At 72.7% G+C, this 115343-nt stretch carries 95 protein-coding genes, 2 tRNA genes and 1 pseudogene (1 of these 98 running past the window's edge); 55 read left to right on the forward strand and 43 right to left on the reverse strand.

Translation table 11 applies throughout. The features are described from left to right. Together ACFO4E_RS08640 and ACFO4E_RS08645 are read right to left on the reverse strand one after the other, a co-directional pair. Window positions 1-1774 (reverse strand): annotated as a pseudogene (locus ACFO4E_RS08640) (hypothetical protein); the annotation flags it as partial. A 268-nt stretch (window positions 1775-2042) separates the two neighbouring features. Next, the gene (locus ACFO4E_RS08645) at window positions 2043-4019 is read right to left on the reverse strand and encodes a serine hydrolase domain-containing protein (RefSeq protein WP_378572666.1); all 1977 of its coding nucleotides are present in this window, start codon (window positions 4017-4019) and stop codon (window positions 2043-2045) included. 1243 nt (window positions 4020-5262) lie between these two features. Between ACFO4E_RS08645 and ACFO4E_RS08650 the strand changes: the two genes are divergently transcribed. From ACFO4E_RS08650 to ACFO4E_RS08660, 3 genes are all read left to right on the forward strand, one after another. After that, window positions 5263-5406 carry a hypothetical protein gene (locus ACFO4E_RS08650; protein ID WP_378572668.1) on the forward strand — a complete coding sequence of 48 codons (144 nt, stop codon included), beginning with the start codon at window positions 5263-5265 and terminating at the stop codon, window positions 5404-5406. Between the two features lie 287 nt (window positions 5407-5693). Continuing rightward, complete coding sequence (locus ACFO4E_RS08655; RefSeq protein ID WP_378572670.1) at window positions 5694-7580, forward strand: endonuclease/exonuclease/phosphatase family protein; 1887 nt, start codon at window positions 5694-5696, stop codon at window positions 7578-7580. 122 nt (window positions 7581-7702) lie between these two features. Further along, window positions 7703-8251: a hypothetical protein gene (locus ACFO4E_RS08660; RefSeq protein ID WP_378572672.1), complete on the forward strand. Its 549-nt coding sequence runs from the start codon at window positions 7703-7705 to the stop codon at window positions 8249-8251. Between the two features lie 28 nt (window positions 8252-8279). Here ACFO4E_RS08660 and ACFO4E_RS08665 read toward each other — a convergent pair whose 3' ends face one another. Then, window positions 8280-8600, reverse strand: a complete 321-nt coding sequence (locus ACFO4E_RS08665; protein WP_378572674.1) for a sec-independent translocase — start codon at window positions 8598-8600, stop codon at window positions 8280-8282. A 53-nt stretch (window positions 8601-8653) separates the two neighbouring features. Next, window positions 8654-9475 (reverse strand): phosphatase PAP2 family protein, encoded by an 822-nt coding sequence (locus ACFO4E_RS08670; RefSeq protein WP_378572676.1) that lies wholly within the window; start codon window positions 9473-9475, stop codon window positions 8654-8656. Between the two features lie 191 nt (window positions 9476-9666). Here ACFO4E_RS08670 and ACFO4E_RS08675 point away from each other — a divergent pair, with 191 nt between their 5' ends. Further along, window positions 9667-10542: an ion transporter gene (locus ACFO4E_RS08675; RefSeq protein ID WP_378572677.1), complete on the forward strand. Its 876-nt coding sequence runs from the start codon at window positions 9667-9669 to the stop codon at window positions 10540-10542. An 85-nt stretch (window positions 10543-10627) separates the two neighbouring features. On the opposite strand, the gene ACFO4E_RS08680 is transcribed toward ACFO4E_RS08675, so the two are convergent. Together ACFO4E_RS08680 and ACFO4E_RS08685 are read right to left on the reverse strand one after the other, a co-directional pair. After that, complete coding sequence (locus tag ACFO4E_RS08680) at window positions 10628-10831, reverse strand: cold-shock protein (protein ID WP_378529640.1); 204 nt, start codon at window positions 10829-10831, stop codon at window positions 10628-10630. A gap of 336 nt (window positions 10832-11167) precedes the next feature. After that, window positions 11168-12805, reverse strand: coding sequence for a dolichyl-phosphate-mannose--protein mannosyltransferase (locus ACFO4E_RS08685; protein WP_378572679.1), 1638 nt, complete (start codon window positions 12803-12805; stop codon window positions 11168-11170). Between the two features lie 96 nt (window positions 12806-12901). On the opposite strand from ACFO4E_RS08685, the gene rsmI reads away from it, so the two are divergent. Next, the gene (rsmI, locus tag ACFO4E_RS08690) at window positions 12902-13762 is read left to right on the forward strand and encodes a 16S rRNA (cytidine(1402)-2'-O)-methyltransferase (RefSeq protein WP_378572680.1); all 861 of its coding nucleotides are present in this window, start codon (window positions 12902-12904) and stop codon (window positions 13760-13762) included. Between the two features lie 119 nt (window positions 13763-13881). Here the strand turns inward: rsmI and secD are convergent, their stop codons facing one another. Together secD and ACFO4E_RS08700 are read right to left on the reverse strand one after the other, a co-directional pair. Continuing rightward, window positions 13882-16536, reverse strand: coding sequence for a protein translocase subunit SecD (gene secD, locus ACFO4E_RS08695; RefSeq protein ID WP_378572682.1), 2655 nt, complete (start codon window positions 16534-16536; stop codon window positions 13882-13884). Window positions 16537-16596: 60 nt separating this feature from the next. Continuing rightward, the gene (locus tag ACFO4E_RS08700) at window positions 16597-16965 is read right to left on the reverse strand and encodes a hypothetical protein (RefSeq protein ID WP_378572684.1); all 369 of its coding nucleotides are present in this window, start codon (window positions 16963-16965) and stop codon (window positions 16597-16599) included. 256 nt (window positions 16966-17221) lie between these two features. On the opposite strand from ACFO4E_RS08700, the gene metG reads away from it, so the two are divergent. Together metG and ACFO4E_RS08710 are read left to right on the forward strand one after the other, a co-directional pair. Beyond that, a complete protein-coding gene (gene metG / locus ACFO4E_RS08705) occupies window positions 17222-19042 on the forward strand; it encodes a methionine--tRNA ligase (RefSeq protein WP_378572686.1) in 1821 nt (606 codons plus the stop codon). A gap of 104 nt (window positions 19043-19146) precedes the next feature. Next, window positions 19147-20070: a TatD family hydrolase gene (locus ACFO4E_RS08710; protein WP_378572688.1), complete on the forward strand. Its 924-nt coding sequence runs from the start codon at window positions 19147-19149 to the stop codon at window positions 20068-20070. Between the two features lie 125 nt (window positions 20071-20195). Here ACFO4E_RS08710 and ACFO4E_RS08715 read toward each other — a convergent pair whose 3' ends face one another. Continuing rightward, window positions 20196-21299: a CaiB/BaiF CoA transferase family protein gene (locus ACFO4E_RS08715; RefSeq protein ID WP_378572690.1), complete on the reverse strand. Its 1104-nt coding sequence runs from the start codon at window positions 21297-21299 to the stop codon at window positions 20196-20198. A gap of 598 nt (window positions 21300-21897) precedes the next feature. Here ACFO4E_RS08715 and ACFO4E_RS08720 point away from each other — a divergent pair. Together ACFO4E_RS08720 and rsmA are read left to right on the forward strand one after the other, a co-directional pair. Continuing rightward, window positions 21898-22983 carry a ubiquitin-like domain-containing protein gene (locus tag ACFO4E_RS08720; protein ID WP_378572691.1) on the forward strand — a complete coding sequence of 362 codons (1086 nt, stop codon included), beginning with the start codon at window positions 21898-21900 and terminating at the stop codon, window positions 22981-22983. Window positions 22984-23692: 709 nt separating this feature from the next. Next, entirely contained in the window at window positions 23693-24574 is an 882-nt protein-coding gene (gene rsmA / locus ACFO4E_RS08725) for a 16S rRNA (adenine(1518)-N(6)/adenine(1519)-N(6))-dimethyltransferase RsmA (protein WP_378572693.1), read from the forward strand. A gap of 54 nt (window positions 24575-24628) precedes the next feature. Here rsmA and ACFO4E_RS08730 read toward each other — a convergent pair whose 3' ends face one another. Beyond that, window positions 24629-26515, reverse strand: coding sequence for a serine/threonine-protein kinase (locus ACFO4E_RS08730; RefSeq protein ID WP_378572695.1), 1887 nt, complete (start codon window positions 26513-26515; stop codon window positions 24629-24631). Window positions 26516-26752: 237 nt separating this feature from the next. Here ACFO4E_RS08730 and ACFO4E_RS08735 point away from each other — a divergent pair, with 237 nt between their 5' ends. Further along, a complete protein-coding gene (locus ACFO4E_RS08735) occupies window positions 26753-27694 on the forward strand; it encodes a 4-(cytidine 5'-diphospho)-2-C-methyl-D-erythritol kinase (protein WP_378572697.1) in 942 nt (313 codons plus the stop codon). 24 nt (window positions 27695-27718) lie between these two features. On the opposite strand, the gene soxR is transcribed toward ACFO4E_RS08735, so the two are convergent. Then, a complete protein-coding gene (gene soxR, locus ACFO4E_RS08740) occupies window positions 27719-28180 on the reverse strand; it encodes a redox-sensitive transcriptional activator SoxR (protein ID WP_378572699.1) in 462 nt (153 codons plus the stop codon). A gap of 74 nt (window positions 28181-28254) precedes the next feature. Here soxR and ACFO4E_RS08745 point away from each other — a divergent pair, with 74 nt between their 5' ends. The 3 genes from ACFO4E_RS08745 (at window position 28255) to ACFO4E_RS08755 (ending at window position 31843) form a co-directional block, all read left to right on the forward strand. After that, complete coding sequence (locus ACFO4E_RS08745; RefSeq protein WP_378572701.1) at window positions 28255-28947, forward strand: transketolase; 693 nt, start codon at window positions 28255-28257, stop codon at window positions 28945-28947. A gap of 50 nt (window positions 28948-28997) precedes the next feature. After that, a complete protein-coding gene (locus ACFO4E_RS08750; RefSeq protein WP_378573062.1) occupies window positions 28998-29897 on the forward strand; it encodes a transketolase family protein in 900 nt (299 codons plus the stop codon). A 140-nt stretch (window positions 29898-30037) separates the two neighbouring features. Continuing rightward, window positions 30038-31843, forward strand: coding sequence for an ABC-F family ATP-binding cassette domain-containing protein (locus ACFO4E_RS08755; protein WP_378572703.1), 1806 nt, complete (start codon window positions 30038-30040; stop codon window positions 31841-31843). Between the two features lie 40 nt (window positions 31844-31883). On the opposite strand, the gene ACFO4E_RS08760 is transcribed toward ACFO4E_RS08755, so the two are convergent. The 4 genes from ACFO4E_RS08760 to ACFO4E_RS08775 form a co-directional block, all read right to left on the reverse strand. Continuing rightward, complete coding sequence (locus ACFO4E_RS08760) at window positions 31884-32747, reverse strand: hypothetical protein (RefSeq protein WP_378572705.1); 864 nt, start codon at window positions 32745-32747, stop codon at window positions 31884-31886. An 82-nt stretch (window positions 32748-32829) separates the two neighbouring features. Next, a complete protein-coding gene (locus ACFO4E_RS08765; RefSeq protein WP_378572707.1) occupies window positions 32830-33324 on the reverse strand; it encodes a MarR family winged helix-turn-helix transcriptional regulator in 495 nt (164 codons plus the stop codon). Window positions 33325-33433: 109 nt separating this feature from the next. Next, complete coding sequence (locus ACFO4E_RS08770) at window positions 33434-34096, reverse strand: TetR/AcrR family transcriptional regulator (protein ID WP_378572709.1); 663 nt, start codon at window positions 34094-34096, stop codon at window positions 33434-33436. Window positions 34097-34158: 62 nt separating this feature from the next. Further along, the gene (locus ACFO4E_RS08775; RefSeq protein ID WP_378572711.1) at window positions 34159-35118 is read right to left on the reverse strand and encodes an acyl-CoA desaturase; all 960 of its coding nucleotides are present in this window, start codon (window positions 35116-35118) and stop codon (window positions 34159-34161) included. Window positions 35119-35454: 336 nt separating this feature from the next. Here ACFO4E_RS08775 and ACFO4E_RS08780 point away from each other — a divergent pair. From ACFO4E_RS08780 to ACFO4E_RS08830, 11 genes are all read left to right on the forward strand, one after another. Next, a tRNA-Gln gene (locus ACFO4E_RS08780) sits at window positions 35455-35526 on the forward strand. Window positions 35527-35892: 366 nt separating this feature from the next. After that, window positions 35893-37353 carry a bifunctional UDP-N-acetylglucosamine diphosphorylase/glucosamine-1-phosphate N-acetyltransferase GlmU gene (glmU, locus tag ACFO4E_RS08785; RefSeq protein WP_378572713.1) on the forward strand — a complete coding sequence of 487 codons (1461 nt, stop codon included), beginning with the start codon at window positions 35893-35895 and terminating at the stop codon, window positions 37351-37353. A 23-nt stretch (window positions 37354-37376) separates the two neighbouring features. Further along, entirely contained in the window at window positions 37377-38348 is a 972-nt protein-coding gene (locus ACFO4E_RS08790) for a ribose-phosphate diphosphokinase (protein ID WP_378573064.1), read from the forward strand. A 285-nt stretch (window positions 38349-38633) separates the two neighbouring features. After that, entirely contained in the window at window positions 38634-39269 is a 636-nt protein-coding gene (locus ACFO4E_RS08795; protein ID WP_378572715.1) for a 50S ribosomal protein L25/general stress protein Ctc, read from the forward strand. 33 nt (window positions 39270-39302) lie between these two features. After that, window positions 39303-39989: an aminoacyl-tRNA hydrolase gene (pth, locus tag ACFO4E_RS08800; protein ID WP_378572717.1), complete on the forward strand. Its 687-nt coding sequence runs from the start codon at window positions 39303-39305 to the stop codon at window positions 39987-39989. A gap of 460 nt (window positions 39990-40449) precedes the next feature. Next, on the forward strand, window positions 40450-41928 hold the full coding sequence (locus tag ACFO4E_RS08805; protein ID WP_378572719.1) for a sugar transferase: 1479 nt from the start codon (window positions 40450-40452) through the stop codon (window positions 41926-41928). A 5-nt stretch (window positions 41929-41933) separates the two neighbouring features. Beyond that, window positions 41934-42725 (forward strand): 3'(2'),5'-bisphosphate nucleotidase CysQ, encoded by a 792-nt coding sequence (locus ACFO4E_RS08810; RefSeq protein WP_378572721.1) that lies wholly within the window; start codon window positions 41934-41936, stop codon window positions 42723-42725. Window positions 42726-42786: 61 nt separating this feature from the next. After that, window positions 42787-43719 carry a sulfate adenylyltransferase subunit CysD gene (cysD, locus tag ACFO4E_RS08815; RefSeq protein ID WP_378572723.1) on the forward strand — a complete coding sequence of 311 codons (933 nt, stop codon included), beginning with the start codon at window positions 42787-42789 and terminating at the stop codon, window positions 43717-43719. Between the two features lie 44 nt (window positions 43720-43763). Continuing rightward, window positions 43764-45032, forward strand: a complete 1269-nt coding sequence (gene cysN, locus ACFO4E_RS08820) for a sulfate adenylyltransferase subunit CysN (protein WP_378572725.1) — start codon at window positions 43764-43766, stop codon at window positions 45030-45032. A 191-nt stretch (window positions 45033-45223) separates the two neighbouring features. Beyond that, on the forward strand, window positions 45224-46165 hold the full coding sequence (locus ACFO4E_RS08825) for a sulfotransferase (protein ID WP_378572727.1): 942 nt from the start codon (window positions 45224-45226) through the stop codon (window positions 46163-46165). 106 nt (window positions 46166-46271) lie between these two features. Then, window positions 46272-47954, forward strand: a complete 1683-nt coding sequence (locus tag ACFO4E_RS08830; RefSeq protein ID WP_378572729.1) for a glycoside hydrolase family 26 protein — start codon at window positions 46272-46274, stop codon at window positions 47952-47954. A gap of 64 nt (window positions 47955-48018) precedes the next feature. Here the strand turns inward: ACFO4E_RS08830 and ACFO4E_RS08835 are convergent, their stop codons facing one another. Together ACFO4E_RS08835 and ACFO4E_RS08840 are read right to left on the reverse strand one after the other, a co-directional pair. Next, window positions 48019-48207, reverse strand: coding sequence for a DUF397 domain-containing protein (locus ACFO4E_RS08835; RefSeq protein WP_378572731.1), 189 nt, complete (start codon window positions 48205-48207; stop codon window positions 48019-48021). A 23-nt stretch (window positions 48208-48230) separates the two neighbouring features. Further along, complete coding sequence (locus tag ACFO4E_RS08840) at window positions 48231-49040, reverse strand: helix-turn-helix domain-containing protein (RefSeq protein ID WP_378572733.1); 810 nt, start codon at window positions 49038-49040, stop codon at window positions 48231-48233. A gap of 257 nt (window positions 49041-49297) precedes the next feature. Here ACFO4E_RS08840 and ACFO4E_RS08845 point away from each other — a divergent pair, with 257 nt between their 5' ends. From ACFO4E_RS08845 to ACFO4E_RS08870, 6 genes are all read left to right on the forward strand, one after another. After that, window positions 49298-49570: a hypothetical protein gene (locus ACFO4E_RS08845; RefSeq protein WP_378572735.1), complete on the forward strand. Its 273-nt coding sequence runs from the start codon at window positions 49298-49300 to the stop codon at window positions 49568-49570. Next, window positions 49567-50010: an ATP-binding protein gene (locus ACFO4E_RS08850; RefSeq protein WP_378572736.1), complete on the forward strand. Its 444-nt coding sequence runs from the start codon at window positions 49567-49569 to the stop codon at window positions 50008-50010. Before ACFO4E_RS08845 ends, ACFO4E_RS08850 begins: the two co-directional genes overlap by 4 nt. Beyond that, entirely contained in the window at window positions 50007-50201 is a 195-nt protein-coding gene (locus ACFO4E_RS08855; RefSeq protein WP_378572738.1) for a hypothetical protein, read from the forward strand. The genes ACFO4E_RS08850 and ACFO4E_RS08855 overlap by 4 nt, the downstream gene beginning before the upstream one ends. 343 nt (window positions 50202-50544) lie before the next feature. Continuing rightward, on the forward strand, window positions 50545-50880 hold the full coding sequence (locus tag ACFO4E_RS08860) for a hypothetical protein (protein ID WP_378572740.1): 336 nt from the start codon (window positions 50545-50547) through the stop codon (window positions 50878-50880). Between the two features lie 58 nt (window positions 50881-50938). After that, window positions 50939-52714, forward strand: coding sequence for a polymorphic toxin-type HINT domain-containing protein (locus ACFO4E_RS08865; protein WP_378572742.1), 1776 nt, complete (start codon window positions 50939-50941; stop codon window positions 52712-52714). Continuing rightward, a complete protein-coding gene (locus ACFO4E_RS08870) occupies window positions 52701-53078 on the forward strand; it encodes a CPCC family cysteine-rich protein (protein ID WP_378572744.1) in 378 nt (125 codons plus the stop codon). The genes ACFO4E_RS08865 and ACFO4E_RS08870 overlap by 14 nt, the downstream gene beginning before the upstream one ends. Before the next feature lie 48 nt (window positions 53079-53126). Here ACFO4E_RS08870 and ACFO4E_RS08875 read toward each other — a convergent pair whose 3' ends face one another. The 8 genes from ACFO4E_RS08875 to mfd all read right to left on the reverse strand — a co-directional run bounded on the left by ACFO4E_RS08875 (window position 53127) and on the right by mfd (window position 68417). Next, on the reverse strand, window positions 53127-54710 hold the full coding sequence (locus ACFO4E_RS08875) for a glycosyltransferase (RefSeq protein WP_378572746.1): 1584 nt from the start codon (window positions 54708-54710) through the stop codon (window positions 53127-53129). Continuing rightward, complete coding sequence (locus ACFO4E_RS08880; RefSeq protein WP_378572747.1) at window positions 54707-55168, reverse strand: UDP-N-acetylglucosamine--LPS N-acetylglucosamine transferase; 462 nt, start codon at window positions 55166-55168, stop codon at window positions 54707-54709. Before ACFO4E_RS08880 ends, ACFO4E_RS08875 begins: the two co-directional genes overlap by 4 nt. Before the next feature lie 203 nt (window positions 55169-55371). Beyond that, the gene (locus ACFO4E_RS08885; RefSeq protein WP_378572749.1) at window positions 55372-56907 is read right to left on the reverse strand and encodes a polysaccharide biosynthesis C-terminal domain-containing protein; all 1536 of its coding nucleotides are present in this window, start codon (window positions 56905-56907) and stop codon (window positions 55372-55374) included. Then, window positions 56904-57785 (reverse strand): sulfotransferase, encoded by an 882-nt coding sequence (locus ACFO4E_RS08890; protein WP_378572751.1) that lies wholly within the window; start codon window positions 57783-57785, stop codon window positions 56904-56906. The genes ACFO4E_RS08885 and ACFO4E_RS08890 overlap by 4 nt, the downstream gene beginning before the upstream one ends. Window positions 57786-57873: 88 nt before the next feature. After that, complete coding sequence (locus ACFO4E_RS08895; protein ID WP_378572753.1) at window positions 57874-59121, reverse strand: phosphotransferase; 1248 nt, start codon at window positions 59119-59121, stop codon at window positions 57874-57876. Continuing rightward, complete coding sequence (locus ACFO4E_RS08900) at window positions 59121-60845, reverse strand: YML083C domain-containing protein (protein WP_378572755.1); 1725 nt, start codon at window positions 60843-60845, stop codon at window positions 59121-59123. The genes ACFO4E_RS08895 and ACFO4E_RS08900 overlap by 1 nt, the downstream gene beginning before the upstream one ends. A gap of 640 nt (window positions 60846-61485) precedes the next feature. After that, window positions 61486-64557, reverse strand: coding sequence for a Wzz/FepE/Etk N-terminal domain-containing protein (locus ACFO4E_RS08905; RefSeq protein WP_378572757.1), 3072 nt, complete (start codon window positions 64555-64557; stop codon window positions 61486-61488). A 290-nt stretch (window positions 64558-64847) separates the two neighbouring features. Further along, a complete protein-coding gene (mfd, locus tag ACFO4E_RS08910) occupies window positions 64848-68417 on the reverse strand; it encodes a transcription-repair coupling factor (protein ID WP_378572759.1) in 3570 nt (1189 codons plus the stop codon). A gap of 854 nt (window positions 68418-69271) precedes the next feature. Here mfd and cysC point away from each other — a divergent pair. Both cysC and mazG read left to right on the forward strand, forming a co-directional pair. After that, the gene (gene cysC / locus ACFO4E_RS08915; RefSeq protein ID WP_378572761.1) at window positions 69272-70903 is read left to right on the forward strand and encodes an adenylyl-sulfate kinase; all 1632 of its coding nucleotides are present in this window, start codon (window positions 69272-69274) and stop codon (window positions 70901-70903) included. A gap of 71 nt (window positions 70904-70974) precedes the next feature. Beyond that, window positions 70975-71688 carry a nucleoside triphosphate pyrophosphohydrolase gene (gene mazG, locus ACFO4E_RS08920; RefSeq protein ID WP_378572763.1) on the forward strand — a complete coding sequence of 238 codons (714 nt, stop codon included), beginning with the start codon at window positions 70975-70977 and terminating at the stop codon, window positions 71686-71688. Here mazG and ACFO4E_RS08925 read toward each other — a convergent pair. Together ACFO4E_RS08925 and ACFO4E_RS08930 are read right to left on the reverse strand one after the other, a co-directional pair. Further along, window positions 71654-73069 (reverse strand): FtsW/RodA/SpoVE family cell cycle protein, encoded by a 1416-nt coding sequence (locus ACFO4E_RS08925; RefSeq protein WP_378573067.1) that lies wholly within the window; start codon window positions 73067-73069, stop codon window positions 71654-71656. The two genes, mazG and ACFO4E_RS08925, sit on opposite strands and share 35 nt — an antisense overlap. A gap of 291 nt (window positions 73070-73360) precedes the next feature. Further along, window positions 73361-73564 carry a hypothetical protein gene (locus ACFO4E_RS08930; protein ID WP_378572765.1) on the reverse strand — a complete coding sequence of 68 codons (204 nt, stop codon included), beginning with the start codon at window positions 73562-73564 and terminating at the stop codon, window positions 73361-73363. 305 nt (window positions 73565-73869) lie between these two features. Between ACFO4E_RS08930 and eno the strand changes: the two genes are divergently transcribed. The 5 genes from eno (at window position 73870) to ACFO4E_RS08955 (ending at window position 78857) form a co-directional block, all read left to right on the forward strand. Continuing rightward, window positions 73870-75153: a phosphopyruvate hydratase gene (eno, locus tag ACFO4E_RS08935; protein WP_378572767.1), complete on the forward strand. Its 1284-nt coding sequence runs from the start codon at window positions 73870-73872 to the stop codon at window positions 75151-75153. 11 nt (window positions 75154-75164) lie between these two features. Then, complete coding sequence (locus tag ACFO4E_RS08940; protein ID WP_378572769.1) at window positions 75165-76064, forward strand: FtsB family cell division protein; 900 nt, start codon at window positions 75165-75167, stop codon at window positions 76062-76064. Between the two features lie 420 nt (window positions 76065-76484). Further along, a complete protein-coding gene (locus tag ACFO4E_RS08945; protein WP_378572771.1) occupies window positions 76485-77117 on the forward strand; it encodes a VOC family protein in 633 nt (210 codons plus the stop codon). Between the two features lie 127 nt (window positions 77118-77244). Continuing rightward, complete coding sequence (locus ACFO4E_RS08950) at window positions 77245-77814, forward strand: DUF501 domain-containing protein (protein ID WP_378572773.1); 570 nt, start codon at window positions 77245-77247, stop codon at window positions 77812-77814. After that, entirely contained in the window at window positions 77811-78857 is a 1047-nt protein-coding gene (locus ACFO4E_RS08955; RefSeq protein WP_378572775.1) for a Ppx/GppA phosphatase family protein, read from the forward strand. The genes ACFO4E_RS08950 and ACFO4E_RS08955 overlap by 4 nt, the downstream gene beginning before the upstream one ends. A gap of 47 nt (window positions 78858-78904) precedes the next feature. Here the strand turns inward: ACFO4E_RS08955 and ACFO4E_RS08960 are convergent, their stop codons facing one another. Continuing rightward, a complete protein-coding gene (locus tag ACFO4E_RS08960; protein ID WP_378572777.1) occupies window positions 78905-79174 on the reverse strand; it encodes a type II toxin-antitoxin system RelE family toxin in 270 nt (89 codons plus the stop codon). Then, window positions 79171-79443, reverse strand: coding sequence for a type II toxin-antitoxin system Phd/YefM family antitoxin (locus tag ACFO4E_RS08965; RefSeq protein ID WP_378572779.1), 273 nt, complete (start codon window positions 79441-79443; stop codon window positions 79171-79173). The genes ACFO4E_RS08960 and ACFO4E_RS08965 overlap by 4 nt, the downstream gene beginning before the upstream one ends. A 451-nt stretch (window positions 79444-79894) precedes the next feature. Between ACFO4E_RS08965 and ACFO4E_RS08970 the strand changes: the two genes are divergently transcribed. The 3 genes from ACFO4E_RS08970 to ACFO4E_RS08980 all read left to right on the forward strand — a co-directional run bounded on the left by ACFO4E_RS08970 (window position 79895) and on the right by ACFO4E_RS08980 (window position 82321). Then, a complete protein-coding gene (locus ACFO4E_RS08970) occupies window positions 79895-81274 on the forward strand; it encodes an NAD(P)/FAD-dependent oxidoreductase (protein WP_378572781.1) in 1380 nt (459 codons plus the stop codon). 118 nt (window positions 81275-81392) lie between these two features. Then, window positions 81393-81466 (forward strand) — tRNA-Leu (locus ACFO4E_RS08975). A gap of 372 nt (window positions 81467-81838) precedes the next feature. After that, window positions 81839-82321, forward strand: coding sequence for a MarR family winged helix-turn-helix transcriptional regulator (locus ACFO4E_RS08980; protein ID WP_378572783.1), 483 nt, complete (start codon window positions 81839-81841; stop codon window positions 82319-82321). Window positions 82322-82373: 52 nt separating this feature from the next. On the opposite strand, the gene ACFO4E_RS08985 is transcribed toward ACFO4E_RS08980, so the two are convergent. Beyond that, window positions 82374-84101, reverse strand: a complete 1728-nt coding sequence (locus tag ACFO4E_RS08985; protein ID WP_378572785.1) for a helix-turn-helix domain-containing protein — start codon at window positions 84099-84101, stop codon at window positions 82374-82376. A gap of 148 nt (window positions 84102-84249) precedes the next feature. Between ACFO4E_RS08985 and pruA the strand changes: the two genes are divergently transcribed. From pruA to ACFO4E_RS09000, 3 genes are all read left to right on the forward strand, one after another. Then, on the forward strand, window positions 84250-85875 hold the full coding sequence (gene pruA / locus ACFO4E_RS08990; RefSeq protein WP_378572786.1) for an L-glutamate gamma-semialdehyde dehydrogenase: 1626 nt from the start codon (window positions 84250-84252) through the stop codon (window positions 85873-85875). Between the two features lie 105 nt (window positions 85876-85980). After that, the gene (locus ACFO4E_RS08995; protein WP_378572788.1) at window positions 85981-86907 is read left to right on the forward strand and encodes a proline dehydrogenase family protein; all 927 of its coding nucleotides are present in this window, start codon (window positions 85981-85983) and stop codon (window positions 86905-86907) included. A gap of 219 nt (window positions 86908-87126) precedes the next feature. Then, on the forward strand, window positions 87127-88056 hold the full coding sequence (locus tag ACFO4E_RS09000; protein ID WP_378572790.1) for a Bax inhibitor-1/YccA family protein: 930 nt from the start codon (window positions 87127-87129) through the stop codon (window positions 88054-88056). Between the two features lie 98 nt (window positions 88057-88154). Here ACFO4E_RS09000 and ACFO4E_RS09005 read toward each other — a convergent pair whose 3' ends face one another. The 3 genes from ACFO4E_RS09005 to ACFO4E_RS09015 form a co-directional block, all read right to left on the reverse strand. Next, the gene (locus ACFO4E_RS09005) at window positions 88155-88400 is read right to left on the reverse strand and encodes a DUF4287 domain-containing protein (protein ID WP_378572792.1); all 246 of its coding nucleotides are present in this window, start codon (window positions 88398-88400) and stop codon (window positions 88155-88157) included. A gap of 408 nt (window positions 88401-88808) precedes the next feature. Beyond that, window positions 88809-90032: an acetyl-CoA C-acetyltransferase gene (locus tag ACFO4E_RS09010; RefSeq protein ID WP_378572793.1), complete on the reverse strand. Its 1224-nt coding sequence runs from the start codon at window positions 90030-90032 to the stop codon at window positions 88809-88811. Window positions 90033-90096: 64 nt separating this feature from the next. Next, window positions 90097-91215 (reverse strand): SGNH/GDSL hydrolase family protein, encoded by a 1119-nt coding sequence (locus ACFO4E_RS09015; RefSeq protein ID WP_378573071.1) that lies wholly within the window; start codon window positions 91213-91215, stop codon window positions 90097-90099. A 397-nt stretch (window positions 91216-91612) separates the two neighbouring features. Here ACFO4E_RS09015 and ACFO4E_RS09020 point away from each other — a divergent pair, with 397 nt between their 5' ends. The 3 genes from ACFO4E_RS09020 to ACFO4E_RS09030 all read left to right on the forward strand — a co-directional run bounded on the left by ACFO4E_RS09020 (window position 91613) and on the right by ACFO4E_RS09030 (window position 94651). Next, complete coding sequence (locus tag ACFO4E_RS09020) at window positions 91613-92980, forward strand: cystathionine beta-synthase (protein WP_378572795.1); 1368 nt, start codon at window positions 91613-91615, stop codon at window positions 92978-92980. 115 nt (window positions 92981-93095) lie between these two features. Then, entirely contained in the window at window positions 93096-93764 is a 669-nt protein-coding gene (locus ACFO4E_RS09025) for an acyltransferase (RefSeq protein ID WP_378572797.1), read from the forward strand. A gap of 143 nt (window positions 93765-93907) precedes the next feature. Then, window positions 93908-94651, forward strand: a complete 744-nt coding sequence (locus tag ACFO4E_RS09030) for an SDR family oxidoreductase (RefSeq protein ID WP_378572799.1) — start codon at window positions 93908-93910, stop codon at window positions 94649-94651. Window positions 94652-94667: 16 nt separating this feature from the next. On the opposite strand, the gene ACFO4E_RS09035 is transcribed toward ACFO4E_RS09030, so the two are convergent. Both ACFO4E_RS09035 and ACFO4E_RS09040 read right to left on the reverse strand, forming a co-directional pair. After that, a complete protein-coding gene (locus tag ACFO4E_RS09035) occupies window positions 94668-95615 on the reverse strand; it encodes a lysylphosphatidylglycerol synthase transmembrane domain-containing protein (RefSeq protein WP_378572801.1) in 948 nt (315 codons plus the stop codon). 51 nt (window positions 95616-95666) lie between these two features. Beyond that, a complete protein-coding gene (locus tag ACFO4E_RS09040; RefSeq protein WP_378572802.1) occupies window positions 95667-96845 on the reverse strand; it encodes an FAD-dependent monooxygenase in 1179 nt (392 codons plus the stop codon). 134 nt (window positions 96846-96979) lie between these two features. On the opposite strand from ACFO4E_RS09040, the gene ACFO4E_RS09045 reads away from it, so the two are divergent. Then, a complete protein-coding gene (locus ACFO4E_RS09045; RefSeq protein ID WP_378572804.1) occupies window positions 96980-97678 on the forward strand; it encodes a TetR/AcrR family transcriptional regulator in 699 nt (232 codons plus the stop codon). Window positions 97679-97695: 17 nt separating this feature from the next. Here the strand turns inward: ACFO4E_RS09045 and ACFO4E_RS09050 are convergent, their stop codons facing one another. Continuing rightward, the gene (locus ACFO4E_RS09050; RefSeq protein WP_378572806.1) at window positions 97696-98637 is read right to left on the reverse strand and encodes an alpha/beta hydrolase; all 942 of its coding nucleotides are present in this window, start codon (window positions 98635-98637) and stop codon (window positions 97696-97698) included. 291 nt (window positions 98638-98928) lie between these two features. Between ACFO4E_RS09050 and ACFO4E_RS09055 the strand changes: the two genes are divergently transcribed. Beyond that, complete coding sequence (locus ACFO4E_RS09055; RefSeq protein ID WP_378572807.1) at window positions 98929-99642, forward strand: class I SAM-dependent methyltransferase; 714 nt, start codon at window positions 98929-98931, stop codon at window positions 99640-99642. Between the two features lie 6 nt (window positions 99643-99648). On the opposite strand, the gene ACFO4E_RS09060 is transcribed toward ACFO4E_RS09055, so the two are convergent. Then, the gene (locus tag ACFO4E_RS09060; protein WP_378572809.1) at window positions 99649-100197 is read right to left on the reverse strand and encodes a hypothetical protein; all 549 of its coding nucleotides are present in this window, start codon (window positions 100195-100197) and stop codon (window positions 99649-99651) included. A 29-nt stretch (window positions 100198-100226) separates the two neighbouring features. Further along, window positions 100227-101081, reverse strand: a complete 855-nt coding sequence (locus ACFO4E_RS09065; protein WP_378572811.1) for a helix-turn-helix domain-containing protein — start codon at window positions 101079-101081, stop codon at window positions 100227-100229. Window positions 101082-101299: 218 nt separating this feature from the next. Between ACFO4E_RS09065 and ACFO4E_RS09070 the strand changes: the two genes are divergently transcribed. The 4 genes from ACFO4E_RS09070 (at window position 101300) to ACFO4E_RS09085 (ending at window position 106964) form a co-directional block, all read left to right on the forward strand. Continuing rightward, window positions 101300-101809 carry an ATP-binding protein gene (locus ACFO4E_RS09070; protein ID WP_378572813.1) on the forward strand — a complete coding sequence of 170 codons (510 nt, stop codon included), beginning with the start codon at window positions 101300-101302 and terminating at the stop codon, window positions 101807-101809. 463 nt (window positions 101810-102272) lie between these two features. Next, window positions 102273-103076 carry a hypothetical protein gene (locus ACFO4E_RS09075; protein WP_378572815.1) on the forward strand — a complete coding sequence of 268 codons (804 nt, stop codon included), beginning with the start codon at window positions 102273-102275 and terminating at the stop codon, window positions 103074-103076. Beyond that, complete coding sequence (locus ACFO4E_RS09080; protein ID WP_378572817.1) at window positions 103073-104263, forward strand: glycosyltransferase family 4 protein; 1191 nt, start codon at window positions 103073-103075, stop codon at window positions 104261-104263. Before ACFO4E_RS09075 ends, ACFO4E_RS09080 begins: the two co-directional genes overlap by 4 nt. Before the next feature lie 82 nt (window positions 104264-104345). Further along, complete coding sequence (locus tag ACFO4E_RS09085) at window positions 104346-106964, forward strand: bifunctional FO biosynthesis protein CofGH (RefSeq protein WP_378572819.1); 2619 nt, start codon at window positions 104346-104348, stop codon at window positions 106962-106964. A gap of 444 nt (window positions 106965-107408) precedes the next feature. Here ACFO4E_RS09085 and ACFO4E_RS09090 read toward each other — a convergent pair whose 3' ends face one another. The 4 genes from ACFO4E_RS09090 to ACFO4E_RS09105 all read right to left on the reverse strand — a co-directional run bounded on the left by ACFO4E_RS09090 (window position 107409) and on the right by ACFO4E_RS09105 (window position 111898). Next, the gene (locus ACFO4E_RS09090) at window positions 107409-108371 is read right to left on the reverse strand and encodes a chitinase (protein ID WP_378573073.1); all 963 of its coding nucleotides are present in this window, start codon (window positions 108369-108371) and stop codon (window positions 107409-107411) included. Window positions 108372-108710: 339 nt separating this feature from the next. Next, the gene (locus ACFO4E_RS09095; protein ID WP_378572821.1) at window positions 108711-110270 is read right to left on the reverse strand and encodes a tripartite tricarboxylate transporter permease; all 1560 of its coding nucleotides are present in this window, start codon (window positions 110268-110270) and stop codon (window positions 108711-108713) included. Next, window positions 110271-110879 carry a tripartite tricarboxylate transporter TctB family protein gene (locus ACFO4E_RS09100; protein WP_378572823.1) on the reverse strand — a complete coding sequence of 203 codons (609 nt, stop codon included), beginning with the start codon at window positions 110877-110879 and terminating at the stop codon, window positions 110271-110273. Then, complete coding sequence (locus ACFO4E_RS09105) at window positions 110879-111898, reverse strand: Bug family tripartite tricarboxylate transporter substrate binding protein (RefSeq protein WP_378573075.1); 1020 nt, start codon at window positions 111896-111898, stop codon at window positions 110879-110881. Before ACFO4E_RS09105 ends, ACFO4E_RS09100 begins: the two co-directional genes overlap by 1 nt. A gap of 358 nt (window positions 111899-112256) precedes the next feature. Here ACFO4E_RS09105 and ACFO4E_RS09110 point away from each other — a divergent pair, with 358 nt between their 5' ends. From ACFO4E_RS09110 to ACFO4E_RS09120, 3 genes are all read left to right on the forward strand, one after another. Then, window positions 112257-113024 carry an IclR family transcriptional regulator gene (locus tag ACFO4E_RS09110; RefSeq protein ID WP_378572825.1) on the forward strand — a complete coding sequence of 256 codons (768 nt, stop codon included), beginning with the start codon at window positions 112257-112259 and terminating at the stop codon, window positions 113022-113024. After that, the gene (locus tag ACFO4E_RS09115) at window positions 113021-114241 is read left to right on the forward strand and encodes a CaiB/BaiF CoA transferase family protein (protein ID WP_378572827.1); all 1221 of its coding nucleotides are present in this window, start codon (window positions 113021-113023) and stop codon (window positions 114239-114241) included. Before ACFO4E_RS09110 ends, ACFO4E_RS09115 begins: the two co-directional genes overlap by 4 nt. 152 nt (window positions 114242-114393) lie before the next feature. Beyond that, window positions 114394-115266, forward strand: coding sequence for a citryl-CoA lyase (locus ACFO4E_RS09120; protein ID WP_378572829.1), 873 nt, complete (start codon window positions 114394-114396; stop codon window positions 115264-115266). 34 nt (window positions 115267-115300) lie between these two features. Here ACFO4E_RS09120 and ACFO4E_RS09125 read toward each other — a convergent pair whose 3' ends face one another. Beyond that, window positions 115301-115343: the final stretch of a DUF1266 domain-containing protein gene (locus ACFO4E_RS09125; protein WP_378572831.1), read on the reverse strand. Its footprint extends 722 nt past the window's final position; only the last 43 of its 765 coding nucleotides appear in the window; its start codon lies off the right edge, out of view; it ends in the stop codon at window positions 115301-115303.

Here is a 115343-nt window from a genome sequence, read left to right on the forward strand (position 1 = left end):
GGGCGTTGTTACCGCCCCCGCCGCCGCCCAGCTGCCCCCCGCCGCCGATCGGCACCGGCCCGCCGCCGGTCTCCGACTGCAGGTTGTCGGCCTGCTGGTCGTAGAAGTCGTCGACGGCGTTGTTGTAGCGCTCCTCGCTGTCGGAGCCGGGGTTGTCCCCGCCGCCGCCTTCGCCGCCGAGGCCGCCGCCGCTGCCCTCGGGCCCGGAGTTCAAATCGTTGATCGCGTTGTTGTAGTACTCGTCGACGGCGTTGTTGTAGCGCTCCTCGTTATCGGAGCCGGGATTATCGCCGCCGCCGCCGCCTTCGCCGCCGAGGCCGCCGCCGCCGCCCTCGGGCCCGGAGTTCAGCTCGTCGATGGCGTTGTTGTAGTACTCGTCGACGGCGTTGTTGTAGCGCTCCTCGTTATCGGAGCCGGGATTATCGCCGCCGCCGCCGCCTTCGCCGCCGAGGTCGCCGCCACCGCCCTCAGGCCCGCTCTCCAGCTCGTCGATCAGCTTCTGGTAGTACTCGTCGAGGGCGTTGTTGTACTCCTCTTCCTTGTCGGAGCCACCGCCGCCGCCCTCACCCTCACCGTCGCCGTCGCCCCCGCCGGGCGGGTTGTTCTCCAGCCACTCGATCTGCTTGCGGTACCACTCCTCCAGCGTCTCGTTGTACTCGTTCTCGATGTCGGAGGGACCGTTCTCACCGTCGCCACCACCACCGCCCCCACCGCCACCACCACCGCCGCCCACACCCGACCAGTCCAGCGTCAGCGCCTCGGGCGGCTTGATCTCGACGAACTTGGCCTGGTTGTCGGTGTAGGCGGTGGAGAGGGTCTTCATCGCGTCGGAGGCGGCGGTGACGAAGGTGTTGAGCTCGTTGCGCCAGGACTTCTTGATCCGCTCCTGGATCTCCTTCCAGGTGTTGGCGTCGTTGGCGGCCCCGATGTCCCCGATCTGGGTGGTCTTGTCGCCCTTGCTGAGCGTGGCGATGTCCTTGTTGTCCTCGAACCACTTGTCGACCACGAGCTTGGGGTCCCACAGGCCGGTGGCCAGCCAGTCGTCGTAGGCCCGGCGGATCTTCTCGCCCGCGGTCGACACGGCCGCGTTCCGGGTGTCGCGCAGCGCCTCGGGATAGTCCGCGACCTGCTTGCCCAGGGCGTTGAACCGCAGCTGGAGGTTGCCCAGGTGCTGCACGAAGATGTCGGCGGTCGCGCCCTTGAGGGTGTCCTTGGCGGTGGTGCGCCACGAGGCGATGTCGTCGGTCCTGCTGTTGACCATGCTCAGCAGGTCGTCGAGGTCCGATGCCAGGTTGACCATGGTCTTGGGGTTGAACGTCCGGCCGTTCTCGCCCAGCCACGGCCCGTTGATGGCCAGCCACAAGTGGTGGAAGAACGCCCGGCCCTTGGGGTTGAACATGAAGTCATAGTTGTAGGCGATGCCCGAGTAGTACGTCTTGGCGTCGGAGGCCCCGGTCCAGCTACCCCCGGAGGTCCCCTGGTTCTGGGTCCATTGACCCTTGCTGCCCGGGAGGTTCGATACCAGGTAGTGGGTCATGCCGGCCGGGCTCTTCTGGTCGGACTTGAAGCTCAGGAACCAGTCGTTCTTCTCGACGTCCTCCTCCGACATCATCGGCGGGAAGGGGTCGTCCATCTCCAGATCGGCATAGGTGTTGATGACGTAGTGCAGGTCCGTGGGAACAGGTGAGGATTCGACCGCGGGATTTTCCGGCGCTTCCTCCCCCAGCCCGTCATCCAGCTCAAGGGGGATGTCCTCTTCTTTTCCGTCGGGCATGCCGTCCTCTTTCGTTCCCGGTCCGCCGCTCCGGGCGGGAGGGCCCCGGACGGTCGTTCAACGCCTCTATCGATTGTCGTCGCCGAACGGGTTCGGGGGAACACCGCCTGCCGCCGAACGCACGGTGTCACCGCTTCCACCGCTTCGCATCGAGGGAGAACGGAGAAGGGGCCGGCTCGCGCCGGCCCCTTTCAGGTGAACGACCCGGGAGGGGTCGAGAGGGGGGTCGTCCGGTGGGCCGCCGGGCGGGGCCGCCGCGGCGCGTCGGTCAGGGCAGCCACACCAGGTTGTACCAGCCGCCGATCCCGATGAAGACCGCGGCCGCCAGTACCACCAGCGTGTAGTGCAGGCGCCCGGAGAGGGTCCACCATCCGCGGGACCAGGAGGCGGCGGCCGCCACCAGCAGCCCGGCGGTGAGCACCCCGGCGATCGCGAGCGGAACGGTCAGCGCCGGCGACGAGGTGAACAGCAGGGTCTCCAGCATGCCCCCGTTCGACAGCGCGTAGACCAGGAAACCGGTGAAGCCCACGCAGATGAGCCCGGTCAGCGCCGCGCCGATCCGGCCGGCGCGGGCCGCGCCGCGGTAGGGGGCGGCGTCGGCCCCGCGCACGGTCCGCACCAGGGCGGTCACCGGCCACGCCACCATGGTCGCGATGACCGCCAGCGCGCCCAGGGCCACCATGACGTGCAGCTGCGGGTCGGCGTAGGCGTCGACGCGCTTGTAGCCCTGGCTGGCGAGGGCGTCCATGGTCAGCCCGATGATCTCGCCGTCCTCTTCCATGAAGGCCAGGCGGTCGCCGGTCTCGTTCCGGAACACGCCGTCGCCGATCGGCGTCCACGTGGCCCCGGACAGGATCGGGGAGGAGGTGCGCAGGGTGCCGTCCGCCGCGGCGGTCACGGTCATCTGGTCCATGGCGGTCTTGAGGGCGCTGGGGTCGTTCTCGGCCGACCGGGTGGTGAGGTAGACGCCGGCGAACGCGTCGGGGTCGCCGTTTCCCGCGCCGTCGGCCGCGGTCCCGGAGCCCTGTGCCGCGGTCCCGGCGAACTCCTCCAGGAACTCGGTCACGATGGTCGTCCGCAGGTCGTTCAGGATGTCGGTCCCGGACCCGTCGCTGTTGACCGTGACGAAGACGCCCAGGTCGGCGCCCGGCACCAGCGCGTACTCGGAGTGGGCGCCGCCGAGGTCGCCGGTGTGGCCGACCACCCGGACGGGGTCGAGGTGCCGTTCCCAGGTGCCGTACCCGGAGCCGGCGAGCAGGTCGTGGTTGCCGGCCCGATGCCCCAGCATCAGCTCTGTGCTCTCGGGGGAGAGGACGCGGGTCCCGTCGAGTTCGCCGCCGCCGAGCAGCGCGCCCATGAAGCGGGTCATGTCGGCGGCCGTGGCGTAGGCACCGCCCGCCGGGATCACGTTGAGGGCTTCGGGGGGCTGGACCTCGTTGCGCCCGGGATAGCGGTGCACCGCCGGGACGTCGAAGCGCTCGCCGGCGGCGTCCGTCGTGGCGAAACCCGAGCGCTCCATGCCGAGCGGGGCGAACACGTGCTCCTGGGTGTAGTCCATGAAGTCCTGGCCGGAGACCTCCTCCACGATGAGGCCGGCCATGGCGGTCCCGTAGTTGGAGTAGGAGACGAAGCGGCCGGGCGGTTCGACCCGCTCGGGCACGTGTTCGCCGATGTAGTCGCGGAGCGGGCTGACGGGCTCGCCCTCGACCGGCATCATGCCGCCGACGGCCTCCTCGAACCCCGAGGTGTGGGTGAGCAGGTGGTGCGGGGTGATCGGGCGGCCGGGGTAGGTGTCGGGGATCCGGATGCCCTCGGGCAGGTATTCGTTGACGTCGGTGCCGAGGTCGATCTCGCCCTGGTCGACCAGCTGAAGCATGGCGACCGCCGTGAACGACTTCGAGACCGAGGCGACCGGGAACGACGTCCCCTCGGCCGACACCGGCTCCTCCGATTCCAGGTCGGTGACCCCGTAGCCCTGCTGGAACAGGGCCGTCGATCCCTGGGAGACCGACACCGCGGCACCCGGGGTGTCGAACTCCTCCAGCAGCGCGGGAACGCGCTCGTCGAGGAACGCGCGCACGCCCTCCTCGGAGACCGGCGACGGATCCGCCGCACCGGTATCGGCGGCGGACGCCCCGGTTCCGGCGATGGCCGGGGCGGCACCGGCGATGAGGCCGAGGGAGAGGGCGGTGCTCAGGCCCGCGCTGACGACGAGGCGGAGGGGCGGTCGGAGCGGAGATCTCATGGGCGGGTTCCTCAGATGGAGGGGATGTCGATGCCGAGAACGCTATGAGCGGGCCCCCTGCCGCCACACGCCAGCGGCCGACACCTTCACGCGGGAGCACGCGGCACCCGGATGGTGGTGCCCGCTACACCCCCGGCGCTCGCCGCTCAGGGGGCGGTCGGCGCCGCGGCGACGGGGCACCCGGGCGGCGGCGTCGTCGGCGTGGCCGCCGAACCGCGGCGTAAGGGAGGTCACGCGGGTGGCGACGGCGTGAACGTGTGAAGCCCCTGCTTGCGGGCATGACCTGCGTGTTGCATGGTGATTTGTCGTCTTTTGCGGCACTTCGCCGTGCTGCATCGTCCCGCACCTTCCGGATCCGCCCCCCGGGATCCACGACGATGGGAGAGCGCACGTGTCCCTCCTCCGCGCCTCCGGAACGGCGGGGGCCCCGCCCCGGCGCCACGCGGGCCGGCGGCCGATCGCGGTTGATTCGTCCGCTTCTGTAAGATCACCGTGGGTCATCCGTTCGCGACCGTCGCGGTTCGGTGAACGCCGTGTCGCTGATCGGTGACCGGTCGCAATGGCGCGACGTGGGAATTCTCTGGAGGGAGTGCATCCCGGTCATGTGCACCGCCGGGAAAATGGCCACGGCCGCGGTGTACGAACCCGCACCCTGTATTCGCGGTGCTGGTGCTCCTGTCATACTGGAAAGGGCTCGACGGTGCATCGTGGAGCCCCGACGAATTTCCCGACGCGCGCGTGCGTCAATGGCCGTCGAGCGCCGACCCCCGGGGATCCCGTGTGCGGTCGGGTGTTCCGGATGGTCGCCCGCCGCCCTATCGGTCACGGAGGGTGATTCGTCCGGCGATGCGGTAATTGTTCATGCCAAACACACCGCGGAGTCACACTTTCGCAATCCCTCCGATGCCGCTGGTGATGGAGTGGGAATGAACGGGAACTTCGGGGTCACGCGCGGATAGTCGCGGAGTCGAGGGCCCGGAGGGGGACCCGGGCGACTGCGAAGAGCTACGCTTTTCGCTCCTCGGAAATCTGCGGCGCGGGACGATTGCCGGGATGCGCGCCGACCGACGTTCTGCCTGTTGACGCTGTGTCGCCGCAGCACTTAACGGGGGTGATCGATGGGGTCGGCTTTTCGAGCATCCGGGATTTTCGTCACTAGGCAAACAATGGTACGAAACATCGCTAATATTCGGATCTGGGGCTTGTGTGGAGAGTGACCGATAGGTCATCTTATAAGACGGGGATGGATGAAGTATCGACGGAAAGGTTCGCTGTGCTCAAGAAGATCTGTGCTATAGCGGCGATCTCGGTCGCGGCGGTGCTGGGGATGGCATTCCCGGCCGCGGCCGAGGCGCCCGTGTCCGATGGCGGATGGAGCTGGCAGTAGGCGCTCGGACCACCGGCGCCGGACCGGCCACCGGCCGGACCGCCGTTCCCTGAGGACCCCGGCCCATGCCCCTGGGCCGGGGTCCACCACGCCGGACCCGTTCTCCTTCCCTCCGTGGCGGTGCCCCCGCACGGCCGTCCTCCACCGTCCCCCGTCCCCACCGCCCGGCCGGCGGTGGAGGTCGTCCCGACTTCACAACGGGTATTCCGTTCCGTCATGCACAACGGGCACGATGAGGCCACCCCCGACACGAAGTGGAGGAGAGGGTGGCCCTCTCACACAGACGCGTGCCCCGCACCGCCGGCGCCGCAACGGCGCTCGCGCTCGGCGCGTCGCTCATCACCGCGTACGCCGCGTCCCCGGCGACCGCCGACCCCGTTCCCGAGGAAGCCGGCGGGCTGCGCATCCACGATGTCCAGGGAACGACGCGCACGTCGCCCTACACCGGCCGGACGGTGGCCGACCTGCCGGGCGTCGTGACGGCGGTCAACCCCTACGGCTCCGCCCGCGGATTCTGGTTCCAGGACCCCGAGGGCGACGGCGACCCGCGCACCAGCGAGGGGCTGTTCGTCTTCACCGGGTCCGGCACCCCCGACGTGGCGGCCGGCGACGAGGTACGGGTCTCCGGGACCGTCGCCGAGTACAGCCCCGGCGCGGGACTCCAGACCATCACCCAGCTCGGCGACGCCTCGTGGACCGTCCTCGGCGCGGACCGGGAGCTGCCGGAGGCCATCGGCCTCGCACCCGGGACCGTTCCCGCCGCCTACGCGCCCGAAGGCGACGACATCGGCGACCTGCCGCTGGACCCCGGCTCCTACGCGCTGGACTTCTGGGCGGCGGGCGAGCACATGCGGGTCCGCGTCGAAGACGCCCGCGTGGTGGGCCCCACCGACCCCTTCTCCGCCCTGTGGGTCACCACCGAGCCCGGCCGCAACGCCACACCCCGCGGCGGCACCGCCTACGGCTCCTACGCCGACGCCAACAGCGGGCGCCTCAAGATCGAGTCGCTGCTGCCCCGCGACCAGGCTCCCTTTCCGCGAGCCGACGTGGGCGACGAACTCGCCGGCGTCACCGAGGGCCCGCTCTACTACAGCGGCTACGGCGGCTACGTGGTCAAGGCCACCACCATGGGCGAGCACGTCGACAACGGCCTGCCCCGGGGCACGGCGGGCGGGCAGCGCGACGGGGAGCTGTCCGTGGCCACTTACAACGTCGAGAACCTGTCGGCGGCGTCGGACCAGGCCGCCTTCGACCGGCTGGCCGAGGGCATCGCCGACAACCTCGGCGCCCCCGACATCGTGGCCCTGGAGGAGATCCAGGACGACAACGGTCCCGCCGACGACGGCACGGTGACGGCCGGCCGCACCCTGGACCGGCTCACCGAGGCCGTGTCCGCGGCGGGCGGCCCCGACTACGAGTGGCGGCAGATCGACCCCGAGGACAAGGCCGACGGCGGGCAGCCCGGCGGCAACATCCGCAACGCCTTCCTGTTCGACCCCGGGCGCGTCTCCTTCACCGACCGCCCGGGCGGCGACGCCACGACGCCGGTCGAGGTGGCGGAGGGCGACGGCGGGCGCGCCGAGCTCAGCGTCTCGCCGGGCCGGATCGAGCCCGGCGCCGACGCCTGGATCGACAGCCGCAAGCCCCTGGCCGGCGAGTTCGAGTTCCAGGGCCGCACCGTGGTGGTCGTCACCAACCACTTCGCGTCCAAAGGCGGCGACCAGCCGCTGCACGGCCTCGCCCAGCCGCCCGAGCGCTCGTCCGAGGTCCAGCGCAACGCGCAGGCCGGACTCGTGCGGGCGTTCGCCGACGACGTCCTCGAAGCGGACCCCGCGGCCAACGTCGTGGTGGCGGGCGACCTGAACGACTTCTGGTTCTCCCCGGCCCTGGAGGCGCTCACCGAGGACGGCGGGCTGCACAACCCGATGCTGGAGCTGCCGGAGGAGGAGCGGTACAACTACCTGTTCGACGGCAACTCCCAGGCGCTGGACCACATTCTGGTCGCCCCCCGGCTCGCCCGGCGCACGGACTACGAGATCGTGCGCATCAACGCCGAGTTCCACGACCGCGCCAGCGACCACGACCCGCAGATCCTGCGGTTCCGCCCGCTGAGCGGGTCGCGCGGGACCGACGCCCGGGAGGAGGCGCACTACGGCCGCCCCGGCCGCGGCTGATCCGCGCACGGCACCGGCCGCCCGCATCCGGGCGGCCGGCCCCCCGGCGGCACGGTTCCGCGGGGCGAGCAGGGGTAAGGATCCGGGCGTACACCGTGCGAGCAGAGAAGGTGTCGAGGACCGTGCCCGAGTTCCCGGACCACCCGCGCCCGGACCGACCGGAGGAGCCCTCCGGCCGGGAGTACCCCATCGGTGAACAGGCCCCGGGCGGCTACCACTACCCGGAGGCACCCCTTCCGCCCCCGGCCCCGCCCGATCCGGCGCCGCCGGACCCGCCGCCCGTCGCGGCCGAACGCTTCCGCCGGGACAGCCCGGCGCGGGTGAAGATGATCCCCGAGATGCGCGGCCGCGGCGGCCACTGGCGGCTGATCACGCTGACCATGCTGTTCGTCATGTACACCGGCAGTGCCGCCGATTTCATCCCGGCCGGTACCCGTGCCTGGGGCCACGTGGTGTTCTGGGCGGCGGTCGCCGCGGCGGGGCTCGCGACGGCCTACCGGGAACAGCGCAACGAGTGGCCCCCGTCGCCCCGCTGGCCCTGGCCGGCGGCCGCCGTGTGCGGAACGGTGGCCGCCGAGCTGCTGGTGGCCACCGTGGCCTCGCCCGTGGTCCTGGTGGGGTCGGTCGTGGTGATCGGCCTGGCGCTGTTCGTCGTGATGCTGTTCGGCTGAGCCCCGCGGGGAGCGGGGACGGGCCGGCTCAGGTCGCCTCGGAGTCGAACGGCGGACGCTTGCCGTTGAGCTGGGACACCGGGCGGCGGTAGGCGTCGGCCTCCTCGTCCTCGGCCTCCCAGAAGTGCTTCTGCACGAAGCGCTTGGGGTTGAGGTCCTGGACGTCGAAGTCCTTGAAATCCGGACCCAGCCCCTGCTGGATGTCGCTCTTGGCGCTGTCGGCCATCCGGCGCAGCTGCCGCAGTACCCTGCCGACCTGTGCCGCCGCCTTGGGCAGCTGGTCGGGGCCGAAGATGAGGAGCGCGAGCACACCGAGGACGATGAATTCGCCTGCCCCAATGTTGAACATGCCCCAACCCCTTCGGTGGCCCCTCGTGGTGGTCGTCACGGCCACTTAGCAGGTTAACCCCTGGAAGATCCCCGGGGCACAGTGGAGGGGAGGATTTTGTCCGAATCCTCCGTGTACGCAAGGTCGGGCGAATCGGAAATAGGGCGCAGGAGCAGGAGGGCCGGCGCCAGGACCGCGGCCCCGAGTGCGATCCCCGTCACGGATTCGCTCACCCAGTGGTAGTCGAGGAGCACCACCATGGCCGCCACCGCCAGGACCGGCCCCGCGGCGGCCGCCAGGGCGCGGCGCAGCGCCCGGTGTGAGGGGTGGACCCCGCGGGCCCCGAACAGCAGCCAGGCCAGCAGCGGGTAGCTCAGCGCCGCGTTCGCCGCGTGCCCCGAGGGGTGGGAGACGAAACCGTCGTAGGGCCCCGCGGCCAGGCCGACGAGCACGGCCAGGTATTCGGCGACGTTGGCCAGCCCGGGATCGGCCACGTCCACCCCGGTGATCGGCGGGGTCCGGCCCACGAAGACCTTGAGCAGCGTGCCGGCCACCGCGAGCGCGGCCAGCCCCGTTCCCGCGGCCAGCAGCGGCCGGGAGTCGCGCCGCCGGACGAGCGCCCACACGCCCACCGCCGCCAGCAGCGGGATGGTGACCCAGCGCTGGCCCAGCCGGGCCACCGCGACCGCCACCGCCAGCGCGGTGCCCTCGGGCTCGTGCCGGTCGGCGAAGGCGTGTACCGCGGCGTCGGCGGCGCTCAGCGGCCCGCCCGCGACCGCGTCGGCGGTGGCGAGCATGAGCACGGCGCACGCCGCGGCGAAGGCCGCCGCATGCGCGAAGCGCCCGCGGCCGTGCCGCCGCCGGCCCGCGCGCGCCGCCGCCCCGCCGATCCCCAACCCTCCGCCGCCCTCACTAATGTCTGTCAGCCGGTGAACCGGGACAGCCTAGTGGCGCCCTGCGCGTTTCCGGATGCGGACACACCCGCGCGGCGTTCCAGGGCCCCCGGCTAGGGTGGTGGCGGTCCGGGCCTGGATCCCGGAACCGCCGGTACACCGGGCTTTCCGGCCCTCGTGCAGTGGGAGAGGCATTGGCCGAACAGACGACACCGACCCTGCGTGACCACATCGGCCGGATCGTCGACGCGCGGTGGTTCCAGAACGCGGTCATCCTGGTGATCATCCTCAACGGGGTCTCCCTGGGCATGGAGACCTACCAGGACAGGTTCGGCCATTTGGAGACGTACTTCCGGCTGGCCGAGCACGGGTTCGTCGCGTTCTTCGTCGTCGAGCTCTCCCTCAAGCTGTGGGCGCGCGGCTGGGCGTTCTTCCGCGACCCCTGGAACTGGTTCGACCTGATGGTCGTGGGGGTCGCGCTCATCCCAGCGTCCGAGGGGTTCTCCGTGCTCCGGCTGCTGCGCATCCTGCGGCTGCTCCGGCTGATCAGCGTCATCCCGCAGATGCGGGGGATCGTCAACGCGCTGTTCCGCTCGGTGCCGGGCCTCGGCGCCGTGATCGGCGTGCTGTTCGTGATCATGTACACGGCGGCGGTCCTGGGCGAGAAGCTGTTCGAGGGGATCTCGCCGGAGTACTTCGGCGACCTGGGGACCACGCTCTACACGCTGTTCATGCTGCTGACCACGGAGAACTGGCCGGACATCTCCGACTCGGTCATGGGCGAGGCGCCCTACGCATGGCTGTACTTCGTGGTGTTCATCGTGATCAGCGCGTTCATCGTGCTGAATCTGATCATCGCGGTGATCGTCACCACGATGGAGGACGAGTTCAGCGCCGAGCGGTGGGAGGAGGACCAGCAGCTCGAACTGCGGCAGCACGAGACCGTGCTGAACCGGATCGACGCGCTGGCCGAGCAGGTCACCCGGCTCAGCGACCAGGTGCGCGAGCTGGGCGGGGTGCCCGGACGCGGAGCCGCGCCCGATGCGGAGGCCGCCGACCGGTCCGAGTGAGCGGGCCGGCGCCGATCGGCACCGGAAAGCGAACAGCCCTTCGCCCGAAACCGAGCGAAGGGCCGAGAAACGAATTCAGGCGACGTCAGAGCCCACGCACGTTGGACGCCTGAGGGCCCTTCGGGCCCTGTGTGATCTCGAACTCGACCTGCTGGTCCTCTTCCAGGTTCCGGAAGCCGGTACCCGCGATCGCCGAGTAGTGAACGAACACGTCCGGGCCGCCGCCTTCAACGGCGATGAACCCGAAACCCTTCTCAGAGTTGAACCACTTCACGGTGCCCTGAGCCATCTGCTCTCCCTTTGGGGACTACAACGGAACCGCACCCTGCTGGTCCCGGGTTGCCGAGCGCCCGTCCCCGGGAGTTCCCGCCCAAACGACAAGCGCCCACGTGTAAGTTCCGCGAGGCGCCCTAGGCATCCATGGAAACCACAACCGCAACCGGTGCAGAACACTACCAGCCGTATACGGGCGTTGCCGAGCCTTTTCGGGACGAAAATCGACCGTTGAAAACGGGGCATTCCGATGCGGTGTTCCGGTTGATTTTTCCACCAATCGGGACTAGTGGATTCGCGCCCATGGGCGTGTCGCGGCAGGCGCCCCGGGCCGGACCGGATCGGGGCGGGATCAGTCGGTCGGCGGACCGCCGTTGCCGTAGATCCAGGTCTCGAACCACATGCGCTCGGCCCACTGCTCGTAGGTGATCGTCTCGGCGCTGAGGACCGGGTACAGGTAGGCGAAGTTGGCGATGATGAGCAGCAGCACCACGCCGTAGGCGACCCCGCCGGCCAGCCGGCGCATGAGCACGTAGTCGGGGCTGTGCTCCGCGGGCCCCAGCGCCCGTCCGAGCATGAGCGTGATCGCCAGCGCCAGGAACGGCAGCATCGGCAGCGCGTAGAACACGAACATCGTGCGCTCGGGGTAGGCCAGCCACGGCAGCCAGCCCGCGGCCACCCCGAGCAGCACCGCTCCGGCCCGCCAGTCGCGGTAGGTCACCCACCAGCCGAACATCACCACCAGCGCGATCAGCGACAGCCACCACACCGCCGGCGTGCCGATGCTCAGCACCGTGCTGGAGCACCGGTCGGCCCCGCAGGTGGTCTCGTCGCCGTTGTAGTAGAAGGCGACGGGGGTGCGCATGATCAGCCATTCCCACGGCTGGGAGGCGTAGTCGTGCGGCTTCGAGAGGTCGCTGTGGAAGTTGAACACCTGCATGTGGTAGTGCGCCAGGCTGATCAGCGCGTTCACCGGACCCAAGAGCTGGTCGGGCAGCTGCGCCAGCGCCCCCGGCGTGTTCTGCGCGCCCCACTGGCGGTCGTAGCCGCCCGAGGTGGCGAACCAGCCCGTCCATGTGGCCAGGTAGGTGACCGCGGCCACGCCCACCGTCTGGAAGAACGCCGGGACGGCGTCGTAGCCCAGCCAGCGGAGCGCCACCCTGCGCTGCCCCGCGCTGCGCCGCGCGCCGTAGTCCCAGGCGACCGTCAGCAGGCCGAACGCCGCCAGGTAGAACAGCGCCGACCACTTGGTCCCCACCGCCAGGCCCAGGAACACCCCGGCCGCGACGCGCCACCAGCGCACCCCGAGCCAGCCCGCTGCCATCGCCCCGCTCTCGGTGAGCCCCGCGAGCCGGGCCCGGGCCCGGTCGCGGTCGATCACCAGGCAGCCGAACCCGGCGAGGATGAAGAACATCAGGAAGACGTCGACCATCGCGATGCGGCTCAGCGTGAAGTGCAGGCCGTCCAGCGCCATGATGAGCCCCGCCGTGCTGCCCAGCAGCCACGACCGGGTCATCCGCGTGGCGATGCGCACCAGCAGCAGCACCGACAGGGTGCCGAACACGGCCGCGGCCAGCCGCCACCCGGTCGCGCTCACGGCCTCGCCGAACGGCAGCACCCCCCACGCCCAGTCGCCGAGCGCGATGAGCCACTTGCTCACCGGCGGGTGCACCACGAAGTCGGCGCCCCCGGTGAAGATGCCGTCGTTGCCGTTGGCGAGCATGGAGTCGGCGTTCTCGGCCGTCTCGTGCTCGTAGCCGTAGACCCAGATCGACAGCGCGTTCTTGGCGTAGTACGTCTCGTCGAAGTAGATCTCCGGCGGGCTGCCGAGCCGGATGAACCGCAGCACGCCCGCGAAGGCGGCCACGAGCACCGCGCCGAGCCAGCCGGCCCAGGCCGGGCCCGGCATGGGCGGGACCAGGCGGTCGCGGACGGACGCCGACGTGGTCGGGAGGTGTTCTGAGGCGGCGGGGAGTGCGGTGGTCGTCATCTCGGCTCTTAGAGTTGGTCGGAGATGGGTGGTGCGCCGGGCCGTCGGCCGCGCGCGGGGTACAGCCCACCGTAGCGTCTAGAGAACGGGTGGAAAGTGACGGCAGCAGCCACGGAGTCCGGCGGATCCGGGACGCTCACGCTCGCGGGGCTGCCCATCGGGCATCGCGACGACGCGCCCCCGCGGCTGCTCGACGCACTCGGCCGCGCGGGGATCATCGCGGCAGAGGATACCCGGAGACTGCGCCAGTTCGCCGCCCGCGTCGGCATCCGGCTCGGCGGCGAGTCCGGGGCCCGGATCGTGTCCTATCACGACGCCAACGAGACCCGCCGGGCCCGGGAACTGCTCGGCGACCTGCTGGCGGGGCACGACGTCCTGGTCGTGACCGACGCCGGCATGCCGGGGGTGTCGGACCCCGGGTACCGCCTGGTCAGCGCCGCGGCCGAGGCCGGGGTGCGGGTGACGGCGGTGCCCGGTCCGACCGCGGTCACCACGGCCCTCGTCCTCTCGGGGCTGCCCACGGACCGCTTCTGCTTCGAGGGCTTCCCCCCGCGCAAGGGGCTCGCCGGCCGCTTCGCCGACCTCGCCGGCGAGCGGCGCACGATGGTGTTCTTCGAGAGCCCGCACCGCCTGGCCGCCACGCTGGCGGCCATGGCCGAGGCGTTCGGCCCCGATCGGCGGGCCGCCGTCTGCCGCGAACTCACCAAGACCTACGAGGAGGTGCGGCGCGGGCCGCTCGCCGACCTCGCCGAGTGGGCGCGCGGCGAGGTGCGCGGCGAGATCACCGTCGTGGTCGCCGGGGCCGCGCCCGCCGCGGTGAGCCGCGAGCCCGCCGACCTCGCGGCCGCGGTCGCCGACCGCGAGACAGCGGGGGTGCCCCGCAAGCAGGCCGTCGTGGAGGTCGCCCGGGAACTCGGGGTTCCCAAGCGCGAGGTCTACGACGCCGTGCACCGCTGAGCGCACGCCCGCGCGTCCCTCCCCTCCATGGGGCGCCCGCAACGACGGGTGCCCCCGGCGGACGGATCCGCCGGGGGCACCGGGTCCACACCGGGGCGCTGCCGGGCGCCCGGTGGGGGTCAGACCACCGCGCCGTCCGTCTGCTCCCGGACGGTGCGCTGCTCCTTGCGCTGCTTGGTCTTCTTCTCCTTGATCACGTGCGGCGGGGCCGTCTTGTCCCACTTCTGCAACCAGATCGCCAGCGGCGAGCCGACGAAGATCGTCGACAGCATGCCGGAGACCAGGCCCACGAGCATCGCGATGGAGAAGTCGGTCAGCGACGACCCGCCGAAGATCGCGAGCGTGGCCAGGATGAAGAGCCCGCCGACGGTGGTGTTCACGGTTCGCGGCAGGGTGTGCAGGATCGCCGAGTTGGTGATCCTGGGGAACTTCGACTTCGGATCGTTCGCCCATTCGTCGCGGACCCGGTCGAACACCACCACGGAGTCGTTCACCGAGAAGCCCACCACACTCAGCAGTGCCGCGAGGAAGACGCCGTCGATCGGCTTGCCCAGCCAGCAGAACAGGCCGATGACGACGACCAGGTCGAACGCCAGCGCCGCGATCGTCGACAGGCCGAAGGACCAGCGGAACCGCCAGGCGAGGTAGACCATCTGCAGCGCCAGCGCCGCCGCCAGGGCGATGAGCGCCCGGTTGCGCAGCTCGTCGCCCATGCTCGGGCCGATCAGCTCGTCGGAGACGCGCTCGGCGCCGCCCGTCCGGTCGTCCAGGGCGAGCTGGATCTCCTCGGCCTCGGCGTCGCTGATCGGGCCCGTGCGCACGGAGATGCCGCCGTCGCCGGACTCCTGGACGACCGCTGTGCCGAACCCGGCGTCCTCGACCGCCTGGCGCGCGTCGGTGACGCTGATGGACTCCTGCGTGGTGAAGTCCATGACCCGGCCGCCGGTGAACTCCACGCCGAAGTTCGGCGGGCGCACGATCATGCCGACGATGGCCACGGCGATGATCGCGCCGGCGATCCCCAGCCACAGCTTGCCGTTCTTCATCAGGTCGGGGTCGCGCTTGATCAGCCAGGCGCGCACCGAGCTGATCTTGGAGATGCCCGAGATCGCGGGGCGGTTGCGGACGACCTTGCGGCGCACCGCCCACTCCACGAACACGCGCGCGATGACCAGCGCGGAGACCATGGAGGCCAGCGTGCCCAGCCCCAGCGTCACACCGAAGCCCTGGACGTTGCCGGAGGCGAAGAAGAACAGCAGCGCCGCGGCGATGAGCGTCGTGATGTTGGTGTCGATGACGGCGCTCCACGCCTTCTGCGACCCCGTGACGAACGCCTTCTGGAGGTTGGGCGGAATGGCCCGGCGGCGGCGCCGCGACAGCACACCCGCCTCGGCCTGCGCGGACTCGGCCTCGGTGGCGTCGACCAGACCCGCCGACTTGTTGGCCGCGTAGACCTTCTCCTGGTGCTGGTACTCCTCCCTGGCCCGTTCGAAGATCAGCACGTTGGCGTCGATCGCCATGCCGATCGCGAGCACGAACCCGGCCAGGCCGGGCAGGGTGAGCGTGGCCCCCAGGGCCACCAGCGACGCGTAGGCGATCAGCGTGTAGCACGCCAGGGCCACCGACGCCAGGAAGCCGACCAGGCGGTAGGCGACGCAGATGTAGAGGCCGGTCAGCAGGATGCCGACCGCGCCGGCGATGAAGCTGGCCTGGATCGCGTCCTCACCCAGCGTCGGGCCGACCGTCTGGCGCTGGATCTCCTGGACGGGCAGCGGCAGCGAGCCGCCCTCGATCAGGACCGCCAGCTCCCCGGAGCTCTCCTGGTCGAAGGTCTGGCTGGTGATCGTGGTCTGGCCGCCGGTCTGGCCGACGTCGCAGGCGGTGTCCTGGTTGACCTCCGGCGAGGAGATGATCTGGTCGTCCAGGACGATGGCGATGCGCCGGGTCGGGTCGCCGGGCTGGTTGCAGGCGGCCTGACCGGTGAGTTGGGCCCAGTTGTCGCGCCCCTCGCCGCGGAAGTTGACGTTGACCTGCCACTGGGTGTTGGTGGTCTGGTCGAGCACCGCGTCGGCGCTGGAGACCTGGTCGCCCTGGATGGTGGCGGCGCCCAGCTGGAGCTGGTTGCCCTCCTCGTCGGGCAGCGTCAGCTCGACGTCGTCGGGGTTCTCGGCGGGCTGGCCGCCCCCTCCGGGCTGCTGGCCCTGGAGCATCTGCTGGAGCTCTTCGTCCGAGGGCACGTCCGACCCGCCGGATTCGCCGCCGCCGTCGCCGCCGCTGTCGGCACCGTCGGCGGGTGCGCGCGACTCGTCGGCGGTACCGGTGCCGCCGCCGGAGGCGTCGGCGGGCGCGTTGGCGCTGTCGCCGGGCATCGGCGGCGCCTGCACCCCGCTGCCCTGCCCCGGCTGCACGCCGAGGACGGGGTGGAAGGTGAGCTGCGCGGTCTGGCCGAGGATCTCGGCCGCCTCGGTGGGGTCTTGGACGCCCGGCAGCTCGACGATGATGCGGTCGGCCCCCGAGCGCGACATGGTCGCCTCGCTCACGCCCAGGCTGTCGATGCGCTGGCGCAGCACCTCGATGACCTGGTCGGTGTTCTCGGCGTTGGCCGGGGTGCCGTCATCGCCTTCCTGGGTCTCCAGGACGATCTGGGTGCCGCCGCTGAGGTCGAGCCCCAGGTGCGGCGGTACGAACCATGCGGCGCCGAATGCGGCGACCACGATGATCAGGGAGATGATGCCGCGCAGCCAGCGCGGTCCAGCTCCCGACTGATTGGACAATTGACCGAACCTCTCACGAAACGATTCCTGCGGGGATGGCACGGGTGTGCCGGGGTGGTGTCAGATGCCCGCGGTGAGAGGCGGCGCCCGGCCCAGGGGCAGCCGGAAGGATTCCGGGAGGTCCGGCGGGGCGGCGGACTCCGGCAGCGGGGCCAGCGCCCAGGGGCCGCCGAGATCGGGCAGGAGCGCTCCCGCCGCCGGGTGGCCCACGGCGATGTCGCGCAGCGCCAGCGGGCGGTGGTCGCCGCTCGTGGAGGGCAGCGAGAGCCCGGCCGTGCCGGCGTCGCGCGTGGGATGGGCGACCGCGTGCGGACCGGGGCCCGCCAGCGCGATGGCGTAGGAGGCATCGCCGTGGTCCGGTTCCGGGGGCGCCGGCGACAACGGGGCGCCGAAGATCAGCAGGAGGGCGGTGAGGACAGCGGACAGCACACGGGGGACCATGGTGACCACCGCCTTCGTCCGCAGCCTCCGATGAGGGCCCGGGGTGTCGGCCCCGGCGGGCCGGGGGCGCGCCCGAACGCGTCCCGGGCACACCCTACCGACGCGCGGTAAAGCCGTCTTCCCCTGTTTTGGCGCGTCCCCGACCGCGGGGCGCGGCGCGCGGGCGCACCCGCCCGCGGCGGCGGGCCCGCCGCCGCGCCGGAAAGCGTGCAACGGGGGGTGCGGTCGGCTTTAGGCTGGGGGCATGTCGTCGAAACGCCATATCCTGACCGCGGTGGCCTGGCCCTACACCAACGGGCCGCGCCACATTGGGCACGTATCCGGGTTCGGAGTCCCCTCCGACGTCTTCTCGCGCTTCCAGCGGATGTCCGGCAACCACGTGCTGATGGTCAGCGGCACCGACGAGCACGGCACCCCGATCCAGGTGCTGGCCGACCAGGAGGGCGTCACGGCCCGCGAGCTGGCCGACCGCTACAACCGGATCATCGTCGAGGACCTGGTGGCGCTGGGCCTGTCCTACGACCTGTTCACCCGCACCACCACCGGCAACCACTACGACGTCGTGCAGGAGCTGTTCACCGGGCTCTACGACAACAACTACATCTTCACCCACACCACCAAGGGCGCGGTGTCGCCGTCCACCGGACGCACGCTGCCCGACCGCTACATCGAGGGCACCTGCCCCATCTGCGGCTACAGCGGCGCACGGGGCGACCAGTGCGACAACTGCGGCAACCAGCTCGACCCGATCGACCTCATCGACCCGGTGTCGAAGGTCAACGGCGAGACCCCCGATTTCGTCGACACCGAGCACTTCATGCTCGACCTGCCCGCCTTCACCGAGGTCCTGGGCGAGTACCTGCGGTCGAAGGCCGGCGACTGGCGGCCCAACGTCCTGAAGTTCTCGCTGAACCTGCTCGACGACCTCCAGCCGCGCGCCATCAGCCGCGACCTCGACTGGGGCGTGCCCATTCCGCTCGACGTCTGGAGCGAGCAGCCCAACAAGCGCCTCTACGTCTGGTTCGACGCGGTCATCGGCTACCTGTCGGCGGCCATCGAATGGGCCGAGCGCACCGGCGACCCCGACGCGTGGCGCCGCTGGTGGCAGCACGACGAAGCCGAGTCCTACTACTTCATGGGCAAGGACAACATCGTCTTCCACGCCGAGATCTGGCCCGCCATGCTGATGGGCTACAACGGCGCGGGCGACCGCGGCGGCGACCCCGGCTCCCTCGGGGTGCTGAACCTGCCCACCGAGGTGGTCTCCAGCGAGTTCCTCACCATGGAGGGGCGGAAGTTCTCCTCCTCGCGCCGCGTCGTGATCTACGTCCGCGACTTCCTGGAGCGCTACTCCGCCGACGCGCTGCGCTACTACATCATCGCGGCCGGCCCCGAGACCCAGGACACCGACTTCACCTGGGCGGAGTTCGTCCGCCGCAACAACGACGAGCTCGTGGCGGCCTGGGGCAACCTGGTCAACCGCTCCATCTCCATGGCCGCCAAGAACCTGGGCGCGATCCCCGAGGCCGGAGAGCTGACCGACGACGACCGGCGGGTGCTCGCCGGCTCCGCCGCCGCGTTCGCCACGGTGGGGGCGCACCTGGACGCCTCGAAGTTCAAGGCGGGGCTCCAGGAGGCCATGCGCACGGTCGCCGAGGCCAACAAGTACATCTCCGACCAGGCACCCTGGGCGCTGAAGAAGACCGACCCCGAGCGGATGGCGACCGTCCTGCACGTGGCGCTCCAGCTCGTCAGCGACGCCAACACGCTGCTCACGCCGTTCCTGCCGGAGTCCGCCAACAAGGTGTACGCCATGCTCGGCGGCACCGGGGTGTGGACCGGCATGCCGCGGATCGACGAGGGCGCCGACACCATCGGCGGCGCGGGGACCCCCACCTCCTACCCGGTCATCACCGGCGACTACGCCGGCAACGCGGCGGTGTGGGAGTCCGTGCCGATCCGCCCGGGCACCCCGCTGTCCGCGCCCACCCCGCTGTTCGCCAAGCTCGACCCGTCGATCGTCGACGAGGAGCTGGCGCGGCTGGAAGAGGCCGCGGCGGGCTGACACGCGGCGCAGAGACGGCTGCGCGGGCCGCCCACGGCGGCCCGCGCAGCCGTCCGCGTCCGGCGGCCTGTCCCATCCGAGTTCGAGACGTGCTGGAGACGACAATGGGCAAGCGAAGCGGCCAGGCGGTGCGCAACCGGAACGCCCAGACTCCGCCGCCGCCCCCTGAACCGCTGCGGGTCGCGGTGGCCGACAGTCACACCCACATGGACATGCAGGCGCCTGGGACCGCGGAGATCATCGCCGCCGCCGAAGCGGTGGGGGTCACGCCGCTCATCCAGGTCGGGGTCGACGAGTCGTCGTCGCGCTGGGCCGCGGAGGTCGCGGGGGAGCACGCCGCGGTGTGGGCCGCGGTGGCACTGCACCCCAACGAGGCGCCCCGTATCGTGCACGGCGACGGCGCCGAGGGTGTCGAGGTCGACGACACCGATTGGGCCGGGAAGGTGCGCCCCGCGGCCGGGGCGGCCGGCCTGGAGGCCGCGCTCGAGGAGATCGACCGGCTCGCCGCGCTGCCCCAGGTGCGCGCCATCGGTGAGACCGGGCTCGACTACTTCCGGACCGGCGGCGAGGGCGTGGCCGCCCAGCAGGAGTCGTTCCGCCGGCACATCGACATCGCCAAGCGCCACGGGCGCGCGCTGATGATCCACGACCGCGACGCGCACGACGACGTCCTGCGCATCCTGAAGGAGGAGGGCGCGCCGGACGCGGTGGTGTTCCACTGCTTCTCCGGCGACGCCGCCATGGCCCGGGTGTGCGCCGACCGCGGCTACACCATGAGCTTCGCCGGCAACGTGACCTTCGCCAGCGCCCAAGCGCTCCGCGACGCCGCCGCGGCGGCGCCGGCCGATCTGATCCTGGTCGAGACCGACGCCCCGTTCCTCACCCCCAAGCCCTACCGCGGCCGGCCCAACGCCCCCTACCTCATCCCGCACACCCTGCGGGCGCTCGCCGAGGCCAAGGGGATGGACGAGGACACCCTCGCGGAGTCGGTGGCGGCCAACGCGCGCCGGGCCTTCGGCCTGGACTGACCGGACCGCCGCGTGTGCGGCGCGGAAGCGAGCGCGTCGGCGGTCCGCGCCGAGGCGGTGGCCGCCAACGGACCGGCCCGGCCCCCGGGGCGCCGCGTGCGGCCCCCGGGGCGGCAGCGGGCCGGTCAGACGCCCTCCACCCCCCATTCCGCCAGGGTGTCGGCGAGCGCGGGCTCGGGGAAGCCGGGGTCGCGGGTGACGGACCCGGGGGTGCGGCCGAACCGCGGCGCCGCACCCGGGTAGAGCCGGTCGCCCGTGCGCACCACCGACCCGCGCGCTTTGACGTGGGGGTGCTCGGCGGCTTCGGGCATCGACAGCACCGGCTGCACGCAGGCGTCGGTGCCCTCGAACACCGCGGCCCACGCGTCGCGGGTACGCGTGCGCAGCACCTCAGAGAAGCGGGCGCGCAGCTCCGGCCACCGCGGCCGGTCCCACTGGCCGGGCAGGTCGGCGCCGCTCAGCCCGAGGCCGTCGAGGAAGGCCGCGTAGAACTGCGGCTCGATGCAGCCGACGGAGACGTGCCGGCCGTCGGCGCACTCGTAGACGTCGTACCAGGGCGCCCCGGTGTCGAGGTAGTTGGTGCCGCGCTCGTCGGACCAGGCGCCGCGCCGGCGGTCCTCGTAGACCATCGACATCAGCAGGGCGCTGCCGTCGACCATCGCCGCGTCCACCACCTGCCCCCGCCCCGAGGACTGCCGCTCCACGAGGGCGCTGAGGATTCCGGTGACGGCGAACATGGTGCCGCCGCCGAAGTCGCCGAGCAGGTTGACCGGTGGCAGTGGGGGGCCGCCCGCGCGCCCGATGCTGTGCAGGGAGCCGTTGAGCGAGATGTAGTTCATGTCGTGGCCGGCGGCACGCGCGAGCGGGCCGTCCTGCCCCCAGCCCGTCACCCGCGCGTAGACCAGTCGGGGGTGGTCGGCGCAGAGGTCATCGGGGCCGAGGCCCAGGCGCTCCATCACGCCGGGCCGGAAGCCCTCCAGCAGGACGTCGGCCGCCGCTATGAGGCGGCGCGCGGCGGCCGCTCCGTCGCCGGACTTGAGGTCGATGCCGATGGCGGGGCGGCCCGCGGTCATGTGCGGGCGGTGTCCTCCGGCGGCCGCGGCCTCGACCGCCTGGGGGCGGTCCACCCGGATGACGCTCGCGCCGAGGTCGGCGAGGAGCATGGCGGCCATGGGCCCCGGACCGATCCCGGTGAACTCCACGACCCGGATTCCGTTGAGCGGCCCCATGGGCGCAACCTCCAGGATCGAAAAGCGAGAAAGCCGAACGTGATGCGCTGCCATTCTGGGGGCGGCGGGGGAGGAACCGCCACGCGCGGGCGGGCCGCACTGAACGTACGGCGCGCGCCGACCGACCCCACCGGGGCCACGGCACGCGGCAGGCCGCGCCGCGGCCGCGTACAGCGCGTGTTCGTCCGCCGAATTCGGGAGATTCGGTCGATCCGAAAGCGGAGGCCGGGGCGGCGTGATATTTTCCGGAACATCCCCGTGTTCGGCGCGGCAACTTCCCCCGCCGCCCGCCGCCGCGGTTCCCCCTGCGGCCGCCGGCATCCGGCCCGCCCCCATCTTCCTCATCCGCATCGCGAAGGTCGAGGCAATCGTGCGCAAGTCCCCGTCAGGTTCCCGTGGTTCGCACCGAGGCGCGCACGGCGGCGGCCGAGGTGCGCCGCGGCAGGACGCTCCAGCGGCCCCCGCACCCCCCGGGCCGGACGGGCCCGCCGGACCCCCTGGACCCGCCGCGGCCGCGGCGGCCGGGAGGGGGCCCGCACCGCGGCGTGGCCGGCGCCCGCGCAACTCGTGGCTGCCGCCCGTCCTCCGCTCCCGCGCCGTGGTGATCGGGGCCGCCGCGGCGGCCGTGGTGATCGTCGGCGGCGGGGGCACCGCCTTCGCCATGGACCAGCGGGTCACGCTCGACATCAACGGCGAGCAGCAGACCGTGCACACGTTCGGGGCGACCGTGCAGGACGTCCTCGACTCCGCGGGCGTCACCCTGGGCGAGCACGACGCGGTCGCCCCCGACGCCGACGCCGAGGTCGCCCGGGGCGGCAGTGTGCTGGTGCGTACCGCCCGCGAACTGACCCTGGAGATCGACGGCGAGCCCGAGACCCACTGGGTGACCGCGCTGACGGTCGGCGAGGGCCTTGACCAGCTCGGCATGGGCGGCGAGGCGCTGGAGCTGTCCGTCGACCGCGACGAGGCCGTCCCGGAGAACGGGCTGACGGTCGAGGCGGCCAGCGCGCTGCGCGTGGTCATCCTGCGCGACCGCGTGCGCATGGAGGCCGACACCACCGCCGACACCGTCGAGCAGGTCCTCGCCGACAACGGCATCACGCCCGGCGAGCACGACGTCGTCGAGCCCGAGCTCGACACCGAGCCGACCGACGGCATGGTCATCGACGTCATGGAGCTGCTGTCCGAGCCCAAGACCGAGGAGGTGCCGATCGAGGCCGAGACCGAGGAGCGCGAGAACCCCGATCTGGCGAAGGGCGAGGAGAACGTCGTCCAGGAGCCCGAGGACGGCGTCCAGGAGGTCACCACGGCCACGGTCCTGCGCGAGGGCGAGGAGACCGAGTACGTCCTGAAGGAAGAGGTCATCAAGGAGCCCGTCGACGGCATCACCGAGATCGGCACGAAGGAGGAAGAGGAGGCGGCCAGCGGATCGGCCGCGGGCCTCAACTGGGCGGCGCTCGCGGAGTGCGAGTCCGGCGGCGACCCGACGGCGGTCAACAGCGCCGGCGGCTACTACGGCCTCTACCAGTTCTCCATGGCCACCTGGCAGTCGGCCGGCGGCTCCGGCTCGCCCGCCGAGGCCAGCGCCGACGAGCAGACCATGCGCGCCCAGAAGCTCTACGACATGGTCGGCGGCAACTACCAGAGCCAGTGGCCGGAGTGCGGCGTCCACCTCTTCGACTGAGCCGACCGCGGGTCCGGACCGCCGGAGCGGCCGGCGGGCGGGATCGGCAGGGTCGGCTGGCCCGGCGAGACGGCGAGGACCCGGGAGGCAGCGGGGGTGGGCGGGGCGGCGACGCCCCGTCCACCCCCGCTTCACGTCGTAGAGCAGACGGGCACCGGCCCCTGAAGACGGCACCGGTCCCCCCTCTCGCCCCCCAGGCGCGGCCTACGGGCGGACACGTCCACCGCCCCGGCCTGGTCCGTCTTCCGGGCGCCCGGGGGCGGTTCCGGTGCGGATGGGAGCGGTGTGGGTACGGTCCGGTTCCGGTGTCGGCCGGAGGGCTCCGAGGGGTCCGGTCAGGGGGTGGTCCGTCCTGGTGGCGCGAGGGTCCTCGCCGTCGCCGCACGGCCCGGTGACCGCCATCCGGTCCGACCGCGCCCGGCGGGTGTTCGTGCGGGACGGTCGCTCCGGGGGACGGCGACTCCGCACCGCCGCCTCCGGTCGGGCGGCGGTGTGAGGCGGCGGTGCCCGCATGTCCCGGCCGGGCCCGCATGGTCCGGCCGCCTTCGGGGTGTCTCCCCTGTCCTGTGCCCCAGTGGGCGCCACGCGGCTCGGCGGGACGCACCTCCGGTGCCGGTCGTGTCCGGTGGGCGGGCCCGGCGGCGACCGTCCGGGGCGGGCGGTCGTGCGGTCGGGCCGGGGGCCCTTGTCTGCCTGGCAAAATGTGCGGGTGACCCAATCTGATCCCACCGGCTCCCCGGCCTCCGAACCCGCGCGGCTGCTGACCCCGGCCGATGTGCGCCGCCTCGCCGAACGGCTCGGCGTCCGGCCGACCAAGACCCTCGGCCAGAACTTCGTGACCGACGCCGGCACGGTCCGCCGCATCGTCCGCGTCGCCGGAGTGGGCGCCGACGACGTCGTGCTGGAGGTGGGGCCCGGCCTCGGGTCGCTCACCCTCGCGCTGCTCCCGCACGTGCGCCGGGTCACCGCCGTCGAGATCGACCCCCGGCTCGCCGGGGCGCTGCCCGCAACGGTCGCCGAGCACGCCCCCGCCCTCGCCGGCCGGCTGGCGGTCGTCACCGCCGACGCCATGCGCATCACCGAGCTGCCGGGGCCGCCGCCCACCGCGCTCGTGGCCAACCTCCCCTACAACGTCGCGGTTCCGGTCGTGCTGCACCTGCTGGAGCTGCTGCCCGCGCTGGAACGCGGCCTGGTCATGGTGCAGGCCGAGGTCGCCGACCGCCTCGCCGCCCGCCCGGGCGGGCGCATCTACGGGGTGCCGTCGGCCAAAGCCGCCTGGTACGCGGACGTGCGGCGCGCCGGCTCGGTCGGCCGCAACGTCTTCTGGCCCGCACCCAACGTGGATTCCGGTCTCGTGGAGCTGCGCCGGCGCCCGGAACCCAGCGCGACCGCATCGCGCGCCGAGGTGTTCGCCGTCGTCGACGCCGCGTTCGCGCAGCGCCGCAAGACCCTCCGGGCCGCCCTCGCCGGCTGGGCGGGCTCGCCGGCCGCCGCCGAGTCCCATCTGCGCGCCGCCGGGATCGACCCCGCCACCCGCGGTGAGGCGCTCGACATCACGGCGTTCGCCCGGATCGCCGAACAGAAGCGCTGAACGGGCGGCCCGCCCGCGGCAGGAGGGCGGGGCCGGGGCGCGGTTCCGGGGAGGTCAGCTCGTCTTGTCGACGTCGGAGACCTGGATCATGGCGGGGTCGCCCTGTTCGCGGCTGGTCAGCATGAGCTCGCCGGAGTCCGCGTCCTCGCTGTCGACGACGAGGAAGGTCAGCGTGCCTTCGGCCATCTCGCCGCCTTCGATGGGGCGCCACAGTGACTCCGAAGCCTCGCCGCCCAGGGGTGTCTGGGCGAAGTAGACCTGGCCGGAGCCCCTCAGGCGCTGCCAGTCGGCCTGCACTTCGATCGAGTCGCCCGTGGTGTTGCGCACGCTGACCGCGAAGATGCAGTAGGTGCCGGTGCCGCCCGTCGGCCGGGAACGGCCCTCGACGTCCAGCGTGCACTCGTATTCGCGCACGTTGAACTCCAGGCGGCCGTCGCTGGCGCTGTTGGGTGCGGCCGCCCCGTCGGACTCCCCGGCGCTGGGCGCCGCGGAGGGGTCGCTCCCGTCGCCGGGCTCCTCCTGCTGCCCGGCCCCGGCGGTGTCATCGGGCGCCGCGCCGGCCCACCCGGGCCAGTTCAGCTGGTTCAGGCCCAGCAGGGTCAGCACGGTGAACAGCAGCAGGACGAGCACCGCGGCGATCACGGCCGTGATCGCGACCCACCGCATGCGCCGCTTGGCCGGCTGCACGGGCCGGTGCGGCGGCGGCGGGACCGGCGGCACATAGGGCTGGGAGTGCGGCCGGGTGGCCGACGGCGGGATGTCCTGCGGCCCGGGGACCTGGGGGATCGGCCCGGTCTGCTGCGGGGACACCACCGGGAACTGCCCGGTCTGGTGGACCGGGCGCTGCGCGACGCCCCCCGGCCGCTGCATCGGCTGGCTCATGTTCGCCGGCATCGGTGCGTGCTGCGGTGCGGGATAGGGGTGCGGCGGGGGACCGTGCGGGCCCTGCGGCGGCGGGCCGGGCCGGCCGACCCCCTGCATGGCCTGGTGCGGGTTGTGCGGCGGCCCCGGCATCGGGGGCATGGGCGGCATCGGCGGCAGGTTGTTGGGCCGCCAGGTCTGGGTGAGCCGCGCGCTGACGATGTCACTGCCGGCGCTGCTGGAGTCCTCGCCGCCGGCCAGCTCCAGCAGGAGGTCCTGGGCCTTGGGCCGGCGGTCGGGCTCCTTGGCCAGCGCCTTGGCCACGAGCCGGTCCAGCGGGCTGTCGAGGTCGCCCAGCTGCGGCTCGGCGAAGAGCACCCGCTTGCCCAGGGTCATGGCGTCGCCGTTGCCGAAGGGGTGCGCGCCGTTGCCGGCGAACGCCACCAGGCAGCCCCACGCGAAGATGTCGGCCGCGGTGGTGACCTTCTCCTCCAGCAGCTGCTCGGGCGCCATCCAGCCCGGGCTGCCCATGACGATGCCGGTCTGGGTGTGGTTGGTCATCGTGTTCATCGCACGCGCGATGCCGAAGTCGATGACCCGCGGCCCCGACAGCGAGAGCAGGACATTGGCCGGCTTGAGGTCGCGGTGGACGAGACCCGCCCGGTGGATCGCGGCGAGCGCCGCGGCCACGCCCAGCGCGAAGCCGTGCAGCGTGCTGGAGTCGAGCGGCCCCTGCTCGGCGATGTGCTCGGCCAGAGCGGTCCCCGCGATGTACTCGGTGACCATGTAGGGGCGGTTCTCGAACGTGCCGTGGTCGAGGACCTTGGCGGTGCAGAACGACGCCACGCGGCGGGCGTTCTCCATCTCGTCGTGGAAACGCGCCCGGGTGGCCTCGTCGAAGGCCAGCTCAGGGCGGATCACCTTGATCGCGACCTGGGAATCCTTCTCAGGGGTACGGCCCAGGTAGACCGTCCCCATCCCTCCACTTCCCAGACGCCCGGCCACGACGTAGGGACCGATGGTCGCCGGATCTCCGGCGGCCAGCGGTTCCAGGTTCTTTGGGAGCCCATCCGACGGCAAGCGACCCTCCCCGACGGTGTCCAAACTCCGCCTGGCCCCCAAGGTAGCGGGGATTGTGCCCTGATACCCACCCGTGCAGGCCACAGTGCCCTGTTCGGGGCGGCCGCGGCGTGCGGCGGGGGGTGTGATCCGTTGCGGAACGCCCACCATCATGGGTGAAACGTGTGGACCGCACAAGCGTCCCATTGCGGGGATGTGGGCTCACGTGGGTGGGGGTTCCTTTACGATCTAGGACTCGTGACCGCTACTACCGCCATAACCGTACGGGTACCCGCGAAGGTGAACCTTCAGCTGGCGGTGGGGCCTGCGCGCGAAGATGGATACCACGATCTGGTCAATGTGTTCCACGCTGTTGCGCTGTTCGACGAGGTTACCGTTCGTGAGCCGCGCCCGCGCGCAGAGCTCCCCCTCGTCGGGCTGAGCGTCTCGGGGGATCTCGGACCGCATCTCGCCCGCGTCCCGCTCGACGCCACCAACCTGGCGGCGCGCGCCGCGCGTCTCGTGGCACGTGAGACGGCGTCCGCCACCCCGGTCGAACTGCACCTGCACAAGCGGATCCCCGTCGCCGGGGGGATGGCGGGCGGCAGCGCCGACGCCGCCGGCGCGCTTGTGGCATGCAACACATTCTGGTCCGCGGGCCTCTCCGACGGCGATCTCCTGGCGCTCGCCGCCGAACTGGGCAGCGACGTCGCCTTCCCCCTCGTGGGCGGGACCGCCGTGGGGACCGGCCGCGGGGAGGTGCTCACCCCCGCCGACAGCCCCGGGCGCTACCACTGGGTCTTCGCCCTGGCCGAGGGCGGGCTGTCCACGCCGGACGTGTTCGGCGAATACGACCGGCTGCGCCCCGGGGCCCCGGAGCCGGCCGGCGATCCGGAGCTGATGGCGGCGCTGGCCGCGGGCGACGCCGCGCGCCTGGGCGCGGCGCTCTCCAACGACCTGGAACGCGCCGCGCTGTCCCTGCGCCCCGACCTGGCCGGCGTCCTGGCGGCCGGCCGCGCCGCCGGCGCGCTGGGGGCCATCGTCTCGGGATCGGGGCCCACCTGCGCGTTCCTCGCCGCGTCGGCAGCGGAGGCCGCAGAGATCGCCGCCGCCCTCGACGCCTCGGGGCGGTGCGCGGCCACCGTCACCACCCAGGGGCACGCCGACGGCGCGCGGGTCGTGGACCCCGCGGAGGACTGACCCGGGCCCCGCGCCCCGGTCCGCTCACACCCCGCCCTCGCGCGCGGGCTTGAGCAGCGGAGCGCCGGGCCCCTGCGCGGCCAAGACGTCGTCCTGGTTCTGCAGCGTGCACGACTTCAACGACAGGCAGCCGCACCCGATGCACTCCGCGAGCCGGTCGCGCAGCCGCTGGAGCGCGTCGATGCGGGTGTCCAGTTCGGTCTGCCACTGCTCCGACAGCCGGGCCCAGTCGGCCACCGTGGGCGTGCGGCCGTCGGGCAGCGTGCGCAGCGCCCCGTGGATCTGCCCGAGGGTCAGCCCCACCCGCTGGGCGGCGGAGATGAACGCCAGCCGGCGCAGCGTGTTGCGGTGGTAGCGGCGCTGGTTGCCCGAGGTGCGTTCGGCCGCGATCAGCCCGCGGTCCTCGTAGAAGCGCAGGGTCGTCGGCGGAACGCCACTGCGCTCGGCGAGCTGACCGATGCTCAGGCGGATCGGCAAGTGGGACACGTCACATCCTCCGGGGCGTCCGGGCGGGATCGGGCGGTTGACCTCTAGTTAACTCGAAGTCCGAGACTGGGCGCATGTCCACGACGACGCTCACCCGTTACGCAGACCTGCCGGCGCTCATCGGGCTCATGACCGGCGACGAGAAGCACCAGGCCGCGGCCGAGTCGACGCTCGACGCGCTGTGGGTGCTCTACGACCGCGTCCTCGACATCACCCCCGAGACCGCCGACCACCCCGACCGCGACCGCTTCCTGCTGTCCAAAGGACACGGCCCGGCCGCCTACTACGCCGTCCTCGCCGCCAAGGGGTTCATCGACGTCCGCACGCTCCGCCGCTGGGCGGAGTTCGACTCCCCCCTGGGCCACCACCCCGACCGGGTCCTCGTCCCCGGAGCCGAGATCGGCAGCGGCTCCCTCGGGCACGGGCTCGGCCTCGCGGTCGGCACGCACCTGGGCCTGCGCGCCCAGGGCCGCACCACACCGCGCGTGTTCGTACTGGTCGGCGACGCCGAACTCGACGAAGGCAGCAACCACGAGGCCATCGCCGTCGCCGGCCGCCTGGGCCTCGACGGCCTCACCACCATCGTCATCGACAACCGGTCGGCCACCCACGGCTGGCCCGGCGGCATCACCGAGCGGTTCGCCCGCGAAGGCTGGGCCGCGCGCTCCGTCAGCGGACGCGACCACACCGCGCTGTACGAGGCGCTGACCCTGCCGCACCACGGCCGCCCCCTCGCCGTCGTCGCCCGCGTGAACCCGAAGGGATGAAGGCCATGACCATCGCAGCACCGGAGCAGCAGCACGTCGTCGACCAGCCGATGCGCGACACCTTCGCGGCGACCACCGTCGCCGCGCTCGACACCGACCCCCGCCTGGCCGTCGTGCTCGCCGACATCTCGGCCGACCGGTTCGCCGAGGCCGCGGCCCGCCACCCCGGCCGGGTCGTCAACGTCGGCATCCGCGAGCAGCTGCTCATCGGCGTCGCCGGCGGGCTGGCGCTCACGGGCATGCGCCCGATCGCGCACACCTTCGCGCCCTTCCTCATCGAACGCCCCTTCGAGCAGGTGAAGCTCGACCTCGGACACCAGGACGCGGGCGCCGTCCTGGTCAGCAGCGGCGCCTCCTACGACGGCGCCGGCTACGGGCGCACCCACATGGCGCCCGGCGACGTCGCCCTCCTCGACACCCTCCCCGGCTGGACTGTGCACGTCCCCGGCCACGCCACCGAGGCGGCGCGCCTGCTGGAGACCGCCTTCCGCGGCGACGACCGGGTCTACGTGCGGCTGACCGAGCGGGGCAACGCGGCGGCGCGGCCCGTCGGCCAGGGCCTGGTGGCGGTCCGCGCCGGATCGGCGCGCTCCAGCGGCGTCGTGGTGGCGGTCGGGCCGATGCTGGACCGGGTGCTCGCCGCCACCGAGGGACTGGACGTGACGGTGGCCTACGCCGCCACCGTCCGGCCCTTCGACCGCGCCGGGCTCAACCGGCTGGTCGCGGCGGCGGGGCAGGCCGACGTCCTCATGGTCGAGCCCTACCTGGAGGGCACCTCGGCGCACGAGGTCGGCGCGGCGCTCGCCGACCGCCGCCACCGCCAGCGGTCCCTCGGGGTGGGCCGGGCGGACGAGCTGCGCGCCTACGGCGACGCCGCCGACCACGACCGCGCGCACGGACTGGACACGGCGGGCATCGCGGCGGCGGCCCGGGAGTTCTTCCTGGTCTGACGGTCCCGGGCGCGTCCGGAGCGCCCCCGCGGCCGGGGCGCGGCAGGGGGCGCCGCGGGGACGGGGCCGCGCCACCTGCCGGGTCCCTCGGGGCGCGGTTGGTCCGCTCCGTCCTCCGGGGCGGCGACAATGGACTCAAGATGAATCTGATCAACCTTCAGGACGTGTGCCTCGCCTACGGCCCCCTGGTCCTGCTCGACGGCGTCTCGCTCGGCGTGGAGGAGGGCGACCGCATCGGGGTGGTGGGCCGCAACGGCGGCGGCAAGTCCACCCTCGTCTCCGTGATCGCCGCCCTCACCGAACCCGACTCCGGCCGGGTGATCCACGGCCGCGGCCTGCGTGTGGGCTTCCTGCACCAGCGCGACACCTTCCCCGAGGACACCGTGGGCGACTTCGTCCTCGGCGAGCGCGCCGAGCACGAGTGGGCCGGCGACGCCCGCGTCCGCGACGTCCTGCGCGGGCTGCTCAGCGGGTGGACCCTGGACACCCCGATGGACGCCCTGTCCGGCGGGGAGCGCCGCCGCGCCACCCTCGCCCGGCTGCTCATCGAGACCCACGACGTCATCGTCCTGGACGAGCCGACCAACCACCTCGACATCGAGGCCATCGCCTGGCTCGCCGAGCACGTGCGCGGGCGCCGCGAGGCGCTGGTGGTCGTCACCCACGACCGGTGGTTCCTGGACGCGGTGACCACGCACACGTGGGAGGTCGTCGACGGCCGGGTGGAGCGCTACGAGGGCGGTTACGCCGCCTACGTGCTGGCCAAGGCCGAGCGGCAGCGGCTGGCCGCCGCCGCCGAGGAGCGCCGCCAGAACCTGATGCGCAAGGAGCTCGCCTGGCTGCGGCGCGGCCCGCCCGCGCGGACGTCCAAGCCGAAGTTCCGCATAGAGGCGGCCAACTCGCTCATCGCCGACGAGCCCCCGGTGCGCGACACCGTCGAGCTGGTGCGGTTCGCCAGCTCGCGCCTCGGCAAGACCGTGATCGACGTCAAGGACCTGGTGCTCACGGCGGGCGGCCAGGTGCTCGTCGACGGCGTCACCTGGCAGCTCGGCCCGGGCGACCGGATCGGCCTGGTCGGTGTCAACGGCTCGGGCAAGACCACGCTGCTGCGTGCCCTCTCCGGCGAGCGCGAGCCCGACGGCGGGTCGGTCCGCCGCGGCAAGACGGTCAACCTCGCGCACCTGTCGCAGAACCTGGACGAGCTGGCCGCCGACCGGCGCCCCCTGGAGGCCGTGGAGGAGGTCCGCAAGTACGTCACCATCGGGCGCAAGGAGTACTCCGCCAGCCAGATGCTGGAGCGCTTCGGGTTCCGCGGCGAGCGGCAGTGGACCCCGATCGGCGACCTGTCGGGCGGTGAGCGGCGCCGCCTCCAGCTGCTGCGGCTGCTGATGGACGAGCCGAACGTCCTCCTGCTCGACGAGCCCACCAACGACCTCGACATCGAGACGCTGACCGAGCTGGAGGACCTGCTCGACGGCTGGCCGGGGTCGCTGGTGCTGGTGAGCCACGACCGGTACTTCCTGGAGCGCATCACCGACCGCGTGCTGGCGCTCATGGGCGACACGTCGCTGGTGTTCCTGCCGGGCGGTATCGACGAGTACCTGGCCAGGAGGGCCGAGGCCGCCGACACCGGCACCGTGCCCGTGAAGGGCGAGTCGGCGGAGCGGGCCGAAGCCGCGGCCGGAGCGGGGACCCCGCAGACGGCGGCGGCCGCGCCGGCCGTGTCGGCGGCGGAGCGCCGCGCGGCCCAGAAGGAGATGCAGCGCACGGAGCGCCGCATGGACCGCATCGGCGCGCGCGAGACCGAACTCCACACCCTGATGGCCGAGGCCGCCGACGACTACACCCGCCTCGCCGACCTGGACGCGGAACTGAAGACCCTCCAGGCCGAGAAGGCGGACCTGGAAGAGGCCTGGCTGGCGGCCGCGGAGCAACTGGGGGAGTGACACATCCTGTGGGGCCGGGCGACGCTCCGGACCCACAGGGTCAGCTTTCGAGGTCGAGGTCCAGGTCGTCAAGGCTTCCGGCGATGACGGCTTGCCGGAGCCAAAGGCCGAGAAGGTAGGTGTCCTTGCAGTCCATGATGCGGGCGCGCGCCGGTTCGGGGACCTCGATACCGCGCTCGGTGAGGACGGCTACGATGCTTTTGGCCTCGCCCAACGCCTCGCCGTCGGAATGGCCGGCGCCGTAGTACTTCTTGGCGAAGTCGGACTGATAGGTGTAGGTCCCGGTCGCCATCAGTTCCTCCAGGTACTTCCGAGCGGCCTCTGGCAGCGCCGCGTGAACGAAATCAGTGTAGTTCTGTTGGAGCTCTGGGGGGATCTTCCGCAGCGAGTTGAAGAAGACCTCGACCACACGCTGGTCGGAGCTGTGTGCCATGGCGGACAGCGCCGCCAGTTCCGGTGCTTCGTCGGCTTCCGCTTGAGTGAGGACAGGCATGTTCCGCGGGCTGACGACCAACGGAGTGAAGACGAAGCCCGGATGGCCCATGGGGATGGGAGTCCGGCACCAGTCCGCGGTGGCATCATCGGGGCACACGGTCAGCAGCGCGACGGGGCTGCGCTTTCTTGCGCGCAGGGTGGTCTGATAAACAGGCCAGCTCCAGCGCTTGTTCGGATCCCGGCCGCGTTGGACCTCGACGACCACGGACATCACCTCGTCATCCTTGACAAGGGTGACGACCGCGTCTGCGCGGTACTCGGTGGGAGTGGTGTCGGTCAGGTCGGCAGAGTCCAGACGCGCTTCGCTGAACTCGGGCACGAGGGCTCCGGCCTCGTTCAGCAGCAGCGGGGCAAGGGTCGGCCTGTTGTGGAACAGCTGAATGAGCCATTCATGCTCTTGAGAAGGCATGAGTGGAAGCTATCGGGGAAATGAATCCACGATGGCGGATCCAAGGTCTTTCGTGGGAATCCCCCGTCGACGGGTATTTAGGTCAATCCCATTCATCCAATGGGGACAATATTGACCGCAGGAGTCGGGCCAGAACACGCCTGTCTTCGGGTGAAACGCCCGAAAGGAGGGATTCCTCGTACGTCAGGAGATCCGCCAGTGCCGCGTCGACGCGTTCCCTGCCCCCGTTGGACAGGCGCACAAGGACGCCGCGCTTGTCGGCGGGGTCGGGGTGGCGGCGGACGAGGCCGGCGGCCGCCAGGCGGTCGATGCGGTTGGTCATGGTGCCCGATGTGACCAGGGTGGCGCGGAGCAGGCGTCCGGGGCTCAGCTCGTAGGGCGGGCCCGACCGGCGGAGTTCGGCCAGGACGTCGAACTCCCAGGGCTCCAGGTCGTGGTCGGTGAACACCGTGCGGCGGGCGCGGTCGAGGTGGCGGGCCAGCCGGGAGACCCGGCTGAGGACCTGGAGTGGCTCGACGTCGAGGTCCGGGCGCTCGGTACGCCACGCCTCGACCAGACCGTCAACCTCGTCGCGCATACCGGCAGTTTATCTCTTGATATCAAGATAGCCGCGCCGTGCCCAGAGGGCCGGCGCTCTCGCCCCGCCGTGCCCATCGGGACGGGCTCTCCCGTCCCGATGGTAGCGGTCACTCGCCCCGGCGCCTGCGCGGCGGGGCGCTGTCGAGCCGCGGCCGTGACTCCAGGTTGGACAGGCCGTTCCAGGCCAGGTTCACCAGGTGCGCGGCGACGACGTCGCGCTTGGGCTTGCGGACCTCCAGCCACCACTGGCCGGTCAGCGCCACCATCCCTACCAGCGACTGCGCGTAGAGCGGGGCGAGCTTGGGGTCATAGCCCCGCTCCCGGAACTCCTCGGCGAGGATGTGCTCGACCTGGGTCGCGATGTCGCTGATCAGGCTGGCGAAGCTGCCCGTTCCGGACGCCGCGTGGGAGTCGCGCGCCAGGATGCGGAACCCCTGGCTGCTCTCCTCCACGTACTGGAGGAGGGCCGACGCCGCGTTCTCGATCTTGCCGCGGGCGTGGTCGGCGGTCAGGGACTCGCCGACCATGCCCAGCAGCTTCTGCATCTCCCGGTCCACGACGACGGCGTAGATGCCCTCTTTGCCGCCGAAATGCTCGTAGACGACGGGCTTGGAGACACCGGCGCGAGCCGCGATCTCCTCGACGGAGGCGGCATCGAAGCCGCGCTCGGCGAAGAGCTCCCGACCGATGTCGAGAAGCTGCTCCCGGCGCTCCTTGCCGGTCATGCGCTTCCTACGCGACCGGCTCTTCTGCTCGCTTCCGGCTCCCATGACGGCCACTCACCCTAGTAGCTCGAACGGCGCTGTCTCGTAGCTTCCCGCGGAACCCGGCCTCAGGCGCTGACGCGCTTGGCCTCGAGGCGCTCGGCGTTGGGCCAGCGGACCTTGGTCGCCCACCCCAGCTTCTCGAACGTCCAGATGACGCGCGCGGAGATATCGATCTGGCCCTTGAGCACACCGTGGCGTGCGCAGGTGGGGTCGGCGTGGTGCAGGTTGTGCCAGGACTCCCCGAAGGAGGGGATGGCGAGCCACCACACGTTGCGCGACCGGTCGCGGACCTCGAAGTTCTCCTCGCCGATGGTGTGGCAGATCGAGTTGATGGACCACGTGACGTGGTGCAGCAGCGCGACGCGGACCAGCCCGGCCCAGAAGAACGCGGTGAGGGCGCCCCACCAGGACATCGTGACGAGACCGCCGATGAGCGCGGGGCCGCCCAGGCTGACGACCACCAGCGGGACGAACAGCTTGTCGACCAGGCGGATGTCCTTGTCCTTGAGCAGGTCGGGGGCGAACCGCTTGGGCGAGGTCCTCTCCTCGTCGAGGTAGAGCCAGGCCATGTGGGCGTAGTAGAGGCCCTTGGCGACCGAGCGCCAGTCGTCGCCGAAGCGCCAGGGCGAGTGGGGGTCGCCTTCGGCGTCGGCGTACTTGTGGTGGCGGCGGTGGTCGGCGACCCACTTGATGACGCTGCCCTGGATGGCCAGGCTCCCGGCGACGCCGAGCGCGATGCGCAGCCCGCGGTTGGCCTTGAAGGAGCCGTGGGTGAAGTGCCGGTGGTAGCCGACCGTGATGCCCAGGCCGCTGATGAGGTAGAAGACGACACCGATGGCGACGTCGGTCATGGTCAGGCCCCAGCCCCAGGCGACCGGCACGGCCGCGGCCAGCGCCAGGAGGGGGATGAAGACGAACGCGAAGACGGTGTAGCGCTCCGCCTTGCCCCGGCCCTCGGGATCCAGCTCGGGTTCGGGAGTGCGCTTGCTCGCGTCGTCGAGCCCGGTCTCGGGTACTGCGGTCATATCCCCACCTAGTTCATGACGGCCGTGCGACAGGAGGGGTGTGGACGCGCGGGGTCCCGCTTCCGCCACCCGACCGCCCGGCGGTCGCCGTAACTGCTACCTACGTAACCGTAACCTACGCTCTCGTAGGTTTGGCAAGTGCCGGGGCGTATCCGTTCCGGAGCCGGGGCGCCGGTGCCGGACCGCGGCGCTCGGACGGGCGGCGACGCGCCCGTCCGGCGGGCGCGGCGGCAATCGAGGTGACCAATCACGCCGGACGGGCTATCGTTGCCACCGACGGAACGAGGACCCGTGAGGCCGCGCCGAAGGCGCGCTCGACCTCCGGCCACCGTCCCATCCCGGGTGATGTAATCGGCAGCATCGCTGACTTTGACTCAGTTCGTCCAGGTTCGAGCCCTGGCCCGGGAGCTCCACTCCCACCGCCCCGCACGCTCCGGCACGCCCGCCCGAGCGCCCGCTGTGTCCTTCCCCACGGCCCGCGGCGGCCCCCTCAGCCCGCCGCGCCGTGCCGCGGCAGCCCGTCCGGCGCCCGGTTTCCCCGCGCTTTCCCCGATATCCACGGCGACCCCCGCCACGTGCACGACCGCGCCGTCCGTCCGGGATGGGCACATGTATCCTTCCCATGTCGGCGCCGGGAGGCGGCGACCGCGCGTCCACTCGGCGCCCTGCGCCGCGCCGCACACGGTGCCGTTCCGCGCCCCGCAGCGCGCCGACGCGAGCACACAACCTTCTTTGCGTACAGTCATCCGCCAGCGACATGAGGAGTCTCCGCCCGTGAGCGTGAGCCGCCCGGCTGCCGTCATCGTCCTCGCAGCGGGCGAGGGCACCCGAATGAAGTCCAGGCGTCCGAAGGTCCTGCACGAGATCTGCGGCCGCAGCATGCTGGGCCACGTCCTCGCCGCCGCGTCCGAATCGGACCCCGAACGCACCGTCGTCGTGGTCGGGCACGGCCGCGACCAGGTGACACAGCACCTCAAGGACGCCGCTCCCGGCGTCACCACGGCCCTCCAAGACCGGCAGAACGGCACCGGCCACGCCGTGCGCATGGCGGTCGAGGAACTGCGGTCCCAGGGCGTCACCCTGTCGGGGACCGTCGTCCTGACCTACGGCGACACCCCGCTGCTGCGCGGCGAGACGCTGGCCGGGCTGATCGACGCCCACGAGTCCGCCGGCAACGCCGTCACGGTGCTGTCGGCCCGGGTGCCCGATCCCGCCGGGTACGGCAGGGTCGTCCGCGACGCCGCCGGCGCGTTCACCGAGATCGTCGAGCACGCCGACGCCACCCCGGACCAGCTGGCGGTCGACGAGATCAACTCCGGCATGTACGCCTTCGACGGCGCCCTGCTCGCCGACGTCGTCAACCGGCTGTCCACCGACAACGCCAAGGGCGAGGAGTACATCACCGACGCCGTGGCGATCCTGCGCGGCGACGGCCACCGCGTCGACGCCGCGCTCGCCCGCGACTGGGTCGAGATCCAGGGCGTCAACGACCGCGTGCAGCTCGCCGAGGCCCGCCGCCTGCTCAACGACCGGCTCCTCACCGCGCACATGCGCGAGGGTGTCACCGTGGTCGACCCGGCCACCACCTGGGTCGACGCCGGCGTGCGGATCGGGCGCGACGCCGTCATCGAGCCGCAGACCCAGCTCCAGGGCGGCACCGCCATCGGCGAGGGCGCCCATGTGGGCCCCGGCGCGCTGCTGCGCGACACCGTGGTGGGCGACGACGCCGTCGTGCGCCACGTGGTCGCCACGGAGGCCGAGATCGGCCCCGGCACCACGGTCGGCCCCTACGCCTACCTGCGTCCCGGCGCGGTGCTAGGGGAGCGGGTCAAGATCGGCACCTTCGTCGAGGTGAAGAACTCCACCATCGGCGAGGCCACCAAGGTTCCCCACCTGACCTATGTCGGCGACGCCGACATCGGTGTCGGGGTCAACATCGGCGCGTCGTCGGTGTTCGTCAACTACGACGGTGTCACCAAGAGCCGTACCACCATCGGAGACCACGCCCGTACCGGCAGCGACAACATGTTCGTCGCGCCCGTGAACGTCGGCGACGGCGCCTACACCGGTGCCGGAACCGTGGTCCGCGAAGACGTCCCACCCGGTGCGCTGGCGGTCCCAGCGGTGAGCCAGCGCAACATCGACGGATGGGTCGAGCGTAAGCGCCCCGGAACCCCGGCGGCCGAGGCCGCCGAGCGGGCCTCCCGGGGCGGACAGCGCCGGCAAGGCGAATGACAGTGTCTGTGGGGGATCTGAAAGTGACCGGCATGAAGGCCGCGGGTCAGAAGAAGCTCATGCTCTTCTCCGGGCGTACCCACCCGGAGCTGGCCAAGGAAGTGGCCGAGCAGCTCGGGATCGAGGTGGCGCCGACGAGGTTCCAGGACTTCGCCAACGGAGAGATCTTCGTGCGCTACCTGGAGTCCGTCCGCGGATGCGACGCGTTCGTGCTGCAATGCCACGCCAGCCCGATCAACGAGTCCGTCATGGAGCAGCTCATCATGGTCGACGCGCTGAAGCGGGCCTCCGCCAAGCGCATCACCGTGCTGACCCCGTTCCTGGCCTACGCCCGCCAGGACAAGAAGCACCGGGGCCGCGAGCCCATCTCCGCGCGGCTCATGACCGACCTCTTCCACACCGCCGGGGCCAACCGCCTCATGGCGATCGACCTGCACACCGACCAGATCCAGGGGTTCTTCGACGGACCGGTGGACCACCTGTTCGCGCTGCCGCTGCTGGCCGACTACGTGCGCTCCCGGGTCGCCGGCGAGCAGTTCACGGTGGTCTCCCCCGACGCCGGGCGCGTCCGGACCGCCGACCGGTGGGCCGACCGCCTCGGGGCGCCGCTGGCGATCATCCACAAGAGGCGCGACCCCGACGTCGCCAACGAGGTCAAGGTGCACGAGGTCGTCGGCGACGTCGAGGGCCGCACATGCGTCCTGGTCGACGACATGATCGACACCGCCGGCACGATCGTGAAGGCCGCCGACGCCCTGTTCGACCAGGGGGCCGACAAGGTGATCGCCGCGGCCACGCACGGGGTGCTCTCCGGGCCGGCGGCCGAGCGGCTGCAGAACTCCCGGATCTCCGAAGTCGTCATCACCAACTCCCTCCCCATCCCCGCGGAGCGCGACTTCGACAAGCTCACGCAGCTGTCCATCGCCCCCCTGCTGGCCCGCGCCATCAGCGAGGTCTTCAGCGACGGCTCGGTCACCAGCCTCTTCGAGCACTGACCCCCGCACGGGGCGGGGGAGCGGCCGGCGCCGCCTTCCCCGTCCCGTGCGCATGTCATGAGTCGTCGGTGAAGCCAGTAGACTTGATCGGGTGTCCCCGTGTCCGCGGGATCGCGTGCCGGCGTCGCCTCCCCCCGAGGCGGTGGGCACGGCCCGGGCCCGGCGCGGTCGTGTATTCCCCGCCTGCGCGGGTGTTTCCGCACCGTTGCTTTTCCCGTCCATGCGGGAGCGTTTCGTAGAAGTCGTGTTCCCCGTCCTGCGGGGATGATCCCGAGGAGTTTTGTCGTGTCCGAGGTACGCATCGCTGCCGAGCCGCGCACGGAATTCGGCAAGGGCGCCGCACGTCGCGCCCGCCGCGCGGGTAAGGTGCCGGCCGTCCTCTACGGCCACGGCACCGAGCCTCGCCACATCACCCTTCCGGGCCATGACCTCATGCTGGCCCTGAAGACCCCCAACGTGCTCCTGCGTGTCGACGGCATCGGCGGCGCCGACAACCTCGCGCTGCCCAAGAGCGTCCAGCGCGACGCCATCAAGGGCTTCCTTGAGCACGTCGACCTGCTCGTGGTGAAGAAGGGCGAGAAGGTCACCGTGGAGATCCCGGTGAACCTCGTCGGCGACGTCGCCTCGGGCGGCGTCCTCAACCAGGAGCTGATCCAGGTCGAGGTCGAGGCCGAGGCCACCCACATCCCCGAGGGTGTGGAGTTCAGCATCGAGGGCCTGGAGATCGGCGGCCAGGTCACCGCCGGCGAACTGAAGCTCCCGGCGGGCGCCTCCCTGACGACCGACCCCGAGGCCACCGTCCTCACCGTCGCCGCCCCGCGCGTCGAGGCCGAGGAAGAGACCACCGAGGCCGCTGAAGGCGAAGAGGAAGAGGCCGGCGCCGAGGCCGCCGCCGAAACCCCCGCCGAGGAAGCAGAGTAACCGGTCGCTGATACGAACGGATCCGGTGCACTGATGCGTGGTCTCCTGAAGCGCTGGCTGGGGGGCCGCGCATCCGTGTTTCCGGGCGGTTCCGGCGCGGAGCCGGAGCCCGCTGACGACGGGAGCGAGGACGTGGCCGCCGAGGGCGCGCAGCGATGGCTCGTGGTGGGCCTGGGCAACCCCGGGCCGGGCTATGCCGGCAACCGACACAACATCGGTTTCATGGTGGTCGAGGCGCTGGCCGCGCGCCGCGGCGAGCGCTGGAAGGCGCACAAGACCCGGGCCGAGATCGCCGAGGCGCGGTTCGACGGCGTCCCCGTCGTGCTGGCCAAGCCGCGCACCTACATGAACCTGTCGGGCGGGCCGGTGGCCGGGCTGGCCGGGTTCTACAAGGTGCCGCCGGAGCGCATCGTGGTGATCCACGACGAACTGGACATCCCCTACGGCGCGCTGCGGCTCAAGCGCGGCGGCGGGGCCGGCGGCCACAACGGCCTGCGGTCGATCACCCAGTCGCTCTCGGTCCCCGATTACCTGCGCGTGCGCGTGGGCATCGGGCGCCCGCCGGGCCGGATGGACGCCGCGGCGTTCGTGCTCAAGGACTTCTCCTCGGTCGAGCGCAAGGAACTGGACCTCAACATCGAGCGCGCCGCCGACGCCGTCGAGACCGTCCTCGCCGACGGCCTGGACCGGGCGCAGAACATCTACCACACAGCGCAGTAGCGCGCAGCGCTTCCCGCTCAGCCTGCGGGGCGCTTCAAGGCGCCGCCTTCCCTCGTCGCGGTGTACTCCCTCGTTCCTCGGTCGCACACCGCTCCTCAGTCCAGACGACGCCGCGCCCTCACAGGCACGCTCGGTGTTTCCCGCTCAGCCTGCGGGGCGCTTCAAGGCGCCGCCTTCCCCGCCTCGCTCGGTTCCGTGCCCGATTCGATGGGGTTCACAGGGGTGCGTCCCCCGAACCCGCTGCAATGTCGGGCTTTTTCTCGCTACGGGCCGTGACGTCACGCGACGAAACCGATCCTTTTGGTTACTGTGACGTCGTCAGTTCGCATTCCGCGTTCCATGACCCCTTTGGCCGAGGCCGTGCTGTGCCGTGCCCTTGTGCCGTCATGCCCGGGTTCCGGGCGGCGGCGCCCCGAGGTGGTCCCCGAAGGCGGGGCCGGGCGCCGATGGGTGGGGGTTCATGGCCGTCTTGGGCAGGGCCGGGGCCGGGAGCGAGGCCGTTCCCGGGGCCCGGAACGGCGTCGGCGGTGCGCCGGAGTGGGTGCGGGCCTATGGCCGGACCCTGATCGGGATCGACGCCGGCGCCGCCGCCGCGGCGGGCCCGCTCGCCCTGGAGGCGCGGTTCCACGGAGCGGCCTCCACCGACATCCTTCCCTACCTGGCGCTCTCCGCCGCGCTGCCCGCGCTGTGGGTCCTGTTCATCGCGGTGGCCGGCGGCTACGGGCGCCGGTTCATCGGCGTGGGCACCGAGGAGTTCCGCCGGGTGGCGGCCGCGGGCGTGGTCCTGATGGCCGTGGTCACCGTCTCCGCCTACGCCACCAAGACCGACGTCGCGCGCGGCTACGTGCTCGTCGCGCTGCCCGCGATGGCCGTCCTCAGCCTGGCCCTGCGCTACGCCTGGCGTAAACGGCTGCACCGGCGCCGCGGCCTGGGGGAGTGCATGAGCGGGGTGGTCGTGGTCGGCCACCGCGAGAGCGCGCGCGACCTGATCCGCCAGTTCCGGGGGGAGCCGTACCACGGGATGCGGGTGATCGGGGTGTGCCTGCCGCCGCACCAGTGGAGCACCGCCGGAGAGCGCGTGGACGGGTGCCCGGTGCTGGGCGATTTCGCGGGGGCGGCCGAGGCCGCCGCGCTGGCGGGGGCCGACACGGTCGCGGTGCTGTCCTGTCCGGAGATGGACGGGGTGGAGCTGCGCCGGCTGGCCTGGCGGCTGGAGAAGAGCGGAACGGACCTCACCGTGGCGCCGGCGCTGCTGGACGTGGCGGGCCCGCGGACCACGATCCGGGCGGTGGCGGGGCTGCCGCTGCTGCACGTGGAGCACCCGGAGCTCGCCGGTCTGCGCCGGGTGGTGAAGGGGCTCGTCGACCGGACGGCGGCGGGAACGGCACTGCTGGTCCTCGCGCCGCTGTTCCTGGTGCTGACGCTGCTGATCCGCGGCGGCGACGGCGGCCCGGCGCTCTTCCGCCAGACCCGGGTGGGAAAGGACGGAACAGAGTTCGAGCTGTACAAATTCCGTACCATGGTGGTCGGGGCGGAGGCGCTGAAGCCGGCGCTGCGCCCCGCGGACGACCACCGCGGTGGTGTGCTGTTCAAGATGCGCGACGACCCCCGGATCACCCCGGCCGGGGGATGGCTGCGCCGGTACTCTCTTGACGAGCTTCCGCAGCTCATCAATGTGCTCCGGGGTGAGATGTCGTTGGTGGGCCCCCGGCCGCCGCTGCCCGACGAGGTCGCGCGCTACGGCCGCGACGTCCGGCGGCGGCTGGTGGTGAAACCGGGTATGACAGGGCTGTGGCAGGTCAGCGGGCGCTCCGACCTCTCGTGGGAGGAGTCCGTCCGCCTGGACCTGAGGTACGTGGAAAACTGGTCGCTGACCTTGGATGTCCAGATCCTGTGGAAGACATGGTCAGCGGTGATCCGTGGAGCGGGAGCATACTGAGGCCGGTGAGCAGTATCCGAAACGATCATGAAGTGGCGCGCGATCTCGCGACCGAGGCGGGCCAGCAGCTGCTCCGCCTCCGGGCGCGCCACGGGTTCGACGAGCCCGAGGTGTTGCGCACACTGGGGGACCGGACGTCGCACGAGTTCCTGTTCTCCGCGCTGGGGCGGCTCCGCCCCAGCGACGCCGTCCTCTCCGAGGAGGGCATCGACGACAAGGCGCGGCTGGGCGCGCGGCGCGTGTGGATCATCGACCCGCTCGACGGCACGCGCGAGTTCGCCGAGGCCGGCCGGACCGACTGGGCCGTGCACGTCGCCCTGTGGGAGAACGGCGACCTCGTCGCCGGCGCGGTGGCGCTGCCCGCCCAGGGCAGCACCCTCTCGACCGTCGACCCCCCGTGGCTGCCCGACGAGCGCCCCGCCGACCAGCGCCTGCGCATCACCGCCAGCCGCACCCGGCCGCCGGACTTCGTGCAGCGCCTGGCCACCCAGCTGGGCGCCGAGATCGTCCCCATGGGCTCGGCGGGCGCCAAGATCTGCGCCGTGCTGCTCGGCATCGCCGACATCTACGTGCACGCGGGCGGGCAGTACGAGTGGGACAACGCCGCTCCGGTCGCGGTCGCGCGCGCCGCCGGCCTGCACGTCTCCCGCATCGACGGCGGTATCCCGACCTATAACGGAGTCGATCCGTCACTGCCCGATATCCTTGTATGCCGACCGGAATTGTCGGGTACGTTGTTGGCGAGCATCCGTGATGTCACGGATCGGGATGGCACGGGCCCACACGTGGGCGGCTGACCGCCGGGCGCGGCGGGGCGGCCGCGCGGCGCGCTGCGGCCCATGATCGTGAGGCGGGTTCATGAGTCAGGCCGGACGTACGGCCTTCGGGCGGTACCAGCTATCGCAGCTGGACCATCTGGAGGCCGAAGCGATCTTCATCATGCGCGAGGTGGCCGCCGAATTCGAACGGCCGGTGCTGCTCTTCTCGGGCGGCAAGGACTCCATCGTCATGCTGCGCCTCGCCGAGAAGGCGTTCTGGCCGGGGCACATCCCGTTCCCGGTCATGCACGTCGACACCGGGCACAACTTCCCCGAGGTCATGGACTTCCGCGACCGCCGCGTGGCCGAGGCCGGCGTCGAGCTGATCGTCGCCTCCGTGCAGGAGCAGATCGACGCCGGCAAGGTCACCGAGCCCACCGGCCGGTGGGCCAGCCGCAACCGCCTCCAGACCGCCGCCCTGCTGGAGGCCATCGAGGAGCACCGGTTCGACGCCGCCTTCGGCGGGGCCCGCCGCGACGAGGAGAAGGCGCGCGCCAAGGAGCGCGTGTTCTCCTTCCGCGATGAGTTCGGCCAGTGGGACCCCAAGGCGCAGCGCCCCGAGCTGTGGAACGTCTTCAACACCCGCACGAACATGGGCGAGCACATCCGGGTGTTCCCGATCTCCAACTGGACCGAGCTGGACGTCTGGGGCTACATCGCGCGCGAGGGGCTGGAACTCCCCTCGATCTACCACGCCCACCGGCGCCGGGTCTTCGAGCGCGACGGCATCCTGCTCTCGGACAGCGACTTCATCACCCGCGCCGACGACGAGCCGCTGTTCGACGCCTCCGTCCGCTACCGCACGGTCGGCGACATGACCTGCACCGGTGCCGTGCGCTCCGCGGCCGTGGAGCTGGACGAGATCATGGCCGAGATCGCGGCCACGCGGATCACCGAGCGGGGCGAGACCCGCGCCGACGACCGCACCAGCGAGGCCGCCATGGAGGACCGCAAGCGTGAAGGCTACTTCTGATCCTGCGGCGGGTGGACGACCCCTGACACTTTGGAACGCGTGACATGAGTACTGACATTCTGCGGTTCGCCACGGCCGGATCCGTCGACGACGGCAAGAGCACCCTGATCGGCCGCCTGCTCTTCGACTCCAAATCCATCTTCGAGGACCAGCTCGACGCCGTCGAGCGCACCAGCCGCGGGCGCGGCGAGGAGCAGACCAACCTCGCGCTGCTCACCGACGGCCTGCGCGCCGAGCGCGAGCAGGGCATCACCATCGACGTGGCCTACCGCTACTTCGCGACGCCGCGCCGGACCTTCATCATCGCCGACACGCCCGGCCACATCCAGTACACGCGCAACATGGTCACCGGCGCCTCGACGTCGGACCTGGCCATCATCCTGGTCGACGCGCGCAAGGGGCTCCAGGAGCAGAGCCGCCGGCACGCGTTCCTGACCACGCTCCTCCAGGTGCCGCACCTGGTGCTCGCCGTGAACAAGATGGACCTCGTCGACTACTCCCAGGAGCGGTTCGAGGAGATCCAGCGGGAGTTCAGCGCCTTCGCCACCAAGCTCGACGTCACCGACCTCACGTTCATCCCGATCTCGGCGCTGCACGGGGACAACGTGGTCGACCGGTCGCTGAACATGCCCTGGTACGAGGGGCCGTCGCTGCTGCACCACCTGGAGAACGTGCACATCGCCTCCGACCGCAACCTCATCGACGTCCGGTTCCCGGTGCAGTACGTGGTGCGCCCGCACCGCGCCGACGACCCCGAGCTGCACGACTACCGCGGCTACGCGGGCCAGGTGGCCGGCGGCGTCCTCAAGCCGGGCGACGAGGTCATGCACCTGCCGTCCGGGCTGACCACGCGGATCGCGCGCATCGTCACCGCCGACGGAGAGGTCGGCGAGGCGTTCCCGCCCATGTCGGTCACGCTGCTGCTGGAGGACGACATCGACATCTCGCGGGGCGACATGATCTGCCGGCCCAACAACCGGCCGGCCGCCTCGCAGGACATCGACGCGATGGTCTGCTGGATGTCGGAGAGCCGGCGGCTGACACCCCGCTCCAAGCTGCTCCTCAAGCACACGACCCGCACGGCCAAGGTGCTGGTGCGCGACCTGAAGTACCGGATCGACGTCAACACGCTGCACCGCGACGAGGACGCCCCGGACCTGTCGCTGAACGAGATCGGCCGGGTATCCCTGCGGTCCACGCAGCCGCTGTTCGCCGACGAGTACCGGCGCAACCGGCTCACCGGGGGCTTCATCCTCATCGACGAGGGCACCAACGCCACCGTCGGCGCGGGGATGATCGTCAACGCCGACTGAGCGCCGGCTGAGGGCGGCTGAGCGCCGGCTGAGGGCCGGTGGGCGCGGCCGGTGTGCCGCCGCGCGCCGCCCCGGGAACCGGGGCGGCGCGCGGGCGCTGCGGGGGCGTTGCCGGGGACGGCCGCGGCGCGCGTCCCATTCGGACGCGCAGAGCGGGGATTTCATCACCGTCTGTATTACGGTGATTGGTCGTGGAGGACTTTCGGCTGCTCTTCGTCGGCGGCATCGGCCGGTCCGGTTCGACCCTCATCGAGCGCCTGCTCGGGGAACTGCCGGGGGTGTGCTCGGTCGGCGAGGTCGTGCACATGTGGCGGCGCGCGCTGGTCGACGACGAACCCTGCGGCTGCGGGGTGCCCTTCCGGGCGTGCGGGTTCTGGGGCGAGGTCGGTGAGGCGGCGTTCGGCGGCTGGGACCGGCTCGACCCCCACGCGGTCCTCGCGCTGAAGGACGGCGTCGACCGCACGCGGTTCGTCCCGCCGTTGCTCGGCCCGCGGCCCCCGGCGGCCCTCGCCGACCGCCTCGACCGCTACACCGGGCTCTACGACCGCCTCTACACCGCCATCGCGCGTGTCAGCGGGTGCCGGGTGGTGGTCGACGCCAGCAAGCACGCGTCGCTGGCGGTGTGCCTGCGGCACCGCTACGGTCCGCGCCTGCGCCTGCTGCACGTGGTGCGCGACCCCCGGGCGGTCGCCTACGCGTGGGGCAAGCGGGTGCCGCGGCCCGATGCCACGGCCACCAGCCCCGAGCAGGAGATGGCGCGCTACTCGCCGGCGCGCGCGGCGGTGCAGTGGACCGCGCAGAACGCGGTGCTGGCGGCGCTGCACCGCACCGGCACCGACACGTGCCGGGTCCGCTACGAGGACTTCGCGGCCGACCCGGAGGCGGCGTTCCGCGGCATCGCCCGGTTCGCGGGGGTCGAGGGGGTCGCGGACGACAGGGGGCGGGGACCGATCGGCCCCGGCGGTGCGGTGCACCTGTCGCCCACCCACACGGTCTCGGGCAACCCCATGCGCTTCGCGACCGGGCCGGTGCGGGTCCGCCCCGATACGGCCTGGCAGGCGGGGCTGGCGCGCGGGGACCGGGCGGTGGTATCGGCGATCACTCTGCCGACCCGGTGGCGTTTCGGGTACTGACAACCCTCCCGCGGGGGGCGGTCACGGACGACCGGGCGGCAATGCGACGCGCCGAGACATCGTCACTTAGAGTAACTGAATAGATTCATCTGGTAGCTAATGGGGCATGGGTGAACAGTATCGGGCCAGACACGGCGCACCATCCCAGGCCACCGGCGGGGCGACGTCCCGGCGCGCCGGGCGGCGGACCATGCGGCGCCGGGTGCTGAGGGCGGGCGGGGTGCTCATGGCGCTGGCGGTGGCCGCTGCCGCCGTACCGGCGATCCGCGAGGCGATCGGCGCGGAGACGGCGGCGCTGACCCGGCCGTTCTCCCCGTCGCCGGCTGCCTCGCCCCCCGCCGGACTCCAGGGGACCACGTCGCCCGAGTCCGCCGCCCCGTCGGTCGGCCCGGGCGATCCGGACCCCGCCGCGGCCTCCGGCCCGCCGGGAGAACCCGGTCGTCCGGGATCGACGGCCCCGGCCGACGGCTTAGAGCAGGACCGGCCCCAGACCGATACCCCCGCCGCTCCCGCCTCCGGTGAACCCTCGCCGGCCCCGTCCGCGACCGCGACCGCGACCGCGACCGCGACCGCGACCGCGACCGCGGCAGCGGAGGCGGAAGAGGCCGAGTCCTCCGGCCTGCCCGACGTGCCCGACTGGGTGTGGGACTGGTTCCCGGGCGTGGAGTCGGAGCAGGAGCAGGAGCAGGAAGAGGCGGAGGAGCCGGAGCCGGCTCCCTCGCCGACCGGCGCGCAGGACCCATCGCCCGACCCCTCCGCACAGCCGTCCCCCGCCGGCCCGGGATCGGACCCAGAAGGGGACGACTGCGAGGTCAGCCGCATCCTGGAGCCCTCGTGCGGTGTCTGGTGGGGGGCGAGTCCGTGGCAGAACGACCCCGCCCCGCTGGAGGAGGCGGCCGGACGGCCCATGGACATCGTCTACACCTGGCACGGTGTCGACCAGACCGATGTCCCCAACCGGCGGGAACGCAGGCTCGCGGCCGAGGGCCGCTTCATCCACGTCAACATCGAGGCCCGCGCGTTCGAGCGCAGCGGCCGCCCGGCCCTGGAGTACAGCGACATCATCGCCGGTGACTACGACGACGCGCTCACCGCGCAGGCCCGGGGGATCGCCGAGCTGGGCTCCCCGATGTTCGTGACCTTCGACCACGAAGCCGATGCCCAGAAGCGCTACAACCGTCGCGGCACCCCGGACGAGTTCGTCGGGGCCTGGCGGCACATCGTGGACCTGTACCGGCGCAACGGTGCGGGCAACGCCGTCTTCGTGTGGAACGTGACCGGCTGGCCGGGGAACCTGGACCGGCTTCCGGGGCTGTGGCCGGGCAACGACCACGTCGACTGGATCTCGTGGGAGGCGTACAACATGACCGGGTGCGAGCTCCAGCCCACCTGGGACCACGTGGTCTCGTTCGAGGAGGCCATGGCCCCCGCGTACGAATGGATCCAGAACGAAGGACCGAAGCACGGCATCGACCCGGCCAAGCCGGTGATGATCGGCGAGATGGGCACCGTGCCCATCGCCGACGACCCGCAGGCGACCGCGCAGTGGTACGCCGACATCCCGGAGGCGGTGCGCAAATACGAGCGCGTACGCGCCGTCAAGCTATGGGACGGCACGACCGCCCCGAGCTGCGACTTCAGGGTGCTGGAGAACGAACACGCCCGCCGAGGCTTCGTCACGGCGGGCCGCGACCCCTACGTCAACATCCCGGACCAGGCCCGCGAAGCGATCGCCGACGCGGTAAAGCGCGCCCACCGCGCCCGCACCCGGGCCGAGGGGCAGGACTGACACGGGGACGCCGATGGCCGCGGCTTGAAGCCGCGGCCATCGGTGTATGCCAAAGGGGGAGGTCTCAGAGTTCGCCGGCTTTGACCCCGTCGACGAAGGCGACCCACTCGGCCCCGGGAAACTCCAGATGACCGAGGTGCCGGTTCTGCGTGTCACGCATGGCCGAGACGCCGAGCACATCAGCGACCTCCACGCAGTTCTCCCCCTTGGCGGTGGAGTAGCTGGACTTGCGGAACTGGAGGGACTCATGCATGCGGGACCGGACCTTCTGCGTGACTAGAGCAAACTGACAAGATGCGTACGCGTAGCTTCAACGGACATCGCGGACGCACTTACATACTGGTACACGAGATCCCAGGCTTCGAGGGCTTCAGGCTCTTCATCGATCCTTGAGGCGACCGAGTTCTCCGTGTAGACGAGTCCGGAGTCTTCGGGGAAATCCAGCAGGGTGAACCCACCTCCCACGGCGGCGTGCAGTCCTGCTTCGTCCGGGAGTATCTGCACCCGCAAGGCCGGGCGTTGCACGTCGATCAGGTACCGGATCTGCTCTTCACGGATGTCGGCTGGGATCTTGCGGATCGCGGCCTCATCGATAATCGCCCAGTAGACGGGCGGTGACCCTTTGGGGTCGAGGAGTTGCTGCCGCAGCATGCGTGCTTCGACCCGACGAGTTACTTCGGCCGTGTCTTCGACACCGCCGCCTTCAATGATGCGTCGAGCATACGATTCCGTCTGGAGCAGACCGGGCAGGACCGCGATCTCCACGGTGCGTATACGCGAAGCGCCTGGTTCCAGTCCCGTGAGCAGTCCGCGCCCAAGAACGTCGGCGTAAGCCGACCACCAGCCCTTCTGGCGTGCTTCCTTGGCGAGCTGGACGTATTCGGCGCGTTGTGCCAGGTCGGTGACGCGGTAGATGTCCAGCAGGAGTTCGACGTCCTCGACCGTCGGCCTGAGCCACTCGTTCCGTTCGAGGCGAGTGATCTTGGAGGCCGACCACTTGCTGGCCCCTGCCTGCCGGGCTTGCTCAGTGACTTGATCCGCTGTCAGGCCGGTGGCCTCTCGACGCTCCTTCAACTGCCTACTCAAGCGTCGCTTGCTGAGCGGGGGAGAGCTGGCCACCAGCGTCGTCCTCCTCGTAGCGGGGCCGTCGGTCTGTCCAGATCCTAGGGCTGGTGCTTGGTTTTCGGACATTCGAAGCATCACCCATCCACATCTAGGTCACTATGCAGAAAGCATGTCACTAATTCAAAAGTTGGTCTTGCATTTTTCATCACTCACCGCAACCATGGGACTACCAGATGGCCTGGCCGGGTGCATGCCCGGCTTCACCCCAAGGGGGTCACATGCGATTCCTGCTCAGCCTTCTCACCCGGTGGCAGGTGCCGCCGACGCACGGGCGGCACTGCCGCTGCTGCGTCGTCGCCCGGTGGTGGAACTGCCCCCGCTGCGGACGGACGTTTTCAAAGCCCACCCCGAACCACGCCTGCCCGGGCGAGCCCACGCCCCCGGCCCGGCCCGCCGCCCTCGCCGTCACCTTCAATGACGGGCTCGACGACCTCCGGGCCGAACTCAGCCCCCTCCTCCAAGGGCTCGTGGTCGCGGGAGGTGTGCGGTGAGCGCGACCGCCTCCACGCGTGCCGCGCGGGCACCCGGCCTGCGCCTGCTGCACCGCCTCGACGGCGTGCCCGAAGCCGCCTCCACCGCCCGCGACATCATGGTCCTCGACCTCGGGCCCCGGCATCCCTACCTCTACAACGCCCAGCTGGTCGTATCCGAGCTGGCGACCAACGCCGTGACCCACACCTGCTCCGGCCTCCCGGGCGGGTTCCTGATCCTCTACGTCGAAGCCACCGCGCAGACCGCCCGCATCGAGGTCGGCGACGCCGGCCCACTACCCGGCGCCCGAACCCGCCCCCGGATCGCCCGCCCCGATGCCGACAGCGAGCACGGGCGCGGCCTCGCCCTCGTGGACGCCTTCACCGACGACTGGGGCACCCGCCGCGACGCGGACGGCACCAGCACCGTATGGGCGTGCTGGAGCGGGGAAGCGCCGTGATTGAACTGCGCAACGGGCCCCTCGACGGCACCGAGATCAGCACCGACCTCGCCCGCCTCGTCGAAAGCTTCGCCCTTGGCGGCATCGACCTACGCCTCGCCGACTTCCTCGGCCCCCACATCCGGGGAGTCGCCACCTACGCACCCGACACCACGGGCAGATGGCTCTACAGAGGAACGGCCCACCCCTGACAGCCAAAGACCGCCGCGCGCCGGGGCACCGCTCAACCCTCCCCACTCGGCGCGCGGCCCCGCACAGTCGGTGCTGCGGATTACCGACGTCGCGCTATTAGCGGGGCGATTCCCGGAGAACACATCGCCCTCGAATATCCACTCGCGTCACGACGACCACTCCCATATCCTGGCTTGTCCACCCCAGGACCGATGTGCGCCCTCTCGCCGTGGAATGTCCACCCTGGGTGTTACGGTCGTTACCGCGAATCATTTCCCCCAGCTGCCCGTATCCCCCCTGTCCCGAGGAAGCCGCTGCGTGTCCGCGTCCCCCGCTCTGCCCACACAGCTCAAGACCGCCCGGGTGCTGCTGTTCATCACCGCCGGGATTGCATTCCTGCTCTTCTTCATCCTGATCGTCGCCGACGCCGACCAGACCACGTTGTACCTCGGGTTTTTCGCCTACCTCGGCCAGGGGGCGATCGCACTCACGCTCGGGCTTCTGCTGGCTCGCGGCGGTCCTTGGGTGCTCTACGCGACCTGCGCGTACACCGGCGTGATCCTGCTCTGGAGCCTGCTCACCCTTCTGGGAGGCGAGACCGCGGGTCTCACCCAGATGCTCCTGCCCGGACTTGTCTTGTTCCTGGCCACCCGACCTGCCTCGCGCGACCACCTGCGTCGTGCACGCCCGGCCGTTTGACCCTTCCGCCCAGTCATTTCTCCACCTGACCCCCCGGTTCCCCCCAAGGTGATGCTTGTTGCTGCGCAGAATCCATGACCCCGAGCGAGGCGCCAACTTCGTCGAGTACGCCGCCGTTATCTTGCTTGTGGCCGTGATCACCAGCACCGTGATCGGCTCCGGTATCACCGGGCGCGTCACCGGCATGATCGAGAGCGCCGTCGACTCTGTCGGCGCCGAAGGGGACGGTTCCGGCCCGCAGGCCGACGGCGAGGAACCGACCGACACCGGTAGCGACGATGAAGGGCCGGACGCCGAACCCGCCGACGACGGCGGGGACGGCCCGCTGGACTTCATGCCCGCCTTCGACGCCGACCTCGATCCCGGAAACGGAGCCGGGGGGTCGTTCATGCCGCTGGGGCTGGACAGCCTCCTGCCCGGCCCGGGAAGCGGTGGGCTCGTCCACACCTACTCCACCGGTTCCTTCCGCGAGGACATTGCCGGCCTGGTCGATGACGCGGTCCAGTCCCAGGCGCGTGCCACCCGAGAGGGGATGGAGATGGCCGAGGAGACCATCTCCGGTTCGATCGAACTCTATGAGGACCTGCGCGAGGACGCCCCGGGGACCATCCGCCGGGGCCTGGCGAACGGCGCCGTCGCCGTCGGGGAGATGCACGACGAATACGCCTCGACGATGCGTGACAGCTTCGGGCTGATCCGCCAGGGCTTCAACGACGGCGACTACCTGGGCGGGCTGTGGGACGGCGCGAGCCACATGGGGTTGTGGAACCTCACCCAGGCCACGCAGTTCGCCATCAGCGAGGAGGGGTTCGAGCACTTCGCCAACGGCGACTTCGAGGAAGGTCTCATCCGCTCCTCCGCCAACATCGGGAGCTGGTTCGTCGGCGGGCCCGCGCTCAAGGGCCTTTCCAAACTTCCCACGGCCCTCGGCGGCCGGGGCTCGGATGGCGATGGCAACGGCCCCGACCCGGATCCCGAACCCAACCCGGACGCCCAGCACCTGGCCGACGGCGACTCGGACGGGCAGGGTCAGGATCGCAGCGAGGAGGACAGCGACCGCGACGGCACGTCCTGCCCTACCGGAAACAGCTTCGTTCCCGGCACGGCGGTCCTACTCGCGAACGGCACGAGCGTGCCCATCGAGGACATCGCGGTGGGCGATGAAGTGCTGGCGTTCGATCCGCTGACGGGTGAAGAGGGCCCGCGCGAGGTCACTGACACCATCACCGGCGATGGCCAGAAGACCCTGGTCACCCTCACCATCGCCACCGCCGACGGCATAACGGACACGGTCACCGCCACCGACGAACACCCCTTCTGGGCCCCCGAACAGGCCCAGTGGGTCGACGCCATCGACGTGGAACCGGGAACCTGGCTCCGCACCTCCACCGGCACCTGGGCCCAAGTCACCGCAGTCGAAACCGACACGGCCGAGGACCAGAGAGTCCACAACCTCACCATCGCCGACCTTCAGACCTACTATGTGCTCGCGGGCGACTCGTCGCTTTTGGTTCATAACCAGAACTTGTGCGGCGCTGATGAGTGGACGACATCGGGCAACCTTGATCGTCACTACGCTGATCACGGCGATGAAATGGGGTACGAGACGCAGATCGAATACAGCTCTGCGGCAATCGATCTCATGTGCGAATGTGACGGTGCTCGGCCCGGCGTCCTCATTAAGAGAGATGGAGATAAGGCATATTACTTTGACCCGGAATCTGGTGAGTTCGGGACTAGGAGTAGTCGTGGAATCATTACATTCTTCATTCCAGATGATCCGCAATCCTATTTTGACAGGCAGTCGGGAGTGTTGGTGAATGGTGAGTCCTGACCGAGGGGACAATCCGTGCCCATGCTGCGGATATAAGGTCCATTCTGATGGTGCTGGATCGTACTTAATCTGCCCAATCTGTTTCTGGGAGGACGATCCTCAGGCTCTCCGATGGCCCTTTGGGGCCGACAATGCTAATAAAATTTCCCTATTCGATGCGCAGCGAAACTATGCGGAATTTGGCGCAAAAACGGAGCGATCTGTGCCGTTCGTCGCCTCTGCTGTTGGCGAGGAGCGGGAAGAGGGGTTTCGTCCGATTGACCGCGACGGCGACAACTTTGAACCGACCTATGTTCAGGAGTCATCGTGGCCGGAGGACAGATCTGTCCTCTATTGGTGGCGACCAACATTCTGGCGAAATTGAAACCGTGGCAATCGATGTGGTCTCCGCAGTGTCTCCGATCCGATGGTGTTAGATACCTCTGCCCCTCCGGTGGAGGGTGCGGGTCACCAGTCCTGCGGGTAGGCCGCAGGTGACCGCCAGTGCCAGGTAGGCGCGGGCCTCGGTTGGGCGGGCTCGGATGGTGGTGATCGACCATTCCAAAGCTGCTCGGCGGCGGCCGGCTGCTGCCTCTGCGAAGGCGATTTGGCCCGCGACTCTGGCATGGCCTCGGGGGATCAGGCGGAATTCCGGGTAGCTGTCCAGGAGCCAGCGCAGGGCGGTGGAGATGGTCTGCCAGCGGCCCGTGAAGTAGGACTGGCGGTGCCACAGCACCCGCACCTCGGCCTCTGGGATGTTGCGGATCGGGGCGCGTCGGGCCATCCGCAAGAGGAGTTCGTAGTCCTCCCCGTAGCTGCCGGGGATCTCCTCGCTGACCGGTCCGCAGCCGTCGACCAACGCACTGCGGCGGATCAGGAACGTCGATGGGTGCAGCTCGGTCAGTCGCGATCGCAGCAGGTCGGCGAAGGTGACACTCGTGCGCTTGAGGACCCGGCGGACCTCCGTGCGGTCGTAGGCGACGTGAATGCCGCAGCACACCATCTCGGTCTCGGGCTCGGCGCGCATCACCTCCACCTGGGCGCGCAGCTTGGCCGGCAGCCAGGTGTCGTCATCGTCGCAGAAGGCGACCAGTTCGCTGGTCGCTGCCAGGATCCCGGTGTTGCGCGCGCCGGCCAGCCCCGGGCTGAGCGTGTTGCCCATGACCCGCACCGGACGGTCGCCCGTGTCGTGCGCCACCGAGTGGTCCGGCCGGTCGTTGTCGTAGACGACCAGGCTGGTGATGGTGCCCTGGTACTCCTGTGCCGCGATGGAGCGAAGGGTGCGGCGCAGGAGTTCGGGGCGGTCTCGGGTCGGGATCACGACGGTGACGTCCGGCCACCGTTCGCCGAACGGCAGCGGGGCCGGCGGAGGGATCGGCCGGTCCGCGACGGGCTGCGGGGCGAGCAGGTCGATCAGCCTCCCGGCCTCGCGCGCGACGGCGTCGGCGCCGTCCTCCGCCTCCGCGTCCAGTCGGAATTCGCCCGGATGGTCGAGCGCCTTGTCGAGGGCCGCGGTGAACTGCTGGTGACTGGCGCAGGAGAGCACGCGTTCGGACGCGTCGAGCCGGGCGACGAAGCGGATCTGGTGGTCGTCGACGTGCTCGCCCAGCTCGGGGTCACGGGCGACCGTGATCGGCAGGTGCCCCAGCCGTCTGGCCTCGGTCACGGTCGCCGGTCCGCCGTGCGTCACCACGGCCGCGGCGGTGGCCATGGCGGCGTGCAGGCGTGCGCCGTCGAGGAACGCCTCCCCCTCGGCGGACACGGGGGCCGCCGAGGCGCCGTGCTGGACGAGGACCCGGACGTCGGGATGGTCGGCCGCGTAGGCGTCGGCCCAGTTGACCAGACGCGTGAAGGGGTGGTGGTCGGTGCCGACGGTGACAAGGACGAGCGGGCGAGGGTCTGTGCCCTCGGTGTCGACGCAGGCTCTATTCGCCTCGTCGGCTGGTTCGGCGGTGTGCTTCTGGCCGCTGCGGTCGGCGTCGCCGGAACGGGTGGACGGGTCGGGTGTGTCGGTCACAGCAGAGGCCCCACGGTGATGGCGGTCGGCATGAACGAGCGCTGTTCCTCCCACTGGGCGAGGAACAGCCGGGTGAACGGGCGGCACAGCCGGGCGGTCAGGGTCGGGGTGTCGATCCGGTCGTAGACCTCGATGTAGACGGTCGGTATCCGGAGCAGCCACGCCAGGACGAAGAACGGCAGGGCGACACCGGCCCCGGTGGTGACCACCACCGCCGGGCGCAGCCGCGCGAACGTGCGCGCCGCGAGTGCCGCGTTGCGCAGCAGGTTGCCGATGTGCCGCGTCGTGGGGCGGTGCGCCCAGCGCACGTCGTCCTCGCCGCTGAGGAGCGCCGTGGCGTCGCTGGTCGCAAAGGTCACCCACACGCGCTCGCGCCCCTCCCACCAGGGACGCAGCGACCACAATTGGGCGAGGTGCCCCCCGCTGGAGGCGATGAGCAAGACCGGGGCCGTGGACATGCGGTCATCGTTACACAACACAACGTGATTTCCTGGTTGCGAAGGGTGATGTCATGGAAATCGCGGGCAGAGGAGGATGCTTGCCCGCTTAAGGCCACCGGGAGGGGCCGCCGGATCGGCGGCGACAAGGCCGACGAGGACGGGACTCCCGCTCCGCGAACCGCGTTGGCGGCGTCTCGCACCCGGATCGGGGTGACCATGACTCATTCGGAGGGCGCGGGCTCCGGCCTCGACACCGGCACGGTCCGGCGCGGGCGCAGCAGGCCCTCCAGCCGCAGCGGGCCCCGCAGAAGCCACAGGGTGGCGACATGCCCGGCGCCCCCCGCCGTCAGTGCGACCGCGAGGGAGACCGGCCCGCTCCCGAGGACCGCCGCGCAGGCCAGCGGCAGCGCGCCGAACCACACCAGGCACACCGCGACCGCGATGAGCCACCCCCTCCCGAAGGGGTGCAGCCCCAGGCTCCGCGACAGCTGGGCCACGGGCAGGACGTTGCGCACCGCGATCGCCGCCGCCCAGGCCATCGCCGCGCCCAGCGCGCCCCATCCGGGGATCAGCGCCAGGCACAGCAGGATGTTCACCAGCAGGGCCAGGCCGTTGTTCACCAGGTTCCAGCCGGTCCGCCCGGCCATGGTCAGCACGGTGTCGCCCATGCCCATGGCCGTCGAGCCGAGCTGCGCCGCAGCGATCACGACCAGCGCCCCGGCGCCCTCCGCGTAGTCCGGCCCGAAGAGCCGCATCACCAGGGGGGCGTAGACGATCGCGGGCAGGAACAGCGGCCACGTCAGGCAGATGAGCCACGCGGTACTGGCCCGGTACAGGGTGCCCGCCGCCCGGCGGTCGTCCACGGCGAGCAGTTCGGCAAGGCGCGGCTGCGCGGCGAACTGGATCGCCTGCGCGCCGAACTGCCCCACCACCGGCAGCCGGGTCGCGGCGGTGAAGACGGCGGCCGCGGCGCCGCCCTGCATCGCCGCGACGAGGACGATCCCGCTGCGCTGGATGCCGAGCTGGGCGATGGTGGCCACCGAACGGGGCAGGGTGAACGACCAGAACGCCGCCGGGGTGACCGGCCCCGCCGCATCGTCCGGGGACTCGCCGGACCGCGCCCGGCGCACGATGCGGCGGAGCCAGAACCAGGCGACGACGGCGGCGGGCAGGTACGGCCCGGCCCACGCGACCACCAGCAGCCCGGCGCCGCCGGTGACCGCCACGCCCGCCACCAGCGCCACTTGGGCGAGGGGGCGGCCCACCCGCCCCACGAGCACGGTCGCGCCCATGTCGCGCAGTCCGCGTGTCGCCGCCAGCGCGGCGTCGGTGACCACCGCGAACGGCAGGAACACCGCGAGCAGCCGGACGTAGGAAACCGCCCCTTCTGCGCCGACGAGCCGTGCGACGTCGTCGGCGCAGGCGAACAGGGCCGCCGCGACGGCCACGGAGACGACGGCGACGGGGCCGAACACCTGGCGCAGCAGGTGCGGGATCCGCCCCGCGCCCCCGAGCGCCCGCAGCCTCGCCACGAAGTACACCAGCCCGGTGGACGCTCCGAGGTCGGCGACGGCGGCGGCGATGAGGAACACGGAGGTCAGCGAGAACAGCAGCCCGGCCGTGTCCTGGGGGAAGGCCCGGGCCACCAGCACGATCAGCCCCGTGTTGAGGGCGGCGCCGACCACCGCGCCCGCCACGTTCAGCGCCCCGCCCCGCGCGACGCGGGAGAGGTCCGCGCCCTCCGCCGGAGGACTCACCCGCGCCACGAGGGTACGCGGCCCCACCAGTCGGCGAGCCGCCGGTCGGCGTCCGCGAAGTGGGCGCGGAGCCTGCCGCGCAGCGCCTCGGGCATGGGGGCGCCGCGCGGCCGGGCGTTGTGGCGCTCGAACGCGATGCCGCTGTCGTGGGCGATCCCGAGGAAGTCGGCGACCCCGGCGAACACCGGTTCCGGGGTGGCGAAGAACGCCTCGCTCTCGACCACGTGCAGCCGGTCCCGCCCGATGTGCTTCTCCAGCCGCTGGAGCTGGTCGGCGTAGTGCCCGCGGCGGAGGTAGGCGTGGTGCCGGTGGTGGTGGGAGCGGGCCGCCGGGTCGGCGCACAGCAGCTCCTCGGTGCCGGCGAGGCGCTCCTCCTCCAGCTCCAGCGCCCGTTCGAAGGGCTCCGTCTCGAAGCCCCGGGCCAGTTCGTGGGCGTGCGCGGAGTAGGCGCGCTCGACCGGGTCGCGCAGCAGCACGATGACGCGCACGCCGGGAAGGTCGCGGGCGATGCGCTCGGCGGCGAGGGGATGGAAGAGGTAGTAGGGGCTGGACTCTCCCACGGCCGTCCGCCCCAGGGCGCGCAGCGTCGCGGTCAGCGGGAAGTGCGCGCGGTACCAGTCCAGGCCGCGCGTGTAGCCGGCGTCGAAGTAGTGCACCCCTTTGCGCAGCGTCGGGCCCGCCACCTGGGGGTGCTGGACCAGGGCCTTGAACAGCGATGTGGTGCCGCAGCGCTGGCCTCCGGCGATGAGGAACGTGGGCAGCGCGCGGCCGCGCCGGGTGGCCTGGCCCACCGCATCGGGCATTACCCGAAGCGCCGGGTGGAGCGACTTCGGCAGCAGCCGCCCGGCCGCCGATGTCACGGACGACGGGATCGACATGGGACCCTCCTCATTCGTTTCGCATGCGATACCGGTCCGGAGCGCGGAGCGCCGGCCGGGGCAGGGGAGGAGCCGCCGCGAACGGCGTTCAGGCCGGGCTCCTGGAGGTGTGGGCGGCGCGGTGGCCCAGGCCGGCCAGGGCGGGGAGGAGCCAGTCGTCCACGGCGGCGAGGAATCCGCCGGCCTCGTCCTGCCGGTCGTGCAGGTACCGGGTCGCCAGGTCGACCAGGTAGAGCGCCATCACCGTGGACGCGGTGCCCGGCGCCAGTCCGGCCGCCACCAGCAAAGGGTCGCGCAGGAGGCGGGCCCCGCTGTCGAGCCAGCGGCGCACCCCCGGGTGCACACCGCTCTGCACGCACTCGTTCAGCTCGTAGTGCAGCGCGTCGAACCCGATCGGGACCCCGAACTCCAGGCGCTCCCAGTCCCACACGAACGCCCGGCGCGCCGTGCCGGCGACGTTCCACCTGGTCAGATCGCCGTGCCAGGCGCCGAACGGCAGCCGTACGTCGGGGAGCCGCTCCAGCGCGGCCCGCAGCGCGGGCACCTCGGGGCGGTCCCCCAAGACGTCGATCCGCTCCGCGAGCGCCTGCCGGTACGGGCTGCCGGACAGCGGGAGGTGCACGACCGGGGCGAGTTCGCTGATCTGCACCACGCACCGCAGCAACTGGCGCCGCGTCGGGCGGTCCGTCTGGTCGCCCACCGGCAGCGCCTCCTGCACCAGCAGCGGGCCGCCGTTCCACTCCTGGGTGTGCAGCAGCCGCGGCACCGTGACGTCGCGCATCCGGGCGCCGGAGATCCGACGCAGCGCCCGCGTCTCGGCCCTGACCAGGCGCGACGTGAGGGCGTTCACCCCGATCTTCGCGTAGCCGACCGTGCGCCCGCCGGGGGTGAGCAGGAGCAGGACGGGCTTGCGGTTGGCCCGCGGCGGCCCGATGTGGATCGCGATGACGACCTCCCGGTCCAGCGCGGACGACAGCGCCTGCTCGATGGAATGTGCCGTGGCCACGTGCAGCCGGTCGCGGAGCAGCATCGGGGCCAGCCCGCTGGCGAACGCCGTCGTCAGCAGGGCGGCGCGCAGGCGGGCACGCGCGGAGTGGCGCTGGGCGAACGCCGAGATCCCGCGCGCCGCGGTGAAGCGGTCGTCCGCCGGCAGGATCACCCGCGGGTGGTGAGCGGACGGGACCGGCAGGTAGGCGCGGAACCCTCCCTCATCGTCGTCCGGCCCGAGGGCGCGTGCACCGAGCGGCCGCGACGTCTCCCCTCCGCGCTCGAAACGCCCGCCGCCGGGCCAGAGGACCTGCGCGAGCCCGGTGAGGTAGGCGGCATCGTCGGCCATTACGCGGCACCCCCCGCCACGGCGACCGGAGACCGGCCCTCGGCGGCGCGTCGCCACAGGAGCGCGACGGCGACCATCGAGACGGCCAGCGGTCCCGCCAGCGCGACATAGAACGACATGTACCAGAAGAGCAGCAGGACGGTCAGCAGGCAGGCCGCCCCCACCGGCGCGGAGTCCCGCCGGAAGCGCCACGCGATCTGCGCGAAGAAGGCCACGAACAGAGCCGTCCCCACCCAGCCGTTGGCGATCAGGGTCAGCTGGAGCTGCCCGTTGTTGCCGATGGTGTGGTTGCCGCAGCCCGGGCACTCGGGGGAGCTCCCGACGGCGATCGACGCGGAGCTGCCGAGCATGTCGCGCGTGGACCCCCAGCCCAGGACCGGCGACGCGTTCGCCGCCTCGACCGCCGCGATGCTCGCGGCCGCCCGCCCGTCGTCGCTGTGCGGGTGGCCGACGCGCTCCTGGACCACCGTCGCGAGCGGCGACAGCAGTGCCGCGGCGGCGAGCACCGCCAGCCCGCCGCCGCATATCGCGACGGCGGCGACCCGCCCCCGGCGCAGCAGGCACACCAGCAGGAACGCCACGGATAGCGCGAGCCCCACCCACAGTGCCCGGTTCAGCGAGTGGACGACGGGGACCGCGGCGGCGGCCACCGCGGCGACGGCGGCGCAGCGCGTGGCCATGCCGCCGCGCGCGATCCAGGCGACCGCCAGCCAGACCAGGAGCAGCGACAGCATGTTGCCCCAGGTGTTCGTGTACTCCCAGGGCGCCTTCGGCCGGGCCGACTCGTACCCGAGTACGTCCATGATCTGCGCGGACGCGGGATGAACGAGCGCCTGCACGTAGGCGTCGGCGGCGACCCCGGCGGGCAGCAGCATCTCGACGGGCGAGGTGAACTCGAACGTCGGTGCCACCAGCCCCAGGAACCCGCCGCCGATCGTCGCCAGGCACAGCACCCCCAGCGCACGGGCGACGTCCAGATCCGCCAGCACCCGCGCGGAGGGCCGACCCGTTCCACGCACCGCGGAGCCCGAAGGAACGCCGTCCGATGCTCCCGGCCCCGGAACCGCCCATGGCCGATGCCGCGCATCACCGGGCGCCCGTCCCCGGACGCCGCCGCAGGCGACGGTCGGGTCCTCCCGCAGGGGGTGCGCGGTTCCCGGTTCGGCGGCGTATGCCGGATCGCGGTCGTCGTCCGGTGCCGGATGGGCGTGGGCGAACGGCTCCGGTGCCGTGGCCGTCACGGTGCCTGACGACGACACTGCCGATGGCGACGACGCCGCCGATGCCCTTCCGGAGTCGCCCCCGCCGGCCACCAGGGGGAGGAGCGCCGGCGGAGAGTGCGCGCCGGGTTCCGCGGGAAGCCCGGGCCCCTCCTGAATGCCGCATGGGCGCGCGGAGGCGCTGGACGCGGGGCGGCCGGGGGTGTTGCCGATGTAGAGCAGCAGGACGGTGAGCGCGAGGTAGGTCAGGAGCCGCATCAGCGCGCCGGCCGGGCCGCCGCTGCCGGGCAGGGTTCCGGGCGGGGTGAGGCCGATCAACGCGAGCCCGGCCACCGACCAGACGAGGAACAGTCCCCAGAGCCAGAACCCCGGAGGCAGCCGCAGGCCGACCGTCCGGTGGCGGCGGACGAGATCGGCCGCCATCGGCACCGCGAAGATCCAGAACGCGAACTGCCCCAACCCGAGCGCCCACCACACGGGGTATCCGCCGAACAGCCAGAGCACCGGCCACCCGGGCCGACCCACGGACCACGCGGCGCTCGCCACGGGCCGCTCGGACCACCCCGTTCCACCGGTCGGTGCCGTGCGGACGGGTGAGGCCGCCGAGCCAGGTTCGACAGGAGGCGAGATGGGCGGCTGCGTCATAGCCCACCGCCCTCTCGCCGTCCCTGACCGCGCCCGCCCGGCTCCGCCTCGGGAGATTCATCGACTTCGCCATGGTCGTGCGGCCTCGATGGGGCGTCCGGTCGAAGGTCGGTGGTCGGCGGGTGGACGTTCTCTTCCGCTCGTGGTCGTCGTGCGGGTCGGTGGGTTGAGTGAGGGGCGTCGTGATGTCCCTCTTGTGCAGGTCGGCGCGGGGCGAGCGCAGAGCGCTCATCGACGACTCGACCATGGGCGGCGCCGTGCACCGCTGATCCGGGACGGCGGCGACGGCCACGGGCCGCCGGGCCGAGGCGGGCGGGGTCCGCATGCACGTCCGAACGATCGAGGACGTCGTCGTGGGTGGTCTGCGGTCGGCGCCCGAGGGCTCCGATCGGCTCGCCCGGTCCGGGGCGTACCGGCTGCGTGGGCTCCCCGGGACGAGCTGGAGGGCGCCGGGGCGCGGCGGCGGGCTTGCCGCCGGCCCCGGTCGTATCGCGGCTGGTCAACGTTGCAGTGACAGGTCGGACCCGGTGGCGTCGCCGTTACCGCCGGCGCCCTGGTCGTCCTCGTTGCCGGAGGTGTCCCTCGCGGTGTCCGTGTTCGCCGGGCTCTGCGTTCCGCCGGGTGCGGTCTTCGTGCCGTTCTTGCCGGCCCTGCCCTTGGCCGCCTTTCCGTCAGGCGGCTCGGGGGCCGTGGCGGTACCGCTGTCGGCCGTGTCCTTCGCTGTGGCCGAGCCGGTGGTGGTCGCCTCGGTGGACGAGCCGGTGGTGGCCACCCCGGTGGCAGAGCCGGCGGCGGTGGCCGCGGCGGCCGTGCCTCGGCTCCGGGGGGACCGGGTGGTCCGCTTGGCGGTGCCCTTGGTGCGCCTGCCGCCCTTGCGGGTGCTCTTCGCGCCCGTATCCGTGCCCGTGGCGGAGGCCACATCGGCGTGGGCGGGCGTGGCCGATGTCCCGTCTCCGGCGGCGTCGGCCTCGGTCGTCGCCGTCTCCGCTGCGGAGGACGGGGCCATGGAGCTGGTGCTCGTGGCGATACCGCCCTCGGCGGGCGCCTCGGGTTCCGTCGGCGCCGTGTCGGCGGCGACGTCGTCCACGGGCACCGTCACGGTGAGTCCGCCGGGCTCCGCCGCCACGGCGGAGGCGTGGCGCTTCCCACCGTTCGCCGCTGCCCGGGGCGGTGCGTCCTCCGCCGGCCCCGTGCCCGCGTCCGACCCCTTCGCCGAGGCCGCGTCCGACCCCCTCGCCGAGGTCGCGTCCGGGGCCTTCGCCGCGGCCGCGTCCGGGGCCTGGAGTGTGGCGGTCCCCGGGCTCTTCGCCGTGGCCGCGTCGGTCGCGGCGCCCAGTGGGTTCCCGGCGGTCTCGGCCGGCGCCCCTTCGGCCGCTGTGCCGGTGGCGTCGGCCTCCGGGGACTCGCCGGTGGCGCCCTCCGGGGGCTCGCCGGTGGCGCCCTCCGGGGGCTCGCCGGTGGCGGCCTCCATGGATCCGGCGACGGCGGTGTCCGCGGGCCCCTCCGTCTCCGCGCCCCGGGCGGTCCCTGCGACGGGGGCGGGCTCCGGGGTTCCGGCGGCCGTCGTCGTGGCGAGGGCCGAACCGGCGCCCGGCTGCGAGGCGAGGACCGGCTGCGGCCCCACCCGTGCGGGCACGATGGCGATCCCGGCCACCTCGGTGCCCATGGCCGCCAAACGGTCCACGGCGGCCGTCAGCTCGGAGGCGCGCGTGCGGCCGAGCTCGGCCGTCGGCAGAACCGCGTCGGCCACCGCGGCGATGGCCTGGGCGTCGGCGCGCTCCGAGGTGGGAGCGGTCGCGATGATCACGAACCGGGCCTCATCACGCAGCCGGCGGACGAGGTCCGCCATCGCCTCGCGCTGGAGCAGTTCCGCGGCACCGGGCCGTCCGTGGCGCAGTACGCGGAGTCCCGGCAGGCCCTCGGGGCGGCACTCCAGCAGGGCCGGGTCGACGCCGTCGGCCAGTGCCTCGGCGAGGCCGGGCCCCTCGGGAAGGTCGAGCAGCCCGGCGGCGGGCCCGCTGTTCTCGCGTGCGACCTTGGCCGGCCTGCCCCTGCGGGCGGGCCCGGCGGCCGTGCGGCCCGTACCGTCCGCACCCTTTCCGGTGCCACGTTCGTCCCATTCGGGCCGATTCTGTGCGCCGGAATCCGCTGTCCGCTCGGGGGCGTCGCTCCCCGAAGGCGCGGCGGCACCGCCGGCGCCCTCGCCCGCGCTCTCGGCACGGGCCGCGCCCTCGCCCTCGCCCTGGTGCGGGGCGTCCGGCTCGCCCCCGGTCGCGGTCCCTGTCTCGGTGGTGGTGACGGCGGTCTCCGCCCTGGCCTCTGCGTCCTCGGCCGTGGTCCCGTCCCCGGCCGTGGCCTCTGCCCCGGTCGCCGCGGACACGGCGTGTTCCGCCGTCGCGAGGCGGTCGTGCTCCCTCCCGCCGGTGCGGTCGTCGGCCGCGGGATCCGTGGACTCCGCGGACTGCGCGGCTTCCCGCGGGTCGGCGCAGACCAGGAGGACGTCGGCGCCGATGCGGGCGAAGGCCGCGGCGAGGTTGGCCGCGGCGACCATCCCCGCGTCGCCGTTCGAGGCGCCCGGCACCACCAGCACGTGTCCGCCCGGTCCCATGCGGGCGGACAGGGTGTGGGCGACCCCGTTGACGCGCTGCCCGGCCGGGCCGGACGCCGGGACCAGGCCCACCGCCCGGGTGGCGCGGCCGTCGTCGGAGAGGTCGAGCAGCATCGGGGGGCGCGTGGCGCGCCGGATGTCGCGGAGGCCGTGCAGCCGGCCGTCGCCGCGGTCGTCGGCGACCGCCAGCGCCAGCCCCGCCAGCAGCCCCAGCAGCGCGCCGCCCGACAGCCACACGGCGGGGACGGGCGAGGACGGGGCGTCGGGCGTCGTCGCGGCCGTGATGATCTGGCCCGGGATGATCGAGTCGCGCAGGGCGGCGAGCGGATCGATCTCACCGTTGAGACCGGCGATCTCGGTCTGCACCGCCTCCAGGCGCGTTTCGGCGCGGATCTGGTCGGCGCCGCCGCCGTCGCTGTCGCCGGCCGTCTCCGCCAGGTCTTCGAGTTCGCCGTAGCGGGAGTCGACCTCCTTGCGCAGGGCGTCGAGGCGGCGGTCGACCTGGGACTCGACCTCGGCCGTGCGGTGGGCCAGGTAGGCGTCGGCGAACGCCTCGGCTCCCTGGCGTGCGCTGTCGGGGCCGATGGCGCTGTAGGCGATCTCCAGGACGCTGCTGTTGGGCGGGACGGTGACCGTCACGCGCTCGCGGAGTTCGGCGGCCGACGCCCCGGTGCCCATCAGCTCGGCCGCCGCGGTGGCGACCTGGGCCGAGCGCACCACCTGGGCCTCGGTGTCGAGGTTGACCTCGCCGTTGGTACGCCCCGACCGTTCGCCGGTCAGTTCGGCGAGGCCCGTTGGCCGGACCTGCACCGATGAGGTGGCGGTGTAGGTCTCGGGGGCGACCAGCAGCGCGACCGCGGCGGCGGCCAGGCCGGCCAGGACCCCCGCGGCGACGGTGCGCCATCTGCGGCGGAGGAGGGCCGCGTAGTCTCTGAGGTCCGGTCCGGAGTCGGCGGAGTCCATTCGGCGGGCATCCTTTCGGCGGCGGCCACGGCACACAGTGACCACTACTCACGGCGATTCAATGAACACTAAGAGTAGTCGTTTTGGTCGTCTGAGAGGTTTACCGTGAACGGTGATTCCTCCCGCGCGATCAACCGGTGCGGGCATCCGGCCCCGGCCGGCGTGCCGACCGTGCCGGACACACCGCGCCCGCGTGGTCCCCGCCCCCGCACGCGCGAGGGGCACCGGCCGTGCGGCCGGTGCCCCTCATGCCGTGGTGGCGCCGGTTCCGGGCCCGGAACCGGCGGCGGTCAGCCCGCCGTGACGCTCCGGCGCGAGGGCTCGAACAGCGTCTCGACGAGATCGGCGCACCACTTCAGCAACTCGGTGTCGCGCAGCTGCTTGCCGCCCAGCCCGCCGGCCTTGGGGATCGGCACCAGCAGCGTCTTCGCCGCTTCCTTGTAGATCGCCTTGGGGTGCAGCCGGCGCAGCCGCAACTGCTGCGACTCGCGCAGCTCCACCGGGGCGAACCGGATCTGGGAGCCCTGGAGCACGACGTCCGACAGCCCCGCGCTCTTGGCCAGCACCCGGAACCGGGCGACCGCCAAGAGGTTGTCGACCTCGCGCGGCGGCGGGCCGAACCGGTCGACCAGCTCATCGCGCGCGGCGGCGATGTCGGAGTCGTCGGCCACGCTGGCGATCCGCTTGTAGGACTGCAGCCGCAACCGCTCGCCCGGAACGTACCCGTGCGGGATGTGGGCGTCGATGGGCAGCTCGACCTTGGTCTCGGTCTCCTCGACCGCCCCGGGATCGCCCTTGAGCTCGCGGACGGCCTCGCCCACCATGCGGACGTAGAGGTCGAAGCCCACCCCGGCGATGCTGCCGGACTGCTCGGCGCCCAGGATGTTGCCCGCGCCGCGGATCTCCAGGTCCTTCATGGCGACGTACATGCCGGCGCCGGTCTCGGTGTGCTGGGCGACGGTGGCCAGGCGCTCGTGGGCGGTCTCGGTCAGCGGTTTCTCGGGCGGGTACAGGAAGTAGGCGTAGGCGCGCTCGCGGCCGCGCCCCACCCGCCCGCGCAGCTGGTGCAGCTGGGACAGGCCGTAGGTGTCGGCGCGGTCGACGATCAGCGTGTTGGCGTTGGGCACGTCCAGCCCGGATTCCACGATGGTCGTGGAGACCAGGACGTCGAAGTTCTTCTCCCAGAAGTCGACCATGACGCGTTCGAGCTGCTGCTCGTTCATCTGGCCGTGGGCGTAGGCCACCCGCGCCTCGGGCACCAGCCGGCTCAGCGTGGCCGCGACCCGGTCGATCGACGCCACCCGGTTGTGCACGAAGAACACCTGGCCCTCGCGCATCAGCTCGCGCCGGACCGCCGCCGCGATCTGCTTCTCCTCATAGGGGCCGACGAAGGTCAGCACCGGGTGCCGCTCCTCGGGCGGGGTGAGGATGGTGGTCATCTCGCGGATGCCGGTGAGGCCCATCTCCAGGGTCCGCGGGATGGGCGTTGCCGACATCGACAGCACGTCGACCTGCGTGCGCAGCCGTTTCAGCGCCTCCTTGTGCTCGACCCCGAACCGCTGCTCCTCGTCGATGATGACCAGGCCCAGGTTCTTGAACCGGGTTTCGCCGGAGAGCAGCCGGTGCGTGCCGATCACGATGTCGATCTCGCCGCTGCGCAGGCCGCCGCGGGTGACCTCGACCTCGCCGTCGGTCTGGAACCGCGACATGGGGCGCACCGTCACCGGGAACGACGCGTAGCGCTCGCTGAAGGTCGACAGGTGCTGCTGGACCAGCAGGGTGGTGGGCACCAGCACCGCCACCTGCTTGCCGTCCTGGACCGCCTTGAAGGCGGCCCGCACCGCGACCTCGGTCTTGCCGTAGCCGACGTCGCCGCAGATCAGCCGGTCCATGGGGAGCGGCTTCTCCATGTCGCGCTTGACCTCTTCGATGGCGGCCAGCTGGTCGGGGGTCTCGACGTAGGGGAAGGCGTCCTCCAGCTCCCGCTGCCACGGGGTGTCCGAGGCGAACGCGTGGCCGGGGCTGGCCTGGCGGGCGGAGTACAGCCGGATGAGGTCGCCCGCGATCTCGCGGACCACCTTGCGCGCCCGGCTCTTGGCCTTCGACCAGTCGGCGCCGCCCATGCGCGACAGCGTGGGGGCCTCGCCGCCGACGTAGCGGGTGACCTCGTCGAGCTGGTCGGTGGGCACGAACAGCCGGTCGCCGGGCTGCCCGCGCTTGGACGCCGCGTACTCGATCACCAGGTACTCGCGCGTGGCGCCCTGGATGCTGCGGCTGACCATCTCGATGTAGCGGCCGACCCCGTGCTGCTCGTGCACCACGTAGTCGCCCGGCTTGAGCTGCAAGGGGTCGACGGTGCCGCGGCGCCGGCTCGGCATCTTGCGCATGTCGCGGGTGGAGGACTTCTGCCCGACGAGGTCGGTCTCGGTGAGCACCACCAGGCGCACCGACCGCCACACGAACCCGTGCTCGACCAGCCCGGTGGTGACCGTGGCCACCGCGCGCTCGGGGGCGTCGGAGAGGTCCGGGCGCAGCCGCGCCCCCAGCCCGGCGTCGCGCAGCATGGCCACCAGCCGCTCGGCCGGCCCGTGGCCCGGGGTGAGCAGGACCACGCTCCATTCGTCGTGCAGCCACGACTTCACATCGGCGAGCGCGCGCTCGGTGTCGCCGCGGTAGGAGTCGGACGAGGCGGCGCCGAGTTCGACGGACTCGGCGGTGTCCTCGCCGGCGGGGTCGCCGGACTCGAACGGGCTGATGGTCCACCACGGAAGGCCCAGCGAATCGGCGTCGGAGCGCACCTCGGCGATGGACTTGTAGGCGGACGCGCCGAGGTCGATGGGGGCCTCGCCGCCGGAGGCGGCGTTGATCCAGGACGCGTCGAGGAACTCCTTGCTGGTGGCCTGGAGCTCGATCGCGCGGGTGCGGATGCGCTCGGGGTCGCAGCCGACGATGTGCGCGCCATCGGAGAGGTAGCCGAACAGCGGCTCCATGCGGTCGGCCAGGACCGGGGCGAACGCCTCCATGCCCTCGACGGCGATGCCCTCGGCCAGCTTGTCGAGGACGTCGGCCAGCGACGGGTGCTCCTGGGCGAGGTCGCGCGCGCGTTCGCGCACCTGCGGGGTGAGCAGGAGTTCGCGGCAGGGCGGCGCGAACAGCCCGGATTCGGCGTGGCCGCCGATCGAACGCTGGTCGGCGACCTGGAAGTAGCGGATCTCCTCGACCTGGTCGCCCCAGAACTCCAGGCGGAGCGGGTGTTCCTCGGTGGGCGGGAAGACGTCGAGGATCCCGCCGCGCACGGCGAGGTCGCCGCGCTTCTCGACGAGGTCGACCCGGGCGTACCCGGCGTCGATCAGCGACTGGACGACGTCGTCGAGCGCGACGTCGTCGCCCGGCCGGATCCGCACCGGGGTGAGGCCGCCCAGCCCGGCGACCAGCGGCTGGAGCACGGCGCGCACCGGCGCGACCACCACCCGCAGCGGCGCGGTCAGGGGGTCGGCGGGGTCGGGGTGCGCAAGGCGGCGCAGCACCGCGAGCCGCTGGCCGACGGTGTCGGAGCGCGGCGACAGCCGCTCGTGCGGCAGGGTCTCCCACGCCGGGAAGAGCGCCGCGGTGTGCTCAGGGAGCAGCGAACCGAGCGCTTCGGCGAGGTCGGCGGCCTCGCGCTCGGTGGCCGTGATCGCCAGCACCGGGCGGTCGGCGCCCACCGGGGCCCCGGCGGCCAGCGCCGCGATGAGGAAGGGCCGCAGCGACGGCGGCGCGACGAGGTCGAGACGGGGATCGTGGCCGCTGCGCGCGGTCGCGATCGTCTGCTTGAGTGCGGGGTCGTCGGCGACGACCGCAAGAAGTCCAGAGAGGCTCATATCACCAGATCAGGGCGTGTGTCAGTGGTACCGGTGGTGCAGCGGCCTGCGGCGTTTCGGCGGGGTGGCCCGTCCGAACGCCGCCTGTTTCCCGCTCAGCCGTCGGGGCGCCGTGAAGGCGACGGCCCGGGTCGTCGTGGGGCGCTCCCATGTTGCTCGGTGGCACCCCGCTCCTCAGTCCAGCCGTCGCCGGCGCCCCTCCGGCACGCTCGATCCACAGGTGGCGCCGGAATGCGGTCTCCTGCGTCGTCGCCCGCAACTCCCTTGTCCGTGTTCTCCGCTCGCTCGCCGCCGGGCGCGGAGCGGGTCCGCAGGGCTCCGGGCGGAGCCCGCCGGGGCGTCATCCGAGGTCCGGTGGTTTTCCCAGCTGTCCGGGGCGTGTCCGCCGACGCGGGCGGCGCGTGTCCGGATACCCAGACTATGCGCCGGACCGCCCGCGAGGGCACTCTGTCCACAAGTGGGATCCGCTACCTCCGGCGGCGCGTACGACGCGTCGCCGGCCGCGGACGACCGCGTGCCCGACCCGCCGTAGTCGACGGATGCCGGGCCCGTCCGTTTTCGATCACCTTGCGCAACGCTGGAGCCGCCCGCGGTGTTCCCGTGGCCGGATCCGGCCGCGTTCGCGCGTCACCCCTCCGCCCCGCGGCGGACGTCAGCAGGCCCTCAGGGGCCGCCCCCCTCCGTGACGACCAGGGCACATACCCTGTGCGATGGACAGGGACCGCCGGAGAGCGCGTACGGCGGGCCGACGAACACGCGGAGCCGCGCCGCCGTGGACCGGAGGCTTTCTCCTGCGGGACAGGCGGAGCGGAGCGAGGCGGGGAGTATGGCCAGGATGGACGGACCGGACCCGGATGGAGGTCGGATTGAGCGCGGGTGACGGCGGGCACGGCGGGGGAGCGGCGGCCCCGGTGTTCGCTCCCGACCAGGTGGGCCTGGCCCACCTGGAGGCGATCCTGAGCGGGGCCTACCCCCTCGCCGGCTTCATGACCGAGGCCGAGGCGGCGTCGGTGGCCCGGCACGGCCGGCTGCCCGGCGGAACCCCGTGGCCGGTCCCGGTCACCCTCGCGGTCCCGGCCGAACTGGCCGGCGCCGACCGCCTCGTCCTCACCGACCCCGAGGGCGCGCCCCTGGCGGAGCTGACCGTCGCCGAACGCTGGTGGTGCGGCCCCGGCGGTACAGGCGGGGACGACCCCGGCCCGCCGGGCCCCGGCGACCCCGCCGCGCCCGGTGCCCGCCACGTGCCCGACGGCCACGGCGGCCCCGGCCACCGGCTGGCCGGCGAGGTCCGCTTCATCCGCCCCTCGATGTACGGAGCTCTGCGCCACCTCCGCCGCGCCCCGGCCGAGACCCGCGCCCGACGCGAGGCGGCGGACGCGTCCGAACGCCCGCTGCTGGCCGTGGTGGCCGGGCGCCCCCTGCACCACCGCGCACTGCACCAGATCCGCGCCGCCGCCGACCGGATCGGCGGCGGGCACCGCGCCGAGGTGCTGGTGATCATCGACGCACCCTTCGACACCGAGGGCATGGCCCCGGCCGTCATGGCCGCCGAACCGCTGCTGCCCGCCCGCACCCGCTTCGTGGTCGTGACCCTTCCCGCCACCGACCCCGGCCTCCCCGCGGACCGCGCCGACCTCCTCGCCGCACACGTCGCCCGCTCCTACGGCGCCACCCACGTCCTCATCGACCGCGATCCCGGTGCCGGCCCCGCGCCCGAGGCCGCCGATCCGCCCATCCCCGTGCTGCACCCGGGCGACTGGCGCTACGACACGGGCGAGGAGCTGTGGCTGCCCGCCGAGCGCGTCGACCCCGACAGCGCGCGCACCGAGCCCGGCGACGCCGAGGTCGAGGAGATGCTCGCGCTCGACCGCGACCTGCCCGCCTGGTTCACCCCCGCCCGGGTCGCCGCCGAGCTGGCGCGGCTGCGCCCGGCCCGCACCCGCCGCGGCCTCACCGTGTTCTTCACCGGCCTGTCCGGATCGGGGAAGTCCACCGTGGCCCGCGGCGTCGCCGACGCGGTGCGCCGCTCCGGCCGCACCGTCACCCTGCTCGACGGCGACGTCGTGCGGCGCATGCTCTCCTCCGGCCTGACGTTCTCCCGTGCCGACCGCGACCTCAACATCCGCCGGATCGGCTATGTCGCCGCCGAGATCACCCGGCACGGCGGGGTCGCGATCTGCGCCCCCATCGCCCCCTACGCCGCCACCCGCGCGGAGGTCCGGGCGATGGTGGAGGACGCCGGCGACTTCTTCCTGGTGCACGTGGCGACCCCGATCGAGGTGTGCGAGGCCCGCGACCGCAAGGGCCTCTACGCCAAGGCCCGCGCGGGGGAGATCCCGGAGTTCACCGGCGTCTCCGACCCCTACGAGGAGCCTGCCGACGCCGACCTCGTGCTGCACACTGAGGGCAGGTCCGTCGCGGAGTCGGTGGCCGAGGCGGTCGCCGCCCTGCGCATCGGCGGCTGGCTGCCCCCGGACCGCCGCTAGCCCGCCCGCACGCACCGGCGAGCACGACCGGACGACCCACGATCCACGACCCGGAAAGCAAGGCCCACCCCATGAGCGACGCCCCGCCCGCGCCCGGCCACCGGCTCCCCGCCCTCATCGAGGTCATGGACGTCCTGCGGCGCGAATGCCCCTGGGACGCCGGCCAGACCCACGAGTCCCTGGCCAAATACCTCATCGAGGAGTCCTACGAGACCCTGGAGACCATCGAGCAGGGCGACTACGCGCTGCTCCGCGAGGAACTGGGCGACGTCCTGCTCCAGGTGGTCTTCCACGCCCGCGTGGCGGCGGAGCGGGGGGCCGACGGCTTCACCATCGACGACGTCGCCGACGCCATCATCGACAAGCTCACCCGGCGCCACCCGCACGTCTTCGCCGGGACGGAGGTCTCGGGCGCCGACGACGTGCGCGCCAACTGGGAGTCCATCAAGGCCGCCGAACGCGCCGGCAAGGGCCGGGGCGACGCCTCCGTGCTCGACGGCGTCCCGTTCGGCCAGCCGGCCGCCCTGCTCTCCTACGAACTCCAGAAGCGGGCGGTGCGCAACGGTGTCCCGGCCGACCTGATCGGCGACGACGGCGGCCCCGGCGGCACCCTGTTCGCCGCCGTCGACGCCGAACGCGGCGCCGGAGCCGACCCCGAGATGGACCTGAGGGCCGCCGCGCGCCGGTTCGACGAGCGGGTGCGGGCGGCCGAGGCCGCCGCGCGCGCGGCGGGCCGCGACCCGCGGGACCTCACCCCTGAGGAGTGGCGCGCGTACTGGGGGTGACCCCGCCGTCGCCGCCCTCCGCGAAGGTCCGCGTGTGGGCCCCGTTCAGCCGCAGGGAGACGGTCGCGTCCTCCGCGGGCGTGGGAACGGCGGGCACCGGCGGACGCCGGGCGCTGTCGCTGACGCGCAGCCACAGCCCCAGCCCGATCCAGTTGGCGATCAGCGACGATCCGCCCGCTGCCAGGAACGGCGTGGTCAGCCCGGTCAGCGGGATGAGCCGGGTGACCCCGCCGAGCACGACGAACACCTGGAAGGCGAGCAGGAACGCGAACCCGGTGAGCATCAGCTTGGTGAACACCTCCCGGGACCCCAGGGCGATCCGGAACCCCCGCTCGGCCAGCAGGAGCAGGGCCAGGACCACCGCCATCAGCCCGGTGAGCCCCAGCTTCTCGCCGATCGAGATGAGGATCAGGTCGCTGTCGGAGGCGAAGATCTCCGCTGCCCGGCCCTCGCCGAAGCCGGTCCCGAACAGGCCGCCGTCGGCCAGCGCGAACAGGCCCTGGACCAGCTGGTAGCTGCCGCCGTGCTCGGTGTAGACGTCGGGTCCGAAGGGGTCCAGCCAGATGGCGACCCGCTGGCGCACGTGCCAGAACATCAGGTAGGCGGCTGTAGCGCCGGCGGAGAACATCGCCAGGCCGATCCCGACCCAGGACTTGCGCCCGGTGGCGGTGTAGAGCATGGCCAGGAACACGCTGAACAGCACCAGTGACGTGCCCAGGTCGCGGGTCCCGACCAGGAGCAGGATCGCCACCCCCCAGGCGGCGGTCATGGGGCCGAGGTCGCGCATGCGGGGCAGGCTGAAGACCTTCACCCGGCCCAGCCGCAGGTGGCGTGCCGCGGTCCCCAGCACCTCGCGCTTGAGGCCCAGGTAGGCGGCGAGGAAGACGATCAGCAGGATGCTGGCGAACTCCGAGGGCTGGACCGTGAAGTCGCCGATCCCGATCCACCGCCGGGCGCCGAACACCTCGATGCCGATCACCGGCAGCATGGGCAGCAGGATCAGGACCAGCCCTCCGGCCGCCGCGAGGTAGGGGTAGCGCTGCAACCGCTGCGGCCGGCGCACCACCAGCAGCACCGCGCAGCACAGCACCGTGCCGATCACGGTCCAGGCGAGCTGCCGGTCGGCCTCGTTGGTATCGGTGCCGCGCACGTGGTGCAGGCCCCAGATGACCGTCAGGCCGATCCCGTTGAGGAGCGTGGCGAGGGGGAGCGGCAGCGGATCCGCCCAGGGGGCGACCAGCCGCAGGGTGGCGTGCAGGCCCAGGGCCGCCGCCGACACCACCCCCACGTAGAGCGGGAACCGTCCGGGCACCCGGCCGTCGATCTGGAGGCCGGCCATGGCCAGGCACAGGGCGAAGGCCCCGAGCGCCGTGAGGACCATGACCAGCTCGGCGGTGCGACGGCGGACCGGACGGAACGCTCCGTCGCGGGGTCCGGGTCTCGCCATTCCGCCTCGCCGTGGGTGGTCCTGGTGTGTTCCGCTTCAGCCGCGGTACCGCCGGGTCGGGGTGAAGGGAGCGGGCCGTGGTACTGCGATGACGGCGCGGTGCGGTGGCGCCGGGGGTCGGTGACGGGGACATGAACTGGGCTGAATCGAACTATAGGCGAGCGATGGCGATACGTCCCGGATCCCCGGCCCCCACCGCGCGCCCGGCGGTCCCGGCCGTTGCGGTCAGCCCACCGGGCGGGGCGCGTAGTCCTTCAGGGTGATCGCGGTGCCGGCCCTGTCCGGCCGGCCGCCCAGCCCCAGGGTGTCGAACAGCGGGACCAGTCGCAGGGCGCGGTCGCGCAGCCCGATCCCGAACGCGCCGGCCGGGAGCAGGGTGCGCGCCCCCGACGCCGCGATCTTCTGGTTGCGGCGGACGAACCCGCGCATCTCGGCTCCGTAGCGGGCGAACGCCGCCCGGTGGTCGCCCCGGGCGCGGGCCGGCTCCCCCGCGAGGACGTAGGCCCCGACCGGACATGGCGGGGCGTCCCTTCTGCGCGGGGGTGCTCCCGGGTGAGGGGCGGCTGTGGACTAGACCAATTTCGGGTGAAGGGTGGAGACTGGGCGGCGGCCGGGTCGCTAGGCTCGGGTGCGGCCCGCGGTTCACGCGCGGGACCGCGCCGCGCGACCGCGGCCACGCACCCCCCTCGCGCACGCATGCAGGGGGGCGAGACGCGAAATGAAGGAGTACAACGTTGTCGTCGATCGAGGCAGTGCAGGCGAGGGAGATCCTCGACTCCCGCGGTAACCCGACGGTCGAGGTCGAGATCACCCTCGACGACGGGATCGTCGCCCGGGCGGCGGTGCCCAGCGGGGCGTCGACCGGCCGGTTCGAGGCCGTCGAGCTGCGCGACGGCGGGGACCGCTACGGCGGCAAGGGCGTCGAGAAGGCCGTCACCGCCGTGAACGACGAGGTCGCCGACGAGCTCCTCGGCTTCGGCCCCGAGGAGCAGCGGCTCATCGACCGCGTGCTCATCGACCTCGACGGCACCCCCGACAAGTCCCGGATCGGCGCCAACGCCATCCTGGGCTCCTCCCTGGCCGTCGCCAAGGCCGCCGCGGACTCCGCCGGCCTCCCGCTGTTCCGCTACATCGGCGGCCCCAACGCGCACGTCCTCCCCGTGCCGATGATGAACATCCTCAACGGCGGCGCGCACGCCGACACCAACGTCGACATCCAGGAGTTCATGATCGCGCCGATCGGCGCGCCCGGATTCCGCGAGGCCGTCCGCTGGGGCGCCGAGGTCTACCACGCGCTCAAGGCCGTGCTGAAGTCCCACGGCCTGGCGACCGGGGTCGGCGACGAAGGCGGGTTCGCGCCCGACCTGGAGAGCAACCGCGCCGCCCTGGACCTCATCATCGAGGCGATCCAGAAGGCCGGCTACACCCCGGGCCGCGACATCGCCCTGGCCTTGGACGTCGCCGCCAGCGAGTTCTACACCGACGGCGCGTACCGGTTCGAGGGCACCGCCCGCACGTCCGAGGAGATGGCCGCCTACTACGGGGAGCTCGTCGACGCCTACCCGCTGGTCTCCATCGAGGACCCCCTGGACGAGGACGACTGGGAGGGCTGGACGAAGCTGACGGCGGCCATCGGCTCGCGCGTGCAGATCGTCGGCGACGACCTGTTCGTCACCAACCCCGAGCGGCTCCAGCGCGGCATCACCGAGGGCGCCGCCAACTCGCTGCTGGTCAAGGTCAACCAGATCGGTTCGCTGACCGAGACCCTCGACGCCGTCTCACTGGCCCAGCGCAGCGGCTACACCGCGATGATCTCGCACCGCTCCGGCGAGACCGAGGACACCACCATCGCCGACATCGCCGTGGCCACCAACGCCGGCCAGATCAAGACCGGTGCGCCGGCGCGCAGTGAGCGCGTCGCAAAGTACAACCAGCTGCTGCGGATCGAAGAGGAGCTCGACGAAGCCGCAGTCTACGCCGGCGTGTCGGCCTTCCCCCGCTTCGCCGGGCGGGACTAGGCTCGTCCGTTATGCCCAAGGTGCCAGAGGAGCCGGACGGACGCCGCGACCAGCGGGTCCGGCGTGCGCGCGGGAGCGCGCCGGGATCCCGCCGCGCAGCGGGGTCCCCGGTCTCTGGCGCCCAAGGGCGCCCCGCGTCGCCCGCGAAATCGGGGAAGACGGGGAAGCCCGGAAAGCCCGCGGCCCCGGCGGCGTCCGGGACGGGCGGCGGCAGCGGCGCCGACACGTCCGCCCCCGGCACCGGCCGGACCGCCAAGGGCGGCCCGGATCCGGCCCGGCCCGGCGCCGCGGCGCCGAAGGCCGCGGCCGCCAGTGGGAAGTCCGCCAAGAAGGGCACGCCCGGAAAAGCCGCGACGACCGCCTCCGGAGCGGCGAAGGCCGGCCCGCGCGCGGCCGGCTCCGCCGTATCGGCGGGGTCCGCGACGGCCAAGAAGGCCCGGGCCGCGAGCCGGGCGGGCGATGCCGCGGGCTCCTCCGGCGGCCGGTCCGCCGCCCCCTCGCGCGCCCGCCCGGCGCTGACCAGCAGGGCCGCCATCCTCGCGGTCGTGATCTGCGTGATCGCGCTCAGCCTGGCCTATCCGCTGCGTGAGTACATCGCCCAGCGCTCCGAGATCGCCCAGCTCCGCGACGAGCAGACCCGCGCCGAGGAGAGCGTCGCCGAACTCCAGGAGCGCCGCGAACAGCTCAGCGACCCCACCTACATCGAGCGTGAAGCCCGCACCCGGCTGCACTACCAGTACCCGGGGGAGCGCGCCTACGTCGTCGTCACCGGCGACGAGGAGGAGAGCGCCGAGACCGCGGAGGGCACCTCCGAGCCCTGGTTCACCCGCCTGTGGAAATCGGTCAAGGCCGCCGACGCGCTCGCGCCCCAGGACGACGGGATCCCCGAGGCCCAGCCTCCCGCGCGCTGATCCGGGGCCCGGCCTCCCGCGCTGATCCGCGGCGCCCGCACCGCCGGGGCCGGCCCCCCGAACCCCCGGGACATCCGTGACATCCGTCACGGGTGGGACGGCGGCGGGCGGGGCAGGGGGACGGGTGGGTGGCGAGCAGGCACCGGGTACTCCGGGCCTGCGCACCGCCCGCGCGCCGACCGAGAGGACTTCCATGGCCGGGGCCGAGCGGCCCGGACGCCGCCGACGACGAGGTGGCCCGCGGCCCGGGTGCGGCAGCGCCCACGCCCATTCGTCCGCCGGCCGATGCAGCCGGCGACCTCCGGCGCTTCGGCCCGCGCTCCTCTCACGGGCGCGGCGGTCCCGGTCCGGCCCGCCCGAGACACCCCTCTGGGCGCTGGAACCCCGGTTCCGGCCGCCCGCGACCCGAAGGAGCCCCGCATGGACGACGTACCCGAAACGCTGGACCACTTCGTCCTGGCGACCCCCGATCTCGATGCCACCGTGGACGACTTCGCCCGCCGCACCGGCGTGCGCCCCGCCCCCGGAGGGGCACATCCGGGATGGGGGACCCGCAATTTCCTGGTCGGGCTGGGCGGTGTCCGCTACCTGGAGATCATCGGTCCCGATCCGGACCAGCCCGCCCCCGGCGGACCGCGGCTCTTCGGCATCGACGGCCTGCCCGAGGCCAGGACGGTCACCTGGGCGGTGCGCACCGCCGATCTCGACGCCACGGTGGCCCGGGCCCGGGCGCTGGGGCACGACCCCGGCGAGATCCGGCCCATGAGCCGCCGGACGCAGGAGGGCACCGAGCTGAGCTGGCGGCTCACCGCCATCGGGGCTGCCCATCCCTCCGGGGTGGTGCCCTTCCTGATCGACTGGGGCGACTCCCCCCACCCCACGAGCGGCGACCTGCCCGAGGTGCGGCTGCTCGGGATGGAGGCCCACGTCCCCGATCCCGCGGAACTCCGCCCGCTGCTCGGCGCCATCGGTGTCGGCCTCGACCCGCGGCCCGGACCGGAGCGGATCACCTTCGCCGTGGACACGCCCAACGGCGAGGTCGTCTTCGACTGACACCCACCGCCGGCGGGCCCCGCACGGGCCCGCCGCACCCCGCCCGTCCCGCCCCCGCGCCGGCGCGGCCCGACGCGGCCGGTCCCGGGCACGGAGGCGGCCGCGCAGCGGCTACGCTGATGGCGCCATGACTTCCACCGATCGTGCCGGGCAGACCGTCTCCGGCGAGGACGCCGCCGCCGTCGAACTCCAGCTGGGCCGGGCCCCGCGCGGGCTGCGCGCCGTGGCGCACCGGTGCCCCTGCGGGCTCCCCGACGTCGTGCGCACCGCGCCGCGCCTTGAGGACGGCACCCCGTTCCCCACGCTGTACTACCTGACCTGCCCCCGTGCGGCCTCGGCCATCGGCACGCTCGAAGCCGACGGCGTGATGCGCCGGATGCAGGACCGCCTGGCCGACGATCCGGAGCTGCGCGCCGCCTACGCCAAAGCCCACGACTCCTACCTCGCCGAGCGCGATGACCAGGCGCGGGCCGACGGCATGGAGCCGCTCCCCAAGGGGATGCAGAGCGCGGGCGGCATGCCGGAGCGCGTCAAATGCCTGCACGCGCTGGTCGGGCACGAATTGGCGGCGCCGGGGACCAACCCCTTCGGCCGCGAGGCGCTGGACGCGCTGCCCGAGTGGTGGGCCAAGGGGCCGTGCGTCTGCGTGGGGGCGCGGTGCGCCCGTGACAGCGAGGAAGAAGACGAGGCGAAGTGACCACTGTGGCGGCCGTCGACTGCGGCACCAACTCCATCCGGCTGCTCATCTCCAGCGTGCTGGCGCAGGACGACGACGAGGTGCAGCTCCTCGACGTCGAGCGCCGCATGGAGATCGTGCGCCTGGGACAGGGCGTGGACCGTACGGGCGAGTTCGCGCCGGAGGCGCTGGAGCGGACGTTCGACGCCCTGCGCGGCTACGCCGAGCTGATGCGCGAGCACGGGATCGAGCCGGGACCGGACACCGTGCGGATGGTCGCCACCAGCGCCACCCGCGACGTGGCCAACCGGCAGGTGTTCATCGACGGCGTCCGCGAGATCCTGGGCGTCGGTCCGGAGGTCATCACGGGCGACGAGGAGGCCGAGCTCTCCTTCATCGGGGCGACCGCCGAGCTGGAGGCGGACGCCGCCCCGGCCGGGGAGCAGGCGGACGCCGCGACCGGGGCCGATGGCGGCGACGCGGGGTTCGCGCTGCCCTTCCTGGTGGTGGACATCGGCGGCGGCTCGACCGAGTTCGTCCTCGGCTACGGCGACGACGACGGCGAGGGCGTGGTGCGCGCGGCGCGCTCGGTGAACATCGGGTGCGTGCGGATGTCCGAGCGGCACTTCACCGCCGACCCGCCCACGGCCGACCAGATCGCGGCCGCGATCGCCGACATCGACGCCGCACTGGACGAGGCGGCGGCCGTCGTGCCGCTGGACGAGGCGGCGACCGTGGTCTGCGTCGCCGGCACCGCCACGACAGTGGCGGGTATCGCGGCTGATCTGCCCGAGTACGACCCCGAGCTCCTGCACCACATGCGGGTCTCGGCCGAGCGGACCCACGCGATCTCCGAGGAGCTGCTGGCGATGCCGCGCGACCGCCGGGCCGCCCTCGGGGTCATGCACCCCGGACGGGTGGACGTGATCGCCGCGGGGGCCCTGATCCTGGACCGCGTGGTGGCCCGCACCGGGGCGAAGGAGTTCGTCGCCAGCGAGCACGACATCCTCGACGGCATCGCCTGGAACCTGAGCCTGGGGGAGCCGCCGGAACACGCGGAGTGAGCCCTCGGCCCCGGAGGCCGGTCGCCTTCGGGGCCGGACGCGTCTCCTCAGAGGTTCCGGTAGACGTCGCGCCGGTCGCCGACCTTGACGACGAGGATGATGAGTTCGCTGTCCTTGATCTGGTAGGCGATGCGGTAGCCGCCGACCCGCAGCCGATAGAGACCGGAAGGACCCGTCAGCTTCTTGACGTCGGCGTCCGCGCGGTACGGGTCGTCGCCGAGCTCGGTGAGCGCGGCGAGGATGCGCATGGCGGCGGGCCGGTCGATGGCCCGGAGCTGCCGCTGGGCCGCTGCTGTGAACCGGAACGCGTACTTCACGCCGTGTCTTCGGCGCGTTCGTCGAACAGGTCGGCCAGCAGCTCCGCCATTGTCACGGTCTGGCCGCCCTCCGCCAGGACGGCCTCCGCTTCCCGGGCCAGCAGGATATCGGCCGCTTCTTCCAGCGCGTCGAAGTCCGCGATCGGCACCACGGCGGCCACCGGCCGGCCGTTGCGGGTGATCACCGTCGGTGCACCCTCCTCAGCGCGGTTGATGTGGTCTGCGAGGTGTGCGCGGGCTTCCCGCACGGTCACACTGCCTTCCATCATGGAGCAAGTGTACGCGTTGTCGTGTACACACGCCATCGGTGTGCGGACGGTGCTTCCGGGGGGTGCTTGGGGGTCGATCATGGGGGAGCCGCCGGAACACGCGGAGTGACCTGCTACGTTGCTCTGCGGCAGGGGTGGCCGGCCGCCGTGTGGGCACGTGAGACGCGTCACCCGCGAAACGCCGCGTGAAAGCATTCACAAGCCCTCTGACCTGCGAAGACATCGCCGAGTCCGGGTTTGTGGTGGTCTAAACCTTCTCCGGGTGCGGCTTCCTTGACGGAAGGTGCTTGTGAAAGAATGCACAAGCAGGCACGGGGAGGATGAGCAGCCCCGGAGCCGAAGAAGTAACAGTCTTTCCAGCGAAAGACGACAGGAATATGCGAGTCAACGAAGACTTACCGATCTTTGCGCCCCTCGTGGACGTGGAACGGGAACCTAGGGCGGATATGCGATGACCGAGAGCAGGAACTACCGGTTGGTCCACGGCGGTGGCGACGACGCGGAGATCCCGCACGTCCTCATCGTCGGCGGCGGGTACCTCGGGATGTACACCGCGATGCGGCTGGAGAAGAAGCTGGGGGCGGGCGAGGCCCGCATCACCGTCGTGGACCCCAACTCCTACATGACCTACCAGCCCTTCCTGCCCGAGATCGCGGCCGGCAGCATCTCGCCGCGCAACGTCGTCGTCCCGCTGCGCAAGGCGTTCAAGCGCGTGCGCGTCCTCAACGGCTACGTCGTCCGCATCGACCACGCCGACCGCAAGGTGGACTTCGCGCCGCACGTCGGTGAGCCCCGTTCCATCGCCTACGACCACATCGTCATGGCCGCGGGGGCGGTCTCGCGCACCCTGCCCATCCCGGGGCTGGCCGAGAACGGTATCGGTATCAAGACGGTCGAAGAGGCCGCCTACCTGCGCAACCACGTCCTGGAGCAGCTCAACATCGCCGACTCCACCGACGACCCCGAGGTCCGCCGCAAGGCGCTCAACTTCGTCTTCGTGGGCGGCGGCTTCGCCGGTGCCGAGGCGATCGCCGAGCTGGAGGACCTCGCCCGCGACGCCACCCGCATCTACCCGTCGATCAGCGTCGACGACCTGCACTTCTACCTCATCGAGGCGGCCGACCGCATCCTGCCCGAGGTGGGCACGGAGGTCGGCGAGAAGGCGCTGAACCAGCTCAAGCGGCGCGGTATCGACGTCCGCCTCTCCACCTTCCTGGAGTCGGCCACCGACCAGCGCATCAAGCTCAGCGACGGCGCCGAGTTCGACGCCGGGACCCTGGTGTGGACCGCCGGCGTGAAGCCGAGCCCGGTCGTGCAGGCCAGCGACCTCCCGCTGGGCCCCAAGGGGCACGTGGACACCAACGAGTTCCTCATGGTCAACGGGGTCGAGAACGCGTTCGCCGGCGGCGACAACGCCCAGGTGCCCGACGGCAACGGCGGCTTCTACCCGCCGAACGCGCAGAACGCCGTCCGCCAGGCGCCGGTCCTGGCCGGCAACGTGATCGCGGCGCTGCGCGGCACCGAGCCCACCGCCTACGCGCACAAGAACCTCGGCGCGGTGGCCGGCCTGGGCCTGCACAAGGGCGCGGCCCAGCTGTTCGGCAAGATCAAGCTGACCGGGCGGCTCGCGTGGTACGCGCACCGCTCCTACCACCTCTACGCCGTCCCCACCTTCAACCGGAAGATGCGGGTCCTGGCCGACTGGACGCTCGCGCTCCTGTTCCGCCGCGACTTCGCGGCGCTCTCGGAGATGGACGAGCCGCGCCAGGCGTTCGAGGACGCCAGCAGCGCCAAGGTCGAGAACGGCCAGCTCCTCCGGCGCGTGGGTTAACGGTCGGAACGGGCTGCGGAAACGGTCGGGCACCTTCGGGTGGCCGGCCGTTTCGTCTGTTGACAGGCCGAAGCGGTGCGAAACGATCTGAAACGTCCATGGCCGGTATGATGGTCCCGCCCTCGTAGCCCAATGGTAGAGGCAGGCCCCCTAAAAGGGTCACAAGTGTCGGTTCGAGTCCGACCGGGGGTACCCGCGTACCTCGCCGACGGACCCGGCCCGGGCGCGTTCCGGCCCCCGCTCCATGCGAGACGGGCCGTCAGACGGCCGTCGCACCCCACGCGGAGGTGTGAGCCGGTCGCCCAGCGGCGCCCGGGCCGTCCGGTCGGCGAGGACCGGCACCGTGGAGGCGCCGATGTCCCGGCCCGCGCCACGGGCGTCGCACCGGGTGCGGCCCTGATCCGGGGAGCGTCCGCACGGTGCCGGAACCGGCGGTGCGGCCGACGAACAGGTCGCCGGCCGGAGGGGTCTTTCCCGCAAAGGACGCGTGGCGCCGGCCGGGAAGGGTCGGTAATTTTCTCAACATGCTTGACGACCTGCGTGTCGGACATGTCGAGCCCGTCGATGCCTGAACCCACGGCACACGACGCACATCACGGCTTCGAGCTGCCGCTGCCGCTGTTCGCCGGCTTCCGCTCGCTCGTCGACCGCCTCCACGACGAGCCGGCCCGGCAGGGACACCCTGACCTCCGCCCGGTCCACGGATTCGCCATGCAGGCGATCGGCCCCGATGGCGCGAGCGCCAGCGAGATGGGCCGGCGGCTGGGCGTCTCCAAACAGGCGGCCGGCAAGACCGTTGACCGGCTGGTGGCCCTCGGCTATGCCGAGCGGGCCGGCGACGCGAACGACGCGCGGCGCAAGCCGGTCCGGCTGACCCCGCGCGGGTTCGACGCGCTGGCCCGGTCGGCCGCGATCTTCGACGACCTGCGGGCCGAGTGGGCCGAGGCACTTGGGGAAAGGCGGCTGGCGGAGCTGGAATCCGGCCTGCGCACCGTTGTCCCCGCAACCGGCCTCCGGCTCGACGCCGCCGGCTGGTTCGGCCCCTGACGTCCCGGCCGGCGCACCCGCGCCCGCGCGCCCGCCGGCGGTCCCGGCGGCCCTAGTAGCCGCCGTGCTCCGTCAGGAGCTGAAGGTGGGTGAAGAGCCGCTGGCGGGGGTCGGAGAGGTCGATCCCGCTGACCGATTCCGCCCGGCGCACCCGGTAGCGCAGGGTGTTGGGGTGGATGTGCAGCCGCCGGGCCGCGGCGCGCACGTCGCCGAACCCGTCGAGATAGGCCACCAGCGACACCACCAGCTCCGACCCGGCCGCGGCGTCGTGGTCCACGAGCCTGCTGACCCGCGGGTCGCGCAGCGTCGGGGTGCCGCGCAGGTGCGCCAGGGTCTCGCTGATCAGCACGTCGGCGCGGACATCGGAGATCGTCGCGACGTCGCGTTCGAGGTCGCGGCCCATCGCGTCCAGGATCCGGTCGGCCTCGGCCCGCGACCCGGGGATGCCGGCGAGCGAGTCCACCGGCGACCCGACCGCCCCCTGCACCGCGGCTCCCAGGATCCCCCGCGCGGCCTCCACGGTCTTGCGGGTCAGGGCGAGGACCGAGGCCTCGGCGTCCGCGCGGGCGGGGTGCGGCCCCGCGGGCGGGCCCGGCCGGTGGGCGAGATCGGGCAGGAGGACGTAGACGCGGCCGCCGAGCGCGGTGACCAGGGAGGTGCGCCGGTAGGCGGCGGTGTGCACGGAGATCAGGTCGATCATCCGGCGCCGCTTCAGCGCCCGTTCCGACCTGCCGCGCTCCTCCGCCGGCCCCGACCTGCTCCCGGCCGCCGACAGGGAGAAGGCCACGACCAGAGCGGGCCGGGCCGGGGTCACCTCGATCGAGTCGGCCAGCGCGGCGGCCTCGATGCGCCCCTCCAGCAGGCTCGACAGCAAATCCTCACGCAGCCGGAGCCCCACGGTCATCTCGGTGCGGTGCCGCAGCAGGTGCAGCGCGGTCATCCGGGCGGCACCGAGCAGGGCCTCCTCCGAGTTGGCGGTCAGGGGCTCGGCCCCCTCCTGGACCCAGATCGTGCCCAGCGGCTGCGAACCGGCGTGGATCCCGACCGCCAGCCGGCGGCGGATCCCCAGCTCGGGATGCTCGTCGATGCGGACCACCTCCTCGCCCGCGCGCAGGCGCGAGAACACCCCCCAGTCCCGGAGCAGCGACAGGTACTGCTCGGGCCCCCGGCGCCCCAGGACCGAGAGCCGGCGCAGCTCGTCGACCTCCTCGCCGCTGGAGTAGGCCAGCACGCGGCTCGCGGAGTCCTCGATGCTGACCAGCCCGCCCGTCAGCGTGGCGATGGTCTGCGCCAGGGAGAACAGGTCGCCGGAGGAGTCGCCGAAGTCGGCGTCGGCGGTGAGCCGGGCGTCGTCCAGCACACTGCGGCACAACGACTGCACCTGGTCCCACCGGACATCGGGGCGGACCGCCAGCAGCGCGACCCCCGCTCCGCCGGCCGCCCGGCGCAGTTCGTCGTCGTCGGAGGCGCGCACCGCGTCCCCCGGCTTGACCACCACCGCCGACGCGCCCCGGCGCGCGGCGGTGCGCAGCAGGTGGCGGGCCGCCCCGCCGCGCGCGCCGATCAGCAGCACGAGGTCGCCGGGCTCGGCCTCCGGCTCGTCCTCGGGGTCGGCGATCACGACGTTGTCCACCCGCACATCGAGCCCAGCGGGAGCCGCGAGCACGTCCACCACGGAATCGCCGATGGCGAGCAGGAGCCGGCGCAGTGGAACGCCGGTCGCGGGGGCCGGACCGCGCGGCTCGGCGGGTGGCGGGGCGAAACCCGGATTGACGTCCATGACCTCTCAGTTTGTCGCATCGGCCAAGCGCCTGCCAAGAAGAGTGGCCGGGCCCACAAGGCGGACCCCGCACCTCCGCTCGTACGTTTGGGCTCCCAGGACGCGAACCGCGCCACCCACCACCCCCACCACCCATGAGGAGGTGCCCATGGACGCCGTGACGAGCGTTCCCGCGCCGGTGAACGAGCCCGTGCTCACCTACGCACCCGGCAGCGCGGAGCGGGCCGAGCTGACCGAGCGCCTCGACGCGCTCGCCAAGGAGCCCGTCGAGCTGACGATGACCATCGGGGGCGAGCACCGGATGGGGGGCGGCGACCGCGTCGACGTCGTCCAGCCGCACCGGCACGCGGCCGTCCTGGGCACCCTCGGCAACGCGACCCACGACGACGCCCGCGCGGCGGTCGCCGCCGCCGGGCGCGCCGCCCCGGAGTGGCGGGCCCTGCCCTTCGAGGAGCGCGCCGCCGTCATCCTGCGCGCCGCCGACCTGCTGGCCGGACCGTGGCGCCAGACCCTCAACGCCGCGACCATGCTCGGCCAGTCCAAGACGGCGATCCAGGCCGAGATCGACGCCGCCTGCGAGCTGATCGACTTCTGGCGGTTCAACGTCTCCTACGCCCGCCGGCTGATGGCCGACCAGCCCTACAGCCCCGCCGGGCAGTGGAACCGCCTGGAGCAGCGGCCGCTGGAGGGCTTCGTCTACGCGATCACCCCGTTCAACTTCACCGCGATCGCCGGGAACCTGCCCACCGCGCCGGCGCTCATGGGCAATGTGGTCGTCTGGAAGCCCTCGCCGACGCAGCAGTTCGCGGCGGACCTGACCATGCGCCTGCTGGAGGCGGCCGGGCTGCCCCCCGGCGTCATCAACATGGTCACCGGCGACGGCCTCGCCGTCTCCGATGTCGCCCTGAACGACCCCGGCCTCGCCGGCGTGCACTTCACCGGCTCCACCCGCACCTTCCAGCACCTGTGGCGCTCGGTGGGCGAGAACATCGCGAACTACCGCTCCTACCCGCGGATCGTCGGCGAGACCGGCGGCAAGGACTTCATCGTCGCCCACGCGTCGGCCGACCCCGACGTGGTCCGCACCGCGATCGTGCGCGGCGCCTTCGAGTACCAGGGGCAGAAGTGCTCGGCCGCCTCGCGGGCGTTCGTCGCCCGCTCGGTGTGGGACCGGATCCGCGACGACCTCGTCGACGAGGTCGAGGCGCTCAGCGTCGGCGACGTCACCGACTTCACCAACTTCATGGGCGCCGTCATCGACCGCCGCGCCTACGACCGGCTCGCGGCGGTGCTCGGCGCCGCGCGCACCGACGACACGCTGACGGTCCTGGCCGGCGGCGACTGCGACGACTCCCAGGGCTACTTCGTCCGGCCCACGGTCCTGCTCGGGACCGACCCGGGGCACGAGGTGTTCCGCACCGAGTACTTCGGCCCGCTCATCGCCGTGCACGTGTACGAGGACGGCGACTACGACCGCGTCCTCAAGGCCGTGGACGAGGGGTCCGACTACGCGCTCACGGGGGCGGTCATCGCCACCGACCGGCGGGCCGTCGCCGCGGCGCACGACGCCCTGCGCTTCGCCGCCGGGAACTTCTACGTCAACGACAAGCCGACCGGCTCCGTCGTGGGCCAGCAGCCCTTCGGCGGCGCCCGGGCCTCCGGCACCAACGACAAGGCGGGCAGCGCGCAGAACCTCGCGCGCTGGGCCAGCCCGCGGTCGATCAAGGAGACCTTCGTCCCCCCGACCTCCTCCGCCCACCCCCACCAGGGCTGACCGGCGCGCCGCCCGGCCCCGCCCGAGGGCCGGGCCGGCCGCCGTCCCGCCCGCCACCGCCGCTCGGCCCATCCCCTCGAAGCACACGACACGCGAGGTGAACCCATGCTTCGTACCCCACTGCTGATCGCGGCACGCTCCACCGCCTGCCGCAACCTGGTCGAGCGCGCCCCCGTGACGCGGGGGCTGGTGTCCCGGTTCGTCGCCGGCACCACGCTGGAGCAGGCGCTGCCCGCGGTCCGCGAGCTGACCCGCACCCGGCTGGTCACGCTGGACCACCTGGGGGAGGACGTCGCCGACGCCGCGCAGGCGCAGGCCACCGTCGCGGCCTACGGCCGGCTGCTCGCCGAGCTGGACGCGGCCGGATTGGCCGGGCGGGCGGAGGTCTCGGTCAAACTGTCGGCCGTCGGGCAGTCGCTGCCCGCCGACGGCGAGAAGATCGCGCTCGACAACGCCCGGCGCATCTGCGAGGCCGCGGCGGATGCCGGAACCACGGTCACCCTGGACATGGAGGACCACACCACGACCGACTCCACCCTGTCGGTCCTGCGCGAGCTGCGCGTGGACTTCCCGTGGGCGGGCGCCGTCCTCCAGGCATACCTGCGCCGCACCGAGGCCGACTGCCGCGACCTCAGCGGCGCCGGATCCCGGGTGCGGCTGTGCAAGGGCGCCTACGACGAGCCCGCGTCGGTCGCCTTCCGCGAGCGGGCCGAGGTCGACCGCTCCTACATCCGCTGCATGCGGGTGCTGATGCGCGGCGAGGGCTACCCGATGATCGCCACGCACGACCCGCGGATCATCTCCATCGCCGGCCGGCTCGCCCAGGACGGCGGGCGCGCCCCCGGCGACCACGAGTACCAGATGCTGTACGGCATCCGCGACGCGGAGCAGCGGCGGCTGGCGGCCCGCGGGGAGCGGATGCGGGTCTACGTGCCCTACGGCGACGAGTGGTACGGCTACTTCATGCGGCGCCTGGCCGAGCGCCCGGCCAACGTCGCCTTCTTCCTCCGCTCGCTGGCCACGCGGGGCTGAGCGCCCCGGGCGGGCCGGCCCGCCCGCCCGGAGTGGGGTTCGCGGCGCGCCGAGGGGGAATCGGGAGGACGGGGGAGGTGTTCCCCATGGTCGACCGTTCCCGGCGACCGCGCCGGTCATCGTTGAGTCCGAGCCGTGACATGCCGCGGGAACCCACGCGCGAACCCGTGCGTTACGTTGAGGGCAGAGACATCGCGCCCTGGAAAGGCTTGCAAACTCATGCGGATGAGGAGTTCGAACCCCGTTCTCAAGCGGGCGATGAGGTCCGGCCAAGCCGGGTACGGCCAGTCGTATCAGGCGCCGTACGGCCAGGGCGGACAGTACCAGCAGGGCCACGGCTACCAGCAGCCGTACGGCCAGCCCTACCAGCAGCAGGGCTACCAGCAGGGTTACGCCGGCTACCCGCAGCCCGGCCAGCAGCCCTACGGGCAGCCCCCCATGGCCCCCGCCGCCGGCACCGGCGCCATGACCATCGACGACGTCGTCATGCGCAGCGGCATGACGATCGGCACGGTCATCCTCGGTGCCGTCGTCACCTACTTCCTGTACGCGTCGAACCCCGGGCTGGCCCTCGGCCTGACCTTCATCGGGGCCATCGGGGCCCTGATCATGGGCCTGATCATCGGGTTCACGCAGTCGACCAACGCCGCGCTGATCCTCGTCTACGCCGGCCTTGAGGGGCTGTTCGTCGGCGGCATCAGCCGCGTGTTCGAGATGTCGGCCGGAGCCGCGCCCGGTGCGCTGGTGACCCAGGCGGTCTTCGGAACGATCTTCGCGTTCGGCACCATGCTCGCGCTGTACCGGCTGCGCATCATCCGGGTGACCAACACCTTCGTCAAGGTCGTCTCGGTCGCGCTCATCGCGGCGCTGGTGATGCTGCTCGCCAACTTCGTGATCGGGATCTTCATCCCCGGCGGCCTGGGCCTGCGCGAGGCCGGCCCGCTGGGCATCGTGGTCTCGCTGGTGATGATCCTCATCGCCTGCGCCACCCTCGCCATCGAGTTCCGCGGCATCGAGGACGGCATCGCCGCCGGCGTGCCGAACAAGCTGGCGTGGCAGTTCGCCTTCGGCCTGACGGTCTCGCTGGTGTGGCTCTACATCGAGATGCTGCGCCTGGTCTGGATGATCTCAACGATCTTCAGCGACTGACCCGGGAGCACCACCCCGACCGCCGAGCGCCCCGTCCGGATCTCCGGGCGGGGCGCTCGCCTGTTCCACCGGTGGCGGCGGTGTACGGTCGCGGACGGTCACCGTCTCTGCTGCGGGACGACGGAGCGGTTGCGCCGTCGACGGTCATACTCCTGCACGATTGCCTGGGCGTAGCCGTGGGTGAGGTTGTACTCGTCGGCCAGCCAGTTGGTGCGCTCCGAGCAGCGGGAGAGTCCGGGTCCCATCTCCAGGGCGTCGAACCACTCGTGGAGTTCGCGACCGGTAACGGTCGGAATGCGGGCGATGAGCAGCGCGTGTGTCTCCGGCGAGTGGGTCACCGACATAGGCACCTCCGAAAGAGTGCGTGCACTTACCAGCGACCCTGCAACAGGATGGCGGCCACGACAAGACCCCGGAACTCACCTTTTACCAAGTTCCGGGGTAGGGGTGGGACTCAGCCCGGCCGCTTGTGTTTCCGGGAGTGCTGGGCTTCGCCTCCGCTGCGGGCGGGATGCCGGGGGCTGCGCGTGGGGCATCCCACCCTCCGCTGCGGCTCAGCCCAGCCGCTTGTGTTTCCGGGAGCGCTGGGCTTCGCCTCCGCTGCGGGCGGGATGCCGGGGCTGCGCGTGGGGCGTCCCACCCTCCGCTGCGGCTCAGCCCAGCCGCTTGTGTTTCCGGGAGTGCTGGGCTTCGCCTCCGCTGCGGGCGGGATGCCGGGGCTGCGCGTGGGGCGTCCCACCCTCCGCTGCGGCTCAGCCCAGCCGCTCGATGACCATCGCCATTCCCTGGCCTCCCCCCACGCACATGGTCTCCAGGCCGAAGGTCTTGTCGTGGAACTGGAGTCCGTTGAGGAGGGTCGTGGTGATGCGGGCGCCCGTCATGCCGAACGGGTGGCCGACCGCGATCGCGCCTCCGTTGACGTTCAGCTGGCTCTCGATGTCGATCCCCAGGTCGTCCGCCGACGGCAGCACCTGGGCCGCGAACGCCTCGTTGATCTCCACCAGGTCGATGTCGGTGATGCTCATGTTCGCGCGGCCCAGCGCCTGGCGCGACGCCGCGACCGGGCCGAGGCCCATGATCTCCGGCGACAGCGCGCCGACCCCGGTCGACACGATCCGCGCGAGCGGCGTCAGCCCCAGCTCGGCCGCCTTGGTGTCGCTCATGACGACCACGGCGGCGGCACCGTCGTTGAGCGGGCAGCAGTTGCCCGCCGTGACCGTGCCGTCGGGCCGGAACACCGGCTTGAGCTGCGACACCTTCTCGTAGGTGGTGCCGCGGCGGGGGCCGTCGTCGGTGCTGACGACGGTGCCGTCGGGCAGTGTCACCGGGGTGATCTCGCGTTCCCAGAACCCGTTGTCGAGCGACTTCTCGGCGAGGTTCTGCGAGCGCACGCCGAATTCGTCCTGGTGCCGGCGCGACACCCCGCGCAGCTGGACCACGTTCTCCGCGGTCTGCCCCATGGCGATGTAGACGTCGGGGACCCCGCTGTCGTCGCGGGGGTCGTACCAGATCGGGGCGCTCCCCTCGGCGCGCTTCGCCGTGCGGGTCTCCGCCGCCTCGAAGAACGGGCTCTTGGTGTCGGGCAGCGAGTCGCTGTTGCCCTTGGTGAACCGGCTGACCACCTCCACCCCGGCGGAGACGAAGACGTCACCCTCCCCGGCCCTGATCGCGTGGTAGGCCATGCGGGTGGTCTGCAGGGACGACGAGCAGTAGCGGGTCACGGTCGCGCCGGGGACGGTGTCCAGGCCGAGCCGGACCGCCACCACCCGTGCCAGGTTGTAGCCCTGCTCGCCGCCGGGCAGGCCGCACCCCAGCAGCAGGTCGTCGATCGATGAGGGGTCCAGAGCGGGCACCTTGGCCAGCGCGGCGGAGATGATCTGGGCGGCCAGGTCGTCGGGCCGGATGTCCTTGAGCGATCCCTTGAAGGCGCGTCCGATGGGCGAACGGGCGGTGGCGACGATGACGGCTTCAGGCATGCGCGCGGCCCTTCAGTGAGGGGAGCCGACAGACCGGTCGGTCGGCCGGTTGGTTACTCGCACGTTAACCGGTCGGCCCGGTTCCGCTCACCTCCGGGGTGGTGTTGCCCGGTGCGGCGGAGCCGGGTGGCCGGGCGGCGGGTGTCCCGGACCGGTGTGGCGCATCGTCGGGGGCCGGGGCATCGACGGCGGCCGAGGTGTCGGCGCCCACGTCGTCCGCGGTCCGGAAGCGCCGTCGGATGAGGGTGGCCCAGCGCCCCCGCCGCCCCCGCTCGGCGCCGGCGACGCGTGCGCCGCTGACCTCCGTCCCGGGCCGCTCGGCCGCCTCGACGGCCGCGCGGTCGACGGGCAGCGGCCCGCCGCCCCGGGCGCGGGCCGGTGCGGCCTCCGGCTCAGGCAGCAGGCCGAGCGCCGCGCAGGCCGACGGCAGGACTGCGGCGGCGGCATGGGCGTAGCCGCGCGCGGAGGGGTGGAAGCGGTCCGGGCCGAACAGCTCGTCGGGGTGGGCCAGGAACTCGTCGGCGAGCAGGCTGCCCAGCGACACGGTCCGGCCGCCCGCCTCCACCACCCCGATCGTCTGGGCGGCGGCGAGCTGCCGGGAGGCGCGGCGGGCGACGTAGCGCAGGGGCTGGCCGATGGGCTGCACGGTGCCAAGGTCCGGACAGGTGCCCACGACGACGGCCGCGCCCGAGCCGGCGAGTTCGCGGACGACGTCTTGGAGGTGGCGGACGGAATCGGCGGGGCGGATGCGGTGGATGACGTCGTTGCCGCCGATGAAGATGACGGCGAGGTCGACCGGGCGGCCGCGCACCTTGGCCATCTGGGCCGCCAGGTCGCGCGACGTGGCCCCCACGCGGGCCAGCCGGCGCAGCCGTACCGGACGGTCGGCGACCGCCGACAGGCCGGTGGCCAACAGGGCGCCGGGGGTGCTCAGGGCGTCGGCCACGGCGTATCCGGCCGCCGTGGAGTCGCCCATCATCACGAACCGCAGCGGCGGGCCGTCGCCGGTGCCGTAGACGCCGTCGGCGCGCGGCGGTTTCCACGGGGTGGTCCCGACGGTCCGGTGGGCCTGGCGCGCCTGGAGGTACAGCAGTCCGATCGTGCTGGCCCCGAGGAGGGTGATCCCCCCTCCCCCGAACGCGGTCGCGGTGGCGATCCTCCGGGCCCGTGCGGCTCGCAGCACCATGTCCCCGCCTCCTGACCCCAGCGGCGTGGTCGGCTTCGTCCTTCCTGGTGGGCCCGCGGGAGCGGGACGCCCTCCCCGGTCCGAGACCGGAATCCGTCAGGCCCCTCAAGAGCTGATCTACCCACAGGTAACCGGGATGTCAACGACCGGCGGCGGGGCGGCGTTCCCGTGTCATCGGGCGGCCCGGCCCGCGGTGCCGGTCCGGGGGCCCGGCGCGCGCCCGGCGGATGCGGGACCGTCTTGCGCAACGGGCATGTGGGCAGCGCCGACACCGCGTTACAGTCGGGGGACACGGGCCCGGCCGGCCCGTGCGCGGCGCGATCGGCCGTGACCGGACGAGGCGGTCCGCGCGATCCGCGGCCGCCGGACGCAAGGACAAAAGGGGGCTCCGCGGATGCGGGTGCACAACTCATTGATCGAGCTGGTCGGCGATACCCCGCTGCTGCGGTTGAACAAGGTGACGGCGGGCCTTGCTCCCACCGTCCTCGCCAAGGTCGAGTACTTCAACCCCGGCGGATCGGTCAAGGACCGCATCGCACTGCGCATGATCGAGGACGCGGAGAAGCGCGGGCTGCTCAAGCCGGGCGGCACCATCGTCGAGCCCACCTCGGGCAACACCGGTGTGGGGCTGGCCATCGTCGCCGCCGACAAGGGCTACCGCTGCGTCTTCGTCTGCCCCGACAAGGTCGGCACCGACAAGCTCGCCGTCCTGCGCGCCTACGGCGCCGAGGTGGTCGTCTGCCCCACGACCGTCGCGCCCGACCACCCCGACTCCTACTACTCGGTCTCGGACCGGCTGGCGGCGAGCATCCCGGGCGCCTGGAAGCCCGACCAGTACACCAACCGGAACAACCCGGAGTCCCACTACCAGAGCACGGGCCCGGAGATCTGGGAGCAGACCGACGGCCGCATCACGCACTTCGTCGCCGGCATCGGGACCGGCGGCACCATCACCGGCGCCGGGCGCTACCTGAAGGAGGTGTCCGGCGGCGCGGTGAAGGTCATCGGGGCCGACCCCGAGGGGTCGGTGTACTCCGGCGGCACCGGGCGCCCCTACCTGGTCGAGGGGGTGGGCGAGGACATCTGGCCGGAGACCTACGACCCCGACGTCTGCGACGAGGTCATCGCGGTCAGCGACAAGGAGTCGTTCCTGATGACCCGCCAGCTCGCCAAGGACGAGACGCTGCTCGTGGGCGGCTCGTGCGGGCTGGCCGTCGTGGCGGCGCTGCGGGTGGCGGCCACGGCGGGGCCCGACGACGTCATCGTCGTCCTGCTCCCCGACGGCGGGCGCGGCTACCTCGGCAAGATCTTCAACGACGAGTGGATGGCCGACTACGGGTTCCTCTCCGCCGAGACCGAGGAGGCGACCGCCGGCGACGTGCTCCAGGCCAAGGGCCGCGACCTACCGGAGTTCGTGCACATCCACCCGCACGAGACCGTCGGGACGGCCGTGGCGATCATGCGCGAGTACGGCGTCTCCCAGCTTCCCGTCATGAAGGAGGAGCCGCCCGTGATGGCGGCCGAGGTGGTGGGCTCCATCGCCGAGCGCGACATGCTCGACGCGCTGTTCAACGCCCGCGTCCAGCTCGACGACCCGGTGGAGAGCCGGATGAGCCCGCCGCTGCCCGTCGTGGGCTCCGGCGAGCCGGTCAGCCGCTGTGTGCAGCTGCTCCAGACGTCGGGCGCGGTCGTGGTGCTGATGGACGGCAAGCCGGCGGGCGTCCTCACCCGCCAGGACCTCCTGGCGCACCTGTCGGGCTGACCCCGGGCGGGGAGCGGGCGCGGGACACAACGGGCACCGTTCCCCGCATCGGTGCCATCTGGGCCGCCGGGGGATACTGTTCTCCCCTGGCGAGTACCGGACGGTGGATGTGGGGATGCGCGTTTCTCAGCTGATGTCCTGGATCGTCCGCGGTGCGTGGTCGTGGGCCCGGCGCAGCGCCGACATCCGCGCCGGGACCCGCGCCGCCCGCAGGTTCGCCGCGTTCGGGCCGGGCACCTCGATCGCGTTCCCGCCGGCGACGGTCTTCGGCGAGGCGTGGATCGAGCTGGGCGCGCACACGCTGCTGGGCGCCGACATCACCCTGACCGCGGGGATGGTCCCGGGGCTGGACCTGGGGGCGGAGCCGCTGATCCGGGTCGGCGGCGGCTGCACGATCGGGCGCGGCTCGCACATCGTCGCGCACCGGTCGATCGAGCTCGGCGACGACGTCTTCACCGGCCCCTACGTCTACATCACCGACCAGAACCACGTGTACAGCGACCCGGAGGTCCCGGTGGGCCGCCAGTGGCCGGCCGACCGGCCGGTGCGCATCGGCCCGGGCACCTGGATCGGCGCGAACGCGGTGATCCTGCCGGGGGTGCGGCTGGGCCGCAACTGCGTGGTGGCGGCCGGCTCGGTGGTGCGCCCGGGGGAGTACCCCGACCACAGCGTCATCGCCGGGGTGCCGGGCCGGGTCGTGCGCGGCTACGACAGCGAGGCGGGCTGGGTCCCTCCCCTCACCATCGGCGACGCGACCCCGGCCCGCGGCCGGGAGCAGGTGTAGGGCGGCGCGGACACGCGGGCGCACCGCGGCGCGGCGGGGGCCGGGGCAGGGGATCCTGGTCCTGTCCATACCGCCCGCCGGGAGCGCCCGGAAGTGGCTGCCGCGGGCCGGGCGGCAGCGCGAGGGATAGAGGAGAGATCGCCATGCGCATCGCCGTCGCCGGAGCGACCGGCAACATCGGGACCCTCACCGTCGTCGCCCTGGAGCGGGACGGACACCGCGTCGTCCGGATCAGCCGCTCACTCGGCGTCGACCTGGTCTCCGGCGACGGCCTCGACGCCGCCCTCGCCGGCGTCGAAGCCGTCGTGGACGCCGCGAATTTCGGTTCGGCCACCCGGGACGAAGCCGTGGAGTCCTTCGGCACGGCCACGCGCAACCTGCTCGCGGCCGAGGAGCGGGCCGGCGTGCGCCACCACGTCCTGCTCTCGGTCGCGTCCGCCCACCGCGTCGAGGACAACGCGCACTACGCGGGCAAGCGCGAGCAGGAACGCCTCGTGGCCGAGGGCCCGGTGCCGTGGACGATCGTCCCGGCCACGCAGTTCCACGGTTTCGCCGAAATGGTCGCGGGCCGGACCGAGGAGAACGGCAGCGCCACCATCGCGCCGCTGCTCGTCCAGCCGATCGCGCCCCGGGACGTCGCCGACATCCTCGCCGAGATCGCCGCGGGTGAGCCGCAGGGGCGCTACCGCGACATCGCCGGCCCCGAGACCCAGGACCTGGTGGACATGGCCCGGCGCACCTACGGCGTGCGCGGCCGCGAGATCAGGCTGGTGCCGACGTGGTCGTCGCAGTTCGGAACGGAGATGGCCGGCGACGTCCTGCTGCCCGGCGCCGACGCCCGCATCGCGCCGACGACCTTCGACGCGTGGCTGGAGTCGGAGCGGTAGCACCGCCCGGCGGGCGTCAGCGTGCGGGGGGAGACGCCGCGGCGGAGCGTGTGGCCAGCAGGGCCGCACCCGCCCACAGGATGTCGCCCAGGGTCGTGACCAGCCGCGAGAGCGCGGCGACGATCAGCGCCGAACCGGGATCGATCAGTGGCGCCAGGGCGACGACGAGCACGAGTTCGCGGATCCCGAGCCCGGCGGGGGCGATCACCACGAGCACGCCGAGCGTCCACGCCAGCGCGTAGGCGCCGGCGGAGGCCGCGAGCGCTCCCGGGCCGCGCGCGCCGTCGTCGACGCCCGCGACGAGCAGCCAGATCGAGAGCGAGAGCGGCACCCACGCCGCCACCGACCAGCCCACGGCGGCGGCCATGCCGCGCCCGCTGACGCGCTCCAGCTCCTCGTCGGGGACCGTGCGGGAGCGCCGGGCCAGGCGCACCGCCGCGTGGATCACCGGGGTGAGCACCCGCGGGTGCAGGGCGGCCAGCAGGACGGGGGCGACGGCGAGCGCCCACCACCACCGGCGCGCGGCGTCCTCGGAGGTGAACGGCAGCGTGGCGGCGGCGACGGCGAGGTTCACCGTCAGGGTCACGGCCACCGCGAGGACGGTCGCGGTGATCCCGCGCTGCCGCGCCACCTCGTGGTCGCGCGCCAGTTCGACCTGTGCGACGAAGGCCCACACCGAGCCGGGCAGGTACTTGCCGAGCTGGCCGACGAACATGACGCGCGCCGCCGTCGGCAGGGGAAGCGGCGACCCGAGGTCGGCGAGGATCGCGCGCCAGGCGAGCATCTGCGCGCCGAGCCCGGCGAGCGCCGCGGCCACCGAACCCGCGACCAGCCACGGCGACAGCGCGGCCAGTGCCTCGCGCGCTTCGCTCCACCTGCTGTGCAGCGCATACCCGGCACACCCCAGGACCACCAGGACGACGACCAGCCGCACCCATCGGTCGGTACGCAGACGGCTCAGCACCCCGCCAGCGTAGTGCCGCCAGGGGCCCGCCTCCGCGCACGCGCGCGGTCGTCAGGCGCTCTCGCCGGCGGGCGGGCTCCAGGCGAAGGCGGCCCCGGCTCCGCGCAGGAGCAGGGAGGAGGGGAGGGCGGCGCCTGCCGCGTCGCGAAGCGCGGCCGCCGTTCGGCTCCGCGTCTGCGTGATCCGCCCGATCCGCCCGGAGGCGCGGGCCATCCGCTCGGTGCGGGGGCGGCGGGCGGCATCGTAGTCCGCGAGACCGCGGGCGGTGCCCGATCGCTCGATGGCCGCGGCGAGCACGACGGCGTCCTCGATCGCCAGGCAGGCGCCCTGCCCGATGTCGGGTGTGACCGCGTGGGCGGCGTCGCCCAGCAGGGCCACCCGGCCGCGGACGAACCCTGGCAGGCGCTCCCGCAGGTAATACACGTCGTGGCGCATCAGGGCGTCCTCAGGGGTGGCCGCCGGCAGAGCGGGGACCGGGTCGTGCCAGTCCCGGAAGCGAGCGGCGAGCCGGCCGAGGTCGTGCTCCAGTGCGGCGTGCTCGGGGACGCTTTCGCAGGCGAACCAGTAGACGCGGCCGGCGTCGATCGCGGCGACGCCGAACCGGGCGCCCCGGCCCCAGGTCTCGGACAGCACGGGCGGTATCCGCAGGGGAGCGGCCTGCTCAGCGGGGACGAGGCCGCGCCAGACCGTGTATCCGGCGTAGTCCGGTCCGGGGTAGTCGGGGAACAGGTTCGCGCGCAGCCCGCTCCGCACGCCGTCGGCGGCCACGACCAGGTCGGCCGTCACCGATATCGGCCCTTGAGGGGTGTCGAAGCCGACGGTCGCCCGGTCCTCCGAGGTGGTGACCCGGTCGGCGCAGTGGCCGGTGTGCAGGGTGTCCGGGTCCAGGCCGGCGGTCAGCAGGCGGTGCAGCTCGGCCCGGTGCAGGGCGTAGAACGGGGCGTCGTAGCGCCGCTCGATGTCCGATCCGGAGATGCCGGCCAGGCGTGTGCCCCGCCTTCGCCGGATCTCCAGGCCGTCCTGGCGGCGGCCGCGGTCCCTCAAGGCGGCCCCCAGGCCCAGGTGGTCGAGCGCCTTGACGGCATTGGGCGCGATGCCCACACCCGCTCCGACCGGCCCGATGACGGGCGCCTGCTCGTGGACCGACACCTGCCACCCGATGCGCCGTAGGGCATGGGCGGCGGCCAGCCCGCCGATGCCCGCGCCGACGATGACCGCCGTGTTCGACATTCCGCACCCCGATCTCGAAAAGGGAAATCAAACGTTCGTTTCAAACGTTCGTTTCAAACGAAGGTTATAGCATGGCGGTTCCACTCGCGGAGCGAGCGGCGGCAGCGACGGGCACGGCGTATACAGGAGGTGCGATGTCCGGACGGGGTTCCGCTCCCGCGGCGCAGGATCGGGCGTCCACGCGGGAGCGGCTCATCGAATGGGCCGTTCGGATGTTCGGCGAACGCGGCATCGAGGCCACCTCGATGCGGGCCCTCACCGAAGCGGCCGGGACCAACATCGCCGCCGTCAACTACCACTTCGGTTCGAAGGAGGGTCTGCTGCGCGCGGCGGTCGACCAGACCATGCGGGCCGTCAACGACGAGCGCGGACGGCGGCTGGACGAACTCGAAGCGGCGTCCCCGCGGCCGGCCGTTCCCGATCTGGTGCGGGCGTTCGTGGAGCCCGGCGCCGGGCTGGCGCGCACCCACGGCGCGCGCGGGTCCGACGTCGCGCGCTTCATCGGCAGGATCATCGGCGAGCCCGACCCGCGCGTGCGGCGGATCTTCGCCGAGCAGGTCGACCCGGTCGAGGGGCGCTACCTCGCCGCGCTCGGCCGGGCGCTCCCGGACCTCGGCGACGACGGCGTCCGCTTCGCCTACACCAGCATGCTCGGCCTCCTCGCCACCTACCAGTCGGGCGCCTTCGCGCCACCGGACCGGTCCTCGCACGGTGGCGGACCGGGTGCGCCGGCGCGATCAGAGGGGGAGTGGCTGGTCGTCTTCGTCATTGGGGGGATCCTGGCGGTTCTCGCGGAGGCCGGCACCGCGGACCGTGGTCGGCGCCCGGCCTGAGACTCCGGCGGGACCGGTCACCTGGAGCCGAGGAAGTCCTCGATCAGGCGGGTGACGAGGGCCGGGTGGGTGAGGTGCATGGCGTGCGGGGCGTCGACGCCGATGGTCGTGGCCCTGTCGTCGTGCGGGGCCAGTTCGTAGGCGGTCTGGGCGGCCAGGACCTCGGTGTAGCGGACCGGTGCTCCCGGCGGGGGCGTCATGGGCCGGGTGGACAGCAGGGACAGCGCCGGGACGATCATCCGCGGCCGGGTCCACGACGACCGGTACTCGCCGTACGCCTCGAAGAGGGTGCGGGCCGCCCGCGGCCCGGGGCGCGGCGATACCAGGCCGTCGCCCATGATGCAGCCCCGCAGCGCCGACGCCTCCAGCGCCGCGCCCGGCAGCCCCATCGGGCCCGTGCGCTGTGCCTTGAGCAGCTGCTCGAAGGAGTCCAGCGGCATCGGCGACACCAGCGCCGCCAGCTGCTCGACCATGAAGTCGTGGGCGGTCCTCGCCGGTCCCTCGGCCTCGGCCGGGGACAGCCCCATGGGCCCGGCGATCTCCTCGGCGCGCGGGCGGCCCTGGACCTCGATGCCCACCGCGGCGGTGAGGTCGGAGCGGCGCGAGCCGCACATCAGCGCGACCACCCCGCCCAGCCCGTGGCCGGCCACGACCGGGTGCTCCAGCCCGAAATGGCCGATCACCCGGATCAGGTCGTCCACGCAGCCGTCGAGCGACCAGCGGCCGTCGGCGGAGAGGCCGTGGCCGCGCAGGTCCACCGTGTACACGGAGTGGCGTTCCGCCAGGAGCGGCGCGACGGGCTCCCAGTCCTCCAGCGTGCGGCCGAGCCCGTGCAGGAGGACCACCGGCACCCCGCCGCCTTCCCGCACGCGCACCGCGAGGGCGGGCGAGCCCTCGATCCGCGTCTCCCATGGCTGCGACGCCGACGTCGGCCCCGCGGCCGTCCCGGTCTCCGGCATGGACGAATCCTCCGCTCCGGACCGACGCCTTCGCCGGCCCACGATCAGCACGCTAGAGCCCACTGCTTCCGTTCGCCTGACATATCGCTGATCCGCTGACGCGGGAGCGGTCCGGCGCGTATCGTCGACTACCCGCGGTCTGCCCGGGCCCTGGGCGGTGGTGGCCATCGCGCTGGTCGCGGTCCGGCGGGCCCCGGTGGGTGCCGCGCACCGCCTGCTCGCGGTCCCTGCGGCCCCGGCGGATGGCGGGCGTCGCTGATGTGCCCCCGGGCGGTGCGCTGCTCTAAGGTGATGCGCGTGGGAATGCCTGACGTCGTCGCCTTCGCCGGTCACCGGGTCCACGTCTGCCGCGCCCGGGAGGCGGGGACCCTGCTGAACTGGCTCGGCCGCGACCTCCGCGGGCAGGTGGTGCTCGACGTCGCCGGCGGCGACGGCTACTGGGCCGCCCAGGCCCGGCGGCGGGGCGCCCGCGCGGTCTCCCTCGACCTGGCGCGCGGCAAGATGCTGCGCGGTGCCCGGCTCCGCGACGCCCCCGCTCTGATCGAAGGCGACGCCCTGCGTCTGCCGATGCGCGACTCCTCCGTCGACAAGGTGCTGTCGATCTGCGCGATCGAGCACTTCGACGACGGTCCGGCGTCGCTGCGGGAGATGGCCCGCGTGCTGCGGCCCGGGGGCGAGCTGGTGATGTCGGCCGACTGCCTCTCCCGCCGCGAGGAGTGGCCGGAGCTGTTCGCCGCCCACGCCCGGCGCTACCACGTCAAGCGCACCTACACCCATGAGTCGCTGGGGGCGCTGCTGGCGGGATTCGGCCTGGAGGTGCGGGAGCACTCCTACCAGTTCCGCAGCCGCTCCGCCGAGCGCGCGTACCTGACGATCTCGGCGCACGGGGGGCGGGTCGGCTTCAACGCCGCGGCCCCGCTGATCCCCTTCATCGCCGCCGGCGACGCCCGCCACCCCAACACCCGCGGCAGCATCGTCCTGCTGCGCGCCCGCAAGACCGGCTGACCCCGCTCAGGGGAGCCGCGGCAGCACGTCCCGCCAGGCCGCGAGGCGCGCGTCCAGGTCGCCGCGGCCGACGGTCGCGACGATGTCCAGCGCCGGGTGGAGGAGGTTCTTGGCGCGCCGCAGCAGCCGGATCTCCGCGATATCCAGCGTCCGCCAGACCGGTGCGCGTTCGCGAGCGCGTTCGAGGCCGACCGGCAGGCTGCGCAGCAGCAGCCCGATCGCGCGGTCGGGGTCGAGGAGGTCGACCCGGGGATCGGCGGGGACGCGCCGGAGCAGGGCCGCGGTCAGGTGCAGCCGGCGGACGGCGTGCTCGTGGGGGGTGACGATCCCCGACTCCATGGCCGCCTCCAGCGCGTAGGCGACCGCGGCGGAGTGCGTCGCCCACGCATCCTCGGGGACGTCGCGGCACGCCGCGATCAGACGGGCGGAGTGCGTCTGGACGACCCCGAGCCACTCTTGGGGGCGCAGGGCGGCGGCATCGGGGGTCCGCCGCGCGAGTCGCGCCGAGAGCTCGCCGATGTCGGCGCGGACCGCGTCGTCGAATGCACCGGGCATGGCTTAATTGTGACCCGCTGGAAACGGGGTCAGCCGCCGGCCGATTCGAGGGCGGCCAGGAAGGCGGCGGACTCGTCGGGGGTGAGGCAGCTCGCCTGGAGGCGGTCGTAGAGGGAGCCGAGGCGGCGCACGTCGTCGTGGGCCAGCAGGACGCGGCCGGCCGCGCCGTCGACGTGGGCGACCTCGGGCAGCGGGCCGCCGAGGGCGATCAGGCCGAACGCGCCGTCGGTGTCGGTGTAGGCGCCGGCGTCGAAGGGCAGCACCCGGATCCGGATGTTGTCGCGCTCTCCCGAGGCGCGTAGGTGGGCGAGCTGATCGCGCATTGCCGCGTGGCCGCCGGCCGGGCGGCGCAGGGCGCCTTCGTCGAGCAGGACGTCGAGCCGGGCGGGGGAGTCGCCGCCGAGGACCCCCTGCCGCTTCATCCGCACCTCGACCCACCGTTCGACTTGGCGGGCCGGGGCGCCGGGCGCGGCGGCGGCGATGACGGCGCGCGCGTAGGATTCGGTCTGCAACAGGGTGGCGACGGCGAGTGGGCTGAAGACCCGGATCCGCTCGGCCCGTTCCTCCAGCCATATGCGGTCGCCGGTCGCGGGGGTGATGTCGGCGCGATAGCGCTCCCACCACCCGGTGTCGACGGGGTCCTCGGCGAGGCGCAGCAGCGCCGAGCGCTGGACGGCCCCTTCGACGTGGTAGAAGTCCAACAGGGCCGCGACGTCGTCCGGGGAGATCGGCAGGGCGCCGGATTCGAACCGGCTCACCGTGGAGGTGCTGCGCTCCAGGAACAGCGCGGTCTCGCGGAGCGGCAGGCGGTTGCTCTCGCGCAGGTCGCGGAGCATCCCGCCCAGCCACTGCGCGCGCAGTGCCGGGCTCCGTGTCGCCGCCAAGGACCCCTCCCCGTCGAAAGCAGGGCAAAATTGCCGGAAGTCTTGCACCACCGATCGAGGACTGCCACTCTAGCAATTTGTAAGTGATCGTTCACGAGGAGTCATGTCCTCCGGTGCGGTTATCGTTACCGCGCGCACGAAGAACGGCCCCCGGCACGTGGGTTCAGCACGTGCCAAGGGCCTGGCCCAACTCTCCTGAGGAAGCAGGGAGTCGACCCATGACCCAAGTTATCCCGCGACCGACGCTCGTGCAGCCCGGCTGGGGGTGGGGCCCGGCCGCCGACGTCGTGGCGCTGCCCGGTACGCCCGAATCCCCCGGCCGGCTCCGGACCTGGGTGGCGGAGCGGCTGCGCACCTGCGGGCGCCCGTATGCCCAGCGTGAGGACCTCGCCGACGCGCTGCGGCTGGTGGCCAGTGAACTCGCCTCCAACGCCATCGCCCACTCGGCGTCGGGGCAGGAGGGCGCGTACTTCATCACCACCGTTCACTTCCCGCACGACACCATCGGCCTGCGGGTCATGGACCAGGGGCCGCACCCCGAGCGCCCGACCCGCCCCCAGGAGCCGCCGCACATCCTCTCCGACGCCGACCTGCTCACCGCCGAGCACGGCCGCGGGCTGGCGCTGATCGCCGTCCACTCGCGCCGCTACGGCTGGACGGAGCCGCCCGGGCACCCGGTGTACTCGGTATGGGTGGAGCTGGAGCTCGACCCCGAAGAGGCGGCCTGAGCCCTCCGGGCGGCCGGACAGAGCCGCAACGGAGGGCGGGACGCCCGGCGCGGCGACCTTCCGGGCCCGTCCGGCATTCCGCCCGCGACGGGGGCGGGGCCCGGCGCTCCCGGAAACGTGTCCCGGCACCGCCTTCCGAGCCCCCCGCTTTCCGCACCCCGCACGCGTGATCTTCGCCATCCGCGTCCGGCCGCCGCGCGCCGGGCGCGGTTCTCTTTTGCCCCGGTCGCCGGGGGTGCGCCCTTGTGGCCGCATCCGGCCATGATTACGGGCAGATGAACTACTAACGAGAACCTTACTCATCGGGGGTAGATATGACGGAAAGATGATATTTCTGCGGTGAAGATGTGCCGATTCGTCGCCCTATCTTGGGTGGCGGATGGGGCGGTCCCGCGCCCAGGGGCCCGGCCGCAGGGAGGGCCGCGCCGGCCCTTCGCACCTTCACCTGTTGGATGGGAGGCACGTGCAGGCAGAGCTGAGTCGGATCGACAGCGGAGACGTGCTGGAGCTGCGTCTCCGGGATACCGGTGACACGGATAACGCCCGCGACGAGGACACCGTGCTGGAACTGCGCCGCGACGGCGACCCCGGCCCCGTGGTGCAGGTCACGGGACGGCTCGTCGGCGCGGGCCGGGTCCGCGCCGACCTCGCGGAGGTCCCCCTCGACGACGGAACCTGGGACGTCCTGTGGATCGCCGGCGACGGCCGCCCCCGGCCGCTGGCCACCACGGACCCCGGTTTCAGCATGGCCGACCGCGTCGCCTACCTGAAGCGCCCGCGGCGCCGCGAACTGCGCGCCCTGCGCGACCCGCACGGCAGGCTGCGGCTGCGCGCCCGCACGGTCGCCCCCTATGCCGAGGTCGCCTGGGTGGAGGTCGGAACCGATACCGTCCGGGTGTCCGGAATGCCCGCCTACGGCCCGATCGCGGCCACGGGACCGGCGCGGCTGGTCGCCCGGCAGCGCGAGCGCAGCGGAACCCTCACCGCCCCCGCCGCCCTCGCCGCCGGGGAGTTCCGCACCGAGATCCCCCTCGAACCCCTGACCCGGTTCCACGACCCCGGCCGCCCCCACAACGAGTGGGACCTCTGGCTCGACCTCCCCGGCGTCGGCGAGCTGCGGCTGGCCGCCCGCGCCGACGACATCGTCGGCAAGAAGAAGAAGGTCGTCTACCCCGAAACCGTCCTGGAGGCGGGGGTGCGCATCCGCCCCTACTACACCGTCGACGACGACCTGTCCCTCCTCGCGACGCTCGCGGGGCAGGCATGAAGATCGCGATCCTCATCGCCAACGCCTACGGCATGGGCGGCACCATCCGCACCGTCTTCAACCTCGCCGGAGGGCTGGCGGCCCGGCACGAGGTGGAGGTCGTCAGCCTCGCGCAGCACCGCGAGGAGCCGTTCTTCCCGCCGCCCGCGGGCGTGCGGCTGGTCCCGCTCGTGCCCACCTCGGCGGCCGACCCCGAACCCGAGGCGTCCGGGGCGCTGGAGCGCTGGCGCCGCCGGCGGCGCGCCGAGGCCGTCCCCGAGAGCGAGGCCCGGCGCAACCCCATCTACGACGACCACCGCCTCCGGGCGGTGCGCGACTACCTCCGCGCCACCGACGCCGACGTCGTCATGGGCACCCGCCCCGGGATCAACCTGCTGATCGCCCGCTGGGCGCCGCGGCGCCTGCTGCGCATCGGGCAGGAGCACATCCACCTCGACGACCACGCCGCCGACCTGCGCGCGGCGATCCGCACCGCCTACCGCCGGCTGGACGGCCTGGTGGTCCTCACCGAGACCGACCGCGCCGCCTACGCCGAATTCCTCGGCGGGTCCGGCGACCGGCTGCGGGCCATGCCCAACTCGCTGCCGTCCGGCGCATACCCCCGGTCCACCCAGGACAACCCCATCATCGTGGCCGCCGGCCGGATGTCGCCCGTCAAGCAGTACCCCAAGCTCCTCGACGCGTTCGCGGTGGTGGCCGAGCGGCACCCGGAGTGGCGGCTGCGGATCTACGGCGGCGGCAAGAAGGACGAGAAGCTGCGCGAGAAGATCACCGCCATGGGCCTGAGCAACCAGGTGGCCCTCATGGGCCGCACCAAGGACCTCACCGGTGAGATCGCCAAGGCGTCGCTCCTGGCCGTCAGCTCGCGTATCGAGGGCTTCGGGATGACCATCATCGAGGGGTTCTCGGTGGGCGTCCCCGCGGTCAGCTTCGACTGCCCGCACGGCCCCAGGGAGATCATCGACGACGGCCGCAACGGGCTCCTGGTGCCCCACCAGGACGTCGGCGCGCTGGGCGCGGGGCTGCTGCGGCTGGTCGAGGACCGCGACGAGCGGCTGCGGATGGCGGAGGCGGCCCTGGAGTCGGCCGCCGACTACGACGTCACCGCGATCTCCCGGCGGTGGGAGGCGTTCCTTGAGGAGCGCGTGGCCGCCAAGCGCGGCGGGCGGCGCCCCGCCGCGGCCTGACCCCCCGGGCGGCCCGGCCCGGGGCGCGCCGCGCGGGGCCCGGCCGGTGACCGCCGGGCGGCCGACACGTATCGTGCGGCCTATGACAGCTGCTGGAGACGGGGCCCGTGAACCGGCCCCCGCGCCGTCGGCGATGCGGCGCGCGCTGGCGCGCGCACGCGACGGCAAGCCCCTGGACCCCTCTGAGGCCGAAGTGCTGCTCCACGCGCGCGGCGACGACCTCACCGCCCTGCTCACCTACGCCGGGCGGGTCCGCGACGCCGGGCTGGCCGCACTCGGCCGCCCCGGGGTGATCACCTACAGCCGCAAGGTGTTCGTCCCCATCACGCGCCTGTGCCGGGACCGCTGCCACTACTGCACCTTCGCGACGGTTCCCGGAAACCTGTCCGCACCCTTCCTCACCCCCGACGAGGTGCTGGACATCGCGCGCGGGGGCGCGGCGCTGGGCTGCAAGGAGGCCCTGTTCACCCTCGGCGACCGCCCCGAGGACCGGTGGACCCAGGCGGCGGAGTGGCTGGACGCGCACGGCTACGACGACACCCTCTCCTACGTGCGCGCCATGGCGATCCTGGTCCTGGAGGAGACGGGTCTGCTGCCGCACCTCAACCCCGGCGTGCTGAGCTGGTCGGAGTTCCAGCGGCTCAAGCCGGTGGCGCCCTCGATGGGCATGATGCTGGAGACCACCTCCGAGCGGCTGTTCACCGAGCGCGGCCAGGCCCACTACGGCAGCCCCGACAAGGACCCCGCCGTCCGGCTGCGGGTGCTGGAGGACGCCGGGCGCAGCGGCGTCCCGTTCACCACCGGCATCCTCATCGGGATCGGGGAGACCCTGGCCGAGCGCGCCGACTCCATGTTCGCCATGCGCCGGGTCGCCCGCGAGTACGGCTCCGTACAAGAGGTCATCGTGCAGAACTTCCGGGCCAAGCCCGGCACGGCGATGATGGCCCGGCCCGACGCCGACCTCACGGACCTGGCCGCCACCATCGCCGTCACCCGGCTGGTCATGGGGCCCGGCATGCGGGTGCAGGCGCCGCCCAACCTGATCTCGGGCGAATACGCGCTGATGCTGCGGGCGGGCATCGACGACTGGGGCGGGGTCTCCCCGCTCACCCCCGACCACGTCAACCCCGAGCGCCCCTGGCCGCAGATCGACGCGCTCGCCGAGCACACCGCGTCGGAGGGCTTCGAGCTGCGCGAGCGCCTGACCGCCTACCCGCCCTACGTGCTCCAGGGCGAACCCTGGCTGGACCCCCGCGTCATGGGCCACGTCGCGGCGCTGGCCGATCCGGGCACCGGGCTGGCGCGCGAGGACGCGGTCGTTGAGGGCCGCCCGTGGCAGGAGCCCGAGCGGCAGCAGACCCCGGCCGGCCGCACGGACCTGCACACCGCGATCGACACCGAAGGCCGCTCCGCGGACCGCCGCGGCGACTTCGACGCGGTCTACGGCGACTGGGACCGGCTGCGGGAGCGGGTGCCCGGCCCCGGAGCCGGCGCCGCGGAGCCGCGCCGCTCCGACCGCGACATCGCCGCGGCCCTGCGCCGGGCGGAGGCCGACCCCGCCGGGCTCACCGACGACGAGGCCCTCGCCCTCCTCCACGCCGACGGCCCCGAACTGGAGGAGCTGGCCGGCCTGGCCGACGCGGTGCGGCGCGACGCGGTGGGCGACGACGTCACCTTCGTCGTCACCCGGAACATCAACTTCACCAACGTCTGCTACACCGGCTGCCGGTTCTGCGCGTTCGCCCAGCGGCGGACCGACGCCGACGCCTACACGCTCTCGCTGGACCAGGTGGCCGACCGCGCCGCCGAGGCGTGGGAGGCCGGTGCGGGCGAGGTGTGCATGCAGGGCGGGATCCACCCGGACCTGCCCGGCACCGCTTACTTCGACATCGCCCGCGCGGTCAAGGACCGCGTCCCGGACATGCACGTGCACGCGTTCAGCCCCATGGAGGTCGTCAACGGGGCCTCCCGCACGAACCTGCCGGTCCGGGAGTGGCTGCTGCGCGCCCGCGAGGCGGGGCTCGACTCCATCCCGGGCACGGCCGCCGAGATCCTCGACGACGACATCCGCTGGGTGCTGACCAAGGGCAAGCTGCCCGCCGCGGACTGGGTCGAGGTGATCACCACGGCCCACGACCTGGGCATCCCCACCACGTCGACGATGATGTACGGCCACGTCGACACCCCGCGGCACTGGGTGGCCCACATCAAGCTGCTGCGCTCGCTACAGCAGCGCTCGGTCGAGCGCAACGGGCGGCCGGGGTTCACCGAGTTCGTGCCGCTGCCGTTCGTGCACACCGGGGCCCCGATCTACCTCGCGGGCCTGGCGCGCAGCGGGCCGACCGCGCGGGAGAACCGGGCGGTGCACGCGCTGGCGCGGCTGCTGCTGCACGGGCACATCGACAACATCCAGTGCTCGTGGGTGAAGCTGGCCGAGGACACCTGCCGGCAACTGCTCCAGGGCGGCGTCAACGACGTCGGCGGGACCCTGATGGAGGAGACCATCAGCCGCATGGCGGGCTCAGCCAACGGCTCGTTCAAGACCATCGGCGACATCCGCGCCCTGGTGGCGCCCACCGGGCGGCCGGTCCGCCAGCGCAGCACGCTCTACGGCGAGGTGCCCGCGGACCGGCGCGCGGTCGCCGAGGCCAGCGGCGGGGTAGCCGAGGGCATCCGCCGCACGCGGCTGCCGCTGGTGTGAGGGCCGTGTGGGGCCTCGGCCCTTTATGGGGCACGCTCGCCTTCTCACTCACTCCGGCGGCCCCGTGCGGGGGCCTGCGGCCGGGGGCGGCGCCGCCTGCGCTCGTTCGTCGGCTCGCCGTGCCGAGGCCAGCGGCGGGGTAGCCGAGGGCATCCGCCGCACGCGGCTGCCGCTGGTGTGAGGGCCGTGTGGGGCCTCGGCCCTTTATGGGGCACGCTCGCCTTCTCACTCACTCCGGCGGCCCCGCGCGGGGGCCTGCGGCCGGGGGCGGCGCCGCCTGCGCTCGTTCGTCGGCTCGCCGTGCCGAGGCCAGCGACGGCGTGGCCGAGGGCATCCGCCGCACGCGGCTGCCGCTGGTGTGAGGGGGCGGGCGGGAAATGGCGGCCGCCCGGCCGGCGCGTTCACGCGACGACCGGGCGGCGGTAGGAGGGGCGGGCCGGCGCGTCAGGTGCCGATCCGCGGACCGATCGCGTTGGCGAAGGCGTAGCCGTTGGTGGCGTCCCAGTTGATCGACCACGTCATCACGCCGCCGGTGGGCCCGTAGGGCTCCGCGGGGGTGAAGGAGCCGCAGTTGGCCCCCCGTTCGAGGCAGTCGAGGGCGCGCACGACGTTGGCCGGCGCCTGGTGGCCGCCGCCCGCCGCCGAGGGGGTGGCGGGCAGGCCCAGGCCGACCTGGTCGGGGCGCAGCCCCAGCTCCAGCTGAATGCACGCCTGGGCGGTGAGGAAGTCCACCGTCCCCTGGCTGTAGACCTGGCCGTCGCAGCCCAGCATCGAGCCGGAGTTGTAGTACTGCATGTTGATGATGGTGAGGATGTCGGGGATCGCCCGCGCCAGCTGGTGGTAGCCGTAGCTCGGCGCCTGGAAGTCGATGGTCTGCGGCGCCATCGTGATCATGAGGTCCGGGCCGGCCTGCTCGGACAGCGCGCGCAGTGCCTCCTCCATGTACTGGGCGTTGATGCCGTGTTCGAGGTCGATGTCGACGCCGTCGAACCCGTACTCGTTCATCAGGTCGTGGGTGGTGCGTGCGAAGTTCGCCGCCTCCGTGGGGTTGGCGACGCTGACGTTGCCGCGTTCACCGCCCACCGAGATCACGACCTTGCGCCCCTGGGCCTGCGCGGCGGCGATGTCGTCCTTGAACTGCTGCTCGGTGTAGCCGCCCAGTTCGCCACTGGCCAGGTTGAAGGTGATGCCGCCGGGTGTGCCGGCGAGGTTGTCGGCGAAGGCGACCGCGATCAGGTTGTAGGCGTCGGGGATGTCGCTGATCGGCAGCGTCGTGGAGCCGTTGTCGAAGTTGTGCCAGTAGCCGGTGAGCCACGGGCCCTCCGCGGCGGTGGCCGCGGGGGCGTCGGTCTCAGCAGTGGGGTCGGCCGAGGCGGGCAGCGCCGCTGACGTCAGCCCGGCCACCATCGTCAGGACGGCGGCCAGGGTGAGCGGGAGTCTGCGTCGGGCGTGAGCCTGCACGGGGGTGCTCCTTCGATCCGTTCTTCGTCGGGGGTACGGCGTGGGCTCCCCGGCGCGCGCTGCCGGGGTGCCCGTTGGGGCCGGATCCGGCCGGGCTCGAATTGTTAAGAAACCTAAGAGAACCCGGCTGCGGCGTCAACAGAATCGATAGGAAAGTTTGCAATTATGTCGCGGTCACCCGGCCGCCCCGGACGGCCCCGTACCGGCGAACGCCGGACATGACGACGGCGCGGACCGGGGAGGGGATGGTCCGCGCCGCCGTGTCGGTCGGCCCGTTCGTGGGGCTCAGGCCGCGCCCGCGGTCTCCTTCTCCGCGGTGCCGCCCGCCCGCGCGGCGCGCGCCGCGCGGACCTTGTTGACGGTCACGATGGCGCCGATGGCCAGCAGCAGGCCGTAGATGCCCAGCGTGATCCCGCTGTCGAACAGCACGCCCACGTCGCCCTGGCCCACGGCCAGCGCCCGGCGCAGCTCGGATTCCGCCACCGGCCCCAGGATGACCGCGATCAGCACGGGCGCCAGCGGGATGTCGTAGCGCCGCATCATCAGCCCGGCCAGACCCAGGAGCAGCATCAGCCACAGGTCGACCATCGACGACGCCGCCGCGTACACCCCGAGCGCGGAGAACACCGTGATCCCGGCGTACAGGTAGGGCTTGGGGATCAGCAGCAGCTTCGCCCACATCGGGGCGAAGGGCAGGTTCAGGATGAGCAGCAGCACGCTGCCGATGAACAGGCTGGCCAGCAGCGTCCACACCAGGTCGCCGTTGCGCTCGAACAGCAGCGGGCCCGGCTGCATGCCGTACTGCTGGAACGCCGCCAGCATGATGGCCGCGGTCGCCGAGGTGGGCAGGCCCAGCCCGAGCAGGGCGCCCATCGCCGTACCGGCGGTGGCGCTGCCCGCCGCCTCCGGGGCGGCCACACCCTCGATCGCGCCCTTGCCGAACTCGTCGGTGCCCTTGCCGCGGCGCGCGCGCCGGGCGGCCAGCCGCTTCTCGTTGCCGTAGGCGAGGAAGGTCGGGATCTCCGACCCGCCCGACGGGATGACGCCGAACGGGACACCGAACATGGTGCCGCGCAGCCACGCCGGAATCGTGCGGCGCAGGTCGGCGAGCTTCAGCCACGGGGTGCCGGTGTTGCGCGGCGGGCTCATCGGGGCGTCGCTCGTGTGGATCCGCCCGGCGACGTGCAGCACCTCGCCGATGGCCAGCAGGGCGACGGTCACCGTGATGATGCTGAAGCCCTCGAAGAGCTGCGGCACGCCGAGCGTGAACCGCTCGGCGCCGCTGAGGGTGTCGATGCCCACCATCGAGATGGTCAGGCCGATCCCGAGCGCCACCAGGCCGCGGACCATGGAGTCGGACACCACGGCGGAGGTCGCGATGAAGGCGAACACGGCCAGCGCGAAGTACTCGGCCGGGCCGAAGCGCAGCGCGAGCGCGATGATGGCGGGCGAGAAGAACGCCACCAGGGTGGTCGACAGGATGGCGCCGGTGAACGCCCCGATGGCCGATGTGGCCAGGGCCTGCGGGGCCCGCCCGCGCAGCGCCATCTTGTGGCCCTCGAACGTGGTCGCGATCGCCGAGCTCTGGCCCGGTGTGTTCATCAGGATCGCGGCCGTGGAGTCGCCGAACAGTCCGCCGTAGTAGACGCCGGCGAACATGATGAACGCGCCGACGGGGTCGAGTGAGAAGGTGACGGGCAGCAGCAGCGCCACGGCCATCGAGGAGCCGAGGCCGGGCAGCACGCCCACGGCGGTGCCCAGCGTCACGCCGAGGACCGCCCACAGCAGGTTCTCAGGGGTCAGCGCGGCGCCGAACCCGATCAGGAGGTGGTCGAGCGCTTCCATCTAGAGGATGCCTCCGAGGATTCCGGCCGGCAGGTTGAGGCCGAGGCCGCCGACGAATGCGATCTGGATGAACGAGGAGAACACCAGGGAGATGACGACGTCGAACAGGTAGCGCCGATTGCCCATGGCGTAGGACACCCCGAAGAACAGCAGCGCCGCCGAGATGAGCCAGCCGACGGGCTGCAACAGCAGGGCGAAGGCCGCGATCGAGGCCACGACGATGCCCACGGTGCGCCAGTCGATGCCGACCTCTCCCGCCGGGGCGGCGGGCGCGGGCGCCTCGGCGCCGTCGCCCGTGCCGCCGGCCGGTTCCCGTGCGGGCTCGGCGGTGCCGCGCCGCGGGTGCCGGATGACCTGGACGGTCAGTGCGAGCCCCGCGCCGAACATGAAGACCGAGACGATGGTCGGGAAGAACCGCGGTCCGGGCGGCTCGGTCCCCGGCGGGACCGGCATGGTGGCGGTCTGGAATGCGAGGAACGCCGCGATGCCGATCACCAGCGCGGCGACCAGGAGTTCGCTGCGCCCCTGCCGCCACGACGGCGCGGGCTCGGGGGCCGGGGCGGCCGGCGGTGCGCCGGCGGCCGCGGTGTCGGAGGTTCCGGTGGTCATCAGGACAGCCCCAGTTCTTCGGTGACGGTGGTGACGCGCTCGATCTCGGATTCCAGGAAGGCGTCGAACTCGTCGCCGGTCTGGAAGGTGTCGTCCCAGCGGTTGCGCTCCAACGTGCCCTCCCATTCCGGTGTGCCGTGCATCTCGGTGACGATCTCGGTCAGCTCGGCGCGCTCCTCGTCGCTGATCCCGGGCGGCGCCATGACACCGCGCCAGTTCGGCAGGACGGCGTCGATGTCCTGCTCGGCGAGGGTCGGCGCGTCGATCCCGTCGATGCGCTCGTGGGCGGAGACGCCGAGCACGCGCACGTTGCCGGCGTCGATCTGGTCGCTGAACTCGTTGTAGCCGCTGATGCCGACGTCGATGCTGCCGGAGAGCAGGGAGGTCAGCGCCTCGCCGCCGCCCGCGAACGGGATGTAGTTGACGTCCTGCGGGTCCGCGCCGATGTCGCGGGCGACCATCCCGCCCAGGAGGTGGTCGGTGCCGCCGAGGGAGCCGCCGCCCATGGCGACGGCGCCGGTGTCCTCGCGCAGCGCGTCGGCGAGGTCGCCCATGTCCTGGTAGGGGGAGTCCTCGCGGACCACGATGACCTCGTAGTCGTCGGCGAGCCGGGCGATGGGCGTGACGTCCTCCAGGGTGTTGGAGGAGTTGTTGACGACGATGGCGCCGATCATCACCGTCCCGGTGACCATCAGGGTGTTGGTGCTCCCCTCCTGGCGCACCGTCTGGGCCAGGCCGATGGTGCCGCCCGCCCCGGGGACGTTCAGCACCTGGGTGTTGTCCACGATGGAGTTCTCGCGGAAGGCGTTCTGTCCCTCCCGTGCCACCAGGTCCCAGCCGCCGCCGGGGGCGGCGGGCACGATCAGGTTCAGGCGGGCGTGCGCGTCGGTGGCGCTTTCGTCACTGGAGGCGGCGTTGACCACCCCGGTGCCGATGACGGCGGCCGCGGCGGCCGCGCCGACGACGCGCAGGATCCGCTGTCTGCTCATCAGGTCGCTCTTTCCGTGGTCGAAGTCCATCGGGTCCACTGCGCGGACCGTGCAGTCCGCCGATCGCCCGGCAATCACGTGCCGGTGTGTGCCGGGGACCGCACATGCCAGTGACGCAGGTCGCATCCGTCCCGATTTCGTGAGCATGACGCACCCGTTGCCACGGGGTAAAGCTTTTGGTCCTTTTGATCATCAAGATCCTTGTGTTCGCTGGCCTTTTGCCGGGAGTCGCGAAAGCGCCCCCGGCCTCCCGGATCCCGGGGCGGCGACCCTCCGCGGCCCGCCCGGCCGCGGCCCGCGGCGGTTCCGGGGTATCTGCGGCCTATGGTCAGGTGGTCCATCAAGTGGTAAGAATGGTTCACCTGACGGACCAGAAGAGGGTGACCTTTTGGCGACCGAGAGCGACGCCGATCCCGGCGTGCGCAGTGTCCTCCGGGCGCTGGACCTCCTCGCGCTGTTCGACGAGCACAACCAGCGCCGCACCATTCGCGAGCTGACCGACGCCAGCGGACTGGCCAAGACGACCGTGCTGCGGCTCGTGGGCACGCTGGAACACCGCGGCCTGCTGTGGACCCGCCCCGACGGCCGGATCGCCGTCGGTCCCGGCCTGCTGCGCTGGGCCGGGCTGGCCCGCACCGCATGGCGGGTGCCCGAGGCGATCCGCCAGGTCATGCGCGAACTGGTCGCCGAGACCGCCGAGACCGCGCACCTGTACGTGCGCAGCGACGCCGCCCGCGTCTGCGTCGCCCAGGAAGAGGGGCCGCACGCGCTGCGGCACATCGTCAACGTCGGCGACGAGTTCCCGCTGTGGGCCGGCGCGGCCGCGAAGGTTCTGCTCGCCGACGGCGACGACGCCCTGTTCCGCCGGGTGGCCGCGGCCTCCCCGCACGGCGCCCGGCACGCCGAGACCCTGCGCGAGCAGGCGGGCCGCGCTCGCGGCGACGGGCACGCGGTCAGCCACGGCGAGCGCGAGACCGGCGTCTCCGGCGTCGCCGCCCCCGTCTTCGACAGCGGCGGCCGGGTCCAGGCGGCGATCGCCCTCGGCGGCCCCACCGCCCGCTTCACCCCCGAAGCGGTGACCGAGTTCACCGCCGCCACCGTCCGCGCCGGACGGCGGATCTCCGACATCGGCCTCGACCACGGGGAGCGCCCATGACCCCGCCCGAAAGCACGAGCGGCCTCCTCGCCGGGGTGCGCGTGCTCGACCTCACCAACGTCCTGGCCGGCCCCTTCGCCGGCTACCAGTTCGCCCTCATGGGCGCCGACGTCGTCAAGATCGAGGTCCCCGGCTCCGGTGACCTCGCCCGCCGCCTCGGCGCCGACGCGGAGCTGAACGGCGAACTGCTCGGCGCGTCCTTCCTCGCCCAGAACGCCGCCAAGCGCTCCCTCACCCTCGACCTCAAGGACGAGCGGGGCCGTGACGTCCTCGCCCGGCTGCTGGCCGGGGCCGACGTGCTGCTGGAGAACTTCCGCCCCGGGGTCCTCGCACGGCTCGGGTTCGGCCCCGAGCGGCTGCGCGAGATCAACCCGGGCCTGGTCTACTGCGCCGTGTCCGGCTTCGGGGCGACCGGCCCCATGCGCGACCGCCCCGCCTACGACCAGGTCATCCAGGGGCTCTCGGGCATGATGAGCGTCACCGGGACCGCGGACTCCGCCCCGTTGCGCGCCGGGTACCCGGTCGCCGACACCCTCGGCGGCATGGCCGCCGCCTTCGCGGTGTGCGCCGCCCTGGTGCGCCGCCGGACCACCGGCGAGGGCGCCCACCTGGACGTCTCCATGCTGGAGACCGCGGTCACCGCGATGGGCTGGGCGGTCTCCAACCACCTCATCGCCGGGGTGCCGCCGCGGCCCATGGGCAACGAGAACGGCACGGCCGCGCCCTCGGGCACCTTCCGCACCGGCGCGGGCGAGCTGAACATCGCCGCCAACAAGCAGGAGCAGTTCGAGACCCTCTGCCGCGAGGCCGGCCGCCCCGAGCTGATCGGCGACCCCCGCTTCGCCGGGCGCGAGGACCGCAAGGCGCACCGGGAGGAGCTGCGGGCCGAACTGGAGGCCGGGCTCGCGAGCCGCACGGCGCTGGAGTGGGAGGAGCGGCTGTCGGCCGTGGGGGTGCCGGCGGCGCGGGTCCTTGACGTCCCTGATGTCCTGGGCCTGGACCAGGTGGCCGAACGGGAGCTCGTGCACGACCTCGACTTCCCCGGCCACCCCGAACGCACCCTGCGGGTGCTGGGCAGCGGCGTCCGGGTCGACGGGCGCCCGGCGGAACCCGCCTCGCCCCCGCCGCGCCTGGGCGAGCACACCCGCGAGGTGCTGGCCCAGCTCGGGCTGCACGACGACGAGATCGACGCGCTGCACAAGGACGGCGTGGTCTGACCCCGTCCCCGCCCCCGCGCCCCCGTCCGCGCGCACCGGTGGCCGTCCGCGACGGCGACCGGACCACCTGACAGCGATACGGCCGCCCCGCCCGCACCGGCGGGGCGCCCGGCCCCTCCCCGGCCGATACCGGGGTCTCCTCGGAGGTACTGATGAGCACGAGCGACCACGGCACGACGCCCCCCTCCCGCGAAGCGGGGGCCGACATCCCCCGGGCGCAGGTCGAGGGCTGGTGGGACACCGCCATCACCCGCATCGCCCCCGGCGAGATCGAGCTGCGCGGCTACCCGGTCGAGCGGCTGATCGGCGCCGCCTCCTTCGCCGACACCGTGTGGCTGCTGCTCCGCGGCGACCTGCCCGACCCGCACAGCGCCGCCCTGCTGGAGGCGGCCCTCGTCTCCGCCGTCGATCACGGTCCGCAGGCGCCCTCCATCGCGGCCGCGCGCATGGCCGCGACCTGCGGTACCGGGCTGAACAACGCGGTCGCCACCGGGGTCAACCTGCTCGGCGACGTGCACGGCGGCGCGGGGCAGCAGTGCATGGAGGTGCTGGCCGGCCTGGTCGAGCGCGCCCGGGCGGGGCAGGACCCCCTGGACGCCGCGCGGGCCGCCGTCGCCGAGCACCGCGCCGCACGCCGCCACGTGCCCGGGTTCGGGCACCGCTTCCACCCGCGCGACCCCCGGCGCGACCCGCTGTTGGGCCTGGTCGCCGCGGAGGTCGAGGCCGGCCGGGTCGCGGGCGACCACCTCGCGGCGGCCCTCGCCCTGGAGGCCGCGCTCGCCGAGGGGCGCGAGCGGCCGGTGCCGATGAACATCGACGGCGCGACCGCGGTGGTCTACTCCGAGCTGGGCTTCGCGCCGGAGCTGGGGCGGGGGCTGTTCGTGCTGTCGCGCTCGGTGGGGATCCTCGCGCACGCCTGGGAGGAGAAGCAGGGCGGCGCGCGGATCAAGGGGCCCATCCCGCGCCCGCTGCTGGCCGCCTACAGCGGGCCGCCCACCCGGGAAGTGCCGCCCCGCGAGCGGTGAGCGCCGCCCGCGGGTGCCCGGCGTCGCGGGCGCGTCAGAAGTGGAAGGGCATGTGCAGCCAGGGGCTCTGCGGGTGC

This window comes from Nocardiopsis mangrovi, from assembly GCF_042653925.1.
GTDB classification, from domain to species: domain Bacteria; phylum Actinomycetota; class Actinomycetes; order Streptosporangiales; family Streptosporangiaceae; genus Nocardiopsis_B; species Nocardiopsis_B mangrovi.

What these genes read in the sequence shown, in the direction of transcription:
- ACFO4E_RS08645 (WP_378572666.1), bottom strand. Translation starts at nt 4,019, where the DNA reads ATGAGATCTCCGCTCCGACCGCCCCTCCGCCTCGTCGTCAGCGCGGGC.
- ACFO4E_RS08650 (WP_378572668.1), top strand. Translation starts at nt 5,263, where the DNA reads ATGGATGAAGTATCGACGGAAAGGTTCGCTGTGCTCAAGAAGATCTGT.
- ACFO4E_RS08665 (WP_378572674.1), bottom strand. Translation starts at nt 8,600, where the DNA reads ATGTTCAACATTGGGGCAGGCGAATTCATCGTCCTCGGTGTGCTCGCG.
- ACFO4E_RS08680 (WP_378529640.1), bottom strand. Translation starts at nt 10,831, where the DNA reads ATGGCTCAGGGCACCGTGAAGTGGTTCAACTCTGAGAAGGGTTTCGGG.
- ACFO4E_RS08685 (WP_378572679.1), bottom strand. Translation starts at nt 12,805, where the DNA reads ATGACGACCACCGCACTCCCCGCCGCCTCAGAACACCTCCCGACCACG.
- metG (WP_378572686.1), top strand. Translation starts at nt 17,222, where the DNA reads ATGTCGTCGAAACGCCATATCCTGACCGCGGTGGCCTGGCCCTACACC.
- ACFO4E_RS08710 (WP_378572688.1), top strand. Translation starts at nt 19,147, where the DNA reads ATGGGCAAGCGAAGCGGCCAGGCGGTGCGCAACCGGAACGCCCAGACT.
- ACFO4E_RS08715 (WP_378572690.1), bottom strand. Translation starts at nt 21,299, where the DNA reads ATGGGGCCGCTCAACGGAATCCGGGTCGTGGAGTTCACCGGGATCGGT.
- ACFO4E_RS08745 (WP_378572701.1), top strand. Translation starts at nt 28,255, where the DNA reads ATGTCCACGACGACGCTCACCCGTTACGCAGACCTGCCGGCGCTCATC.
- ACFO4E_RS08750 (WP_378573062.1), top strand. Translation starts at nt 28,998, where the DNA reads ATGCGCGACACCTTCGCGGCGACCACCGTCGCCGCGCTCGACACCGAC.
- ACFO4E_RS08755 (WP_378572703.1), top strand. Translation starts at nt 30,038, where the DNA reads ATGAATCTGATCAACCTTCAGGACGTGTGCCTCGCCTACGGCCCCCTG.
- ACFO4E_RS08760 (WP_378572705.1), bottom strand. Translation starts at nt 32,747, where the DNA reads ATGCCTTCTCAAGAGCATGAATGGCTCATTCAGCTGTTCCACAACAGG.
- ACFO4E_RS08765 (WP_378572707.1), bottom strand. Translation starts at nt 33,324, where the DNA reads ATGCGCGACGAGGTTGACGGTCTGGTCGAGGCGTGGCGTACCGAGCGC.
- ACFO4E_RS08770 (WP_378572709.1), bottom strand. Translation starts at nt 34,096, where the DNA reads ATGGGAGCCGGAAGCGAGCAGAAGAGCCGGTCGCGTAGGAAGCGCATG.
- ACFO4E_RS08775 (WP_378572711.1), bottom strand. Translation starts at nt 35,118, where the DNA reads ATGACCGCAGTACCCGAGACCGGGCTCGACGACGCGAGCAAGCGCACT.
- pth (WP_378572717.1), top strand. Translation starts at nt 39,303, where the DNA reads ATGCGTGGTCTCCTGAAGCGCTGGCTGGGGGGCCGCGCATCCGTGTTT.
- ACFO4E_RS08805 (WP_378572719.1), top strand. Translation starts at nt 40,450, where the DNA reads ATGGCCGTCTTGGGCAGGGCCGGGGCCGGGAGCGAGGCCGTTCCCGGG.
- cysD (WP_378572723.1), top strand. Translation starts at nt 42,787, where the DNA reads ATGAGTCAGGCCGGACGTACGGCCTTCGGGCGGTACCAGCTATCGCAG.
- cysN (WP_378572725.1), top strand. Translation starts at nt 43,764, where the DNA reads ATGAGTACTGACATTCTGCGGTTCGCCACGGCCGGATCCGTCGACGAC.
- ACFO4E_RS08830 (WP_378572729.1), top strand. Translation starts at nt 46,272, where the DNA reads ATGGGTGAACAGTATCGGGCCAGACACGGCGCACCATCCCAGGCCACC.
- ACFO4E_RS08835 (WP_378572731.1), bottom strand. Translation starts at nt 48,207, where the DNA reads ATGCATGAGTCCCTCCAGTTCCGCAAGTCCAGCTACTCCACCGCCAAG.
- ACFO4E_RS08845 (WP_378572735.1), top strand. Translation starts at nt 49,298, where the DNA reads ATGCGATTCCTGCTCAGCCTTCTCACCCGGTGGCAGGTGCCGCCGACG.
- ACFO4E_RS08870 (WP_378572744.1), top strand. Translation starts at nt 52,701, where the DNA reads ATGGTGAGTCCTGACCGAGGGGACAATCCGTGCCCATGCTGCGGATAT.
- ACFO4E_RS08880 (WP_378572747.1), bottom strand. Translation starts at nt 55,168, where the DNA reads ATGTCCACGGCCCCGGTCTTGCTCATCGCCTCCAGCGGGGGGCACCTC.
- ACFO4E_RS08890 (WP_378572751.1), bottom strand. Translation starts at nt 57,785, where the DNA reads ATGTCGATCCCGTCGTCCGTGACATCGGCGGCCGGGCGGCTGCTGCCG.
- ACFO4E_RS08895 (WP_378572753.1), bottom strand. Translation starts at nt 59,121, where the DNA reads ATGGCCGACGATGCCGCCTACCTCACCGGGCTCGCGCAGGTCCTCTGG.
- ACFO4E_RS08905 (WP_378572757.1), bottom strand. Translation starts at nt 64,557, where the DNA reads ATGGACTCCGCCGACTCCGGACCGGACCTCAGAGACTACGCGGCCCTC.
- mfd (WP_378572759.1), bottom strand. Translation starts at nt 68,417, where the DNA reads ATGAGCCTCTCTGGACTTCTTGCGGTCGTCGCCGACGACCCCGCACTC.
- cysC (WP_378572761.1), top strand. Translation starts at nt 69,272, where the DNA reads ATGGAGGTCGGATTGAGCGCGGGTGACGGCGGGCACGGCGGGGGAGCG.
- mazG (WP_378572763.1), top strand. Translation starts at nt 70,975, where the DNA reads ATGAGCGACGCCCCGCCCGCGCCCGGCCACCGGCTCCCCGCCCTCATC.
- ACFO4E_RS08925 (WP_378573067.1), bottom strand. Translation starts at nt 73,069, where the DNA reads ATGGTCCTCACGGCGCTCGGGGCCTTCGCCCTGTGCCTGGCCATGGCC.
- ACFO4E_RS08930 (WP_378572765.1), bottom strand. Translation starts at nt 73,564, where the DNA reads ATGCGCGGGTTCGTCCGCCGCAACCAGAAGATCGCGGCGTCGGGGGCG.
- ACFO4E_RS08940 (WP_378572769.1), top strand. Translation starts at nt 75,165, where the DNA reads ATGCCCAAGGTGCCAGAGGAGCCGGACGGACGCCGCGACCAGCGGGTC.
- ACFO4E_RS08945 (WP_378572771.1), top strand. Translation starts at nt 76,485, where the DNA reads ATGGACGACGTACCCGAAACGCTGGACCACTTCGTCCTGGCGACCCCC.
- ACFO4E_RS08950 (WP_378572773.1), top strand. Translation starts at nt 77,245, where the DNA reads ATGACTTCCACCGATCGTGCCGGGCAGACCGTCTCCGGCGAGGACGCC.
- ACFO4E_RS08965 (WP_378572779.1), bottom strand. Translation starts at nt 79,443, where the DNA reads ATGATGGAAGGCAGTGTGACCGTGCGGGAAGCCCGCGCACACCTCGCA.
- ACFO4E_RS08970 (WP_378572781.1), top strand. Translation starts at nt 79,895, where the DNA reads ATGACCGAGAGCAGGAACTACCGGTTGGTCCACGGCGGTGGCGACGAC.
- ACFO4E_RS08980 (WP_378572783.1), top strand. Translation starts at nt 81,839, where the DNA reads ATGCCTGAACCCACGGCACACGACGCACATCACGGCTTCGAGCTGCCG.
- ACFO4E_RS08985 (WP_378572785.1), bottom strand. Translation starts at nt 84,101, where the DNA reads ATGGACGTCAATCCGGGTTTCGCCCCGCCACCCGCCGAGCCGCGCGGT.
- pruA (WP_378572786.1), top strand. Translation starts at nt 84,250, where the DNA reads ATGGACGCCGTGACGAGCGTTCCCGCGCCGGTGAACGAGCCCGTGCTC.
- ACFO4E_RS08995 (WP_378572788.1), top strand. Translation starts at nt 85,981, where the DNA reads ATGCTTCGTACCCCACTGCTGATCGCGGCACGCTCCACCGCCTGCCGC.
- ACFO4E_RS09000 (WP_378572790.1), top strand. Translation starts at nt 87,127, where the DNA reads ATGCGGATGAGGAGTTCGAACCCCGTTCTCAAGCGGGCGATGAGGTCC.
- ACFO4E_RS09005 (WP_378572792.1), bottom strand. Translation starts at nt 88,400, where the DNA reads ATGTCGGTGACCCACTCGCCGGAGACACACGCGCTGCTCATCGCCCGC.
- ACFO4E_RS09010 (WP_378572793.1), bottom strand. Translation starts at nt 90,032, where the DNA reads ATGCCTGAAGCCGTCATCGTCGCCACCGCCCGTTCGCCCATCGGACGC.
- ACFO4E_RS09020 (WP_378572795.1), top strand. Translation starts at nt 91,613, where the DNA reads ATGCGGGTGCACAACTCATTGATCGAGCTGGTCGGCGATACCCCGCTG.
- ACFO4E_RS09025 (WP_378572797.1), top strand. Translation starts at nt 93,096, where the DNA reads ATGCGCGTTTCTCAGCTGATGTCCTGGATCGTCCGCGGTGCGTGGTCG.
- ACFO4E_RS09030 (WP_378572799.1), top strand. Translation starts at nt 93,908, where the DNA reads ATGCGCATCGCCGTCGCCGGAGCGACCGGCAACATCGGGACCCTCACC.
- ACFO4E_RS09040 (WP_378572802.1), bottom strand. Translation starts at nt 96,845, where the DNA reads ATGTCGAACACGGCGGTCATCGTCGGCGCGGGCATCGGCGGGCTGGCC.
- ACFO4E_RS09045 (WP_378572804.1), top strand. Translation starts at nt 96,980, where the DNA reads ATGTCCGGACGGGGTTCCGCTCCCGCGGCGCAGGATCGGGCGTCCACG.
- ACFO4E_RS09050 (WP_378572806.1), bottom strand. Translation starts at nt 98,637, where the DNA reads ATGCCGGAGACCGGGACGGCCGCGGGGCCGACGTCGGCGTCGCAGCCA.
- ACFO4E_RS09055 (WP_378572807.1), top strand. Translation starts at nt 98,929, where the DNA reads ATGCGCGTGGGAATGCCTGACGTCGTCGCCTTCGCCGGTCACCGGGTC.
- ACFO4E_RS09060 (WP_378572809.1), bottom strand. Translation starts at nt 100,197, where the DNA reads ATGCCCGGTGCATTCGACGACGCGGTCCGCGCCGACATCGGCGAGCTC.
- ACFO4E_RS09070 (WP_378572813.1), top strand. Translation starts at nt 101,300, where the DNA reads ATGACCCAAGTTATCCCGCGACCGACGCTCGTGCAGCCCGGCTGGGGG.
- ACFO4E_RS09080 (WP_378572817.1), top strand. Translation starts at nt 103,073, where the DNA reads ATGAAGATCGCGATCCTCATCGCCAACGCCTACGGCATGGGCGGCACC.
- ACFO4E_RS09085 (WP_378572819.1), top strand. Translation starts at nt 104,346, where the DNA reads ATGACAGCTGCTGGAGACGGGGCCCGTGAACCGGCCCCCGCGCCGTCG.
- ACFO4E_RS09090 (WP_378573073.1), bottom strand. Translation starts at nt 108,371, where the DNA reads ATGGTGGCCGGGCTGACGTCAGCGGCGCTGCCCGCCTCGGCCGACCCC.
- ACFO4E_RS09095 (WP_378572821.1), bottom strand. Translation starts at nt 110,270, where the DNA reads ATGGAAGCGCTCGACCACCTCCTGATCGGGTTCGGCGCCGCGCTGACC.
- ACFO4E_RS09100 (WP_378572823.1), bottom strand. Translation starts at nt 110,879, where the DNA reads ATGACCACCGGAACCTCCGACACCGCGGCCGCCGGCGCACCGCCGGCC.
- ACFO4E_RS09105 (WP_378573075.1), bottom strand. Translation starts at nt 111,898, where the DNA reads ATGGACTTCGACCACGGAAAGAGCGACCTGATGAGCAGACAGCGGATC.
- ACFO4E_RS09115 (WP_378572827.1), top strand. Translation starts at nt 113,021, where the DNA reads ATGACCCCGCCCGAAAGCACGAGCGGCCTCCTCGCCGGGGTGCGCGTG.
- ACFO4E_RS09120 (WP_378572829.1), top strand. Translation starts at nt 114,394, where the DNA reads ATGAGCACGAGCGACCACGGCACGACGCCCCCCTCCCGCGAAGCGGGG.